104 protein-coding genes (2 of these 104 running past the window's edge) are annotated in these 112,358 nt (G+C 67.8%); 55 read left to right on the top strand and 49 right to left on the bottom strand.

Features of this window, described 5'->3' with window-relative positions; translation table 11 throughout:
• The 5 genes in view from RD110_RS17035 to RD110_RS17015 are tightly spaced (at most 23 nt apart) and all read left to right on the top strand, a layout consistent with a single transcriptional unit that may run on beyond the window.
• Positions 1-508: the 3' portion of a branched-chain amino acid ABC transporter permease gene (locus tag RD110_RS17035; protein WP_076200576.1), read on the top strand. Its footprint begins 368 nt before the window's first position; 508 of the gene's 876 nt are visible here — the last part of the coding sequence; its start codon lies beyond the left edge, outside the window; the stop codon is at positions 506-508.
• Positions 505-1,485 (top strand): branched-chain amino acid ABC transporter permease, encoded by a 981-nt coding sequence (locus tag RD110_RS17030; RefSeq protein ID WP_076200575.1) that lies wholly within the window; start codon positions 505-507, stop codon positions 1,483-1,485. Before RD110_RS17035 ends, RD110_RS17030 begins: the two co-directional genes overlap by 4 nt.
• Positions 1,482-2,273, top strand: coding sequence for an ABC transporter ATP-binding protein (locus tag RD110_RS17025; protein WP_076200574.1), 792 nt, complete (start codon positions 1,482-1,484; stop codon positions 2,271-2,273). The genes RD110_RS17030 and RD110_RS17025 overlap by 4 nt, the downstream gene beginning before the upstream one ends.
• Positions 2,266-2,994 carry an ABC transporter ATP-binding protein gene (locus RD110_RS17020; protein WP_076200573.1) on the top strand — a complete coding sequence of 243 codons (729 nt, stop codon included), beginning with the start codon at positions 2,266-2,268 and terminating at the stop codon, positions 2,992-2,994. Before RD110_RS17025 ends, RD110_RS17020 begins: the two co-directional genes overlap by 8 nt.
• A gap of 23 nt (positions 2,995-3,017) precedes the next feature.
• A complete protein-coding gene (locus RD110_RS17015; RefSeq protein ID WP_076200572.1) occupies positions 3,018-4,013 on the top strand; it encodes a tripartite tricarboxylate transporter substrate binding protein in 996 nt (331 codons plus the stop codon).
• A gap of 21 nt (positions 4,014-4,034) precedes the next feature.
• Here the strand turns inward: RD110_RS17015 and RD110_RS17010 are convergent, their stop codons facing one another.
• Positions 4,035-5,006 (bottom strand): LysR substrate-binding domain-containing protein, encoded by a 972-nt coding sequence (locus RD110_RS17010; RefSeq protein ID WP_076200571.1) that lies wholly within the window; start codon positions 5,004-5,006, stop codon positions 4,035-4,037.
• Between the two features lie 126 nt (positions 5,007-5,132).
• On the opposite strand from RD110_RS17010, the gene RD110_RS17005 reads away from it, so the two are divergent.
• The 8 genes from RD110_RS17005 (at position 5,133) to RD110_RS16970 (ending at position 12,715) form a co-directional block, all read left to right on the top strand.
• On the top strand, positions 5,133-6,542 hold the full coding sequence (locus RD110_RS17005) for an MFS transporter (protein WP_076200570.1): 1,410 nt from the start codon (positions 5,133-5,135) through the stop codon (positions 6,540-6,542).
• Positions 6,543-6,594: 52 nt separating this feature from the next.
• A complete protein-coding gene (locus tag RD110_RS17000; RefSeq protein ID WP_076200569.1) occupies positions 6,595-7,623 on the top strand; it encodes an amidohydrolase family protein in 1,029 nt (342 codons plus the stop codon).
• Between the two features lie 36 nt (positions 7,624-7,659).
• Positions 7,660-8,343, top strand: coding sequence for a 4-carboxy-4-hydroxy-2-oxoadipate aldolase/oxaloacetate decarboxylase (ligK, locus tag RD110_RS16995; RefSeq protein ID WP_076200568.1), 684 nt, complete (start codon positions 7,660-7,662; stop codon positions 8,341-8,343).
• A gap of 20 nt (positions 8,344-8,363) precedes the next feature.
• Positions 8,364-9,287, top strand: a complete 924-nt coding sequence (locus RD110_RS16990) for an amidohydrolase family protein (RefSeq protein WP_076200567.1) — start codon at positions 8,364-8,366, stop codon at positions 9,285-9,287.
• A 2-nt stretch (positions 9,288-9,289) separates the two neighbouring features.
• Positions 9,290-9,790, top strand: a complete 501-nt coding sequence (ligA, locus tag RD110_RS16985) for a protocatechuate 4,5-dioxygenase subunit alpha (protein WP_076200566.1) — start codon at positions 9,290-9,292, stop codon at positions 9,788-9,790.
• Positions 9,791-9,822: 32 nt separating this feature from the next.
• Complete coding sequence (locus RD110_RS16980; protein WP_076200565.1) at positions 9,823-10,677, top strand: class III extradiol dioxygenase subunit beta; 855 nt, start codon at positions 9,823-9,825, stop codon at positions 10,675-10,677.
• Positions 10,678-11,628, top strand: a complete 951-nt coding sequence (locus RD110_RS16975) for a Gfo/Idh/MocA family oxidoreductase (protein WP_076200564.1) — start codon at positions 10,678-10,680, stop codon at positions 11,626-11,628.
• Between the two features lie 85 nt (positions 11,629-11,713).
• Complete coding sequence (locus RD110_RS16970) at positions 11,714-12,715, top strand: aldo/keto reductase (RefSeq protein ID WP_076200563.1); 1,002 nt, start codon at positions 11,714-11,716, stop codon at positions 12,713-12,715.
• 29 nt (positions 12,716-12,744) lie between these two features.
• On the opposite strand, the gene RD110_RS16965 is transcribed toward RD110_RS16970, so the two are convergent.
• Both RD110_RS16965 and RD110_RS16960 read right to left on the bottom strand, forming a co-directional pair.
• Positions 12,745-13,728, bottom strand: a complete 984-nt coding sequence (locus tag RD110_RS16965) for a Bug family tripartite tricarboxylate transporter substrate binding protein (RefSeq protein ID WP_076200562.1) — start codon at positions 13,726-13,728, stop codon at positions 12,745-12,747.
• 28 nt (positions 13,729-13,756) lie between these two features.
• On the bottom strand, positions 13,757-14,425 hold the full coding sequence (locus RD110_RS16960; RefSeq protein ID WP_076200561.1) for an RraA family protein: 669 nt from the start codon (positions 14,423-14,425) through the stop codon (positions 13,757-13,759).
• Positions 14,426-14,562: 137 nt separating this feature from the next.
• On the opposite strand from RD110_RS16960, the gene RD110_RS16955 reads away from it, so the two are divergent.
• The 3 genes from RD110_RS16955 to RD110_RS16945 all read left to right on the top strand — a co-directional run bounded on the left by RD110_RS16955 (position 14,563) and on the right by RD110_RS16945 (position 17,432).
• Positions 14,563-15,471, top strand: coding sequence for a LysR family transcriptional regulator (locus RD110_RS16955; protein ID WP_076200560.1), 909 nt, complete (start codon positions 14,563-14,565; stop codon positions 15,469-15,471).
• Between the two features lie 147 nt (positions 15,472-15,618).
• Positions 15,619-16,767 carry a 3'-5' exonuclease gene (locus RD110_RS16950; RefSeq protein WP_239467055.1) on the top strand — a complete coding sequence of 383 codons (1,149 nt, stop codon included), beginning with the start codon at positions 15,619-15,621 and terminating at the stop codon, positions 16,765-16,767.
• A gap of 11 nt (positions 16,768-16,778) precedes the next feature.
• On the top strand, positions 16,779-17,432 hold the full coding sequence (locus tag RD110_RS16945; protein ID WP_076200559.1) for a nucleoside/nucleotide kinase family protein: 654 nt from the start codon (positions 16,779-16,781) through the stop codon (positions 17,430-17,432).
• 1 nt (position 17,433) lies between these two features.
• On the opposite strand, the gene RD110_RS16940 is transcribed toward RD110_RS16945, so the two are convergent.
• Positions 17,434-18,708, bottom strand: a complete 1,275-nt coding sequence (locus RD110_RS16940; protein WP_076200558.1) for an MFS transporter — start codon at positions 18,706-18,708, stop codon at positions 17,434-17,436.
• A 119-nt stretch (positions 18,709-18,827) separates the two neighbouring features.
• Between RD110_RS16940 and RD110_RS16935 the strand changes: the two genes are divergently transcribed.
• On the top strand, positions 18,828-19,565 hold the full coding sequence (locus tag RD110_RS16935) for an ArsR/SmtB family transcription factor (RefSeq protein ID WP_076200557.1): 738 nt from the start codon (positions 18,828-18,830) through the stop codon (positions 19,563-19,565).
• Positions 19,566-19,619: 54 nt separating this feature from the next.
• On the opposite strand, the gene rpoD is transcribed toward RD110_RS16935, so the two are convergent.
• The 3 genes from rpoD to RD110_RS16920 form a co-directional block, all read right to left on the bottom strand.
• A complete protein-coding gene (gene rpoD / locus RD110_RS16930) occupies positions 19,620-21,971 on the bottom strand; it encodes an RNA polymerase sigma factor RpoD (protein ID WP_083686318.1) in 2,352 nt (783 codons plus the stop codon).
• Positions 21,972-22,263: 292 nt separating this feature from the next.
• A complete protein-coding gene (gene dnaG / locus RD110_RS16925; RefSeq protein ID WP_076200555.1) occupies positions 22,264-24,180 on the bottom strand; it encodes a DNA primase in 1,917 nt (638 codons plus the stop codon).
• A 68-nt stretch (positions 24,181-24,248) separates the two neighbouring features.
• On the bottom strand, positions 24,249-24,632 hold the full coding sequence (locus RD110_RS16920; protein WP_157900228.1) for a hypothetical protein: 384 nt from the start codon (positions 24,630-24,632) through the stop codon (positions 24,249-24,251).
• 396 nt (positions 24,633-25,028) lie between these two features.
• On the opposite strand from RD110_RS16920, the gene RD110_RS16915 reads away from it, so the two are divergent.
• From RD110_RS16915 to RD110_RS16900, 4 genes are all read left to right on the top strand, one after another.
• A complete protein-coding gene (locus RD110_RS16915) occupies positions 25,029-25,814 on the top strand; it encodes an alpha/beta fold hydrolase (protein ID WP_076200553.1) in 786 nt (261 codons plus the stop codon).
• Positions 25,815-25,947: 133 nt separating this feature from the next.
• Positions 25,948-28,161, top strand: a complete 2,214-nt coding sequence (locus tag RD110_RS16910; RefSeq protein WP_076200552.1) for a 3-hydroxybutyrate oligomer hydrolase family protein — start codon at positions 25,948-25,950, stop codon at positions 28,159-28,161.
• 140 nt (positions 28,162-28,301) lie between these two features.
• Entirely contained in the window at positions 28,302-32,087 is a 3,786-nt protein-coding gene (gene putA / locus RD110_RS16905; RefSeq protein WP_157900227.1) for a trifunctional transcriptional regulator/proline dehydrogenase/L-glutamate gamma-semialdehyde dehydrogenase, read from the top strand.
• A 79-nt stretch (positions 32,088-32,166) separates the two neighbouring features.
• Positions 32,167-33,519: a sensor domain-containing protein gene (locus RD110_RS16900; protein ID WP_076200551.1), complete on the top strand. Its 1,353-nt coding sequence runs from the start codon at positions 32,167-32,169 to the stop codon at positions 33,517-33,519.
• Between the two features lie 31 nt (positions 33,520-33,550).
• Here the strand turns inward: RD110_RS16900 and RD110_RS16895 are convergent, their stop codons facing one another.
• From RD110_RS16895 to RD110_RS16880, 4 genes are all read right to left on the bottom strand, one after another.
• Positions 33,551-34,096, bottom strand: coding sequence for a hypothetical protein (locus RD110_RS16895; protein WP_157900226.1), 546 nt, complete (start codon positions 34,094-34,096; stop codon positions 33,551-33,553).
• On the bottom strand, positions 34,096-34,785 hold the full coding sequence (locus RD110_RS16890) for a C39 family peptidase (RefSeq protein WP_076200549.1): 690 nt from the start codon (positions 34,783-34,785) through the stop codon (positions 34,096-34,098). The genes RD110_RS16895 and RD110_RS16890 overlap by 1 nt, the downstream gene beginning before the upstream one ends.
• A 10-nt stretch (positions 34,786-34,795) precedes the next feature.
• On the bottom strand, positions 34,796-35,179 hold the full coding sequence (locus tag RD110_RS16885) for a hypothetical protein (protein WP_157900225.1): 384 nt from the start codon (positions 35,177-35,179) through the stop codon (positions 34,796-34,798).
• 183 nt (positions 35,180-35,362) lie between these two features.
• Positions 35,363-36,652, bottom strand: coding sequence for a hypothetical protein (locus tag RD110_RS16880; RefSeq protein ID WP_076200547.1), 1,290 nt, complete (start codon positions 36,650-36,652; stop codon positions 35,363-35,365).
• Positions 36,653-37,275: 623 nt separating this feature from the next.
• Between RD110_RS16880 and RD110_RS16875 the strand changes: the two genes are divergently transcribed.
• On the top strand, positions 37,276-38,562 hold the full coding sequence (locus RD110_RS16875; RefSeq protein WP_239467054.1) for an acetate kinase: 1,287 nt from the start codon (positions 37,276-37,278) through the stop codon (positions 38,560-38,562).
• 7 nt (positions 38,563-38,569) lie between these two features.
• Entirely contained in the window at positions 38,570-39,928 is a 1,359-nt protein-coding gene (locus tag RD110_RS16870; RefSeq protein ID WP_076200545.1) for a sigma-54 dependent transcriptional regulator, read from the top strand.
• A gap of 4 nt (positions 39,929-39,932) precedes the next feature.
• Here the strand turns inward: RD110_RS16870 and RD110_RS16865 are convergent, their stop codons facing one another.
• On the bottom strand, positions 39,933-41,165 hold the full coding sequence (locus RD110_RS16865) for an MFS transporter (protein WP_076205157.1): 1,233 nt from the start codon (positions 41,163-41,165) through the stop codon (positions 39,933-39,935).
• 82 nt (positions 41,166-41,247) lie between these two features.
• Between RD110_RS16865 and RD110_RS16860 the strand changes: the two genes are divergently transcribed.
• Positions 41,248-41,859, top strand: coding sequence for a TetR/AcrR family transcriptional regulator (locus tag RD110_RS16860; RefSeq protein WP_076200544.1), 612 nt, complete (start codon positions 41,248-41,250; stop codon positions 41,857-41,859).
• Here RD110_RS16860 and RD110_RS16855 read toward each other — a convergent pair.
• Positions 41,856-42,152: a hypothetical protein gene (locus tag RD110_RS16855; protein WP_076200543.1), complete on the bottom strand. Its 297-nt coding sequence runs from the start codon at positions 42,150-42,152 to the stop codon at positions 41,856-41,858. The genes RD110_RS16860 and RD110_RS16855 overlap by 4 nt on opposite strands.
• Before the next feature lie 173 nt (positions 42,153-42,325).
• Between RD110_RS16855 and RD110_RS16850 the strand changes: the two genes are divergently transcribed.
• Entirely contained in the window at positions 42,326-42,514 is a 189-nt protein-coding gene (locus RD110_RS16850) for a hypothetical protein (RefSeq protein WP_076200542.1), read from the top strand.
• Positions 42,515-42,518: 4 nt separating this feature from the next.
• Here RD110_RS16850 and RD110_RS16845 read toward each other — a convergent pair whose 3' ends face one another.
• Positions 42,519-42,944, bottom strand: coding sequence for a DUF3597 domain-containing protein (locus RD110_RS16845; RefSeq protein ID WP_076200541.1), 426 nt, complete (start codon positions 42,942-42,944; stop codon positions 42,519-42,521).
• A gap of 128 nt (positions 42,945-43,072) precedes the next feature.
• Positions 43,073-43,975 (bottom strand): LysR family transcriptional regulator, encoded by a 903-nt coding sequence (locus RD110_RS16840; RefSeq protein WP_076200540.1) that lies wholly within the window; start codon positions 43,973-43,975, stop codon positions 43,073-43,075.
• A 142-nt stretch (positions 43,976-44,117) separates the two neighbouring features.
• Between RD110_RS16840 and RD110_RS16835 the strand changes: the two genes are divergently transcribed.
• A complete protein-coding gene (locus RD110_RS16835; protein WP_076200539.1) occupies positions 44,118-44,867 on the top strand; it encodes a sulfite exporter TauE/SafE family protein in 750 nt (249 codons plus the stop codon).
• 11 nt (positions 44,868-44,878) lie between these two features.
• Here RD110_RS16835 and RD110_RS16830 read toward each other — a convergent pair whose 3' ends face one another.
• Positions 44,879-46,291: an 8-oxoguanine deaminase gene (locus RD110_RS16830; RefSeq protein WP_076200538.1), complete on the bottom strand. Its 1,413-nt coding sequence runs from the start codon at positions 46,289-46,291 to the stop codon at positions 44,879-44,881.
• Positions 46,292-46,536: 245 nt separating this feature from the next.
• Between RD110_RS16830 and RD110_RS16825 the strand changes: the two genes are divergently transcribed.
• Both RD110_RS16825 and RD110_RS16820 read left to right on the top strand, forming a co-directional pair.
• Entirely contained in the window at positions 46,537-46,860 is a 324-nt protein-coding gene (locus RD110_RS16825; protein WP_076200537.1) for a hypothetical protein, read from the top strand.
• Positions 46,861-47,022: 162 nt separating this feature from the next.
• Positions 47,023-48,369 carry a glycerate kinase type-2 family protein gene (locus RD110_RS16820; protein WP_076200536.1) on the top strand — a complete coding sequence of 449 codons (1,347 nt, stop codon included), beginning with the start codon at positions 47,023-47,025 and terminating at the stop codon, positions 48,367-48,369.
• Here the strand turns inward: RD110_RS16820 and RD110_RS16815 are convergent.
• Together RD110_RS16815 and RD110_RS16810 are read right to left on the bottom strand one after the other, a co-directional pair.
• Entirely contained in the window at positions 48,355-49,266 is a 912-nt protein-coding gene (locus tag RD110_RS16815; RefSeq protein WP_076200535.1) for a DMT family transporter, read from the bottom strand. The genes RD110_RS16820 and RD110_RS16815 overlap by 15 nt on opposite strands.
• A 64-nt stretch (positions 49,267-49,330) precedes the next feature.
• Positions 49,331-50,458: a lipocalin-like domain-containing protein gene (locus tag RD110_RS16810; RefSeq protein ID WP_076200534.1), complete on the bottom strand. Its 1,128-nt coding sequence runs from the start codon at positions 50,456-50,458 to the stop codon at positions 49,331-49,333.
• 216 nt (positions 50,459-50,674) lie between these two features.
• On the opposite strand from RD110_RS16810, the gene RD110_RS16805 reads away from it, so the two are divergent.
• Positions 50,675-51,949 (top strand): GGDEF domain-containing protein, encoded by a 1,275-nt coding sequence (locus RD110_RS16805; RefSeq protein ID WP_076200533.1) that lies wholly within the window; start codon positions 50,675-50,677, stop codon positions 51,947-51,949.
• A 24-nt stretch (positions 51,950-51,973) separates the two neighbouring features.
• Here the strand turns inward: RD110_RS16805 and RD110_RS16800 are convergent, their stop codons facing one another.
• From RD110_RS16800 to RD110_RS16790, 3 genes are all read right to left on the bottom strand, one after another.
• A complete protein-coding gene (locus RD110_RS16800) occupies positions 51,974-53,569 on the bottom strand; it encodes an OpgD/OpgG family glucan biosynthesis protein (protein ID WP_076200532.1) in 1,596 nt (531 codons plus the stop codon).
• A gap of 71 nt (positions 53,570-53,640) precedes the next feature.
• A complete protein-coding gene (locus tag RD110_RS16795) occupies positions 53,641-56,223 on the bottom strand; it encodes an ABC transporter permease (RefSeq protein WP_076200531.1) in 2,583 nt (860 codons plus the stop codon).
• 31 nt (positions 56,224-56,254) lie between these two features.
• Positions 56,255-57,271: a 1-aminocyclopropane-1-carboxylate deaminase gene (locus tag RD110_RS16790; protein WP_076200530.1), complete on the bottom strand. Its 1,017-nt coding sequence runs from the start codon at positions 57,269-57,271 to the stop codon at positions 56,255-56,257.
• Between the two features lie 133 nt (positions 57,272-57,404).
• Here RD110_RS16790 and RD110_RS16785 point away from each other — a divergent pair, with 133 nt between their 5' ends.
• On the top strand, positions 57,405-57,953 hold the full coding sequence (locus RD110_RS16785; RefSeq protein ID WP_076200529.1) for an Lrp/AsnC family transcriptional regulator: 549 nt from the start codon (positions 57,405-57,407) through the stop codon (positions 57,951-57,953).
• A gap of 139 nt (positions 57,954-58,092) precedes the next feature.
• Here the strand turns inward: RD110_RS16785 and RD110_RS16780 are convergent, their stop codons facing one another.
• From RD110_RS16780 to RD110_RS16730, 11 genes are all read right to left on the bottom strand, one after another.
• Positions 58,093-59,097 (bottom strand): lysylphosphatidylglycerol synthase domain-containing protein, encoded by a 1,005-nt coding sequence (locus RD110_RS16780; RefSeq protein ID WP_083686316.1) that lies wholly within the window; start codon positions 59,095-59,097, stop codon positions 58,093-58,095.
• The gene (gene clsB, locus RD110_RS16775; RefSeq protein ID WP_076200528.1) at positions 59,094-60,359 is read right to left on the bottom strand and encodes a cardiolipin synthase ClsB; all 1,266 of its coding nucleotides are present in this window, start codon (positions 60,357-60,359) and stop codon (positions 59,094-59,096) included. Before clsB ends, RD110_RS16780 begins: the two co-directional genes overlap by 4 nt.
• A gap of 186 nt (positions 60,360-60,545) precedes the next feature.
• A complete protein-coding gene (locus tag RD110_RS16770) occupies positions 60,546-62,099 on the bottom strand; it encodes a cryptochrome/photolyase family protein (protein ID WP_076200527.1) in 1,554 nt (517 codons plus the stop codon).
• Positions 62,092-62,259, bottom strand: a complete 168-nt coding sequence (locus tag RD110_RS16765) for a DUF2256 domain-containing protein (RefSeq protein WP_076200526.1) — start codon at positions 62,257-62,259, stop codon at positions 62,092-62,094. The genes RD110_RS16770 and RD110_RS16765 overlap by 8 nt, the downstream gene beginning before the upstream one ends.
• Positions 62,260-62,283: 24 nt before the next feature.
• Positions 62,284-62,766, bottom strand: coding sequence for a nucleoside deaminase (locus RD110_RS16760; protein WP_076200525.1), 483 nt, complete (start codon positions 62,764-62,766; stop codon positions 62,284-62,286).
• Between the two features lie 4 nt (positions 62,767-62,770).
• Positions 62,771-63,538, bottom strand: coding sequence for an ABC transporter permease (locus RD110_RS16755; protein WP_076200524.1), 768 nt, complete (start codon positions 63,536-63,538; stop codon positions 62,771-62,773).
• On the bottom strand, positions 63,538-64,359 hold the full coding sequence (locus RD110_RS16750) for an ABC transporter ATP-binding protein (RefSeq protein ID WP_076200523.1): 822 nt from the start codon (positions 64,357-64,359) through the stop codon (positions 63,538-63,540). Before RD110_RS16750 ends, RD110_RS16755 begins: the two co-directional genes overlap by 1 nt.
• A gap of 67 nt (positions 64,360-64,426) precedes the next feature.
• Positions 64,427-65,458, bottom strand: a complete 1,032-nt coding sequence (locus RD110_RS16745) for an ABC transporter substrate-binding protein (protein ID WP_076200522.1) — start codon at positions 65,456-65,458, stop codon at positions 64,427-64,429.
• Positions 65,459-65,702: 244 nt separating this feature from the next.
• A complete protein-coding gene (locus RD110_RS16740; RefSeq protein WP_076200521.1) occupies positions 65,703-68,006 on the bottom strand; it encodes an NADP-dependent malic enzyme in 2,304 nt (767 codons plus the stop codon).
• A gap of 149 nt (positions 68,007-68,155) precedes the next feature.
• Entirely contained in the window at positions 68,156-69,187 is a 1,032-nt protein-coding gene (locus RD110_RS16735) for a BMP family protein (protein ID WP_076200520.1), read from the bottom strand.
• A 22-nt stretch (positions 69,188-69,209) separates the two neighbouring features.
• Complete coding sequence (locus RD110_RS16730; protein ID WP_076200519.1) at positions 69,210-70,688, bottom strand: nucleobase:cation symporter-2 family protein; 1,479 nt, start codon at positions 70,686-70,688, stop codon at positions 69,210-69,212.
• Positions 70,689-70,960: 272 nt separating this feature from the next.
• Between RD110_RS16730 and RD110_RS16725 the strand changes: the two genes are divergently transcribed.
• The 3 genes from RD110_RS16725 to RD110_RS16715 all read left to right on the top strand — a co-directional run bounded on the left by RD110_RS16725 (position 70,961) and on the right by RD110_RS16715 (position 73,469).
• The gene (locus RD110_RS16725; RefSeq protein WP_076200518.1) at positions 70,961-71,257 is read left to right on the top strand and encodes a hypothetical protein; all 297 of its coding nucleotides are present in this window, start codon (positions 70,961-70,963) and stop codon (positions 71,255-71,257) included.
• Positions 71,258-71,380: 123 nt separating this feature from the next.
• Complete coding sequence (locus RD110_RS16720; protein WP_076200517.1) at positions 71,381-72,691, top strand: MFS transporter; 1,311 nt, start codon at positions 71,381-71,383, stop codon at positions 72,689-72,691.
• Positions 72,669-73,469: a Crp/Fnr family transcriptional regulator gene (locus RD110_RS16715; protein WP_083686315.1), complete on the top strand. Its 801-nt coding sequence runs from the start codon at positions 72,669-72,671 to the stop codon at positions 73,467-73,469. The genes RD110_RS16720 and RD110_RS16715 overlap by 23 nt, the downstream gene beginning before the upstream one ends.
• On the opposite strand, the gene RD110_RS16710 is transcribed toward RD110_RS16715, so the two are convergent.
• The 4 genes from RD110_RS16710 to RD110_RS16695 all read right to left on the bottom strand — a co-directional run bounded on the left by RD110_RS16710 (position 73,466) and on the right by RD110_RS16695 (position 78,330).
• Positions 73,466-74,692: a M20 family metallopeptidase gene (locus RD110_RS16710; RefSeq protein ID WP_076200516.1), complete on the bottom strand. Its 1,227-nt coding sequence runs from the start codon at positions 74,690-74,692 to the stop codon at positions 73,466-73,468. The genes RD110_RS16715 and RD110_RS16710 overlap by 4 nt on opposite strands.
• A 34-nt stretch (positions 74,693-74,726) precedes the next feature.
• Positions 74,727-76,502 (bottom strand): 2-oxo-4-hydroxy-4-carboxy-5-ureidoimidazoline decarboxylase, encoded by a 1,776-nt coding sequence (gene uraD, locus RD110_RS16705; protein ID WP_076200515.1) that lies wholly within the window; start codon positions 76,500-76,502, stop codon positions 74,727-74,729.
• Positions 76,503-76,505: 3 nt separating this feature from the next.
• Complete coding sequence (gene puuE / locus RD110_RS16700) at positions 76,506-77,480, bottom strand: allantoinase PuuE (protein ID WP_076200514.1); 975 nt, start codon at positions 77,478-77,480, stop codon at positions 76,506-76,508.
• Between the two features lie 178 nt (positions 77,481-77,658).
• Positions 77,659-78,330: a GntR family transcriptional regulator gene (locus RD110_RS16695; RefSeq protein WP_076200513.1), complete on the bottom strand. Its 672-nt coding sequence runs from the start codon at positions 78,328-78,330 to the stop codon at positions 77,659-77,661.
• Positions 78,331-78,408: 78 nt separating this feature from the next.
• Here RD110_RS16695 and uraH point away from each other — a divergent pair, with 78 nt between their 5' ends.
• The gene (uraH, locus tag RD110_RS16690; protein ID WP_076200512.1) at positions 78,409-78,759 is read left to right on the top strand and encodes a hydroxyisourate hydrolase; all 351 of its coding nucleotides are present in this window, start codon (positions 78,409-78,411) and stop codon (positions 78,757-78,759) included.
• Between the two features lie 69 nt (positions 78,760-78,828).
• Positions 78,829-79,818 carry a tripartite tricarboxylate transporter substrate binding protein gene (locus tag RD110_RS16685; RefSeq protein ID WP_076200511.1) on the top strand — a complete coding sequence of 330 codons (990 nt, stop codon included), beginning with the start codon at positions 78,829-78,831 and terminating at the stop codon, positions 79,816-79,818.
• On the opposite strand, the gene RD110_RS16680 is transcribed toward RD110_RS16685, so the two are convergent.
• Both RD110_RS16680 and RD110_RS16675 read right to left on the bottom strand, forming a co-directional pair.
• Positions 79,810-81,078, bottom strand: coding sequence for a DEAD/DEAH box helicase (locus tag RD110_RS16680; protein WP_076200510.1), 1,269 nt, complete (start codon positions 81,076-81,078; stop codon positions 79,810-79,812). The two genes, RD110_RS16685 and RD110_RS16680, sit on opposite strands and share 9 nt — an antisense overlap.
• Positions 81,079-81,107: 29 nt before the next feature.
• Complete coding sequence (locus RD110_RS16675) at positions 81,108-81,335, bottom strand: hypothetical protein (protein ID WP_076200509.1); 228 nt, start codon at positions 81,333-81,335, stop codon at positions 81,108-81,110.
• Between the two features lie 140 nt (positions 81,336-81,475).
• Here RD110_RS16675 and RD110_RS16670 point away from each other — a divergent pair, with 140 nt between their 5' ends.
• The 4 genes from RD110_RS16670 to RD110_RS16655 all read left to right on the top strand — a co-directional run bounded on the left by RD110_RS16670 (position 81,476) and on the right by RD110_RS16655 (position 83,454).
• Complete coding sequence (locus RD110_RS16670) at positions 81,476-81,673, top strand: type II toxin-antitoxin system VapB family antitoxin (RefSeq protein ID WP_076200508.1); 198 nt, start codon at positions 81,476-81,478, stop codon at positions 81,671-81,673.
• A complete protein-coding gene (locus tag RD110_RS16665) occupies positions 81,670-82,041 on the top strand; it encodes a type II toxin-antitoxin system VapC family toxin (RefSeq protein WP_076200507.1) in 372 nt (123 codons plus the stop codon). The genes RD110_RS16670 and RD110_RS16665 overlap by 4 nt, the downstream gene beginning before the upstream one ends.
• Before the next feature lie 26 nt (positions 82,042-82,067).
• Positions 82,068-83,072 carry an aldo/keto reductase gene (locus RD110_RS16660; RefSeq protein WP_076200506.1) on the top strand — a complete coding sequence of 335 codons (1,005 nt, stop codon included), beginning with the start codon at positions 82,068-82,070 and terminating at the stop codon, positions 83,070-83,072.
• A 70-nt stretch (positions 83,073-83,142) separates the two neighbouring features.
• Entirely contained in the window at positions 83,143-83,454 is a 312-nt protein-coding gene (locus tag RD110_RS16655) for a translation initiation factor Sui1 (RefSeq protein WP_239467295.1), read from the top strand.
• A gap of 63 nt (positions 83,455-83,517) precedes the next feature.
• Here RD110_RS16655 and RD110_RS16650 read toward each other — a convergent pair whose 3' ends face one another.
• Positions 83,518-85,470 carry a helix-turn-helix domain-containing protein gene (locus RD110_RS16650; protein WP_076200505.1) on the bottom strand — a complete coding sequence of 651 codons (1,953 nt, stop codon included), beginning with the start codon at positions 85,468-85,470 and terminating at the stop codon, positions 83,518-83,520.
• A 330-nt stretch (positions 85,471-85,800) separates the two neighbouring features.
• On the opposite strand from RD110_RS16650, the gene RD110_RS16645 reads away from it, so the two are divergent.
• The 8 genes from RD110_RS16645 to RD110_RS16610 all read left to right on the top strand — a co-directional run bounded on the left by RD110_RS16645 (position 85,801) and on the right by RD110_RS16610 (position 93,629).
• On the top strand, positions 85,801-86,589 hold the full coding sequence (locus RD110_RS16645; protein ID WP_076200504.1) for an SDR family oxidoreductase: 789 nt from the start codon (positions 85,801-85,803) through the stop codon (positions 86,587-86,589).
• A gap of 85 nt (positions 86,590-86,674) precedes the next feature.
• Positions 86,675-87,919, top strand: a complete 1,245-nt coding sequence (locus RD110_RS16640) for a branched-chain amino acid ABC transporter substrate-binding protein (protein WP_076200503.1) — start codon at positions 86,675-86,677, stop codon at positions 87,917-87,919.
• A 42-nt stretch (positions 87,920-87,961) separates the two neighbouring features.
• Positions 87,962-88,903, top strand: coding sequence for a branched-chain amino acid ABC transporter permease (locus RD110_RS16635; RefSeq protein WP_076200502.1), 942 nt, complete (start codon positions 87,962-87,964; stop codon positions 88,901-88,903).
• Between the two features lie 4 nt (positions 88,904-88,907).
• Positions 88,908-90,197 carry a branched-chain amino acid ABC transporter permease gene (locus RD110_RS16630; protein WP_076200501.1) on the top strand — a complete coding sequence of 430 codons (1,290 nt, stop codon included), beginning with the start codon at positions 88,908-88,910 and terminating at the stop codon, positions 90,195-90,197.
• Entirely contained in the window at positions 90,194-90,949 is a 756-nt protein-coding gene (locus RD110_RS16625) for an ABC transporter ATP-binding protein (RefSeq protein ID WP_076200500.1), read from the top strand. Before RD110_RS16630 ends, RD110_RS16625 begins: the two co-directional genes overlap by 4 nt.
• Positions 90,946-91,668, top strand: a complete 723-nt coding sequence (locus RD110_RS16620) for an ABC transporter ATP-binding protein (RefSeq protein ID WP_076200499.1) — start codon at positions 90,946-90,948, stop codon at positions 91,666-91,668. The genes RD110_RS16625 and RD110_RS16620 overlap by 4 nt, the downstream gene beginning before the upstream one ends.
• Before the next feature lie 44 nt (positions 91,669-91,712).
• A complete protein-coding gene (gene kce / locus RD110_RS16615; RefSeq protein ID WP_076200498.1) occupies positions 91,713-92,654 on the top strand; it encodes a 3,5-dioxohexanoate:acetyl-CoA acetone transferase in 942 nt (313 codons plus the stop codon).
• 69 nt (positions 92,655-92,723) lie between these two features.
• Positions 92,724-93,629, top strand: coding sequence for an SDR family NAD(P)-dependent oxidoreductase (locus tag RD110_RS16610; RefSeq protein WP_076200497.1), 906 nt, complete (start codon positions 92,724-92,726; stop codon positions 93,627-93,629).
• A 22-nt stretch (positions 93,630-93,651) separates the two neighbouring features.
• Here the strand turns inward: RD110_RS16610 and RD110_RS16605 are convergent, their stop codons facing one another.
• Entirely contained in the window at positions 93,652-94,329 is a 678-nt protein-coding gene (locus tag RD110_RS16605; RefSeq protein ID WP_239467053.1) for a hypothetical protein, read from the bottom strand.
• Positions 94,330-94,525: 196 nt separating this feature from the next.
• On the opposite strand from RD110_RS16605, the gene trxC reads away from it, so the two are divergent.
• Complete coding sequence (gene trxC / locus RD110_RS16600; protein WP_076200496.1) at positions 94,526-94,975, top strand: thioredoxin TrxC; 450 nt, start codon at positions 94,526-94,528, stop codon at positions 94,973-94,975.
• Positions 94,976-95,138: 163 nt separating this feature from the next.
• Positions 95,139-97,316: a CHASE2 domain-containing protein gene (locus RD110_RS16595; RefSeq protein ID WP_239467052.1), complete on the top strand. Its 2,178-nt coding sequence runs from the start codon at positions 95,139-95,141 to the stop codon at positions 97,314-97,316.
• A gap of 35 nt (positions 97,317-97,351) precedes the next feature.
• Here RD110_RS16595 and RD110_RS16590 read toward each other — a convergent pair whose 3' ends face one another.
• Positions 97,352-97,993 carry an OmpA family protein gene (locus RD110_RS16590; protein WP_076200495.1) on the bottom strand — a complete coding sequence of 214 codons (642 nt, stop codon included), beginning with the start codon at positions 97,991-97,993 and terminating at the stop codon, positions 97,352-97,354.
• Entirely contained in the window at positions 97,990-98,394 is a 405-nt protein-coding gene (locus tag RD110_RS16585; protein ID WP_239467051.1) for a FecR family protein, read from the bottom strand. The genes RD110_RS16590 and RD110_RS16585 overlap by 4 nt, the downstream gene beginning before the upstream one ends.
• A gap of 177 nt (positions 98,395-98,571) precedes the next feature.
• On the opposite strand from RD110_RS16585, the gene RD110_RS16580 reads away from it, so the two are divergent.
• Positions 98,572-100,701 carry an HD domain-containing phosphohydrolase gene (locus RD110_RS16580; RefSeq protein WP_204249980.1) on the top strand — a complete coding sequence of 710 codons (2,130 nt, stop codon included), beginning with the start codon at positions 98,572-98,574 and terminating at the stop codon, positions 100,699-100,701.
• Between the two features lie 4 nt (positions 100,702-100,705).
• On the opposite strand, the gene RD110_RS16575 is transcribed toward RD110_RS16580, so the two are convergent.
• From RD110_RS16575 to RD110_RS28065, 3 genes are all read right to left on the bottom strand, one after another.
• On the bottom strand, positions 100,706-100,909 hold the full coding sequence (locus RD110_RS16575; RefSeq protein WP_076200493.1) for a putative motility protein: 204 nt from the start codon (positions 100,907-100,909) through the stop codon (positions 100,706-100,708).
• Between the two features lie 38 nt (positions 100,910-100,947).
• The gene (locus tag RD110_RS16570) at positions 100,948-101,949 is read right to left on the bottom strand and encodes an LLM class flavin-dependent oxidoreductase (protein WP_076200492.1); all 1,002 of its coding nucleotides are present in this window, start codon (positions 101,947-101,949) and stop codon (positions 100,948-100,950) included.
• A 128-nt stretch (positions 101,950-102,077) separates the two neighbouring features.
• Positions 102,078-102,431 (bottom strand): hypothetical protein, encoded by a 354-nt coding sequence (locus RD110_RS28065; protein ID WP_157900223.1) that lies wholly within the window; start codon positions 102,429-102,431, stop codon positions 102,078-102,080.
• A gap of 448 nt (positions 102,432-102,879) precedes the next feature.
• On the opposite strand from RD110_RS28065, the gene RD110_RS16560 reads away from it, so the two are divergent.
• The 5 genes from RD110_RS16560 to RD110_RS16540 all read left to right on the top strand — a co-directional run bounded on the left by RD110_RS16560 (position 102,880) and on the right by RD110_RS16540 (position 107,371).
• Positions 102,880-103,443 carry a hypothetical protein gene (locus tag RD110_RS16560; RefSeq protein WP_157900222.1) on the top strand — a complete coding sequence of 188 codons (564 nt, stop codon included), beginning with the start codon at positions 102,880-102,882 and terminating at the stop codon, positions 103,441-103,443.
• Positions 103,443-104,081: a cell division protein FtsI gene (locus RD110_RS16555; protein ID WP_157900221.1), complete on the top strand. Its 639-nt coding sequence runs from the start codon at positions 103,443-103,445 to the stop codon at positions 104,079-104,081. Before RD110_RS16560 ends, RD110_RS16555 begins: the two co-directional genes overlap by 1 nt.
• A gap of 50 nt (positions 104,082-104,131) precedes the next feature.
• Entirely contained in the window at positions 104,132-104,845 is a 714-nt protein-coding gene (locus RD110_RS16550; RefSeq protein ID WP_076200488.1) for a flagellar basal body L-ring protein FlgH, read from the top strand.
• A 35-nt stretch (positions 104,846-104,880) separates the two neighbouring features.
• On the top strand, positions 104,881-105,534 hold the full coding sequence (locus tag RD110_RS16545; protein WP_076200487.1) for a chalcone isomerase family protein: 654 nt from the start codon (positions 104,881-104,883) through the stop codon (positions 105,532-105,534).
• 130 nt (positions 105,535-105,664) lie between these two features.
• Positions 105,665-107,371 (top strand): sensor domain-containing diguanylate cyclase, encoded by a 1,707-nt coding sequence (locus RD110_RS16540; protein ID WP_076200486.1) that lies wholly within the window; start codon positions 105,665-105,667, stop codon positions 107,369-107,371.
• Here RD110_RS16540 and mltB read toward each other — a convergent pair whose 3' ends face one another.
• The 4 genes from mltB to RD110_RS16520 form a co-directional block, all read right to left on the bottom strand.
• Entirely contained in the window at positions 107,372-108,448 is a 1,077-nt protein-coding gene (gene mltB / locus RD110_RS16535; protein WP_076200485.1) for a lytic murein transglycosylase B, read from the bottom strand.
• Entirely contained in the window at positions 108,445-110,505 is a 2,061-nt protein-coding gene (locus RD110_RS16530) for a transglutaminase TgpA family protein (protein WP_076200484.1), read from the bottom strand. Before RD110_RS16530 ends, mltB begins: the two co-directional genes overlap by 4 nt.
• On the bottom strand, positions 110,499-111,479 hold the full coding sequence (locus RD110_RS16525) for a DUF58 domain-containing protein (protein WP_076200483.1): 981 nt from the start codon (positions 111,477-111,479) through the stop codon (positions 110,499-110,501). The genes RD110_RS16530 and RD110_RS16525 overlap by 7 nt, the downstream gene beginning before the upstream one ends.
• A gap of 292 nt (positions 111,480-111,771) precedes the next feature.
• On the bottom strand, positions 111,772-112,358 hold the 3' portion of the coding sequence (locus RD110_RS16520) for an AAA family ATPase (protein ID WP_076200482.1). The gene runs 337 nt beyond the window's last position; the window shows 587 of its 924 coding nt (coding positions 338-924); the start codon falls outside the window, past its right edge — the gene reads right to left on this strand; the stop codon is at positions 111,772-111,774.

Genomic DNA, 112,358 nt, shown 5'->3' with positions numbered 1-112,358 from the left:
CCTCAAGGGTCGCTCCGAATTCGACACCCCGCTGGGCCTGCTGGGGATGGGGCATTACCGCCTGTTCATCATCGCCGTCTGCGCGGCGTTGACGGTGGCGCTGCAGTTCATCCTCGCGCGCACCCGCTTCGGCAGCCGGCTGCGCGCCGCGGTGGACGACCAGCGCGTGGCCGCCGGCCTGGGCATCAACGTCAACATCGTGTTCCTCTCCACCTTCGCAGTGGGCTCCGGCCTGGCCGGCCTGGGCGGCGCGCTCGGCACCGAGGTGCTGGGGCTGGACCCGACCTTTCCCCTGAAGTTCATGATCTACTTTCTGATCGTCGTCGCCGTGGGCGGCACCTCCAGCATCACCGGGCCGCTGCTGGCGGCACTGCTGCTGGGCATTGCCGACGTGGCCGGCAAGTATTACGTGCCCAAGCTCGGCGGCTTCATCGTGTACAGCCTGATGATCGCCATCCTGATCTGGCGTCCACATGGCCTGTTCTCGCGGCTGGGAGGCAAATCATGAAGACCGCCACCCAGGCTTCGGCCGTGCTGGCCGGCGCCCGCTGGCGCGTCTGGGAGCCCTTGCTGTGGCTCGCTGCGCTGGCTGCGCCCCTGCTGTTCCCGAGCCATGCGCTGATTGTCAACGAGGTCGCCATCGTGGCGCTGTTCGCCGTCTCGCTGGACCTGGTGCTGGGCTACACCGGCATCGTGTCGCTGGGCCATGCGGCGTTCTTCGGCATGGGCGCCTATGCGGCCGGGCTGTTCGCCAAGCTGGTCATGCCCGATCCCGTGGTCGGCCTGCTGGTGGCCGTGGCGCTGTCCACCGCGCTGGGTGCCTTGTGCAGCCTGACCATCATGCGCGGCACCGACCTGACGCGGCTGATGGTCACGCTCGGCGTGGCGCTGATCCTCGGCGAGATCGCCAACAAGTACTCCGACTTCACCGGTGGCGCCGACGGGCTGCAGGGCGTGGTGATGGGGCCGGTGCTGGGCCTGTTCGAATTCGACCTGTATGGCCGCGTGGCGGCCTGGTATTCGATCGTGGTGCTGATGGTCTTCTTCGTGCTGTCGCGGCGGCTGGTGCATTCGCCCTTCGGCGCCACGCTCAAGGCCATCCGCGACAACCGGCTGCGCGCCATGGCGATCGGCGTCCCCGTGCTGTCGCGCCTGGCGGTGATCTACACCATCGCCGCCGGGGTGGCCGGCGCGGCGGGCGCGCTGCTGGCGCAGACCTCGGGCTTTGTGTCGCTCGACGTGTTTGCCTTCGACCGCTCGGCCGACGTGATGCTGATCCTGGTGGTCGGCGGCGTCGGCTGGCTGTATGGCGGCGTGGCTGGCGCCATCGTCTTCAAGCTGATGCAGGACTGGTTGTCGTCGATCACGCCGCAGTACTGGACTTTCTGGCTCGGCCTGTTCCTGGTGGTGCTGGTGCTCGTGGGGCGCGAGCGGCTGCTGCGCCCCTGGACCTGGTTCGGTGCATCGAAGGGTGGCAAGGCATGAACACCGCCGCGACAACATCGACCAGCCAGCCCGTGGTGCTGAGCGCTCAGGGCCTGATCAAGCAGTTCGGCGGCATCACCGCCACCAACAACGTCACGCTGCATCTGCGCCAGGGCGCGCGGCATGCGCTGATCGGCCCGAACGGTGCGGGCAAGACCACGCTGATCAACCTGCTGACCGGCGTGCTGGAGCCCACCGAGGGCCGCATCACGCTCGACGGGCTGGACATCACCAGGCTCGCGCCGCACCAGCGGGTGCGCCGCGGCATGGTCCGCACCTTTCAGATCAACCAGCTGTTCGACAGCTTCACGCCGCTGGAGACGCTGGCGACCGTGGTGTCGCAACAAGGCGGCCTCGGCGGCAAATGGTGGCAGGCGCTGGGCGCCAACCGTGCCGTAATGGAACGCTGCGAACAGTTGCTCGAACAGTTCCGTCTCACCGGCGTGATGCACCAGAAGACGAGTGTCCTGGCCTACGGCAAGCGGCGGCTGCTGGAGATCGCCATCGCGCTGGCCTGCGAGCCGCGCGTGCTGCTGCTCGACGAACCCGTGGCCGGCGTGCCTGCCGGTGAACGCGAGGAACTCTTGCAAACGGTGGCCGCGCTGCCGGCCGATGTGTCGGTGCTGCTGATCGAACACGACATGGACCTCGTGTTCAGTTTCGCCACGCGCATGACGGTGCTGGTCAACGGCACGGTGCTGACGGAGGGCGACCCGGACGAGATCGCCAACGATCCGAGGGTGAAGGCCGTGTACCTCGGCCACGGAGAGGAGGCGAGCCATGTCTGACGTCCTGCTGCAAGTGGAGAAGCTCAGTGCCGGGTATGGCGAAGCCGTCGTGCTGCACGACGTCTCCTTGTCCCTGCGTGAAGGCCAGACGCTGGCCCTGCTGGGCCGCAACGGCACCGGCAAGACCACCCTGATGAACACGCTGGCTGGCGCCACGCGCCAGCATGGCGGCAGCATCCGGCTCGCGGGCATCGCGCTGCACAAGCTGGCTTCGCACGAACGCGCCGCGGCCGGCATCGGCTGGGTGCCGCAGGAGCGCAACATCTTCAAGTCATTGACGGTGGACGAAAACCTGACGGCCGTGGCTCGACCCGGCCGTGGCGGCAGCAAACACCCGGCCTGGACCCCTGAACGCGTCTACCAGATGTTCCCGCGACTGGCCGAGCGCAAGAACAACCTCGGCACCCAGCTCTCGGGCGGCGAGCAGCAGATGCTGGCCGTGGGCCGCGCGCTGGTGCTCAACCCGCGCCTGCTGTTGCTCGACGAGCCGCTCGAAGGCCTGGCGCCGATCATCGTGGAGGAACTGCTGCGCGCCATCGCGCGCATCACGCGCGAGGAGGGCCTCTCGGCCATCATCGTGGAGCAGCATCCGCAGGCGATCCTCGCCATCTCGCACAGCGCGGTGGTGCTGGACCGCGGCACCGTGGTGCACAGCGGCACCGCGCAGGATCTGCGCGCACAGCCCGAATTGCTCGACAAGTTGCTGGGCGTGGCCCGCTGAACCATCGGAAAGGAGGACAAGGCATGCAGCCCAACGGACGAAGAAGAACATTCATCGGCGGCGCGGTGGCGCTGGGGCTGGCGGCGGCAACGGGTTCGCGCATGGCGCATGCCCAGGCCTTCCCCAGCAAGTTGATCAAGATCGTGGTGCCCAACGCGGCCGGCGGCGCGGCCGACCTGACCGCGCGCACGGTCGGCCAGAAAATGGCCGACGCCATGGGCCAGGCCGTGGTGATCGACAACCGGCCGAGCGCGGGTGGCGTGGTGGCCGGGGAAGTGGTGGCGCGCGCACCGGCCGATGGCTACACGCTGCTGCTGGTCTCCAGCGGCACGGCCGTGAGCCAGGCGCTGTTCAAGTCTTTGCCGTTCGACACCCTGAAGGATTTCGCGCCGGTCTCGATGCTGGCCACCTTCGACCTGGCCATCGTGGTCAATGAGACCGGGCGCTTCAAGACCCTGGCCGAACTGCTGGCCTTCGCGCGCGCCAACCCGGGCAAGCTCAACATCGGCACGCCCAACATCGGCACCACGCAGAATCTCGCGGCCGAGCTGTTCAAGATCACCGCCGGCGTCGAGGCCCAGGTCGTGCCTTTCAACGGCACGCCACCGGTGATCACCGCGCTGCGCGGCGGCCAGATCGACGCGGCCATCGACATCCTCGGCCCGCTGATGCCGCAGATCACCGCCAGGGCGCTGCGCCCGCTGGCAGTGCTCGGCGACAAGCGCGCGGCCCAACTGCCCGATGTGCCCGCGGCCCGCGAGACGGGCGGCAACCTGGCCAACTTCAACGTCGCCTCCTGGAACGGCCTGGCCGCGCCCGCCGGCACGCCGAAGGACGTGGTGGCGCGACTCGCCAAGGAAGTCAACGCCGCCGTGGCGCAGGCCGACGTGAAGAAGAAGCTGCTCGACCTGAACCTCGTGGCCCAGGGCAGCACGCCCGAGCAACTGCACGCGCAACTCGACGGCGAGATCAAGCGCTGGAGCGATGTGATCGCGCGCGCGAAGATCGCCAAGCAATAGCCTTTCGGCCCTTTTCGGGTTTCAGCGGGTGATCGGCTTGGGCGCGTCGGCGGGCTCGTGCGCCATGGGCAGCCCCGCCGGGTTCAGCAGCGTCTGCACCGTCTGCCGGATCAGTTCCAGCATGGCCTTCTGCGTGAGCGTGGTGGGCCGCTGGGCGCTCACGGCCACGGACAGCTTGCTTTGCAGCGCGGGGGAATGGATGGGACGGGTGATGAAGGCCGTGGGCCGGCCGGAGGTGACGACGGCGTTCATCGACAACACGGCGCTGCCGGCGCCGTCGGCGACCAAGTCCAGGATCGCGGCCACGCCGTCGATTTCGAGCGCGATCACCGGCTGGCAGCCGATGGCGGCGAGTTCGGACTCGACCATCATGCGGATGGCGTTGGGCCGCGTCGGGATCACCAGCGGCAGGGTGGCGAGTTCGCGCAGGCTGATGCCGCCGGCGATGTCACCGGGCGCCTCGGCTGGCGCATCCAGACGGCGGCGCTGCACCAGGTACAGCGGCTCCTCGAGCAGGGGGCTGAGTTCGACGCCGGGCGTGGGCACGGCGTTGTAAAGCAGCGCGATGTCGAGCCGGCCGGTGACCAGCGAATCCTGCATCGCCACCGACAGGCTTTCGCTGATCGACAGCGCCGCCAGCGGCAGCCGCACGCGGAATTCACGCGTCAGCGGCACGGTGAGGATTTTGGCGATGCTCGGCGGCAGGCCAATCGCCACGCGGCCTTCCAGCGCGCCGCGAACGCGGCCGAGTTCCTCGCGCGCGCGCTGGACCTGGTGCAGGATGCCCCGGCCATGCTCCAGCAAGACGCGGCCGGCTTCGGTCGGCGTGGCGCCGCGGCCATTGCGCAAGAGCAGGTTCTGCCGCAGTTCGACCTCGAGCAGGCGCACGTGCCGGCTCAGCAGCGGCTGGGGGATCCCGAGTGCTGTGGCCGCCCGCGTGAAGCTGCCAAGTTCGGCCACGCGCACGAAGGATTCGATCTGTTTCAGGTCCATGGATTGGCTCGATGGCGTTTGGACTCAACTTTTTACATATCGAATTATCGGTTATCTAAAAACGGCATAGTAGCTAGTGGCTTCGTCCTACCGCACGCCAGCCTTGGCTGCCTAGAATTTCAGTCTATGCAAACAGCTTCTCCTATCGTGGCCGCGCGCGGTGGCCAGCCGGCCAGCGGTGCGCTCGACGTGCAGGTGTTTCTCAACACGCACCGTTTTTCCGGCTACCAGTGGTTGATCTTTTTACTGTGTTTCCTGGTGGTGTTGCTCGACGGCTTCGACACCGCGGCCATCGGATACATCGCGCCATCGTTGATTGGTGAGTGGGGCGTGGCCAAGCCGGCGCTGGCTCCGGTGCTCAGCGCGGCGTTGTTCGGTCTGGCCGCTGGCGCGCTCAGTGCCGGCCCGCTGGCCGACAAGTTCGGCCGCAAGCTGGTGCTGACGGTCTCGGTGCTGGTCTTCGGCATCGCCTGTGCGATCTCGGGTTACGCGACCAGCCTGACCGAACTCACCGTGCTGCGTTTCGTCACCGGCCTGGGCCTGGGCGCGGCCATGCCGAACGCCGTGACCCTGACCAGCGAATACTGCCCCGACCGCCAGCGCGCCATGCTGACCAACGCCATGTTCTGCGGCTTTCCGCTGGGAGCGGCCTTCGGGGGGTTCCTGGCCTCGTGGATGATCCCGCACTGGGGTTGGCGCAGCGTGCTGCACCTGGGGGGCGCCGCGCCGCTGGTGCTGGCCGCCTTGATGCTGTGGCTGCTGCCCGAGTCGGTGCGTTACCTCGTGGCGCGCGGTCGGCCAGTGGAGAAGGTGCGGCGCGTGCTGGTGCGCATCTCCCCCCAAGCCGCCGAGGCCAAATCCTTCGTGCTCTCCGAGGCCAAGCCCGTGAGCGGCGGCCAGACCGGTCTGGCCGTCGTGCTGAGCAAGCGTTACCTGCTCGGCTCGGTGATGTTGTGGCTGGCCTACTTCATGGGCCTGGTGATCTTCTACGCACTCATCAACTGGATGCCCATTCTGCTCAAGGACGCGGGCATGGCGCCACAGAAGGCGACGCTGGTCTCTGCGCTGTTTCCGCTGGGCGGCGTCGGTGCGGTGCTGTTCGGCTGGTTGATGGACCGCTTCAACGCCAACCGCATCATCGCCGCGGGTTATGCCCTCACCGCGGCGTCGATCTACCTCGTCGGCCAGGTGGTCGGGCAGGACTGGCTGCTGGTGAGCATGGTTTTCGTCGCGGGTGCGATCATGAATACGGCGCAGTCTTCGATGCCGGCGCTCGCGGCGGCCTTTTATCCGACACAAGGCCGTGCAACCGGTGTCGCCTGGATGCTGGGCATCGGCCGTTTCGGCGGCATCGCGGGATCCTTCCTCGTGGCCGAATTGGCCTTGCGCCAACTCGGCTTCGGTCAGATATTCACGGTCGTGGCCGTGCCGGGCCTGATCGCCACCGTAGCGTTGCTGATCAAGCAGTGGGCGCATCCGGAAAGCGCCTCGGCCGCTTCCGCCGCAGAAGCGCGAGGAAGCGTGCCGGCGCATTGACTCGCGCTTCACCGATCCTCATTTTCATTTTTTCAGACCAGGAGACACAGACATGATCATCGACTGCCACGGCCACTACACCACCGCGCCCAAGGCGCTGGAGAATTGGCGCAACCAGCAAATCGCCGGCATCAAGGACCCGTCCGTCATGCCAAAGGTGGCCGACCTGAAGATCAGCGACGACGAGCTGCGCGAATCCATCGAGACCAACCAGCTGCGCCTGATGAGGGAGCGCGGCAGCGACCTCACGCTGTTCTCGCCGCGTGCCAGCTTCATGGCGCACCACATCGGCGACTTCAACGTGTCGAGCACCTGGGCGGCGATCTGCAACGAACTCTGCTACCGCGTCTCGCAACTCTTTCCGGACAACTTCGTGCCCGTGGCCATGCTGCCGCAGTCACCCGGTGTCGATCCGGCCACCTGCATTCCCGAGCTGGACAAGTGCATCAAGCAATACGGCAACGTCGGCATCAACCTGAATCCGGATCCGAGCGGCGGCCACTGGCAGTCGCCCCCGCTGTCGGACAAGGCCTGGTTCCCGATCTACGAGAAGATGGTCGAGTACGACATCCCGGCCATGATCCACGTCAGCACCAGCTGCAATCCGGCCTTCCACACCACCGGCGCGCATTACCTCAATGCCGACACGACGGCCTTCATGCAGTGCCTGACCAGCGACCTGTTCAAGGAATTCCCCACGCTGCGCTTTTTGATTCCGCACGGCGGCGGCGCGGTGCCCTACCACTGGGGTCGTTTCCGCGGCCTGGCGCAGGAACTGAAGAAGCCGCTGCTGTCCGAGCATCTGCTGAACAACATCTACTTCGACACCTGCGTCTACCACCAGCCCGGCATCGACCTGCTGAACACGGTCATCCCGGTGAAGAACGTTCTGTTCGCCTCCGAGATGATCGGCGCCGTGCGCGGCATCGATCCCGAAACCGGCAACTACTACGACGACACCAAGCGCTACATCGAGGCCAGCAAGATCCTGAGCGCCGAAGACAAGCACCAGATCTACGAAGGCAACACGCGCCGCGTGTTCCCGCGGCTCGACAAGCTGCTCAAGGCCAAGGGCCAGTAAATCCCCGCGCCAGTCAATCAAATTCAGGAGATCACCATGACCACACTCGGCATCGTCAAACGCAACATCACCCGCGCCGACCGCGGGGCCACGGAACGCCTGGCCGCCCTCGGCTCGGCCACCGTGCATGAAGCCATGGGCCGCGTCGGCCTGCTCAAGCCCTACATGCGGCCCATCTTTGCCGGCGCGCAGGTGTCCGGCACCGCCGTCACCGTGCTGCTGCACCCGGGCGACAACTGGATGATGCACGTCGTCGCCGAGCAGATCCAGCCCGGCGACATCGTCGTGGCCGCCATCACCGCCGAATGCACCGACGGCTACTTCGGCGACCTGCTGGCCACCAGCTTCCAGGCGCGTGGCGCCAAGGCACTGATCATCGACGCCGGCGTGCGCGACGTGAAGACGCTGAAGGAGATGAATTTCCCTGTTTGGAGCAAGTGCATCAGCAGCAAGGGCACGATCAAGGCGACGATCGGCTCGGTGAACATCCCTGTGGTCTGCGCCGGCGCGCTGGTCAATCCTGGCGACGCCATCGTGGCCGACGACGACGGCGTGGTGGTGGTGCCAGCCGAATGGGTGAGCAAGGTGGCCGATGATGCCGCCGCGCGCGAAGCCAACGAAGGCGAGAAGCGCAACAAGCTGGCCTCGGGCGTCCTGGGGCTGGACATGTACAACATGCGCGGCCCGCTCGAAAAGGCCGGCCTGAAGTACATCGACTGAACCGAACCAAGGAATCCATCATGTCCAAACCCACCGCTGGTGACTTCACCAAGACCGCAGGCTGGCTCGACTGGTTCGATGGCCCGAGCAAGCCGCGCTTCAAGCTGCCTGCCGGCGCCGTCGATGCGCATTGCCACGTGTTCGGCCCCGGCGACAAGTTCCCCTATGCGCCCGAACGCAAGTACACGCCCTGCGACGCCTCCAAGGAACAACTCTTTGCGCTGCGTGACCACCTCGGCTTCGACAAGAACGTGATCGTGCAGGCGACCTGCCACGGCAGCGACAACCGCGCGCTGGTCGACGCGCTCAAGGCCGCCAACGGCAAGGCCCGCGGCGTGGCCACGGTGAATGCACTGGTGACCGACGCCGAGCTGCAGGAAATGCACGCCGCCGGCGTGCGCGGCACGCGCTTCAACTTCGTCAAGCGCCTGGCCGACTCCACGCCGCGTGAGGTGTTGCGCGAAATCGCCCACCGCATTGCGCCGCTGGGCTGGCATGTGGTGATCTACTTCGAAGCCGCCGACCTGCCCGAGCACTACGATTTCTTCACCAGCCTGCCGACCACGGTGGTGGTGGACCACATGGGCCGGCCCGATGTCACCAAGCCGGTGGACGGCCCCGAGTTCGCACTGTTCGTGAAGATGATGCGCGAGCACGAAAACATCTGGAGCAAGGTGAGCTGCCCCGAGCGCCTGAGCGTGGCCGGCCCCAAGGCGTTGAACGGCGAACAACACGCCTACACCGACGTGGTGCCGTTCGCCAAGCACCTGGTGGAAACCTTCCCCGACCGCGTGCTGTGGGGTACCGACTGGCCGCACCCCAACCTCAAAGACCACATGCCCGACGACGGCCTGCTGGTGGACTACATTCCGCAGATCGCGACCACGGCCGAACTGCAGAAGAAGCTGTTGGTCGATAACCCCAATCGCCTCTACTGGAGCTGAAGATGTCCCTGGAAAAGCCTTATCTGGACGTGCCAGGCACGACGATCTTCGACGCCGAGCAATCGCGTCTCGGCTACCACCTGAACCAGTTCTGCATGTCGCTGATGAAGGCTGAAAACCGCAGCCGCTTCAAGGCCGATGAACGCGCCTATCTCGACGAGTGGCCGATGAGCGAAGACCAGAAGCAGGCCGTGCTCGCGCGCGACCTGAACCGCTGCATCTCGCTCGGCGGCAACATCTACTTCCTGGCCAAGATCGGTGCCACCGACGGCCGCAGCTTCCAGCAGATGGCCGGCAGCATGACGGGCATGACGGAAGAGGAATACCGCAACATGATGATCGGTGGCGGCCGCTCCGCCGACGGCAACCGCATCGTCGGTGAACACGGCGACGCGCAGGCCGAGAACCAGCCGCAGGGCGAAGCCGGGCGTCTGTTGAAGAAGAGCCCATTGCCCGCCAGCGGCACCGCGCCGCATCCCAAAACGCCGGGCTCGGAACAATGACCGCCCCGCAAACCCACAAGGATTGACACGACATGGCCAAGATCACCGCCAGCGTCTACACCTCGCACGTGCCCGCCATCGGCGCCGCACTCGACCTGGGCAAGACGCAGGAACCCTACTGGCAGCCCGTGTTCCAGGGCTACGACTTCGGCAAGCAATGGCTGAAGGACAACAAGCCGGACGTCATCTTCCTGGTCTTCAACGACCATGCCACGGCTTTCAGCCTGGAGATGATTCCGACGTTCGCCATCGGCACCGCGGCCGAATACACGCCGGCCGACGAAGGCTGGGGCCCACGCCCCGTGCCCAAGGTCATCGGCCATCCCGAACTGGCCGCGCACATCGCGCAGTCCGTCATCCAGCAGGATTTCGACCTCACCATCGTCAACAAGATGGACGTGGACCATGGGCTCACCGTACCGCTGTCGCTAATGTGCGGCCAGCCTGAGGCCTGGCCCTGCCCGGTGATTCCGTTCGCCGTGAACGTGGTGCAGTACCCCGTGCCTTCTGGCCGGCGCTGCTTCGAGCTCGGCAAGGCGATTCGCAAGGCCGTCGAATCCTTCGACAAGCCCCTGAACGTGCAGATCTGGGGCACCGGCGGCATGAGCCACCAGCTGCAGGGCCCGCGCGCCGGGCTGATCAACAAGGAGTTCGACAACATGTTCCTGGACCGCCTCATCAGCGATCCGGAAGGCCTGGCCAGCGTGCCGCACATCGACTACGTGCGCGAAGCCGGCTCCGAAGGCATCGAACTCGTGATGTGGCTGATCGCGCGCGGCGCCATGAGCGACGTGGCCGGTGGCCCCGCGCCCACCGTGAAGAACCGCTTCTACCACGTGCCCGCGTCCAACACGGCCGTTGGCCATCTCATCCTGGAGAACAACTAAATGACCATCAAAGTAGCACTCGCCGGTGCCGGCGCTTTCGGCATCAAACACCTGGACGGCATCAAGAACATCGACGGCGTCGAAGTCGTCTCGCTGATCAGCCGCGACCTGGAAAAGACCAAGGAAGTCGCCGACAAGTACGGCATCCAACACGTCACGACCAAGCTCGAAGACAGCCTCGCGCTCAAGGAAGTCGATGCCGTGATCCTGTGCACGCCGACGCAGATGCACGCCGAGCAGAGCATCGCCTGCCTGAAGGCCGGCAAACATGTGCAGGTCGAGATTCCCCTGGCCGACAGCCTCAAGGGCGCCGAGGAAGTGGCCGCGCTGCAGAAGCAGACCGGCCTGGTGGCGATGTGCGGCCACACGCGCCGCTTCAACCCCAGCCACCAGTACGTGCACAACAAGATCAAGGCGGGCGAGTTCAACATCCAGCAGATGGATGTGCAGACCTATTTCTTCCGCCGCACCAACATGAACGCGCTGGGCCAGGCGCGCAGCTGGACCGACCACCTGCTGTGGCACCACGCGGCCCACACGGTCGACCTGTTCGCCTACCAGGCTGGCAGCCCCATCGTGAAGGCCAACGCCGTGCAAGGCCCGATCCACCCGACGCTGGGCATCGCCATGGACATGTCGATCCAGCTGCAGGCCGCCAACGGCGCGATCTGCACGTTGTCCCTGTCGTTCAACAACGACGGCCCGCTCGGCACCTTCTTCCGCTACATCGGCGACACCGCGACCTACATCGCGCGCTACGACGACCTGTTCACCGGCAAGGACGAAAAGATCGACGTGTCCAAGGTGGATGTGTCGATGAACGGCATCGAACTGCAGGACCGCGAATTCTTCGCCGCCATCAAGGATGGCCGCGAGCCGAATTCGAGCGTGGCCAGCGTGTTGCCGTGCTACAAGGTGCTGCACCAACTCGAGCAGCAACTCAACGGCTGAGCTTCGCGCCAAGCCACCGGGGGCCACGTCCAGTCGCGATGATTGGGCCGGCCCCTTTTTCCATTTTTCGACGAGGAGTTCCGCCATGCCAACCCGCCAAATCGGCCCCTTCACCGTCTCCGCCATCGGCCTCGGCTGCATGAACCTGAGCCATGCCTACGGCGTGCCGCCGTCGCCGGAAGAGGGCGAGCGCATCCTGCTGGCCGCCCTCGACGCGGGCGTGACGCTGTTCGACACCGCCGCGCTCTACGGCTTCGGCGCCAATGAAAAGCTCGTGGGCCGCGTGATGAAGCCGCACCGCAGCCGGTTCACGCTCGCCAGCAAGGGCGGCATGGCCGGCGTGCAATTCGACGACGGCGTGAAACGCGTGATCGACGGCAGCCCGGCCGCCATCCGCCGCGATTGCGAGAACAGCCTGCGCCATCTGCAGACCGACGTGATCGATCTCTATTACCTGCACCGCTGGGACAAGCGGGTGCCGATCGAGGACAGCGTGGGCGCGATGAGCGACCTGGTGCGCGCGGGCAAGGTGCAGACCATCGGCTTGAGCGAAGTGTCCGCCGCCACCATCCGCAAGGCGCACGCCGTGCATCCGATCACCGCGGTGCAGACCGAATATTCGCTGTGGACGCGCAACCCCGAGATCGCGGTGCTCGATGCCTGCCGCGACATCGGCGCGGCCTTCGTCGCGTTCAGCCCGCTGGCGCGCGCTTACCTCACCGGCAGGCTCACCGACGTCAGCACGCTGGACGCGAAGGACATCCGCCGGCCCATGCCGCGGTTCTCACCCGAGAACTACGCCGCCAACCTGAAGCTGCTGGCCCCCTATGCTGCGCTGGCCGACGAACTCGGCTGCACACCCGCGCAGCTGGCGCTGGCCTGGTTGTTGCACAAGGCGCCGCACATCGTGCCCATCCCGGGCACGACGCGGTTGGATCACCTGCACGAAGACCTCGGCGCGGCCGAGGTGCAACTGTCGGCCGACGCGATGGCGCGTGTCGAAGCGCTGATCAACCAACACAACGTGGTCGGCCCGCGTTACGCGCCGCAGGGGACGGGCGAAGTCGATACCGAGAACTTCGCCTGAACCGGTGGATCGCGCCCCTTCGGGCGTTTTCACTCCTGCGGCGCCCCCGAGGTCCGCACGATGCCCTCATACCGCTTGATCTCCGCCAGTGAGAACTTGCTGAAAGTCTCGGCGCTGCCGCCTGCCACCTCCGCTCCCATGTCCTGGAGCTTGGTGCGGATTTCCGGCTTGAGCAGCAGGGTGTTGATCTCCTTGTTGAGGCGTGCCACGACCTCTGCGGGTGCGCCGGCCGGCAGCATCACCCCGTACCAGGCCGAGGCCAGCATCGGCGTGCCGGCTTCGGCGAAGGTGGGCACATCCGGCAGCACCGGCAGGCGCTTGTCTGCCGCCACGGCCAGCGGGCGCAGCACGCCACCGCGGATGCTGCCCAGCGAGCCGGTGTCGAGCATCATGTCGATGTGGCCGGCCATGAGGTCCTGCGCCGCAGGACCGCTGCCCTTGTAGGGCACGTGGCGGATATCGATGGCCGCCGATGTCTTGAACTGCGCCCCGGCCAGATGCTGCGAGCCGCCGATGCCGGCCGAGCCATAGGTGAATTTGCCGGGCTCCTTCTTCGCCGCATCGACCACATCCTTCAGGCTGCGCCAGGGTGATTTGGCGGGAACGACCATGATGTTCGGGATCGAGCACAACTGCACCACGGCGGTGAAATCCTTGGCGGGGTCGAAGCCTTGCCGGGCGTAGAGGTAGGGGCCCGCCGCATTGGTGGAACTCGTGGCCAGCAGAATGGTGTAGCCATCGGGCCTCTCACGTGCCACGGCCAGCGTACCGATGTTGCCGCCCGCACCCGCCTTGTTGTCGACGATGACGGGCACACCGAGTGCCTGCGACAGCGGCACCGACAGGATGCGCGCCACCTGGTCGGTGGCGCCGCCGGCAGGCCAGGGCACGACGAAGCGTATCGGTTTGTCGGGATACGTCTGGGCCTGTGCCTGCGCGAGGCCGGCCGCGAGCAGTGCGGCGGCAATGGCCGTGCCGCCGGCCAGGCGGCGCGTGAAATTTTTTCGGTGCATGTTTTGTCTCCAGATGGTTTGAAATGATTCAGGCCAGCCCGTGCGGGGCGAGGACTTTGTCGAGCCAGGCCTGCGCGACGCGCCCGGTTGCGATTTCTTCGGCGATGGCGCGCTCGCGCATGAGCCCCTGGTGAGCCGCCTCTACGAGACTGTGTGCTTCCGACGGGGAAAAACTCACCACGCCGTCTTCGTCGGCGACGACGTAGTCGCCCGGCATGACGGTCTGGCCGCCGATCGTGACCGGCACGTTCACGTGGCCCGGGCCGTTTTTGTACGGGCCGCGGTGGCTCACGGCGCGTGCGTGGCAGGGGAAGCCGGCCTCGGTGAAGGCCGAGCGGTCGCGGATCGCGCCGTCGATCACGAAGCCGGTGCAGCCGCGCTGGCGTGCGTAGCGCAGGATCAGGTCACCGACCAGGGCGTTGGTCGAGTCCGCGGCGCCATCGACCACCAGCACGTGGCCGGGCTGCAGCAGCATGATGGCTTTGTAGATCAGCAGGTTGTCGCCGGGCCGGGTCTTCACCGTCATGGCCGTGCCTACGAGCTTGACCGGCGCGCCCAGGGGCTGCAGCCCGACGCAGCCCCGCAAGCGCAGAAGGCTGTCGCTCAGGATGGCCACCGGCAGCCGGTGCAGGCTCTCGAAGAGCTGTGCCGGATCGACGGGCGCAGCTGGATGGACGATGTTGGTGTCGGCGTGCATGGCAATCGTTCGGTCGTTGGTGTCCCAGCGGATTCTGGCCGGGCATCGACAGAATAAAAAGCGATATTTAATGATGATTTAACATCACCAAAAGCGATGAAAAAACGGCGGCGTGCCGCAAACCTGGAGACTCGGACATGGTGACCTTCAAGCAGATCGAGGCCTTTCACTGGATACACCGGCTCGGCGGCTTCCAGCGCGCGGCCGAGCGCCTGCACACCAGCCAGGCGGCGATCTCCAAACGCGTTCAGGAACTCGAACTGGCATTCGGCACCGAGCTGTTCGATCGCAGTGGCCGGCTGGCCCGGCTCACGCCCAAGGGGGTGGAACTGCTGCCGATGGTGGAGTCGCTGATGCGCCAGCGGGAGCAGTTCGAAGAAACCATCGGCCGGCCCGAGGTGCTGGTGCGCCAGCTGCGACTAGGGGTGACCGAGCTCACCGCGCTGACCTGGCTGCCGGCGCTGGTGGGCCGGCTGCGCGAGCGCTACCCCAAGGTGGCCATCGAGCCCGATGTGGACTTGAGCACGGGCTTGCGTGCCAAGCTGGCGGCCGGCAAGGTGGACGTGATCGTGGTGCCCGACGCCTTCGAACATCCGGACTGCGTCACAACGCCGCTGGCCGAGGTGGACAACGCCTGGTTCTGCCGCCCCGGCCTGCTGCCGGGCCGGCGCGTGCTGCCGTTGGCGGACCTCGCGCGCTTTCCGCTGCTCACGCAGGGCCATCTTTCGGGCTCCGGCATCATCCTGGACCGTTGGCTCGGCGACAACGGTCTGCGCATGACGCAAAGCGTCACCAGCAACAGCCTGTTGGCGCTGGCCGGCCTGGCCATTTCCGGCCTGGGCGTGGCCACCATGCCGTTGCATTGTGTGCGCGGCCTGTTCGGCAGCCGGCTGCTGACGGTGGTGCGTACCGACCCGCCCGTGCCGGCCGTACCGTACGTGGCCGTGCGCCGCGCCGGCGACGCCAGCCGGCTCCTGCAGGACGTGGTGGCGCTGGCGCAGGCGTGCTGCGATTTCCGCAAGGTCATCAAGGCACCCGCGCGGTGAATGCGCTCACCGGCTGTTGCACTTTCTTCGCAGGAGACAGCCGGTTTCGACGCGGTGGCGCGTGCATTCTGCGCGGACAATCGGAGCCTCAATGAAAGTAGCCATGGACGACATGAACAACGATCCCACGCCCAGGGCGGTGCCCGCATGATGCAGCAACTTGGATTCGGCTTCGAAGATGGCGTGCCGGTCGTCATCCACGTCCCGGCGGCCCCGCGCAAGCCCGTGCGCAAGAACACGGCTAAGCCGGCCGTGGCGGCCCGTGTCGCGCCGCCGTCGGTTGGACTCGACCTGAGCGGGGCATCGCCGGCGGTGCCGGTCGCAGCGCCGGCCATCGTGCCGGTCGGCCTCACCGCCGCCGAGCCCGCCGCCGTGGCCGCTGCGACGTCCGAGCATTTCGAAACACTCGCACAACGGGTCGATGCGCATCCGGACTACCGCGTATTGCGCCGCCTCGTGCCGCGCCTGGATTTCGGGACGCCGGCGCCTGCGGCCGACGTCGCGCGGCTCTTGATCCTCGACACCGAGACCACCGGCCTGAACCATGCCCGCGACAAGATCATGGAACTGGCCCTGCTGCGTGTCGATGTCGACCGTGCCACCGGCCAGCCTGTGGGCCCGGTGCAGGTCTATGACGGCCTCGAGGACCCCGGCCAGCCGATCCCTGCGGAGGTGCAGGCCATCACCGGCATCGACGATGCCATGGTGCAGGGCCAGCGGCTGGACGAGGCGCGCATCGCTGAACTGCTGGCCGGCGTCGATCTGATCGTGGCCCACAACGCGGGCTTCGACCGGCCCTTCGTCGAGGCCCGGTTGCCTGACTTCGCGGCCAAGGCCTGGGCCTGTTCCTTCGCCGACATCGACTGGAAGGCCGAAGGCCGGGGTTCTTCCAAGCTCGAGTCGTTGGCGTTCGGCCTGGGCCTGTTCTACGACGCCCACCGCGCCGAGATGGACTGCCACGCGCTGCTGGCGGTGCTGCAGGCCGACCTGCCGGCCAGCAGGCACACGGGCCTGGCCAGGCTGCTGGCCAGCGCACCCACGCTGCGCTACCGGCTGCAGGCGACCGGTGCGCCGTTCGAGGCGAAGGACTTGCTGAAGGATCGCGGCTACCGCTGGGACGCGGCGCAGAAGGTCTGGCACACCCGGCTCGACGACGCAGCACTGCTCGAAGCCGAGGCGGCCTGGCTCAAGGAACAGGTCTACGGCCAGCGCGCCGCGCGGGTGCAGGTCGAGACGCTGGACGCCTTGGTGCGCTACTCCGGCCGCCCAGGCCTGGTCGACCAGCGGATGCTGTAGGCGCCTAAACCATGGACATCCCTAGCGGGGCGCCTTCGGCCGCGGTCCAACGCCTGCTGGCGCTGCTGGCGAGCGGCCGTCCACGCATCCTTGTGGGCCTGGTGGGCCAGCCCGGCGCGGGCAAGAGCACGGTGGCCGCGCGCTGGGCCGATGCGGTCAACCGGCAGGCGGGTGCCGGCCGCATGCAGGTGCTGGGCATGGACGGGTTCCATCTGCCGCGCGCCGCGCTGGCGAGGATGCCCGACCCGGCATTGGCGCTGGCCCGCCGCGGCGCACCCTGGACCTTCGATCCGGCCGGGCTGCGCCAGCACCTGCAGGCCTTGCGCGAGGGCCGCGCCGTCACCTGGCCCGACTTCCAGCACGACATCGGCGATCCCGTGGCCGATGCGTTCACCGTCACGCCCGACACCCGGCTGGTGCTGGTCGAAGGCCTGTACCTGCTGCACCAGGGCGACGGCTGGGACTTGCAGGGCCTGTTCGACGAGGTGTGGTTCCTCGACGTGCCGCCCGCGCAGGCCCGGCGCCAGCTCGCCGAGCGCCACCAGCGCGCCTGGGGCTTCACCCCCGAGCAGGCCGAGGCGCGCATCGATGCCAGCGACGGATTGAACGCCGAACTGGTCTGGGCCGGGCGCGAACGTGCGGACTGGCTGGCGCCACCGGTATAGGTCATTGCTTTTGAGTGGCTCGGCCGGCCCACATGCAGGCGATGGCCAGGAACTGGATCAGCAGGACCGTGCCGAAGAAGGCCTGCGTGCCAGCGCCGAGGGTCAATGCCACATGGCCTTCATGCGTCAGCAGCAGGGCCAGGGCGGCCGGGGCGAAGGCGTACAGTGCCTGCGCTATTGCGACGCAGCGCGCCACCACGCGCGGCACGTCGGCTGGCGCAAACTCCGCTTGCGCGATCAAGGGCGGCAGCGAAGTGGCGTTGCCGATGCCGAGCCCGAACAGCGCCACGCCCAGGACGACCAGCGGCAACTGCTGCGGCGCGGCCAGGAGCAGCGCGGTGCCGCAGGCCTGGATCGCGTAGCTGGCGCAGGCGGCACGGCGGCGGTCTGCTCCCGCGCCCAGCAGGCGGGCGACGGCCAGCCGGCCGCCCATGCCACAGCCCGTCGCCATGGCCATCACCCAACCCGCCGCCGTGGTGCCGATGGCCGGCGCCAGCAGAGAAAACAGCTGGGCGATCATTCCGATCTGGGCAAACAGGCCCAGCGCCATGGCTGCGGCCAGCGTCGGGAAGGCGCGGTCGCGCCAGCGTGCGGCTCTGTGTCGGGCGGGTGACACCGGGGCCGCCGCCTGGGTGGAATCACGGCCGGGCTGAGCCTTGTTCGTGTTTTGCGGCTCTGCTTCTGGCGTCCTGACCAACACGCCGCCGGCCAGCGGCAGCACCACGGCGACCATGACCAGTCCGACCACCAAGGCCGCGGCCGGAAAACCATACTGGCCGATCAAGGCCACCCACATCGGCGAGAACAGCATGCCGCCGAGACTGGCACCGTTGTAGGCCTTGGCCAGCGCCATCGGACGCGTGCGCACGAACCAGGGGGAGACGATGGCATTGATGCCGGCCGCCCCCAGGGGTACCCAGCCGGCGCCCGTGAAAAGTGCTGCGAGGCCCAGTTGCCAGGGTTGGATGGCACATGCCCAGCCGATGCAGCCGAGGGCCAGCAGGATTGCACCGCCAGCCGTCGTCGCCGCCAGTCCGAAACGCCGATGGATGCGCGGCAGGCAGGCCACCACGCAGGCGCCGAACAAAAAGTGCAGCGTCACGGCTGCCGACACAAGAGGCAGGGACCAGCCCGTGCGGGACACCACGGCATAGAGAAAGATGGGCGGCCCGTAGAAGCCGACGCCCCAGCCGAACAGCGCCAGCACGAAGGCTGCGCGCACAACGGTGTCGCCATCAAAAACGGGGGGCGGCGTGCGAGAGGAGATGTGGGTCATGAGAAGCTTTCAGGCAAGACGGCCAACGCCGCAAAACCATGGATGCTGATGGCATCCGGGTCCTGAATGCTTCGGTGCGGGACGAAGCGTCACTTCTGGCCATGCCGTAAGCTGGGGCCATGAACATCAATCAGATTGCACGCATCGCCTCGCTGGTCGGCGAGCCGGCCCGCGCGGCCATGCTGCTCGAGTTGATGGACGGACGTTCGCTCACGGCCAATGAACTGGCGAAGGCCGGTCGCGTGTCGCCGCAAACAGCCAGCAAGCATCTGGCGCAGATGGTCGAAGCCGGGCTGATGGCCGTGGCGCAACGCGGACGGCATCGCTACCATCGACTGTCGTCCGGCGACGTGGCCAAGATGCTGGAGGGCATCATGCAGATCGCCGGCGACAAACCGCCGCGGCGCAGCGTCGTGCCGGGCCCGCGCGACGAGTCCATGCGCATGGCCCGCATGTGTTACGACCACATCGCCGGCCGCCTCGGCCTGGCCATTGCCGAACGCCTTCAGGCCGATGGCGCCATCACCTTCGATGGCGAGGCCGGCCTGGTCACGGACCGGGCTGAAGCGTTGCTGCGGCCCTGGGGTATCACTCTTGCGTCCGCAGCGCCGGGCGGTGGCCGCGGCCGTCCGTATTGCCGGCCCTGCCTGGATTGGAGTGAACGCAGGTCGCATGTCGCAGGCCGACTCGGCGCAATGATCTGCGCGCATTGCCTCGACCAGGGCTGGCTGTCGCGCAAGGCCGGCGCCCGTTCACTGGCGATCACCGCGGTCGGCGTCGCCACGCTGCGTGATCTGCTGGGTCTGGCGTTATGGGAATGGGTGACCAGCGAGGGCCAGGCACCGCGGACCGCATGAAAAAAGCCCCGCCGCCATCTCTGGCAACGGGGCTTTCGAGCGAGACGCAGCCGTTTACAGCGTGTCGATGAAGCTGCGCAGCTTGTCGCTGCGGCTCGGGTGCTTGAGCTTGCGCAGCGCCTTGGCTTCGATCTGGCGGATGCGTTCGCGCGTCACGTCGAACTGCTTGCCGACTTCTTCCAGCGTGTGGTCGGTGCTCATCTCGATGCCGAAGCGCATGCGCAGCACCTTGGCTTCGCGTGGCGTGAGCGAGTCGAGGATGTCCTTGACCACGTCGCGCAGGCCGGCCTGCATGGCGGCTTCGATCGGCGCGGTGTTGGCGCCGTCTTCGATGAAGTCGCCGAGGTGGCTGTCGTCGTCGTCGCCGATCGGTGTTTCCATCGAGATCGGTTCCTTGGCGATCTTCATGATCTTGCGGATCTTGTCTTCCGGGATCTCCATCTTCTCGGCCAGGATCGAGGCATCGGGTTCGAAGCCGAACTCCTGCAGATGCTGCCGGCTGATGCGGTTCATCTTGTTGATGGTCTCGATCATGTGCACCGGGATGCGGATGGTGCGCGCCTGGTCGGCGATGGACCGCGTGATGGCCTGGCGGATCCACCACGTGGCATAGGTCGAGAACTTGTAGCCGCGGCGGTATTCGAACTTGTCCACGGCCTTCATCAGGCCGATGTTGCCTTCCTGGATCAGGTCGAGGAACTGCAGGCCGCGGTTGGTGTACTTCTTGGCGATGGAGATCACCAGGCGCAGGTTGGCCTCGATCATTTCCTTCTTGGCATCGCGCGACGAGGCCTCGCCTTCGTTCATGCGCTTGTTGATGCCCTTGAGTTCGTCCAGCGGCACCACCACGCGCGCCTGCAGGTCCGTCAGTTTCTGCTGCAGGTCCTGGACCGGCGGAATGTTGCGCGCCATGATCGCGGCCCAGGGCTTGCCGGACGCGGCCTGTTTCTCGATCCACTTGAGGTCGAGCAGGTGCGACGGCACCTTGTTGCCCATCTTGTCGCGGCCGCTGAAGTCAGCGATGAACTGTTCCTGCGGATAGCCGCACTTGTCGACGATGATGCGGCGCAGTTCGCGTTCTTTCTTGCGCACGTCGTCCACCTGGGTGCGCAGCAGGTCGCACAGCTTCTCGATGGTCTTGGCGGTGAAGCGGATGGTCATCAGCTCTTCGCTCAGGGCGGCCTGGGCCTTGGCATAGTGCGGCGTGCCGTAGCCTTCCTTGTCGTAGATCTTGTGGACCTTCTCGAACAGGCCGCGCAGCCGGTCGAAGCGCGTGAGCGCCTCCACCTTCAGTTCCTCGAGCTTCTTGGTCAGCGCCTTGGAGCCGCCCTTGCCGTCGTCGTCGTCGGCCGCGTCGAATTCGTCGAAGTCTTCTTCGGCCACGTAATCGTCGGCTTCGTTCGGGTTGGAGAAGCCATCCACCACGGTCGAGATGACGATCTTGCCTTCGCGGATTTCCTCGCCCAGGCGGAACACCTCGGCCAGCGTGGCGGGGCTGGCGCTGATGGCTTCCATCATGCGCATCAGGCCGCCTTCGATGCGCTTGGCGATTTCGATTTCGCCTTCACGCGTCAACAGCTCGACCGTGCCCATCTCGCGCATGTACATGCGCACCGGGTCGGTGGTGCGGCCGAACTCGCTGTCCACGGTGGACAGCGCGGCCTCGGCGGCTTCCTCGGCTTCTTCTTCGGTGCTGCCGGCCGGCGCGTTGTTGGTCAGAATCAGCGATTCGGCGTCGGGCGTCTGCTCGTACACCGCCACGCCCAGGTCGTTCAGCGTGTTGATGACGGCCTCGAGCGTTTCCGCGTCGATCAGCTTGTCGGGCAAGTGGTCGGAGATTTCGCCGTGCGTGAGGTAGCCGCGCGTCTTGCCGAGCTTGATCAGCGCCTTCAGCCGCAGGCGGCGCTTGGCCATGTCTTCCTCGGAAAGCACGGTCTCGTCGAGGCCGAACTCCTTCATCAAGGCCCGTTCCTTGGCCTTGCTGATCTTCATGCGCAGCGGCTTGACCTTTTCGCCGTTGGCCGTGAGCACCGGCGCCGGTTCCTCGACCGGGTCTTCCTCGATCTCGATCAGGTCATCTTCGTTGATCTCGGTCGAGATCGAGCCCTTGGGCTTGGGCCCGCGCTTGGCGCCGGCCGGCTTGGGCTTGGCTTCGGTCGCGACCACCACCGTCTTGGGCGGACGGCCCGGCTTCTTCTTCGCAGGCGTGTCGTCGGCGGACACGGGAGCGGCTTTTTCCTTGACGGCGGCAGGGGACTTCGATGCTGGCACTGTTTTGACTTTCGAGGCGGGCGTGGCGGACTCCTTGGCGGCGGGCTTGGCCGTGGCCTTGGAGGCTGTTTTGGCGGGGTTCACGACAGCAGGGGCTGCGGGCTTGACGGACTTCTCGGACTTTTGAGCAGGCATGGGACAACCTTGGAACTTCAAAGCAGACGAAAAAACGACCAAGCGCCGCAAGAATCCCGACGCGGGTGCATGACCGAGGAAAAATTCGAAGACTTCTTCGAAACTTCCCTCATAGGCAAGATGTGTGGGCGATCATTTGGCATGCAACCCTTGCGGCGGAGTGGCCATGTGCGCGGTGGCATCGATGGGGCCGGGGCCGGAGGTATTGCTGTCGCTCTTGCCGAGCAGTAAGCCTTAGATTATAGCCTGTAACCTGAAATTCAAGGCCAAAACGTGATAGGCGGGCCTCGATTCAGGCTGCCGCCTTGGCCGTGCGGGCCAGTTCGCTGAGCCTTTGCGACAGTTCCTGGTAGCGCTTGAGGGCTTCGGCGTCACCCTTGCTCACAGCGTCCACGAGCTGGCTCATCTGGCTCTTGATCCGGTCCACCAGCATCAGGTCGAGCAGGTTGCGCAATTCCTGCGCCAGTTCCTCGCCCGGGTGGGTGCTGGTCTCCGGCGCGGCCGCGGCAGGGCCGGCATCCGGGCGGGCCATGACCTTGGTGGCCAGCGGCTCGAAGGGCTGCCCGCGCAGGCTTTCGCTGAGCATGCCCCAGGGTTGCGGGCCGTGTTCGTGGAGCTGGCTTTCCAGCCAGACGAAAAGCCCGCCGTGCGCGCCAGGCAGTTCGCACAACATCGCGTGGTCTTCGTTGCCCAGTTTGTCCCAGGCCGCGGCATGGCTCAGCAACAGCCGCACGGCATGGTCGGCGCGGCTGGCGGGCAACAGCCGGCCGGTCGGGCGCGGGGCTTCGTTGCGTTGTGGAAACTTGCTGCGCCAGGGCTGGCCGTTGCGGTCCAAGCGTGGCTGGCCGTCGTTCTTCTTGCCGAAGTCGCCGTATTCGCCGCGCCGCTGGCTGCTGGCGGGTTTGCCGAGCCAGACCTCGGTGAGTTCGCGGGTGTTGAGCTGCACCAGGTCGGCGATGTCGCCCAGCAACTGGCGCTTGAGCGCGCCTTCCGGCAGCAGATTCCACAGCGGCTTGGCGTTGCTCGCGAAATGCGCGCGGCCTTCGGCGGCATTCAGGTCGCAGCCTTCGCGCGCTGCCTCCACGAGGAAGACGCTCAACGGCGTGGCTTCGGCCACGTAGCGCGCGAAAGCATCGCGTCCGAATGCACGGATGTAGCTGTCCGGATCGTGCTCCGGCGGCAGGAACAGGAACTTCACGCTGCGCACGTCGCTGGCGAAGGGCAGGGCGCCGTCCAGCGCCTTGCGCGCCGCGCGCCGGCCGGCCGCATCGCCGTCGAAGCTGAAGACCACGGCATCGGTGAAACGGAACAGCTTCTGCACATGCTCCGGCGTGCAGGCCGTGCCGAGCGTGGCCACGGTATTCGGAAAGCCGAGCTGGGCCAGCGCCACCACGTCCATGTAGCCTTCGGTCACGAGTACGTAACCCGCGTCGCGCAAGGCATTGCGGGCCTCGAACAGGCCGTAAAGCTCTCGGCCCTTGCTGAACACCGGCGTTTCCGGCGAATTCAGGTATTTGGGTTTTTCGTCGCCGAGCACGCGGCCGCCGAAACCGATGCATTCGCCCTTCACGTTGCGGATCGGGAACATGATGCGGTCGCGGAAACGGTCGTAGCGCTTTTCCTCGCCGGTGTGCTCGTCGGGATTGGTGATCACCAGGCCGCTCTCGGCCAGCAGCGGGTCGTCGTAGTTCGGAAACACGCTGGCCAGGTTGCGCCAGCCCTGCGGCGCATAACCCAGGCCGAACTGCTTGGCGACCTCGCCCGACAGGCCGCGGCCCTTGAGGTAGTCCACCGCACGCACGGAGTTCTTGAGCTGCTTGCGGAAGGCGTCGCCGGCCTGTTCCAGCACGCCGGTGAGCGTGCTTTGCTTCTGGCGCTGTTCCGCCGCGCGCGCCTTGTCCTGCGGCGAGGCGTCGTCCTCGGGCACCTGCATGCCGTATTGCTGGGCCAGGTCCTCCACGGCCTCGTGGAAGGTGGCGCCGGTGTGCTCCATCAGGAAGGCGATGGCATCGCCGCTCTTGCCGCAGCCGAAGCAATGGAAGAACTGCTTGCTCGGGCTGACCGAGAAAGAAGGCGACTTCTCGCTGTGGAACGGGCACAGGCCCATGAAGTTGGCGCCGCCCTTCTTGAGCTGCACATAGCGGCCGATGATTTCGACCACGTCGGCGCGGGCGATCAATTCATGGATGAAAGTCTGGGGGATGCTCACCGCGCTATTGTCCACGCAGCTGCGTGGCGACGGTGCCGGGCCTTGCCGGCCTCACCGGCCGGACTGGCTCAGGAGCGGGCGCCGGGCTGCGGACCGCGCGAAGGCAGGCGCACCACGTTTTCACCGGACAGGGCGGTCGGCGCTTCGACGCGGCGGCGCAGCAGGCCGGCGAACATGAAGCTGATCTCGGTCATTTTCTGGCGCGCGACCACGTCGCCGCGCACGCTGCCGATGGCTTCGGCCAATGCGAAGCGCAGCGCCCACAGCGTCTCGGCATCCTCGGCCTGTACGATCTGGCGGGCGAGCGCATCCTCGTGCAATGGCAGGCTCGCCACCTGGCCCAGTTCCACCAGCATGCTCTTCTGGATGCTGGCGATGCGGCCGCGCACCGAACCGAAGCCAGGCAGCAGCGCCTGCAGCCAGCTGCGACCGGCGGCTCTGGCTTTGGGCATTACGGTGATGGGCGTGTCGTATGGACGATCCAAGGGGGTGGCTTTGAACATCGAGGAGGGTCTTGCCGGGTCCTGTGCCAGCGGCTTGCGTTGCGTCACGGGCAGGAGATGGGGCAGGAAATTGGGCACGAGACTCTCCTGAAATTTGGTGGCTGCACAACGGAGCACACTATGCGGTGCCACTGTTTCCGGCACATTTCAGCGCAGATGGTTTTGTTTCAATTGTTGCGCCGCGCGATCTTATCTCAGATTGCTGCGCCGCAACAAGTTCCGATTTTGTCGGCTATAAACGGTGAACGAAATTCGACTTTTGAACAGCAGGGATCTGCACGGAGTGCTATCAATAGAGTCAATTTTCAAGTAACGCTTTTCTTGTTCTTATTCACCATTTGTCGCATGAGCCAAACCGATCCATTCCAGCCCGCGGGCCAGCCCGCGCCATCGACCGCACCGTTGCCAGCGCTATTGCTGCTGCCGGGCCTGTTGTGCGACCAGGCCGTGTGGGCCGCGCAGTCGGTGGCCCTGGCGTCCCTGGCGCGCTGTGTCGTGCCCGACTACGGCATGAGCGATTCCATCGAGGCCATGGCACGCCTGGCGCTGCAGGCTGCACCCGCGCCGCGGTTCGCGCTGGCCGGTCACAGCATGGGCGGGCGGGTGGCGCTGGAGATCATGCGGCTCGCACCCGAGCGGGTGGAGCGGCTGGCCTTGCTCGACACCGGCTACCAGCCCTTGCCCGATGGCAGTGCCGCCGAGCACGAGCGCGCGCAGCGCTACGCGTTGCTGGCGACGGCGCGCGGGCACGGCATGCGGGCCATGGGGGAGGCCTGGGCCCTGGGCATGGTGCACCCGACGCGGCTTGCCGACCGCTTGCCCGGGGACGTGTTCGAAGAGATCCTGGCCATGATCGAGCGCAAGTCGCCCGACATCTTCGCCGCGCAGATCCAGGCGCTGCTCGCCCGCCCCGATGCCACGCCGGTGCTGGGTGGCATCGCCTGCCCGACGCTCGTGGCCTGCGGCCGGCAGGACACCTGGAGCCCGCTGGCGCGCCACGTGCAGATGGCCGATCGCATTCCCGGCGCGCGGCTGGCGGTGGTCGAGGAGTCCGGCCACATGGCGACCATGGAGCGGCCGGTGGCAGTGTCCGGCCTGTTGGCGGACTGGCTGGCGGCACCGGGCGCCTGATCTGCTCGGCCAACCGGGCACAGGAAAACCCTGAGCCGAAACTGGCCCCGCTCGGTGCCGTTCCCCACTAGAGTGGCGGCGGTCCATCCAGGCTTTCAAAACAAAACGAGGAGACGACATGCAAAGAAGATCCATGGGTCGCGGCATCGCATCGGGCACGATCTCGGCGGGGGGCGCCGCAGCACTGGCCCTCTTGGCAACGGCGGGACTCACCGGCTGCGGCGGCGGCTCCGACGGGCCGGGCGTGAACACGCTGCCCGGCAACGTCAGCCAGCTCAGCCGCGTCGCTTACCGGGCCACGGCCACCGGCAGCGGCAGCACCGCGGCCACGCAGGACCTGCTGACCGCCGGTCTCGGCAAGTCCGGCCTGGCCTCGACGGCCGCGGTGCCGGCCTATGCCGATCCGCTCAACCCGACGGCCGAGGAACTGCGGCGCAATGCGATCCAGTCCAACTACCGGGGCCTGGTCGACGCCACGGCGGGTGGCGGCTACGGCGTGCTGTTCGGGCCGAACATCGACCTGAGTGGTGCCAACACGCGGGGCGAGGGCCTGGTGCCCGGCCTCGAGTACCTCGGGGTGCTGGACGACAGCGCCGGCCGCAAACGCGTGGCCATGGTGGTGCAGATCCCCGACAGCTTCGACGTCAACGCGCCCTGCGTGGTCGTGGGCCCGTCCTCGGGTTCGCGCGGCGTCTACGGTGCCATCTCGTCGGCCGGCGAATGGGGGCTCAAGCGCGGTTGCGCCGTGGCACTCACCGATGCCGGCAAGGGCATGGGCCTGTACGACCCCGGCGACGACACCGTGCACCGCATCGACGGCACGCGGGCCACGCGCGCCGCGGCCGGCAGCCTGGCGCACTTCGCGGCCAACCTCACCGACACCGTGCGCAGCGCGTTCAACGCGGCCTTTCCGAACCGGCTGGCGCTCAAACACGCGCACTCTCAGCTCAATCCCGAGAAGGACTGGGGCAACGACACGCTGGCCGCCGCGCGCTACGCGCTGTATGCGCTGAACCAGGAATACGGTGACGTGGACGGCAACAACCGCCGCGTGAAGTTCAATGCCGGCAACACCACCATCATCGCCGCCTCGGTGTCCAACGGCGGCGCAGCGGTGTTGCGTGCCGCCGAGCAGGACAGCGACGGCCTGATCGACGGCGTGGTGGCCTTCGAGCCGAGTGCCCAGCCGTCCACCACGGCCGGCTACGGCGTGCAGTTCGGCGGCACGGCGGTGCCGGGCTACGGCAAGCCGCTGATCGACTACTTCACCGTGGCCAACCTGTACCAGCCCTGCGCGGCGCTGGCCAGTGCGGCGCTGATGACAGAGACCTCGACCTTCAACTACATCCCGCTGGTGGCGATGACGGCACGCGCCACCAACCGCTGTGCCGCCCTGGCGGCCAGGGGGCTGGTTGCCGGCGCCACCACAGCCGACCAGGCGAACGACGCCTTGGCCCGGCTGCGCGCCTACGGCTGGAGCACGGCGAACGACCAGATGCACAACGCGCACTACGGGCTGGGCAACGCGGTGATCATCTCCACCATGTACGTCAACGCCTACGGCCGCTTCTCGGTGGCCGACAACGTCTGCGGCATGAGCCTGGCCGCCGTCAACGCGTCCGGTGCCCCGGTGGCCGTGGCCGCCGCCACCAGGGCGCAGAGTTATGCATTGGGCAACGGCACGGCCAACGGTTCGCCGGCCACGCCGGTGCTCAACACCGCGGTCGGCGGCGCCACGGGCTGGACGCTGGCGGTATCGCCCGGCAGCGGCACGGCCGATTTCGCACTCGACGGCGCCTTGTGCCAGCGCGCGCTGGTCACCGGCGTGGACACCGTCAGCGGTGCGGCGCTCACCGCCACCAGCGTGCCCACCAAGGCCCAGAGCGACGCGGTGCGCGCCGGCATGGCCGAGGTGCTGTTGAACGGCAATCTGCGCGGCAAGCCGGTGCTGATGGTCGGCGGGCGCAGCGATGCGCTGATCCCGGTCAACAACTCCGAGCGCGCCTATGCGGCCTACAACCGGGTCGTCGAAGGTGGCACCAGCCAGCTGCGCTACATCGAGGTGACGAATGCGCAGCACTTCGACGCGTTCAACCCGTTCAGCGGCTTCGACAGCCGTTTCGTGCCGCTGCACGCCTACTTCACGCAGGCCATGAACGCCATGTACGCGCGGCTCAAGAGTGGCACGGCGCTGCCGCCGAGCCAGGTGGTGCGCACCACGCCGCGCGGCGGCACGCCCGGTGCGGCGCCGGCGATCACGGCGGCCAACGTGCCGGCGATCAGCGGCACGCCGGCGACGGCGGATCAGATCGGCTTCGCGGGGACGTCCATCAACGTGCCGCAGTAGTCGGTATGCCCCCAACCCTCCTCCAGCAGGGAGGAGGGCAAAACCGTGGCGGGGCCTTGAATGGAATTTAATTCGGCGAAGTATGGTAATTTGAGAGAGTTATTCGCGTAACTCTTCGGCATCATCGATCTATTCACCATATGGATCCTGCCATGCCACAGTCCTTCGCTGCCCCGTTCGCCGATGCCCTTGCCGCCCACGACGAGGTGCCGCCGCTGCGCGCCCCTATCACCGCGGCCTACCGCCGCCCGGAGCCCGAAGCACTGCCGCCGCTGCTGGCGGCCGCGCGCCTGCCGACCGCCATGGCCGCGCAGGCCCAGGCGCTCGCGCAACGCATCGCCCTGCAACTGCGTCAACGCAAGAACGCCACCGGCCGCGCCGGCCTGGTGCAGGGTCTGCTGCAGGAATACGCCTTGTCGTCGCAGGAAGGCGTGGCGCTGATGTGCCTGGCCGAGGCGCTGCTGCGCATTCCTGACGCGGCCACGCGCAACGCGCTGATCCGCGACAAGATCGCCAACGGCCAGTGGCAGTCGCATGCGGGCCGCAGCCCGTCGGTGTTCGTCAACGCCGCCACCTGGGGCCTGCTGCTCACCGGCAAGCTGGTGGCCACGCACAGCGAGTCAGGCCTGTCGACCACGCTCACCCGCCTCATTGGCAAGGGCGGCGAGCCGCTGATCCGCAAGGGCGTGGACATGGCCATGCGCATGATGGGCGAGCAGTTCGTCACCGGCGAGACCATTGCCCAGGCGCTGGACCACGCGAAAAAGCTCGAGGCCGAAGGTTTCCGCTATTCGTACGACATGCTCGGCGAGGCCGCGCTCACCGCGCATGACGCCGAGCGCTACCGCCAGTCCTATGAACAGGCGATCCATGCCATCGGCAAGGCGTCGGCCGGCCGCGGTGTCTACGAGGGGCCAGGCATCTCGATCAAGCTCTCGGCCCTGCACCCGCGCTACAGCCGCGCGCAACATGCCCGCGTGATGGCCGAGCTGTACCCAACGTTGCGCGACCTCACGCTGCTGGCCCACCGGTACGACATCGGCCTCAACATCGATGCCGAAGAAGCCGACCGGCTGGAGCTGTCCCTCGACCTGTTGGAAAAGCTGTGTTTCGAGCCGGGCCTGGCCGGCTGGAACGGCATCGGCTTCGTGATCCAGGGCTACCAGAAGCGCTGTCCCTTCGTGATCGACTTCGTGGTCGACCTGGCGCGGCGCAGCGGCCACCGGCTGATGGTGCGGCTGGTGAAGGGCGCCTACTGGGACAGCGAGATCAAGCGCGCGCAGATCGACGGCCTGGCCGGCTATCCGGTCTACACGCGCAAGGCCTATACCGACGTGTCCTACCTGGCCTGCGCGAAGAAGCTGCTGGCCGCGCCGGATGCGGTCTATCCGCAATTCGCCACGCACAACGCCCACACGCTGTCGGCCATCTACCACATGGCCGACCCGGCCAGCTACCAGCCCGGCCAGTACGAATTCCAGTGCCTGCACGGCATGGGCGAGCCGCTGTACGAGCAGGTCGTCGGCCCGGTCGCGGCCGGCAAGTTGAACCGGCCCTGCCGCATCTACGCCCCCGTGGGCACGCATGAAACCCTGCTGGCCTACCTGGTGCGCCGGCTGCTGGAAAACGGCGCCAACACCTCGTTCGTGAACCGCATCGCGGACCCGACCATCGCCATCGAATTGCTGGTGGAAGACCCGGTCGCCACCGTCGAACACATGGCGGCGAGGGAGGGGGCGGTCGGCCTGCCGCATGCCGCGATCCCGCTGCCGCCGGCGCTGTACGGCCGGGCGCGCGCCAATTCCACCGGCCTCGACCTGGCCAACGACGACCAGTTGCGCCAGCTCGGCGACGCGCTGCAGAAGTCGGCGCAGGAGGCCTGGGTGGCCGGGCCGCTGATGGCCTCGGCGGCCAGCGCGGGCCAGGCGCCCGCACCGGTGCTCAATCCTGCCGATTTGCGCGACGTGGTCGGCCAGGTGACCGACGCGACGCTCGCCGATGTGAGCCAGGCCGTCGCCGATGCCGCGGCTTTCGCCCCCGAGTGGGCCGCCACGGCGCCAGCGGACCGCGCGAACCAGCTCGAAGCCGCGGCCGACCTGCTGCAGGCCAACCTGCCGCGCCTGCTCGGCCTGCTGTCGCGCGAGGCCGGCAAGACCTTTGCGAACGGCATTGCCGAGGTGCGCGAGGCCGTGGACTTCCTGCGTTTCTACGCGGCGCAGGCGCGCAGCGATTTCGCGGCCGACACCCACAAGCCGCTGGGGCCGATGGTCTGCATCAGCCCGTGGAATTTTCCGTTGGCGATCTTTGTTGGCCAGGTGGCCGCGGCCCTGGCCGCCGGCAATCCGGTGCTGGCCAAGCCGGCCGAACAGACGCCGCTGGTCGCGGCCGAGGCCGTGCGCCTGCTGTGGCGGGCCGGCGTGCCGCGCGCGGCGCTGCAGTTGGTGCCTGGTCGGGGCGAGAGCGTGGGTGCCGCGCTGGTGGGTGATGCGCGGGTGCAGGGGGTGATGTTCACCGGCTCCACCGAGGTTGCGCGCATCCTGCAGAAGACGCTGGCCGCGCGGCTCGGCGCCGATGGCCGGCCCGTGCCGCTGATCGCCGAGACCGGCGGGCAGAACGCGATGATCGTCGACTCCTCGGCCCTGGTGGAGCAGGTGGTGACCGATGTGTTGTCCTCCGCCTTCGACAGCGCCGGCCAGCGTTGTTCGGCGCTGCGCGTGCTGTGCGTGCAGGAGGAGGTGGCCGACCGGCTGATCGACATGCTCAAGGGCGCGATGGCCGAGAACCGCATCGGCAACCCGGCGCTGCTGGCGGTGGACGTCGGCCCGGTGATCGACGCCGAAGCCCGTGACGGCGTCGAGCGCCATGTGGCGGCGATGCAGGGCCGTGGCCGCAAGGTGTTCCGCCAGGCGCGCAATGACGGCAATAGCGATGCGACGGCGCACGGTACCTTCGTCGTGCCGACGCTGATCGAGCTGGACAATCTGGCCGAGCTGCAGCGCGAGGTCTTCGGCCCGGTGCTGCACGTCGTGCGGTACCGCAGGCGCGACCTGGGCGCGCTCATCGGCCAGATCAACGATACCGGCTACGGCCTCACGCTTGGCGTGCACACGCGCATCGACGAGACCATCGCCCAGGTGGTGCAGAACGCCAAGGCCGGCAACGTCTACGTGAACCGCAACATCGTCGGCGCCGTGGTCGGCGTGCAGCCGTTCGGTGGCGAGGGCCTGTCGGGCACCGGCCCCAAGGCCGGTGGCCCCCTGTACATGCTGCGCATGCTGGCCACGCGACCGGACGACGTGATGGCGCGGGCGCTGGCGGCGTCCGATCCGGGCAACCCGCCATCGGCGTCGGATGGCGGCGCCGTCGCCGCTCCACCGACCGCGCTGGCCGCGTTGCAGGCCTGGGCCCACGGCGGTGGGCGCACCGTGCTGGCGGCCGCCTGCGAACGCTTCGGCCGCCTGTCGCGCAGCGGCCATTCGCGCACGCTCGTCGGCCCGACCGGCGAGCGCAACGTCTACACCCTGCTGCCGCGCGAGGCCGTGCTGTGCCTGGCCGCCGACGATGCCGACCGCCTGGTGCAACTGGCCGCCGTGCTGGCGGTGGGCAGCACCGCGGTGTGGCCGGCCGGTGCCGACACCGGCCGCCTGCTGGCCTCGCTGCCGCTGGAAGTGCAGCAGGCCGTCGCCACCGCGCAGGATTGGACCGCCCCCACCGTGCATTTCGATGCCGTGCTGCAACATGGCGAGGCGGCCGCGCTGCGCGCCACGCTCCAGGCGCTGGCCGCGCGCCGTGGCGCCATCGTCGGCATGCGGGCCCTGGTGCCCGGCGACACGGCGGTGCCATTGGAGAGCCTGGTGGTGGAACGCGCGCTGAGCGTCAACACGGCGGCTGCGGGCGGCAATGCGAGTCTGATGACCATCGGTTGACACGGTGCATGGCCCCGTCGGGACGGGGCGTTCGCGCGGGCTGGTAGGCTACGGCTTTCTTGATGATTCCGAGTCCCGCATGAATTCGACCCCTCCCGAGACTTCGGTCAATGTGCTGGACCTGTTGGTGGATGCCGTGTGCATGGTCGACGCCGAAGGGCGTTACGTGTTTGTCAGTGCGGCGTTCGAGCGCATCTTCGGCTACACGCCGCAGGAGGTGATCGGCCGGCGCATGATCGAACTGGTCCACCCCGACGACCGCGCACGCACCCTGGCCGTGGTGGCGGAGATCATGGCTGGCAACTACCAGCTGCACTTCGAGAACCGCTATGTGCGCAAGGACGGGCGCACCGCGCACATCGTCTGGTCGGCGCGTTGGTCGAAGGACGACAAGGTGCGCGTGGCCGTGGCGCGCGACGTCACGGAGCGCAAGCGCACCGAGTCGCTCCAGGCGGCCGTCTATGCGATCTCCGAGGCCGCCTACACCACCCATGCCGGCCCGCTGGACGGGCATGACGACCCGGTGGCCCTGTTCGCGCGCGTGCACCAGATCGTCGGCGACTTGTTGCCCGCGGCCAATTTCTGCGTGACCCTGTTCGACGCGGTGCGCGGCCAGCTGCGTTACCCCTACCATGTGGACGAGCGCCAACCCGCGCCGTCGCCGCGCGCCTTCGCCGATGACGCGCTGTGCGCGGAAGTCATCCGCAGCGGACAGACCCTGCTCGTGACGCCGGCCACGCGGGCCAGCCTTCCGGCGCCGCTTGCCGACGCACTGTGTGGCGGCGCGTCGTATTGGCTCGGCGTGCCGCTGCATGCGCCCGAGGGCCCGCTCGGCGCGCTGGTGCTGCAGGGTTATTCGGACCATGGCGGCTACACCGAGAAGGACAAGGAACTGCTGCAGTTCGTCTCGACTCAGGTCGCGGCTGCCGTCGAGCGCAACCGCATGCATGCGCGGCTGCGGCACATGGCGCAGTACGACCAGCTCACGCAATTGCCCAACCGCGCGTTGTTCCATGACCGCTTCAGCACGGCGCTGGCCCGCGCCAAGCGTGAACAAGGCCAGTTGGTCCTGCTGTTCCTCGATCTGGACGGCTTCAAGCAGGTCAACGATTCGCTGGGCCATGCCATCGGCGATCTGTTGCTGCAGGCCGTGGCCACGCGGCTGCGCCAGTGCGTGCGTGCCGCCGACACGGTGGCCCGGCTCGGCGGCGACGAGTTCGTGCTGCTGCTCGAAAGCCCGCGGGGCGAGCTCTGCGCGGACAAGGTGACCGGCAAGATCCGCGCCGCCTTCCAGCTGCCCTTCGATCTGGCCGGCCGCAGCGTGGAGATGCGTGCCAGCATCGGCGCGGCGCTGTATCCCGTCCATGGCGCCGAGGAACAGGCACTGTTGAACCACGCCGACCAGGCGATGTATTTGCAGAAGCGGCGGTGAGCCGCGGGCCGGGCCGGGGCCCTTGAGCCGTTCAACGCGATGCGTCGAGAAGGGTGCGGCTGCTGTTGATGCCGCGCAGCAGGCCCAGGCCGTTCGATGTCGCGTTGATCATGGTCTGCACGGCCAGGTTCTGGTTGTTCAAGGTGTTCTGCACGATCACGCCCGGCAAGGCGCCCGCCACGCCCGTGCCCTGCAGCGTTGCGGTATTGCCGGGCCCGATCTTCACGATGTCGAGGCCGGCGATCTGGCTGCCGAGCTGGCTGGCCTGGGCCGGGCTCAGTTGAGCCAGCTGGCCGAGGTTGAGCGTGGTCTCGGTCAGCAGTGCGCCGTTCAGGTACACGGCGCGCGTGATGCCGAAGCTGACCATCAAGCCGCCGGCATCGAAGCCGCCGCGCATGCGGTCGAGGGTGCGCTCGCTCACGGTCTGCCACACGGCGTGGTCGGCCGGTGCGTCGAACTGTGAGTCGGATTGTGGCTGGGCCGCATCGGCGTTGTTGTCGCCGAAGGCCAGCAGCGCGAGGATGATGCAGACCATCCGTCCTCGGCGCGTGGTGATCAAGGGTGCGAGGGAGCGCATCAGAAGTCTCCCGGGCCCAGCGCAGGCAGGTTGACGCCGATACCGCTCTCGCGGCTCAGGCCATGCACCAGCGGCGCGCGCTGTGCCACCTGCCAGTCGCCGGGAAGATTGAACCGCGCGATATCCATGCGGTTGTGCACCACGAACAGCAGGCGGCTCGGCCAGGCGGCCTCGAAGGTCTGGCGAGACATCGCGCGCGTGCCCTGGGCCGGGTCGCCGATCAGCACGCGATCGGACTGCACGCCCTTGACCACGACGAAATGATGGTAGCCGTTCTCCACCATCAGGACGATGGCCGGCACGCGCGCCTCGTTGAGCTTTTCCAGCGGCTGCTCGAAACCGTCGGCCTCGAATCCATACAGGGCCAGGGCGCGCTTCATGTCGAGCAACGAAAAGCCTTCGCGCCGGATCTTCTGCTGGTCGCCGTGCGCGAACATGTCCTCGAACACGCGCTGCTCGGTGATGGGATAACGGAAGTGGTAGGTGAGCAGCGTCGCCACGGCGGCCGATCCGCAGCTGAAGTCGTATTGCTGCAGCAGCGTGCTGGCCTGACGTGCCTGCTTGATGCTGGTCACGGGCACGCGCACATCGCCGCCCGGCCCGATCATGTTCGCAGCCTGCGCATGCGCGGCGCCACCGAGGCACAGCGCGAGCCAGGGAAAGGCGAGGAGATGGCGCAGGCGCGGCATGACGCTTTCCTCAGTTCATCTGCAGGTTGAGGATCACCGCGTTCTGGATCAGCACGTTGGCGCCGGTGTTCTGGATCACCACCGGGATGCCGCTCATGTTGGCGAAGGAGCCGGTGCTGATGGCATTGCTGCCGGTGGTCACTTGGTAGGCGCTGTTGTCGGCGGTGGTGCCGGACAGTGTCATGTCGTTGTGGGTGTTCTGCGTGCCGCCGCGCAGGTCGGCGAGTTGGCTGTTGGCGACCGGCCGGGCGAAGGTAGGTGAGGGGACCGGGGCCGTGGCCGTGGCCGCCCAGCGAACCTCGTCGGCCCGTGTCGCACCGGGTGCCGTCAGGGCGACGGCGATCGCGCACGCCAGTCCGATGGAAGCGGGCCAGCGCATTGTTCCGTGCTGCATGAGATGTCTCCCCTGGTCGCGTACGACCATGCCTTGGATCGTCCATCGATCGGTTGTCTTCGAGCAGGCGATCGTTCCGACCGGTCTTCGATCGCCTGCGGCCTGAACGGCCAGCCCCCGACGCTCATCCGCACACCACCGCGGCATGCGGACGAGGAGGAGACCGGCCTCCGCCAGCGGACCTCAGCGGCCCACGGACAGGTTGGCCTGCACGTTCACGCTTTGCTGGATCAGCGACGAGAAGCCGCTGTTCTGCGCGGCGACCATGATGCCGGCGGCCGACTGTCCGACGCTGCTCATCGCGCTGTAGGCGTTGTAGGTGCCGGCGTTCACGCTGTTCGTGCCACCCGCACCGCCCGTGCCGCTGGCGCCCGCGCCACCCGTGCCGCCCGAGGCCGTGTTGGTGCCGCCGTTGCCGGCGCCGCCTGCGGCGCCTGCGCCACCGGTGCCCGCGCCACCGCTTCCAGCGGTGGCCGTGCCGCTGGTCGCAGCACCGCCGGTCGAACTGCCGTTGGTCGCCGCGCCGCCTGCCCCGCCCGTGCCCGAGCCGGCCGTGCGCGTACCGCCTGCGCTCGACGTGGCCGAGCCGCCGGCGCCGCCTGCGCCACCGGCACCCGTGCCACCGCCGGCGCCTGCGACACCGCCCGCACCGGCCGCGCCTCCGGCCCCGCCGGCGCCGCTGCTGGCCGTACCCGGATTGCCGGTGCCGTTCGCCGTGCCGCCATTGCCGTCACCGTTGGTACCGGTGCCGGTACCGGTCGTGCCCGCCAATCCGCCGGAGCCGCCGTAGCCGCCTTTGCCGCCGGAGCCGCCGTCACCGCCGGCACCGGCGTCGCCACTGCTGCCGCCTCTGGCACCGTCGGCGCTGACGAGGCCGCTGTAGGTGCTGCCATTGGCGCCGCCACCCGAACCCTTGCCGCCGTCGCCGGATGAGGCAAAGCCGTTGATGGTGTTGGAGCTGGCCCTGCCGGAGCGGGCGTCCGCGCCGTCGCCGCCGATGCCCGTCGCACCCCGCCCGCCCGTGCCGCCGACACCGACGCCGACCGCCAACGAACCGCGGCCCGTGCCGCCGGCGCCGCCATAGCCCTTGCCACCGTTGGCATTGCCTTCGTTATAGGCCTGGTTGCCGATGTAGGAGATCGAATTGCCCGAGACCGAGCCGCTGAGCTTGCTGACTGCGGAGGCGGTGGAGACGTTGAACGCGTTGGTGAAGCTGCCCGTCGATCCGTTGTTCATCGAAGCCGAACGCGCGGCGCTGGCCATGGCATTGCCGGAGCTGCCGTAGTCCGTGCTGTTGTCGTTGTAGGCGTCGGTGGCGGTTGGCGTGGTGGTGGTCGTGCTGTTGCTCGTGGTGCTCGTGTTGTTGCCGTTGGTCGTGCCTTGCGATGGGTTCTGGGTGTCCCCCGCCGCCATGGCCGAGCCGCCGTAGGCAAACGCTGCAAGCAGCGCGGAAGCCAGGATCGTTTTCTTCATAAGTCCTCCAGTGATGAGAAATGAAATGAACCACGTTACGAGGCCGTAACGGCGTCCATTCAGCAACTTGCATGCCGCTCCAAGTGAGTGTTTTCCCTGTGCTTTTTCCGACGGAAGACCGCTGTTTCCACCGAACTCATCCCCCTGTTGATGGATGGACATGGACCCCGGCACAAGCTGTCCAGGGGGGTCTGTGTCACAACCAGTAGACAGCGGAGAAGCGATGAAGAAAAGCGGCAGTGCATTGGGTGTCATGGACTTTTTGCCGCTGCATCGTTCGGTGAAGGCAGAACGGAACGTCTCAGGAATGTGACTCTTCCATAAGCGATCCTTGACTCTCTGTACAGCGACGAGGGTGCGTTGGAGAACCGGGCTTGACCTAACCCCTTCTTGCGAAAAGGGCGACGTTTCCGCGGCCTGTCGGATGTCGCGCCTGCCTCAATTTCGTGACATGGTGCATCTCGACTGTCATTACGGATGGTTTCAACTTGAACATTGCAATGACCCTGGTTTTTTGTTTCCATGGGGTCAGAAAGGTAATCAATAAATACAAAAAGTTGAGGACTAAGAATATGAAGAATTGGCGTCTGGGGCCGCCCTCTGTTCTTGGGGTTTGCTCCTCCATGATTTTTTCCTTCGTGCATGCGCAGACGCCGCCCGTCGCGCAAGAGTCGCCATCGGCTTCTGCGCTTTCGACCGATGAGCGGATCGAAGCCTTGCAACGCCAGGTGAGCGAGCAGGGCCGGCAACTCGAGCTGCTGCGCCGGCAGATGGCCGAGCAGGCCGATCAGGCGGCGCGCCTCAATGCGGCCCGCGAACGCGCTGCACGCCAGGCGATCCGCGACGGGTCCGTACAGGGGCAGAGCGCAGCGGTCGAACCCGCGCAGGCCCAGCCGCCGTCGGATGCGACTCAGTCCGTACGCGTGGGCGTGGCACCGGCCGCCCCAGAGGTGCCGGCCGCGAACGTGGCCCAGCTCTTCGACCAGCCCGGCGTCCTCACACCGCGTGGCAAGTTCGTCTTCGAGCCGTCGTTCCAGTATGGCTACTCGTCGAGCAATCGCGTGGCGCTGGTGGGCTATACGGTGATCCCTGCGCTGCTGATCGGCCTGATCGACGTGCGCGAGGTCAAGCGGACCGTGTTCACCGGCGCGGTGACCGGCCGATGGGGCGTGTCCAACCGGCTCGAGGCCGAGATCAAGGTGCCTTACGTCTATCGCTCGGACGACACCGTGAGCCGCGAGATCTTCACCGGCTCGGCCTTCGACAATGTCTTCAACACCAAGGGACAGGCCATCGGCGACATCGAGTTCGCCGCCCGCTACCAACTCAACCAGCCACAGCCCGACAACCCCTACTACATCGGCTCGCTACGCTACAAGACACGCACCGGCAAGAGCCCTTTCGATGTAGTGACCGACTGCCAGACGCGATGCGTGGGCAACACCACCGGCACCGGGCTGCCGCTCGATCTGCCCACCGGCTCCGGCTTCAACTCGCTGCAGGCGGGGCTCACCTGGCTGTTCCCATCAGACCCCGCGGTGTTCTTCGGCGGCGTCAGCTACACGCGCAACTTCCAGCGCAGCAACGTGAGCCGCCTCGTGCTCAATGGCGAGCGTGAGTCGCTCGGGTCGGTCAAGCCCGGCGACGCGCTCGGCCTGAACTTCGGCATGGGCCTGGCATTGAACGACAAGTCGACCTTCAGCGTCGGCCTGGACCTCAACTCCGTGGGAAAGACCAGACTCAACGGTGCGCCCCTGGCCGGTTCGGTTCGCACGCAACTGGCGTCGCTGCTGCTGGGCTATTCGTACCGCATCAGTCCGACGAAAACACTGAACGTTTCGGCTGCCGCAGGCCTGACACCGGACACGCCGAATTTCACGCTGACGGTCAGGTTGCCGATCACGTTCTGAACCCGCCATGTCATCGCGAAGCCTGTTGTGCGTCAATCTCGGCAGCGCCACGTCTTCCCTGATCGGGGCGTTGTCGCGTGCCGGCTGGGAGGTGGTGGAGGCCGGTGACCTGGCCGAGGCCGCTCGGCTGCAGGCCCACCTGAGCTTCACGGTGAGCCTGTTGCTCATCGATGCGGGCCGACCCGCATTGGATGCGGAGCTCGACGCCTGCGTCCGTGCGTCCCGGGGCACCGAGTGGGTGGCCGTGTGCGACGGTCGGCTGCTCGACTCCCCGGTGTTCCGGGACCTGTTGCTGAGTTTCTTCTTCTGCTATCTGCCTGCGCCCGCCGATCCGCAGGCCCTGGACCTGCTGCTGCGCCATGCCTACCAGTTGGCGTTGCTGCGGCGCCAGCATGGCCGCAAGGAGTTGCTCGGCGAGTCGGAGGGCATGGTCGGCCAGGGTCCGGCGATGCAACGGCTGCGCGAGCAGATCCGCAAGGTGGCCAGCAACGGCGCGCCGGTGCTGATCGGCGGCGAAAGCGGCAGCGGCAAGGAACTGGCGGCGCAGGGCATCCACCGCCGGTCGCGTCGCGCCGCCGGGCCCTTCATCGCAGTGAACTGCGGCGCGATCTCCCCGCTGCTGATCCATTCGGAACTGTTCGGTCACGAGCGCGGGGCGTTCACCGGCGCATCCTCGCAGCACAGCGGGCTCATCGAGGCTGCGCACGGGGGCACCATCTTCCTCGACGAGATCGGCGACCTGCCGCTCGAATTGCAGACCAGCCTGCTGCGTTTCCTGCAGGAGAAGACGATCACCCGTGTGGGCGCGGTGCGCAGCATCGCGGTCGATGCGCGCGTGGTGGCCGCGTCGCATGTGGACCTCGCCGAGGCGGTGGCCAAAGGGCGCTTCCGCGAGGATCTGTATTACCGGCTCAACGTGTTGCCGATCGAGGTGCCGCCCTTGCGCGACCGCATGGAAGACGTGCCGATGCTGGCCGAGTACTTCCTGCGCGGCTGCGCCCATGAGGCCGGCACGCGCGTCGATGGTTTCCGCCGGCAGGCGATGGCGGCGCTGTTGGCGCACGACTGGCCGGGCAACGTGCGCGAACTGCACAACCGCGTGCGCCGGGCGGTGGTGATGGCCGATCAGCGGCTCATCGGTGCGGCCGATCTGGGACTGGCGCCACCGGAGCGCGCCTGGGGCGGGCTGGACGCTGCCCGCACCGCCGCCGAACGCGACGCCATCAGCGTGACGCTGAGCCGCGTGGGCCGCAACATCACCATTGCCGCGCGCGAGCTTGGGGTGTCGCGCATGACGCTGTACCGCCTGATGGACAAGCACCACATCGTCGAAAGCCGCGATGCGCGCGAGTCACTGTCGCCCTGATGTATCACTTCGCCCGCCGCACCAGCGTGCCCAGCAGCGCCGCTGCCGCCAGTGCCAGCACCGCCGCACCGAACTCGAAAGCCGTGTTCAGCAGGCCATTGCCGTGGGCGATGAAGTAGCCGGCGACCACCACCGGCGCGCCCATCGACAGGTAGGACACGACGAAGGCCACCGACAGCACGCCTGCGCGTTCGTGCGGCGCGGCGAAGGGCACGACGGTGCGGATCGCCCCCTGGAAGCCGGCGCCGAAACCCATGCCGGTGATGGCGGTGGCCACGAAGAAGACCGCGGCCGAATGGCGGCCCAGCGCGAGCAGCACACCCGCCACGCCCACGAGCAGGCCGCAGGCGCCGATCAGCATCATGCGTCGAGCCTCCGCGCGCTGCAGCAGCAGGACCGCGGCGCCGCCGCTGGCGGCCAGCAACCCGAGCGCGAACCCGCCGAACAGGGAAGCGTCGAAGCCGAACACACCGTGCACCAGGGCAGGTGCGAGCGAACCATAGAAACCCGCCACCGCCCAGACCGCCACCAGCATCGGTACGGCCAGCAGCAGCGGCGTGCGCACCGCGGGTGGCACGGTGAATTGCGGCTTCAGCGACGCCAGCGCGCCCGCCTGCGGCGTGATGGTCTCGGGCATGCGCGCCACGGCCAGGCTCTGCAGCACGAAGACCAGGCCGAACACGGCATACACCAGATGCGTCGGCGCGGGCAGGTAATGCACCATCAGTCCGCCCGCGAGCGCGCCCAGCGCCGTGCCCATCACCGGCGCGATGGCGTTGGCGATGGTGCCGCGGGCGCGGTCCAGGTCGAGCAGGCCGGCCCCCACGGCCGCCACGGCCGCGCCGGTGGACAGGCCCTGGATCACCCGGCCCAGCAGCAGGCCAGCCAAGCCGTCGGCGGTGCCGAGCACCAGCATCGCTATGGCCTGCGCGACCGCCGCCGCCAGCAGCACCGGCCGGCGGCCGACGTGGTCGGACAGCCGCCCGGCCACCAGCAGTGCCGCCAGCACGGCCAGCGCGTAGATGCCGAACACCAGCGTCACCGCGATCGGCGAAAAGCCCCAGGCGGACGCGTACAGCGGGTAAAGGGGCGTCGGGGCGGACGACCCGGCGAGGAAGGTCAGCGTGATGGACGCTTGCAGGAAAAACGCGGCGCGCACGGACAGGGGTCGGCGCCATGCCCACGGTCTGGCCTGGACTTGCGGCAGGGCCGCCACGGTGGAGGGGATCGAGGACATGCTGGCCTTTCGCATCGAAAAAAGTACCAGACAGATCTGTCTGGTGCTTGAACTATACAGACCTGTCTGGTATTGTCAACCCATGCCTTCCAGAACTTCTCTCAAGACCACCGCTTCCCGCGGCGCGGCGCCGAACGAACGGGTTTCGGCGCGCGACAAATTGCTCGCGTCGGCCACCGCACTGTTCTACGAAGAAGGCTTCAACGCCGTCGGCATCGACCGCGTCATCGCCCATGCGGGTGTGGCCAAGGCTTCGCTGTACGACTGCTTCGGCAGCAAGGAAGAATTGGTGCGCAGCTACCTCGACCAGCGCCATGCGGCGCGGCAGGCGCGCATCTCCGAAGGCCTGGCGCAATTCAAGACGCCGCGTGAGCGCCTGCTTGGCGTGTTTGACCTGCTGGAGAAGCTGGTGGTCGAGACCGGGTTTCGCGGCTGCGCCTTTGTGAAGGCCGACGCCCAGGCCAAGGCCGACAGCAGCGTGCGCGCCGTGCTCGACGAGGCGCGCGCCTGGATGCGCGAACTGTTCACTGGCCTGGCGCGCGACGCGGGGGTGGCGGATGCTGAAGGTCTGGCGCGGCAACTCGTGATCCTGTACGACGGCGCCACGGTGGCGGCGCAGATGGACCACGACCCCGGCGCCGTGGCGGCGGCACGCGGCGTGGCCGCGGCCTTGCTCGAAGCGGCCCTCGCCTAGGGTTGAACCTTGTCGGTCGGCGGCGGCACGATGGTCGCGCGGCCGTCCGGCGTGGTGAACAGGCCCTCCGCAGGCGGACCGCCGCGAGCCCGGTCTGCCGCCGTGCCGGCGTCGCGCACGCAGGCTTCGCGCGCCGGTGCGGGCAAGCCGGCACTGTTGCAGGCGGCCACGGCGCTTTCGTAGCGTTGCTGGATCAGGTTTGCCGCTTCGGGCGTGTTCTGCGCCAGCGCGCCGGTCGCGGCCATCAGCAGGGTGCTGCAGGTGGCTTGGAGTCGATGGGCCAACTTGGACATGGGGAACCCTCTGGCCGTTGATGCGATGGCGCCATGCTACGCGGTGGCGGACCTCGGTCGGGTCGGCGGCCGCTGGATCGGACGTCGGCCAAGACTGACACGGCTTGGCGCGTCCGTCCGAAGCGCGCCGGGCTGCAGCCGGCGCAAGCTGGTGTCTTCAACCAGGAGTCCCCATGAACATGAACCCAGCGGCGCGCGAACGCCATGAAGAGCCCGAAATCACGCAGGAGGAAAGCGTGCCGTTGGATGGCCGCGACCACGACGGCGAAGAGATGATGAAGCAGGTGCGCAATCCGAAACTCGAACAACCCGCACCGGACACGTCACAGGCCGGCAAGACGCCTGCGGGACGGTCGATCTGAACCGTCACTTCAGTTCGTCAGGCATCTTGCCGCCATTGGCGGCCACCTTGGTCATCACCTGACGATGCAGCCAGGTGTTCATCGCGGCCGAATCGTTGGTGTCACCGCCGTAGTGCAGTTCCTGGGCCAGTTGCTTGCGCGCGTCGAGCGAACTGTCCAGGCCGAGCAGCTTCATCAGATCGACGATCGAGGTTTTCCAGTTGAGCTTCTGGCCCGACTTGGCGTTCAGGCCGTCGAGCAATGCGGTCACGTCCACTTCGGCCATCGGTGCCTGCTGCGCCGCGGCGGCAACGGGTGGCGAAGCCGGGGCGGTGGCCACCGCAGGGGTGGAAGTGGGTGCGGGGATCGGTGTCGGCGCCGCGGTGGGCGAGGGCGTGCCGGCGTGTGAAGAGGGGAAGATCTTGCTGAAGATGCTGGAGAGGATGCTCATGGCGGCTCCGTTGTGGTGAGGGCGCCAGCATCCATGGCCTGGGACTTGGCCCGCGTAGGACGCGAAGCCGTCCTGTCTGTCTTCGAATTCCTGTGTTCTGATCTTGGCGCCGATCGGAGGATTCCGATTCAGCCCGGCCCCTCGGGTTTCGTCGGCACCAGATGGTCGAGCAGGCGCTGCGCATACATCGGCAGCCTGCCCTCGTCGCGCACGCACAGCAGTAACTGACGCTCGGCCCAGGGCTCGGCCAGGCCGATGCCCACGATGGACAGGCTTGCGGCCAGCCGCTGCGCGGCGGCCTGCGGCACGATGCCGATCCCGATGCCTTGGCCCACCATGCTGCACACGGCTTCGAAGTGGCGCACACGCACGCGGTACACGAGCCGTTGGCCGAGCCGGCGCGCCTGTTGCGTCACCAACGCCTGCAGCGGGCTGTCCGCCGCCAGGCCGACGAAGGACTGGCCCGCGAGTTCGTCGAACGCCACGCGGCGGCGGCGCGCGAACGCATGGCCACGCGGCACCACCAGCACCAGGTCGTCTCGGCGGAACACGAAGCTGCGCAGTCCGGCGGCGTCGACCGCGTCGGAGACGATGCCGATGTCGCACAGCCCGTCGCGCACGGCCTCGACGATTTGGGCGCTCGGCTGCTCGTCGAGGTCGATCGAGAGTTGCGGATGCTGTCGCAGGAACGCCGCCAGCGGCGCGGGCAGGTGTTCGGCCATGGCCGAGGTGTTGCACAGCAGGCGGATATGGCCGTGCAGGCCGGCGCCGTAGTCGCCGAGTTCGCCGCGCAGCCGCTCCATCTGCTGCAGCACGAGCCGCGCATGGTGCAGCAGGGTGCGCCCGGCCTCGGTGACCTGCACGCCCTGGCGGCCGCGCAGCAGCAGGGGCGCGCCGAGCCGTTCCTCCATGCCCCGCACGCGCTGGCTGGCCGAGGCCAGCGTCATGTGGCTGCGCGCGGCGCCGGCCGTGATGCTGCCCGTCTCGGCGATGTGCGCGAAGAGTTGCAGGTCGGTCAGGTCGAATCGCATGGCCGCAAGTTAGCACAGCAGCCTCAGGCTCGGGCTGAGGCTGGCTGTGCCACTTCCGCATTGCGCGCGGTGTGGCGGCCCGCGACACTGGCCGCATGCAAAACCACTTCCCGAAGGCGCACCGCGCTGATGGCACACGCCGATGATGGCGCAGGGCGTCGCGGTCTTCGCGCTCACGGCCGCCGTGTTCATGCTCGCCGGCCTGGTCAAGGGTGTGGTTGGCCTGGGCCTGCCGACGGTGGCCATGGCACTGCTGGCATTGTGGATGGCGCCGGCCGAGGCCGCGGCGCTGTTGGTCGTGCCTTCGCTTGCGACCAATCTCTGGCAACTCCGGCCCCTGGCCGGACTGGCCGCGCTGGCGCGGCGCCTGGGTGGCATGCAGGTGGGCATCGTGCTGGGCACGCTCGCTGGCCTGCGATGCTTCGGCATGGGCGGCGCGGGCGCCAGCCTGTGGCTCGGCCTGGCCCTGATGGCGTATGCGGCCTGGGGTTTGCTGGGCCGGCCGTTGCACCTGTCGGCGCGCTGCGAGCCCTGGCTCGGCCCGCTGGCCGGTGCCGCGACCGGGCTGGTCACCGCGCTGACCGGGGTGTTCGTGCTGCCGGCCGTGGTGTATCTGCAGGCGCTGAGCCTGTCGCGCGAGCAACTGATCCAGGCCCTGGGCCTGTCGTTCACCACCTCGACCTTGGCCTTGGCGCTGGGCCTGTACGCACCGCAGGCGCATGCGGCGCCGCTGCTCGGCGCATCGGCACTGCTGTTGCTGCCCGCATGCGCCGGCATGGGCGTCGGGCAGCGGTTGCGCCAGCGGCTGCCGGTGCCGGCCTTCCGGCGCTGGTTCTTCGGTGCGCTGGCGCTGCTGGGCGGCTACATCGCGGTGCGCGCCCTGGCCGCCTGAGCCGCCGCGCCCTATGCCGCGGATGCGGCGAGTTGCATGGCCAGCCGGTTGTGCCGTTCGACGAGAGGTTCCAGCTCGAGCGTGGCAAGCCGGCCTTCGCGCACCACCACGCGCCCGTTGACCACGGTGTAGGCGGCGCTCGCGCTGGCGCACAGCAGCAGTGCGCCCACCGGGTCGTGTACGGCACCGCCGGCGAAGGACAGGGTGCGCAGGTCGAACAGCGCCAGGTCGGCGCACATGCCGGGCGCGAGATGGCCGATGTCGCTGCGGCCCAGCACCCGTGCGCCGCCGCGCGTGGCCAGGGCGAGCGCGTCGCGGGCCGTCATCTCGGCCGGGCCGTGGTCGCAGCCGTAGGGCTCGAGCGATCGGCCCACACGGGCCAGCAGCAGCGCCTGGCGAGCCTCGCCCAGCATCTGGGCACCGTCGTTGCTGGCGCTGCCGTCCACACCCAGGCCCACCGGCACGCCGGCGTCGAGCATGCGGCGGACCGGTGCGATGCCGCTGGCCAGCCGCATGTTGCTGCACGGGCAGTGGGCCACGCCGGTGTGGGTGGCGGCGAACAGGCCGATGCCGGCCGCATCGAGCTTCACGCAGTGCGCATGCCACACGTCGTCGCCGAGCCAGCCCAGGTCTTGCGCGTATTGCGCGGGGCTGCAGTTGAACTTGGCCAGGCTGTAGGCGATGTCGTGGTCGTTCTCCGCCAGGTGGGTGTGCAGCCGCACGCCGTAGGCCCGGGCCAGCGCGGCCGATTCGCGCATCAGGTCGCGGCTCACGCTGAAGGGGGAGCAGGGGGCCACCGCCACGTTGACCATGGCGCCGTGGCGTGTGTCGTGCCAGGTCTCGATGAGCCGGCGCGTGTCGTGCAGGATCGCGTCCTCGCTCTCGACCACGCGGTCCGGCGGCAGGCCGCCCTGCGACTGGCCCACGCTCATGCTGCCGCGGCTGGCGACGAAGCGCATGCCGATCGCGTGTGCGGCCTCGATGCTGTCGTCCAGGCGCACGCCGTTGGGATAGATGTAGAGGTGGTCGCTGCTGGTGGTGCAGCCGCTCATCAGCAGCTCGGCCATCGCCACCTGGGTCGATACCCGCACCATCTCGGGCGTGAGCCCGGCCCAGACCGGGTACAGGCCGCGCAACCAGGAGAACAGCTCGGCGTCCTGCACGCCGGGGATGGCCCGCGTGAGGCTCTGGTACATGTGGTGGTGGGTGTTGACCAGCCCCGGTGTCACCAGGTGGCCGCGCGCGTCGATGACTTCGTCCGCGCCGGTGAGCATGTCGGGCGTCACGTCGGCTGCGGGGCCGATCGATTCGATGCGGTGGTCGCGGATGAAGACCGAGGCATCGAAGAGTTCGCGGCCTTGCGCCGGATCGGGATGGTCCAGCGTGGCGACGCAGCGGGCGTTGTGGATCAGCAGGGTGGGCATGATGGCGCCGAGGTTAGCTGAAAAAGCCCGCACCCCATGCGGCCTTCATCGAAGGCGGGCCTTCGGCGCAGGCCGGTTGAACCACAGGCCGGAGGGTTGGCCTCCTACACGGTGCGGTGCGCTTGGCCGATAAGTCGGCGTTCGGCGACTTCGTACATTGGGTACAGCTTCAGCCAATCATCCATCCAACTGGCGAGCGAGCAAGCGACCAATTCCGGTCACCAACGGTTCAACAGGAGATTTCCATGATCAAGCAAACCACACTCAAGTCCCTCTCGATGGCCACCGCCATCGCCGCCGCGCTGGCCTTCGGCACGGCAGCCCATGCACAGACCGCACCGACGCCCGTCACCAACGACAGCAAGCAGCCACAGCCGGCAACGGGTGGTTCGGCCAAGACGGCCGAAGAGCGCACCGATGCGAAGATGAACAAGAAGTCCACCAAGGCCGGCAAGATGGCGGCCAAGAAGTCGGATGCCTCGTCGCCACAAGGCACCAATTCCGGCGCCAGCAAGATCGGCGACACCTCGGTGCCGAAGGAAAAGGGTGACGGCGGCGGCAAGTCCTAAGCACGTCACCGACTGAACCTCGTCTCCCGCCGGGTTTCGGCGGCGGGACGGGATGGGGAGCCGGGTTGCCGCCATGGGGCGCGACCCGGCTTTTTTGCGTCTTCGAGGGGACGGGGATGGCGCGGCTGCGCATCCCCTGCACAATGGCGGCAGGAGACCCCAATGACTTCCATCGCTTCGTCCTCGCAGCCCGCCGGATGCCCCGTGCCCGCCGACCATCCGCGCGCATTCCTCGAATACCTGTTCCAGGCCGCGGTGACACGCGCTCTGCCGCTGGCGAACATGGCGGCCTTCCTGCCACCGCCGCCCAAGGGCCGCACCGTTGTCCTCGGCGCGGGCAAGGCCGGCGGCTCGATGGCGCAGGCGCTGGAGGCCCTTTGGCCCGCCGATGCGCCGCTGGAAGGCCTGGTGGTCACGCGGTACCACCACATTCCGCCGCGGCCCGAGGGCCTGGCCTCGCGCATCGAGATCGTCGAGGCGGCGCATCCGGTGCCGGACGCGGCCGGCCTGGCCGCCGCCCGGCGCATGCTGGCGATGGCGCAGGGGCTGACCGCCGACGACCTAGTGCTGTGCCTGATCTCTGGCGGCGGCTCGGCCCTGCTCACGCTGCCGGCCGAGGGACTGACCCTTGAGGACAAGCAGCGCATCAACAAGGCGCTGCTGCACAGCGGTGCCGGCATCGGCGAGATGAACTGCGTGCGCAAACACCTCTCGCGCATCAAGGGCGGCCGGCTGGCCGCGGCCTGCGCGCCTGCGCGAGTGGTGACGCTGACCATCAGCGACGTGCCGGGGGACGATCCGTCCATCATCGCCAGCGGCCCCACCGTGCCCGACGCCAGCACCTGTGCCGATGCGTTGGCCATTCTGCAGCGCTACGCCATCGACATTCCCGCGCCGGTGCTGGCGCAGTTGCAGGACGGCTCGCTCGAGACGCCGAAGCCCGGCGACCCGGCTTTCGAAGGCCACGCGGTGCACCTGATCGCCACGCCGCAGCAGTCGCTCGAAGCGGCGGCGGCGGCGGCCCGCGCGGCCGGCATCGCGGCCTACATCCTCAGCGACGAGATGGAAGGCGAGTCGCGCGAGGTCGGCAAGGTGCATGCGGCGCTGGCGCGCGCGGTGGCGCAGCGCGGCCAGCCGTTCGCGCGGCCGTGCGTGATCCTGAGCGGCGGCGAGACGACGGTGACGGTGCGGCCGCAGGCGCCCGGCACGCCGCGTGGCCGTGGCGGGCGCGCCGGAGAGTTCTGTCTCGGCCTGGCGCAGGCGCTGCAGGGCCAGGCCGACGTCCATGCGCTGGCGGCCGACACCGACGGCATCGACGGCGTGGAAGACAACGCCGGTGCCTGCGTGTCGCCCGACACGCTGGCGCGCGCGCAGGCGCTGGGCCTGAAGGTCGCCGACCACCTCGACCGCAACGACGCCTACGCTTATTTCGAGGCGCTCGGCGACTTGGTGGTGAGCGGACCGACGCACACCAACGTGAACGATTTCAGGGCCTTATTGGTGCTGTAGCCGGGCGGTGCCGCGCACCTCGGCCCAGATCACCACGGCCAGGCCGGCCAGCACCAGGGCCAGGCCGGCGAAGGCGCCCAGGGCCGGTTGCTCGTGCACGACCAGCACCGCCAGCACGAAGGCGGTGAGCGGTTCGGCCAGTGCCAGCGTCACGCCGGTGGCGGCGCTGATGTGGCGCAGCGCGCTGCTGAACAGCAGATAGGCCAGTCCCGTGGCCACCACGCCGAGGTAGCCGACCACCAGCCAGCCACCGGCCGACATCGCCGCCGGTGCGCCGACCCACCACACAGCCGCCGGCACCGCGATCAACGCCGCCGTGCCGAACACCAGCAGGGTCACGGTGGAAGGTGCTGCCTGTCGCACCAGCCGCTGATTCACCAGCGCATAGACCGCATAGGACAGGCCCGCGACGAGGCACAAGCCGATACCCACCGGGCTGAGTGGCGCGCCACCGCTGCCCGACAGCACCATCGCCGCACCGCCGGCGACGGCCAGCAGCGTGCCGATCCACCAGGCCGGACGCGGCGCCTGACCGGCCAGCAGCCACTGCAGCAGCCCGGCCCACAGCGGTCCGCTGCCGATGGCGATGGCGGTGCCGATGGCCACGCCGCTGGCTTTCACGCCGGCGAAGAAGCTCAGGTTGTAGGCGGCCACGCAGGTGCCGGCGAACAGCACCCGGCCCCAGGGCATGGCGCGCAGGTCGGCCAGCAGCCGCGCGCGTGGCTGGGTCAACCCCACATAGGCGAGGAAGAAAAGCGCCGACATCGCCAGCCGCAGCGCGCCGACCCACTGCGCGGGCAGTTGCGCGGGGGCGAAACTCTGGGCCGTGCCCGTCGTGCCCCAGAACATGGCGGCGAGCAGCACCATCAGGCTGCCGGTGAGGGATGGGTTCTTCATGGGCCCATCATCCATCGGCCGCGCGCGCCAAATGTCGCCAGACTCTCGTGGTGGTGATCGGACGCTACAGCTTCAACCGCGTGGCGTAACCGGTCATCTCCAGATAGCCGCGCCCGACGACCGCGCCGGTGGCGTCGCGCAGCTCGCTCAGGCCCTCCCAGTAGATCGCACCGGTCGAGGCTCGGCTGTCGAGCTCCTGGTCGTCCACGAGGGCGCGCACGCCGAACCTGCCCGCGGGTGTGCGCACGCGCCATTCGACGGGGTAACGGGCCTGGCTCGCGGCGCTGGTCCACTGCCGCACTGGCTCGAACACCACTTCGTTTTCATGGAAGCTGCGCAGCGTCCCATCGGCACCGCGGAACGAGCCGCCGGCCCACAGCGCCGAGCCGTCGGCCCGGCGCAGGTGGAACGCCGTGAGCGCGCCGCCGTCGGCAAGGTTCATGCCGATCCAGTCCCAGCCCACGGCGTCCGGATGCATCAGGGCCCGGCTCCATTCGTGGTCCAGCCAGGCGCGGCCTTCCGCGATGTCGAACCGTTCGCCGCGCAACCGCAGCCGGCCACGCACCGCGAGCTGCGGCTGGCTCACGTAATAGCTGGCCTGCGCGGCGTCCGGTCCCTTGCGCGACAGGCCTTTCCGGCCTTGCAGCAGCAGGGGCTGCGTGGCGACGAGCTGCAGGTCCAGGCCGAAATCCTGGGCCGGCAGCGCGGCGGCGTAGGTCGAGACGGTCGCGCCGGCGGTCGTGCCGGGCGCATCCTGCCGCACCAGCGACCAGTCGCGCAGGCGCAGCGCCGTGTCCATCTCGCCGGCCTCGGCCACGCCGAAGCCCGCGCGCGCGATGCGCTGGTCGTGCCAGAGCTTGCGACCGGCCACGTCGGTGAGCGCGGCGTGGGCGAAGATCAGTTGCCGTGCCGCGAACTGCGAGGCCATGGCTTGCGTGGCGTCCACCCGGCTGCGGAAAAAAGTGAGCTGGAAGCCGAATTCGCGGGCCGCGGCGGTGCGCGCCCAGCCGGTGATGTACCACCACTCGGTGTCGAAGTCGGGATGGCTGCCGAGGTCGCGCGGAAAGCGCAGTTCGGCCGGCGGCAGGGCGGCCGCACCCAGCGGCACCACGCCTGCCAACATGCCGGCGAGCCAGCGGCGGCGCGTGAGGGCCGGGGCGGCGACCGCGATGGAGGAGGGCGCGTCGTGCATCGGCGGATTGTGTCAGACGGCGGCGCGTCGCCTGGTTCTGGGCCGTTCGGCGTATGGTCGTTCGGGCCGTGCGCGCTATCATCGACGGCTGCCTGCGGCGCGCGTTTGCCGGCCGGTGGTTTCCACACGACGAGGTCCGAATTTGCTGATTCTCTGGTGCAGCCGTAGGGGAAATGACGGGTCTGGCGGCAGCCGCCCGGTGGGTGACCGCGCCCCATGAGGTTCCGCCGCCATTGGGTCGTCGGCCTGGGCCTGGCCCTGGTGCTGGTGTTCGCCTGCATTTCCTGGCTGCAGGTGCGCCAGTTCCTGCATTTCAGCGCCAGCGTCTCCGGTAGCCGCATCCAGGAACTGCGCCGCGCCGCCACCCTGGCCAACGAGTTCGAACGCTTCGAACGTGCGCTCGAACGCAGCGTCTACCTGCCCAACGCCGCCAGCCGCGAAGCCTTGCAGCTGCGCTACGACATCTTCGTCAACCAGTTCATGGTGTTCGCCAACGGGCGCAACCAGCCCGAGGCGACGGACCATCCCCTGTACCGCCGCACGCTGGAGACGGTGAACGCCTTCATCGCTTCCTTCGATCACTACCTGGGCGCGAACCCTGACCGCGAGGTGACCCCGGGCGCGCTGCAGGAAATGCTGACGCTGAGCGAAACCACGATGCGCGAGCCGATCCACGACTACATGCTGTACGCGAACCAGCGCACGACCCTGTTGATCGACGAGCAACGCAACGAGGTGTCCGACCACCTCATCTTCACCCTGGGCCTGACCATCTTCCAGAGCCTGCTGACGGTGGCCTTCGCGATGGGCGTGGTGCAGCTCATGCGCCAGCGCGAGCAATCGCGCCATGCGCTGGTGCGCGCCGAGGCCCGGCTCGTCGAGCACCTGCGCAACCAGGAGCGCCGCCTGGAGCAGTCGGTGGCCGAACGCACGGCCGAGCTCGAGGCCGCCAACCGCAGCCTCGAATTGCTCAGCGCCACCGACGGCCTCACCGGCATCGCCAATCGCCGCCATTTCGACAAGCTGCTGCTGCAGGAGTGGAACCGCCAGGCCCGCCTGCGCCAGCCGCTGGCGCTGGCCATGCTGGACGTGGACTGGTTCAAGCAATACAACGACCGCTATGGCCACCAGGCCGGGGACGACTGCCTGCGCCTGGTGGCCGGCATCGTCGGCGGCTACGTGCGCCGCGCCGGCGACGTGGCCGCGCGCTACGGCGGGGAGGAGTTCGCCTTCATCGCGCCAGGCCTGGACGCGGCCGAGATGCTGCACCTCGCGGAAACCATCCGCGCCGTGGTCGAGCACCGCGGCATACCGCACAGCCTGTCACCGGTCGGCCATGTGACGCTCAGCATCGGCGTGGCGGTGCTGGTGCCCGATGCCCGGACCAGCCCGGAACTGCTGCTGCGCCAGGCCGACGAGGCGCTGTACCGGGCCAAGTCGCAGGGCCGCAACCAGGTGGTCACGGCGGCGGCTGCCGAATACCTCGTCTGAGCCGCTGCGGCGCCGGCCGTTGCCTCAGAACGGATGGTATTGGTACGACCAGGTCTCGCTGAGCGTCTGGTCGCCGTTCTTCAGGTACAGCCGCATGTCCACCGGCTCCATGCCCTCCGCCGTGAAGTCGAACTGCGCGCGCCAGTGCCCGGCGACGCCGTCCGGCACGGCTTCGGTGAACACGTAGGAAAAGCTGCCGCGCGCGGCCCAGAGCACGGCCTCGGGTTTCACGCCGAAGGGCAGGCTGGCCAGCGGACCGCCCAGGAACTCGACCATGAATTTGCGCACGCCGGCCGGCCGCGGCTGGCCCGGCTGCCCGCCGCGGCCGATGCGGGTGGCCACGCACAGCGCCATGGGCGACGGATAGGGCTCGTCGGCCACCCAGTGCAACTTGTAGCGAAAGCTGTAGCTCGACCCCGCCGTCGCCGGCGCCTTGGGCACCCAGAAGGCGCCGATGTTGTCGTGGATCTCGTCGTCGGTCGGAATCTCGACCAGTTGCACCGCGCCGTCGCCCCAGTCGCCGACGGGCTCCACCCACAGGCTGGGCCGCTTGTCGTAGTTGACGCCATCGAGGTAATGATCGAACACGCGGTCGCGCTGCAGCAGGCCGAAGCCGCGTGGATGCGCGTCGGCAAACGACGAGACGACGGTGCGGGCCGGGTTGTTGAGCGGGCGCCAGAGGCGTTCGCCGGCGCCGTTCCAGATCGCCAGGCCGTCGGAATCGTGCACCTCGGGACGCCAGTCGATGGCGGTCGGCTTCTGCGTATCGGAATACCAGTACATCGAGGTCAGGGGCGCGATGCCCAGCCGCCCGACGTCACGGCGCAGGAAGAGCCGGCACTCGATGTCCATCAGCACCGCCTTGTCGCGCTGCATCACGAAGCGGTAGGCGCCGGTGATGCTCGGGCCTTCGAGCAGCGCGTACACCGTCACCGCGGTGCTGCCGGCCGCCGGCGGCTCGAAGTAGAAGTGGGTGAACGACGGAAACTCCTCGGGCCGATCGGGCATGGCCACGTCCAGCGCGATGCCCCGGGCCGACAGGCCGTACTGGTAGAGCTCGCCGATGGCGCGGAAGTACGAGGCGCCGAGAAACGCCACCCAGTCGTTGGTCTGCCAGGGCAGCTGCTGCTGGTCGCCGGTGCGGCTCTCCTGGAACCGGAAGCCGGCGAAGCCCGCGCCCTCGGGCAAGGCCTTGGCCGGGCTGTCGGCCGGCATGTCGAAGTAGCTCGGGTCGTACAGCAGTTCGCGGGCGGTGCGCTGGCCGTCGGCGCCGTCCAGCAGGTGCATGTGCACCGGCGTCTGGAAGTAGCGGCCCAGGTGGAAGAAGGTCAGCGCAAACGGACCCGGCCCGTCCTTGAAAGGCGCGCGGTCGGTGTTGAATTTGATCTTGCCATGGGCGTCGTAGTCGATGCGCTCCAGCACTTCGCGCGGCAGCGGCGTGCCGGCGTCGTAGGGCTTTGCGGCCAGCGTTTTCGCGGTGTCGACCAGGCCATCGAAGCTGAAAGGCGCGGCCGGACCGAAGCGGAGCTCAGCCTGCGCGAGTGCGGGGAGCGGCAAGCCGAGGCTGGCCAGGGTGGCCGAGCCGATGCCGGCGGTGAGAATTTTTCTGCGTTGCAACATAACCCGAATTTAATGGATAGCCGGGCTTTCCCCGATCCGCCGGGACTTTAGGGCGTGGCCGGGATGGCGGGCTACCAATCCTCCTTCACCGCCAGCACCGCGTCCCGCCCGGCCGCGGCGCGCCCGGCCAGCCAGGCCGTCACCGTGCCGGCCGCGACGACCGCTAGGCACAGCGCCACCAGGCGGGGCCAGGGCAGCATCAAGTCCATCGTCCAGTGGAAACTCTGCGGATTGACCACGTAGACCAGCACCACGGCCACGGCCAGGCCGAGCGCCAGGCCGGCAAGCGAGCCGATCAGCGTCCAGGCCGCGCCCTCGGAGGCCACCACGGCCAGGATCTGGCGCCGCGTGAGGCCCAGGTGCGCCAGCAGGCCGAATTCCTTGCGCCGCGCGAGCACCTGGGCGCTGAAGCTGGCCGCCACGCCGAACAGGCCGATGCCGATGGCCACGGCCTGCAGCCAGTAGGTCACGGCGAAGCTGCGGTCGAAGATGCGAAGCGAGGTGGCGCGGATCTGGCCCACGGCGGTGAATTCGATGTCGCCGTTGGCGTGCTGCTTCGCCAGTTCACGCACGGCCTGCTGCAGTGGTCCGGTGTCCGCGCCGGGCCGCAGCTTCAGCGCGATGTCGCTCACGCTGCGGTCGCCGGTGAGCCGTTCGAAATCACCGCGGTCCATGGCGATGGCGCCGAACTGGCGCGCATAGTCGCGCCACACGCCTGCTATGAAAAATGAAGCGGCTTGCGCAGGACTGTCCTGCGTGAGCGTGCCAAAAGATGCTGAAAGTGGCGCGAACGCGGTGCCTGGTCGTGCGCCATAAAGGTCGACCATCGGCTCGCTCACATAGATGCCGATCTGCCCCGCCGGCACGGGCAGCGGGGCACCCACCAGCGGCAGGCTGACCGCGGGATCGGCGCCGATCGGCCGCGACAGCAGCGCCACGGCCGGCTGCCCCGGGTCGAGCTGCAGGCTGCGCACGCGCAGCGTCGTCGCCTGCTCGACGCCGTCCAGCCGGGCCACCGCCTGCACGAAGCCGGCATCGAACAGGCTGGCCTCGCTGGGGCCGCCGGCACCGGCGCCGCGCAGGTAGAGGTCGGCCGGCAGCACCACGTCGAGCCACTGCGTCACCGAGTCGCGAAAACTGGCCACCATCACCGTCAGCGCCACCGCCAGGCTCAGCGAGGCGACCACACCGCTCACGGCCACGGCCGCGCTCTCGCGCACGCGGCGTGCGCGCTCCACGGCCAGCATCGGCAGCAGCCGGTGGGCCAGCAGCGGCGCGAGCCGGTCGTAGAGCAGGGCGATCAGCCACGGCAATACGCTGATGCCGCCCACCAGCAGCAGCGCCACCGCGAAGTAGGCGGCCAGCGGCAGGCCGAACAGCGGCGGCATGAGGGCCAGCAGCACACCGCCGAGCAGCAGCACCGCGCCGAGCCAGCGCGCACGACGCCCGGCCTGCAGTGTGCCCAGGCCCTTGAGCGTCTGCGCCGGCGGCAGCCGCTGCGCCTGGCGCGCCGGCCACCAGCCGCCGACCAGCGCCGCGGCGATGCCCAGGCCGCCATAGACCAGGGCCGCCGGTCCGTCCCATTGCAGGTTCGGCGCCACGCCGGCGAAGTAGCCGCCACCGAGGTCACCGCCCAGCAGCCGCAAGGCCGCTGCGGCCAGGCCCGTGCCCAAGGCAATGCCGGCCAGGCTGCCGATGCTGCCGAGCACCAGCGATTCCCACAACACCAGTTGCAGCCGTTCCCGGCCGGTGAGGCCGAGCACGCCGAGCAGGGCGAACTGCTGCGCGCGCTTGGCCACGCTCAGCGACAGCACCGAGAACACCAGGAAGGCCCCGGTGAACAGCGCCACCAGCGCCAGCACGGTCAGGTTCACGCGGTAGGCGCGCGAGAGGTTGTCGATGCGCAGCGCGGCGTCGACGGGTTCACCGGCCTGGATGTCCGGCGGCAGCTGCAGCGCGGCGAGCAGGGCCGCGTGATCGGTGCCGGGCGCTAGGCGCAGGTCGATGCGCGACAGCCGCCCTTGCAGGCCGAAGAAGTCCTGCGCCGCGCCGATGTCCATCACCGCCAGCGGCGCACCGGCGGCGTTCACATGGCCCGCGATGCGCACGCTGCGCAGAGCCTGGCCGCTCTGGAGTTGGACGCAGTCGCCCGGCCCGTCGGCGCAACGCTGCACGGCCGCTTGCTGGCGCGCGGCGGCATTGAGGAACACTGTGCCGGGCGCGAACAGCGCCATGCGGCCGGCGTCCTCGGCCGGCACCGGCATCAGGCCCGGCGCCACTGCCGCCACCACCAGCGCGTCGATCCCGACCACGCGCAGCGGCCGCCGCTGGCCATCGCCCGCCACGGTGAAGCCCGGCACCTCCAGCACCGGGCTGGCCACCGCCACCTCTGGATGCGTGGCCACCCGGCGAAACAGCGCCTCGTCGAACTGGCTCTGCATGCCGCGCAGGGAAAGGTCGGGTTGGCCACCGACCGAACGCACCGCGCTGGCGAACTCGCTGAGTGCGGAGGCGTTGATCAGGTGCACCGAAAAGGCCAGCGCCACGCCCAGCATCACGGCGAGCACGGCGGCGGCATTGCGCCACGGATGCTGGCGCAGTTCCTGCCAGGAGAAGGTGGCGAGGAGGGAGCGAAGGGCGGAAGCGGCGGGCATGCCGCCGATTGTGCGGCCAGCCGCCGTGGCTTCAGCCGTTACGGAACAGGAAGCTGTAGGCGTTGAGCGCGGGCACGCCGCCCAGGTGGGCGTACAGCACTTTCGAGCCTTCGGGGAAGAAGCCTTCGCGCACCAGCTCGATCATGCCGTGCATCGACTTGCCTTCGTAGACCGGGTCGGTGAGCATGCCTTCCATGCGCGCGCACAGGCGGATGGCTTCCATCGTGCCTTCGTTGGGCAGGCCGTATTCAGGGCCGCCGAAGCGGGTGTCCAGCACCACGTCGGCCTCGGTGATCGGGCGGCCGAGTTCGACCAGGTTGGCGGTGTTCTTCGCGATGCGCAGGATCTGGTCGCGGGTCTTCTCCGGCTTGGCCGAGGCGTCGATGCCGATGACCTTGTCGGCCCGGCCGTCGGCGGCGAAGCCCACCACCATGCCGGCCTGGGTGCTGCCCGTCACCGAACACACCACCACGTAGTCGAACTTGAAGCCGAGTTCGGCTTCCTGCGCGCGCACTTCCTCGGCGAAGCCGACGAAGCCCAGGCCGCCGTAGGGGTGCTCGGAGCAGCCCGCGGGAATCGGGAACGGCTTGCCACCGGCGGCGCGCACGTCTTCCATGGCCTGTTCCCAGCTCGGGCGGATGCCGATGTCGAAGCCGGCCGCGTCCAGGCGCACGTCCGCGCCCATGATGCGGCTCATCTCGATGTTGCCGACGCGGTCGTACACGGCGTCGGAATAGTTGACCCAGTTCTCCTGCACCAGCACGCACTTCATGCCCAGGTGCGCGGCCACGGCGGCGACTTGGCGCGTCTGGTTGGACTGGATGCCGCCGATCGACACCAGCGTGTCGTAGCCGCCGGCGATGGCTTCGGGGATCAGGTATTCGAGCTTGCGCGTCTTGTTGCCGCCGAAGGCCAGGCCGCTGTTGCAGTCCTCGCGCTTGGCGAACAGGTCGACCTTGCCGCCGAGGTGGGCGCTCAGGCGTTTGAGCGGGGTGATCGGCGAGGGGCCGAAGGTCAGCGGGTAACGCGGGAAGTTGGCGAGCTGCATGGGGAAACTCCTGTGTGGTTGAGACGGATGGCATGGATGGCCACAACAGGATCGATGTTAGGAAATATCGGTTTTAATGTGCTTGCGAAAATTCAATGAATTCATCAACAAAAACCGACTTGAATCAAATTCAATGGCTACTAATTCCAAAAAATCAGCTTCAGGCGCAACGAAAGTTCGTACCAAGAGTGTGCCCGCGCCAGCCCCTGCCGACACGCCCGCCGAGGGCCTGGACCGCACCGATCGCGCCATCCTGCGCGCCCTGCAGCGCGACGCCTCGGTGTCGAATGTTGCGCTCGCGGCCAAGGTCAACCTGAGCCCGCCGGCCTGCCTGCGGCGGGTGGAGCGGCTCAAGGAAAGCGGTTTGATCCAGGGCATCGTGGCGCTGCTGAATCCGCGTGCGCTCGACGCCGGCATGCTGGTGGTGATCGGTGTGGTGCTCGACCGTTCCACCCCGGAGTCCTTCGCCGACTTCGAACGTGCCGCGCAGAAGGTCTCGGGCTGCATGGAATGCCACGTGGTGACCGGCGAATTCGACTACTTCATGCTGCTTCGCACCAAGGACAGCGAGAGTTTCAACCGGCTGCATGCGGAGCAGTTGCTCTACTTGCCGGCCGTGCGGCAGATCCGCTCGTTCATGGTGCTGAAGCAGGTGCTGTCGACGACCCAGTTCCCGATCTAGGTTGCTGCATCATGCGAGACGGGCGAAATCTACGTTCGGGCTGAGCCTGTGGAGGCCCTTGGCGACGGCAGCAGGCACTTCGACAAGCTCAGTGCGAACGGGCAGGGGGGCCGCGAAATACGAAAATGTTACGAAAATATCAATGACTCGAATGCGTGCGGGCCGGCAGCCGTTTGGCGCGCGCCTCGAGCAGCACGTACACGCCGACCGCAATGATCAGCGGCAGCAGGTAGTACAGCGCGCGGTAGGCCAGCACGGCGGCCACCAGGGTCGGCGCGGGTGCGTAGTCCGACAGCAGGGCGACGAACACCGCCTCCAGCACCCCCAGTCCTGCGGGCACGTGGGCCAGAACACCGGCCACCGCGCCGGCCAGCAGCGTGCCCAGCACCAGCGGGAATTCGATGCGCTGCTGCAGCAACACATACACCACGGCAGCCATGATCAGCCAGTTCGCGCACGACATGACCATCTGCAACAGGGCCAGGCGCAACGTCGGCAGGTCGATATGGTGGCCGCGCAGGGTCCAGCTCCGGCGCTTCGACACGGCGCACCACAGCAGATAGGCCACCGGCAGCGCCAGCATCACCGCGCCGGCGATCGGCAGCGTGGCCGCATCGACCTCCCAGTGCTCGGGCAGCGCGGGCGGGAACAGCATGAACATCAACCCCGCCAGCAGCAGGTAGCCGATCCAGTTGGTCAGCATGCTCATCGTCACGATGCGCGTGGTGCGTGCCGTGCCCAGGCCGAACTGCGCGTACAGCCGGTAACGGAAGCCGACGCCGCCCACCAGCGAGCCCATGCTCAGGTTGAAGGCGTAGCTGACGAAGGTGATGGCCATCACCGTGGGCGTGGCGAGGTTGTGGCGCGCATAGTGGCGGCCCAGCAGGTCGAAACAGGCATAGAGCAGATGGCTCGCGAGGGCCAGCCCGCCGGCCGCGCACAGCACGGGCAGCGGCAGCGCGCGCAGGCCCTGCCAGACCTCGGCCCATGCGATGCCGCGGGCCTGCCGCACCAGCAGCACCAGCACCAGCGCGAGAAAGACCAGCGCGAGGCCGCGCTTGAACCAGGGCCACCAGCGCCGGCCCGGGTCGGCGGCCGCTGGCACCGGCGCGGGGCCGACAGCCGCCACCGGCCGCGTGCTCATCCGCGGCCCTCGGTCACACCTTGCACGCAGGCGCCCTGCATGGCGCCCTCGACCTGGGCCGGCACGAGCCGCGGCGCATGCGCCGGCAGCCAGCCGGCCCAGGACGGGTAGTGCCGCAGCAGATGGAACACGATGAAACTGCGCGCGATGCGCCAGCCGCTGGCCGGGGCCAGGGTGTCGGCGGCGACCTCGCGGCACTTGTTGAGCACGAGATCCTCGAGGCGTTCGGCGAGCAGGTGGTTGAAGGCCCGGTCGCGGATGATCAGGTTCGCCTCCAGGTTCAGCGACAGGCTCAGCGGATCGAGGTTGCTCGAGCCCACGGTGGCCCAGTCGTCGTCGACCAGCGCCACCTTGCCGTGCAGCGGGCGTTCGCAGTATTCGAAGATCTGCACGCCCGCGTTGATCAGGTGGTGGTAGAGCAGCTCGGCGGCCGTCTTCACGATCGGCATGTCCGGCTGGCCCTGCAGGATCAGGCGCACCTGCACGCCGCGTTTCGCCGCGCGCCGCATCTCGCGGATGAGCCGGTAGCCGGGGAAGAAATAGGCATTGGCGATGGTCACGCGATGCCGCGCCGAGCGAATGGCCGCGCGGTAGTGGCGTTCGATGTCGTTCGTGTGCTGGCCGTTGTCGCGGGTGACGAAAAGCGCCTGGGCTTCACCCACCGCTTCGGCCGCGCCGCTTTCGCTGCGCAGCCTGGCCCGGTGGCTGAACCAGCGCCTGCCCTTGCCGCGGCGTTGTCCCTGGGCCAGCATGGCGTGCACGAAGCGGTGGATCACGGCCACGATCGGGCCGCGGGCCTGCACCGAGTAGTCCTGCTTGGCCTCGGGCCCGAAGTCCGCCAGGTGGTCGGCCGAATAGTTGATGCCGCCGACGAAGGCGACTTCGCCGTCCACCACCACGATCTTGCGGTGCATGCGGCGCAGCATGTTGGTCCGCCAGCGGCCGATGCGCAGGCCGGGGTCGAACACATGGATGCGCACGCCCGCATCGCACAGGGCCCCGATGAAGGCGGGCGACAGGTCGGGCGAGCCGAAACCGTCGATGGTCATGTCCACCTGCACGCCGCGCTTCGCAGCACCGAGCAGCGCCTCGTGCAGTTCGAGCCCGACCTTGTCCTCGAACAGAATGAAGGTTTCCAGCACCACCTCGCGCTGCGCATTGCGGATGGCCTCGAACACGCGCGGGAAGAAGGCTTCGCCGTTCTCCAGCAGTTCGAATTCGTTGCCCGCGGTCCAGCGGCCGCCCGGGGCGCGCGCGCTCACGGCTGCTCCTTGGACGCAGCGGCTCACGGCTGCTCCTTGGACGCAGCGGTCATGGCGACGGGGGGCATGTGTGGAAGCGGCATGATGATGGACGGTGGCGTAAAAATCAGCCTTGGTTGTACGCCGTTCGGCGTCTGGCGGCTGTAGGACGGTGCCGAGCGCGGCTGTGCGCTGTTCAAGGCAGTTTCAGGCGCTGCCGACCGCACCGCTGCGGATGGCCGCGGCACGTTCGGCGATGCCCAGGCGCTGGTCCGGCGTGAGGCGTTCGAGGTTCTGCACCTGCGGGCGCATGCGTGGGTTTTGCGACAGCAACACCGCATGGCGGCCCAGGAAATCCCAATACAGCGTGGTGAACGGGCAGGCGCTGTCGCCTTCGCGCAGTGCAGGGTCGTAGCGACAGCCGGCGCAGTGCTGGCCGCTGCTCATGCGTTCGATGTATTTTCCGCTGGCGATGTAGGGCTTGCTGCCCATCAGCCCGCCATCCGCATACTGCGACATGCCGAGCGTGTTCGGCAGTTCCACCCATTCCACAGCGTCCACATAGACCGACAGGTACCAGGCATGCACCTGCTTCGGCTGCACGCCGAGCAGCAATGCGAACAGGCCCGTCACCATGAGCCGCTGGATGTGGTGCGCGTAGCCGTGTTCCAGCGTCTGCACCATGGCGTCGCGCAGGCAGGCCATGTCGGTATCGCCGCTCCAGTACCAGGCAGGCAGGTCCTCCTGCGCGTCGAGCTGGTTGCGTTCGATGTAGTCCGGCATGCGGGTCCAGTAGATGCCGCGCACGTATTCGCGCCAGCCCAGGATCTGGCGGATGAAGCCCTCCACGCTGGCCAGGGGCGCGGCGCCGCTGCGGTACGCCGCCTCGGCGGCGGCCACGACCTCGCGCGGGTCGAGCAGCTTGAGGTTCAGCGCCGCCGCGAGGTGCGCGTGGTAGAGCCAGGGTTCGCCCGGCCACATGGCATCCTGGTAGCGGCCGAACAGCGGCAGGCGTTCGCGGATGAAACCCCGCAGTGCCTCCAGCGCCTGGGGGCGTGTCACCGGCCAGGCGAAGCTGTCGAGCCGGCCAGGGTGGTCGTGGAAACGGGTGTTGACCAGGGCGATCACTTCTTGGGTGATGGCATCGGGAGCGAACCGACTGGGCGCCGGCACAAAGCCCGGGCCATCGCGTCCGAAGGCTTCGCGGTTTTCCGCGTCGAGATTCCAGGTGCCGCCGACAGGCTGGTCGCCGTCCATCAGCACGCCATGGCGCACGCGCATCTCGCGGTAGAAATATTCCATGCGCAGCGCGTTTCGGCTTTTGGCATGGGCGCGGAACTCGCGCACGGTGGCGTAGAAGTGCCGGTCATCGCGCACCTCCAGCAAGGTGCCACAGGCGGCGGCCACGGCCTTGAGCGCGGTCCAGACCCGGAAGTCGCCGGGTGCGCACAGCACCAGGCGGCCGGGCGCCAGCGCCTCGATGGACTGCCGCAATTTCGCGGCCAGACTGCCGGGATGGTCGGCGTCGTCGAGCCGCGCATAGTGCAGACGCCAGTGGCGTGCCTGCACCGCCTGGGCGAAGTGGCGCATTGCGGCCAGGAACAGCGCGATGCGCGGCTTGCTCGACCACACATGGGTGGACTCTTCGGCCACCTCGGCCATCCACACGGCGTCCTGCGCGGGGTCGAAGCCATCGAACGCCGACGAGGCCAGGTCGAGCTGGTCGCCCAGCACGATCACCAGCGCGCGCAGTTCAGCCACCGGAACCCCGCGCGGCCTTGCGGCAGGCGTCGGAACAATATTTGACTTCTTCCCAGTTCCGCGCCCAGCGCTTGCGCCAGGTCATCGGCCTGCCGCAGGCCGCGCAGGGCTTGCTGGGCAGGGACTGCTTGTTGCCTTTGAAGCCGGAATCGGATCGCATCGCCGCATCATGGCAGCGAAAGCCTCAGGCCGTCGGCCGGCGCCAGAAATCCTGGTGCAGCGCTGCGATGTCCGCCTCGACCTCGGCCACCGGGCCGATCACTTCCACGGCCTTCTGCCCGCTGGCGAAGACCGTGCGGCAGGCCAGGTCCATGGTCGGATTCTCGTGGTGGTTGCCGGTGAGCTCCAACAGGCGCTTCTCCGTCATGCCGAACACGAGCCGGCCGATATGAGCCCAGTATTGCGTGCCGGCACACATGGCGCAGGGTTCCACCGTGGTCACCAGGGTGCAGCCCCACAGGAATTCGGGCGAAAAGTTGAGGGCCACAGTGCGGGCCAACACGGCCTCGGCGTGGTTGACCTGGTCGACGTTGCCCTGTTCGGCGAGCACGGTTTCGAAGTCGGGTGCCACGAGGATGGCGCCGAAGGGATGGCGGCCGAGCGACATGGCCCGTTGCGCGACCGCGTTGGCGCGGCGCAGGTGGCGGGCGGCTTGTTCGGGCGTCATGGCTTCAGGTATTTTGCGAGCCGCGGTGCGCCCAGCCTGTCGTGTGCTTCTCGATGAAGCTGAACAGTTCGTACATCACCATGGCCATGGCGCCGACGACCACCAGCCCGGCAAACGCCAGGCCCATCTGCATGGCCGAGCCGGCCGAGATCAGCAGGTAGCCGATGCCTTCGTTGGCCGCCGTCATTTCCGACACCGTGGTGCCGACGAAGGCCAGCGTGATGGCCACCTTCAGCGAGCCGAAGAAGTAGGGCATGGAGCGCGGCAGGCCGACCTTCATGAGCACATCCCAGCGCTTGGCACCGAGCACGCGCAACACATCTTCGAGCTCGGGCTCGAGCGTCGCCAGGCCGGTCGCGATGTTGACCATGATCGGGAAGAACGAGATCAGAAACGCCGTGAGGATGGCCGGCCCCGCACCGATGCCGAACCAGACCACCAGGATCGGGACGAAGGCGGCCTTGGGCAAGGCGTTGAAGGCCGTCATCAACGGATACACCGCGGCATAGGCCAGGCGCGAGCTGCCGATGACGAAGCCCAGCAGCACGCCGACCACGATCGCCAGGCCGAAGCCGACCATCGTCACCCAGAAGGTGCGCCAGGCATGGCCGGCGATGATCAACTTGAACTCGAGGAACTGCGTCCAGATGCGCCAAGGGCTGGGGAAAATGAATTCCGAGACGTCGAAGGCCGAGCAGATGAGCTGCCACAACACCAGCACGGCCACCAGCAGGATCCACGGCGACCAGGTTTCTACGGTTTTCTTGTGCATCAGGTCTTCTCTGCCGCCACGGTGGTTTGACGGATGCTTCCGATGCGGCCGCGCAATTCCAAAACGATATCGGTGAACTCTTTCGTGTAGGTGACTTCCAGCTCGCGCGGCCGTGGCAGGTCGACCTCGCGCCTGACCACGAAGCGGCCCGGGCTCTTGCTCATCACATACACCGTATCCGCCAGGAACACGCTTTCGCGCAGGTCATGCGTGACCAGGATCACGTTGAACCGCTGCTCGGTCCACAGGTCGCGCAGGATGCACCACAGCTCCTCGCGCGTGAAGGCGTCGAGCGCGCCGAACGGCTCGTCCAGCAGCAGCATCTTCGGCTCGTGAATCAAGGCGCGGCAGATGCTCGCGCGCTGCTGCATGCCGCCGGAGAGCTGCCACGGGAACTTGTCCTCATAGCCGCCGAGGCCGACCTTCTGCAACAGCCGGCGTGCGCGTTCTTCGTATTCCTTGCGTTTGGCTTTGAAGTTGGAGCGGTAGGGCTCGACGATCTCCAGCGGCAGCAGCACGTTGTCCACCGTCGTGCGCCATGGCAGCAGCGAAGGCGCCTGGAAGGCCATGCCCGAGATCTTCAGCGGCCCGGTGACGGGTTGGCCGTCGATCAGGATCTTGCCCATCGACGGCATCTTCAGGCCGGTGGTGAGCTTCATGAAGGTCGACTTGCCGCAGCCCGAAGGCCCGACGATGGCGATGAATTCGCCCTGGCGCACCTGCAGGTCGATGGCCTCGACGGCGAAGTGGTTCTGCGCGAGCAGCTCGTCGTTGTAGGCGAGCCAGACGTCGCGGAAATCAACAAACGCGGTAGTATTCACAAATCAATGCAGAAATAGGCCGCTGGCGCAGGTAATGCCTGCGTGCGCTGCTATAAAAAGAATAGTTTTACTTCTTGGCGGGCAGCACGTTCAACTCGGCGGCGCTGGGCAGAAAGCTGCCATTCCACACCGCATCGGCATTCACGCGGGTCTTGGTGCCGAACGCGTCCGACACCTGCGAAGCCATCAACGTCATGCGCGGGCGGTTGACCTGGCCGAAGCCCTCGGTGCGGGCGTTCGGGCTGTTGATCACGGTGTCGATGGCCATGGTCAGGCGGCGAGTTTCGAGCGCCACGTTGATGATGCCGTCGCGTGCCTTCACGTCTTCGATGGCCGCGGCCGGCTTGGCGATGACTTCCTTCGCACCCTTGGCGAAGGCCTGCAGGAAGGCTTTCACCGCGGTCGGATTTTCCTTCAGGATCTTCGGCGAGGCGATGATGGCATTGCCGTACAGCTTCACGCCGAAGTCGGGGTACGGCAGCACCACCACGTCCTCGGCCTTGGTGCCGCGCGCTTCCAGGTTCAGCAGCGAGGTGAAGGTGAAGCCGGTGATGGCATCCACGTCGCCGCGGATCAGCATGGTCTCGCGCAGCGGTGGGTCCATCGCCGTCCACTGCACGCCGCCGATCTTGTTGGCCTTGGCGAAGATGGGGAACGCGCGGCGGCCGGCGTCGAACACCGGTGCGCCGAGCTTCTTGTTGTTCAAGTCGGCCGGGGTCTTGATGCCGGATTTCTTCAGCGCCATCACCGAGGCCGGCGTGTCGTTGTAGACCATCATGATCGCCACCGGCTTGTTCGGTGCGTCGGGGTTGTTGGCGTGGAACTCCATCAGCGCGGCCATGTCGGCGAAGCCGAGGTCGTAGGCGCCCGAGGCCACCCGCGTCACCGTGCCGCCCGAGCCGTTGCCGGCATCGATGGTCACGTCGAGCTTGGCATCCTTGAAATAACCCTTGGCCGCGGGCGTGAGGAACAGAGCCGACGGGCCTTCGAAACGCCAGTCAAGCTGGAACTTGATGGGGGTCGTCTGTGCGAATGCGGGCAGCACGGCCGCGGCGGCCAAAAGGGCGGCCGAGGACTTGAGGAACAGGCGTTTGGTCATGGGTTTCCCAGCGGAACAAGGTGTGGAGGCTACAAGCAAAAACGGTGCCGTGCCGGTGCCCAGCAGATGCACCCTCACCCCCCATCCCTCTTCAGCGGGCGGGAAAGGGCGAAAATCAAAAACGCGAACGCGCAACTGCCTTGGCCCAGGGACACCGCGGAACGGGCTTTGCCCGGCCGCTGGTGTCGCCCCCTGCAAGGGGGGAGGAGCTACACGCAGTGAGCGACTTGGGGGTGAGCCTGTTTCAACGGAAGGTCGATGCGTTGGCCACCGCCAGCGCCGTCATGTTGACCACGCGCCGCACCGTCGCCGAAGGCGTGAGGATGTGGGCCGAGGCGGCCGCGCCGAGCAGGATCGGGCCGACCGTCACGCCCTTGCCGCCGGTGACCTTGAGCATGTTGAACAGGATGTTCGCCGCGTCCAGGTTGGGGCAGATCAGCACGTTAGCCGAGCCGTGCAGCGTGGTGTCCATGAGTGCGTTCTGGCGCACGTCTTCGGACAGGGCGGCGTCTCCCTGCAGTTCGCCGTCGGATTCGATGTCGGGCGCCATGCGGGCGAACAGCTCGCGCGCCAGGCGCATCTTGCGCGCCGAGGGGCGGTCGGAAGAGCCGTAGTTGGAGTGCGACAGGAAAGCCACCTTGGGCGGCAGTCCGAAACGCGCCACCTCTTCAGCGGCCATCACCGCGATGCTGGCGAGCTGCTCGGCCGTGGGGTCTTCGTTCACGTAGGTGTCGGCGATGAACAGCGTGTGCTTCTCCAGCATGAGCGCGTTCAGCGCGGCGAAGCCGGAGGCGCCTTTCTTCACGCCGATGATGTCGCGCACGTGCTGCAGGTGGCCGTCGTACCGCCCGACCAGGCCGGACAACATGGCGTCGGCATCGCCGAGCTTGACCATCAGCGCGGCGATGGTGGTGTTGGAGCGGCGCACCGCGGCCTTGGCGGCCTCCTGGTTCACGCCGCGGCGGCCCATGAGCTTGTGGTAGGTCTCCCAATACTGGCGGAAGCGCGAGTCGTCCTCGGGGTTGACCACATCCACGTCGCGGCCGATCTGGATGCGCAGGCCGGCCTTGGCGATGCGCGCGGCGATGACCTCGGGCCGGCCGATCAGCACCGGTCGGGCCAGCTTCTCGTCGACCGCCACCTGCGCGGCACGCAGTGCACGTTCGTCCTCGCCTTCGGCATAAGCCACGCGCTTGGCCTCGGGGGCCACGGCCTTGGCGGCGCTGAACACCGGGCTCATGAACATGCCGGTCTGGTAGACGAAGCGCGACAGGGTCTGGCGGTAGGCCTCGTAGTCCTGGATCGGCCGGGTGGCCACGCCTGACTCTTCCGCCGCCTTGGCCACCGCCGGGGCGATGCGCAGGATCAGGCGCGAGTCGAAGGGCGTGGGGATCAGGTAGTCGCTGCCGAAGACCAGCTCCTTGCCGGCATAGGCGGCGGCGACTTCCTCGCTGATGTCGGCCTTGGCCAGGTCGGCGATCTGGCGCACGCAGGCCAGCTTCATGGCTTCGGTGATCTTGGTGGCGCCGCAGTCGAGCGCGCCGCGGAAGATGTACGGGAAGCACAGCACGTTGTTGACCTGGTTCGGATAGTCCGAACGGCCCGTGGCGATGATGCAGTCGGGCCGCACTTCCTTGGCCAGTTCGGGGCGGATTTCCGGCTCGGGGTTGGCCAGCGCCAGGATGATGGGCTTGTCGGCCATGGTCTTGACCATGGCCTGCGTGAGCACGCCGGCCGCCGAGCAGCCGAGGAACACGTCGGCGCCGTCGACCACGTCGGCCAGCGTGCGGGCCGAGGTGTCCTGCGCGTAGCGTTCCTTGGAAGCATCGAAGCCGCCGGGGCGGCCGTGGTAGATCACACCCTTGGAGTCGACCGCGTACACGTTCTTGCGCTGCACGCCCAGGCCGACCATCACGTCCAGGCAGGCGATGGCGGCGGCGCCCGCACCGGAGACGGCGATCTTCACGTCTTCGATCTTCTTGCCGACGAGTTCCAGGCCGTTGAGCAGCGCGGCCGAGGAGATGATGGCCGTGCCGTGCTGGTCGTCATGGAACACCGGGATGTTCATGCGTTCGCGCAGCTTCTGCTCGATGTAGAAGCACTCGGGCGCCTTGATGTCTTCCAGGTTCACCCCGCCGAGCGTGGGCTCCATGGCGGCGATGATCTCGACCAGCTTGTCGGGGTCGTTCTCGGCGAGCTCGATGTCGAACACGTCGACACCGGCGAATTTCTTGAACAGGCAACCCTTGCCCTCCATCACCGGCTTGGAGGCCAGCGGGCCGATGTTGCCCAGGCCGAGCACGGCGGTACCGTTGGTGATCACGCCGACGAGGTTGCCGCGCGAGGTGTATTCGGCGGCCAGCGCCGGGTCGCGTTCGATGTCCAGGCAGGGATAGGCCACGCCCGGCGAGTAGGCCAACGACAGGTCGCGCTGGTTCGACAGCGGCTTGGTCGGCGTGACGGAGATCTTGCCCCGGGTCGGGGTGCTGTGGTATTCGCGGGCTGCGTCGCGCAGGGCCAACTCGGCCGGCGAAAGGTTCGTGCTCATTCTTGTCTCCTCGGAACGTGATGCAGGAAGCCGCTAGCCTACTCCAAAGCGCGGGGGGGCAGGCAGCGGGGGGACTACGTACAAACGCGCAATGACGGGTCGTTGCGGGTTATCGCGCGCCAAGGCGGGTGGTCCGGTGCGCAGGTCGCTCAGGCGGGGGTGGCGAATTCGGCGCCTTCGTAGGTCTCGGGCACGCCGGTGCGGCGCTGGACGATGTCGTCGGCCACCTGCGCCACGCGGGCGCGCACCGATGCCGGCACGTCGGGCGCCATCGCCAGGCGCACGGCCTGCGCGTTGGCCAGGCCGACCTTGCGCACCTTGCCGGCGGGGAACTTGTCGTCGCGCAGGTCGTGCACGGCCTCGAAGACGCCGATGCCCACGTCGGCAATGGCCGAGCCCACGAACACCTTGGCGTCCACGGCGGTCCAGTCGACCACATTGCCGATCTGGCGTGTGCCTTTTTCGCGGCAGGCCTGGGTGACGCCGTCGCGCCCGGCGTTGAGCATGGTGAAGATCACGTCGGCACCCGCGGCCATCTGGGCCAGGGCGACGCGCCGGGACAACGCGTTGTCGTCCTGGTTGCCCGAGAAGTTGGTCAGCAGGCGCACCTGCGGATCGGTGGCCCGCACACCGGCGGCAAAGGCCGCACGGCCCTTGAGTCCGGGCCGCACACGGATGCCGGACATGTGGCCGACCACGCCGGTTCGGGTCGTCAGTGCGGCCAGCACGCCGGCCAGGTAGGCCGATTCTTCCTGCAGCACCTCGTAGCTTGCCAGGTTGACGCCGGTGACCGCGCCCTGCGTGACCGCGAACTTCACGCGCGGAAACTGCGCCGCCACCTCCGCGCAGGCCTCGTTGTTCTGCCCGCCGTGCGCGATCACCAGGTCCACGCCGGATGACACGAGCTCGGCCAGGGCCTTCTCCAGCAGGTCTTTCCTCGGGGCGATGCCGTCGATGTAGCGTGTCTGCGCGCCCAGTTCGGTGCGTGCGCGCTCCAGGCCGCGCCACCCGCTTTCCATGAAGCCACGGTCGTCCATCCTGCCGGCGAACAGGGCACCGACCGACAGGGTGCGGGCTTCGATGCGCGGCTCGCGTTGCGAGGCGCAGCCGGGAAGGAAAGGGGCGGCGAGCAGGGCGGAAGCCCCCAGGGCGAGCTGGCGGCGGGTGGGATCGAAATTCATGGTCGGTGCAAGGTCAAAAGGTTCAGTGTCCACCATCGGACAACGATGCCCGAAGCGAATCCTCGAAGTTGTATCGGGCACCGTTGAAGAACAGGTTCAGCAGCACGGCGGCCATGGACGACAGCAGGATGCCCGACTCGATCAGCGGATGCAGGCCGTGCGGCAGCCATTGCTTGAAGTTGGGCGCGATCAGCGGAACCATGCCGATGCCGATGGACACGGCGACGATGAACATGTTGAAGCGATTGTGCTTGAAGTCCACTGCGGCCAGGATGCGGATGCCGGTGGCCGCCACCATGCCGAACATCACCAGGCCGGCGCCGCCGAGCACCACGGTGGGCAGCGATTCGACCAGCGCGGCCATCTTCGGCAACAGGCCGAGCACGATCATGATGATGCCGCCGGCCACGCAGACGAAGCGGCTGCGCACGCCGGTCACGCCGACCAGGCCCACGTTCTGCGAGAAGCTGGTGTAGGGGAAGGTGTTGAACAGGCCGCCGAGCACCGTGCCCAGGCCGTCGGTGCGCAGGCCGCGCGCGAGGTCGGGTTGTTCGATCTTGCGCCCGGTCATCTCGCCGAGCGCGAGGAACATGCCGGTCGATTCGATCATCACCACGATCATCACCAGGCTCATGGTCAGGATCAGCACCGGATCGAAGATCGGCATGCCGAACTGCAGCGGCATCACGATGTCGAACCAGTGCGCCTGCGCCACCTTCTCGAAAGTCATCATGCCCATGGCCGTGGCTGCGATGCCGCCGATGACGATGCCCAGCAGCACCGAGATGTTGCTGATGAAGCCGGTGGCGTATTTGGCGATCAGCAGGATCGAGGCCAGCACCAGGGCCGACACCAGGATGCCGTCCACCGGCGCGTATTTCGGGTTCGGCACGGTGCCGACGATGGCGAGGCCCTTGGGCATCGGCGCGTTCGGCATGGCCGCCGCCGCATCGGCCAGCCATTTGGCGCTCTCCGGGCTGACGATGTTCGGCGCCGTGGGGCCGAAGGGGTTGCCGAAGATCCAGTTGATGCCGATGCGCATGAGGCTGATCCCGATCACCGCGATGATGGTGCCGGTGACCACCGGCGGAAAGAAGCGCAGCATGCGGCTGACCAGCGGCGCGATGAGGATCGACACCACGCCCGCACCGATCACCGAGCCGAAGATCATCTGCGCGCCCGCGATACCCGGGTTGCCGTTCGCGATCGCCAGCATCGGCGCCACCGAGGCGAAGGTCACGCCCATCATCACCGGCAGCTTGATGCCGAACCACTGCGTCGCGCCCAGCGACTGGACCAGCGTGACCAGGCCGCAGCAGAAAAGATCGGCCGAGATCAGCATCGAGACCTGCTCGGGACTGAGCTTGAGTGCGCGGCCGACGATGAGCGGCACGGCGACCGCACCGGCGTACATCACGAGCACATGTTGCAGGCCCAGCGCGGCGAGTTTGCCGCTGGGCAGGCGCTCGTCCACGGGATGGACCTCGGGAGAAGAAGGCATGGCGGATTCCTTGGTGCGAAGAGGAGGGTGGGCGGCGGGGACGGTACCGGCGGGTTCAAGCATATTCCGTGCTATGCGCAAACCGCCTCATCAAGGTGCATGGACTACGGAATATATGTATGCAATTATGTTTATTCTGTGATTGATAATCCTTGATTGCAATCAATGATTCGAGTGCATGCAAAACATATTCTGGCTGGGCTGATCGCATTCCCGCGGCAGCATCCAGCCGGGCCCGGGCCCGGTTTTCACACAACTCAAGGAGACTTTTCATGACCGTCGTCTACACCCGCACCGGCACCCCCATGGGTGGCAAGCAGTCCGAAGCCCTGGCCTATTTCAGGGCCCGTGCCGCGGCCATCAAGAAGAACTATGGCGTCGAGCCCGAGGTCAAGGTCCGCGCCGGTGGTCCGGTCGGCCAGGTGATCATGATCTCGCGCATGAAGGATCTGGCCGAGTTCGAAGCCACCAAGCGCCGCGTGATCGCCGACACCGCCGAAGGCAAGATCCCGACGGCACCGGACGGCGTCTTTGCCTCCGGCGAAGACGCGCTGTGGCTGGAACTCTGATCCTGACCTGAAACCCGGCGATACACGCGGGCGATGACCCGCGGACGCCGGTCGTCGGGGCGCATCGCGGCCAGGCCGCGCGCCCCGGCGTTTTAACCACCCGTTGGGTAGGAGACAAAAAACATGCAATCCACCGACGTCTGCAAGCTCGCGGACAACGCCAGTTTCAACCGTTTCCATGGCCTCGTGCTGTTCTGGTGCGCGCTGGTCATCGTCTTCGATGGCTACGATCTGGCGGTGGCCGGCATCGCGCTGCCGTCCATCATGAAGGCGTACAGCGTCGACGCCACCCGGGCCGGCTTCATGGTCAGTTCCGCCTTGTTCGGCATGATGTTCGGCAACGTCGTGCTCGGCTCGCTGGCCGACCGGGTCGGCCGCAAGCTGGTCATCGTCGTCTGCATCGCGATCTTCAGCCTGTTCACGGCCGCGGCCGGCTTTGCGCAAGGGCCCATCAGCTTCAGCGTGTTCCGCTTCCTGGCCGGCGTGGGCATCGGCGGCGTGATGCCCAACGTGATCGCGCAGATGACCGAATACGCGCCCAAGCGCATGCGCAGCATGCTGATCACCCTGATGTTCAGCGGCTATTCGGTCGGCGGTGTGCTGGCGGCGCTGCTGGGCAAGAGCCTGATCGAGAGTTACGGCTGGCAGTCGGTCTTCATTGCGGCGGGCCTGCCGGTGCTGTTGGTTCCCCTCGTGTGGAAGCAGATGCCGGAATCCATGGCATTCCTGATCCGGCAAGGGCGCCTGGACGAACTGCGCGACATCCTCGCCAGGCTTTCCCCCGGGTACCGGCCGCAGCGGGACGAACAGTTCATCCTCGCCGGCAAGGCCCGGGCCGGTGGTGCCTCCTTCGGCGCCCTGTTCGCCCAGGGGCGCGGCCTCAGCACCGTCATGTTCTGGCTGACCTGCTTCCTGTGCCTCTTCATGGTGTACGCGCTCAGTTCCTGGCTCACCAAGCTCATGGCGAGCGCGGGCTACAGCCTCGGCTCGGCGCTGACCTTCGTGCTGGTGCTCAACCTCGGCGCCATGGCCGGCGCGGTCGGCGGCGGCTGGCTCGCGGACCGGTTCCACATCAAGTACGTGCTGGCCATCATGTACGCACTGGCCGCCGTGTCGATCACGCTGCTCGGCACACCGTTACCGCTGGGCATGATGTTCCTGATGGTGGCGCTGGCCGGCGCCTCGACCATCGGAACGCAGATCCTCACCACGGCGTACGCCAGCCAGTTCTATCCGGTGGAGATTCGCACGACGGGCCTGGGTGTGATGCTGGGCGTCGGCCGGGCGGGCGCCATCGCCGCTCCCATCCTTATCGGCGTGCTGGTCGGCATGGCCCTGCCGCTGGGCCACAACTTCCTGGCGATCGGCATCCCCGGCGCCATCGCCGCGCTGTCGATCATGCTGGTGAACCATGCCCGCTCGGCCACGGCCTGAGGCCGGCCCTGCGGCCGGCGGCACCATGGGCGCCGACGGGCCTCCGGCGGTGTTCGGTGGCAACATCACGCCGATCCCCACCCAGGCCACGCTGCTGCAGCTGCTGCGCAACGTGCCCCTGTTCCGCCATGCAGGCGACGAAGACCTGGCCTTGCTGGCCGCCAAGGCCCGGCGGGTGCGTGCCAGGCGCAAGGAGGTCCTGTACCGCCAGGGCGATCCTTGCGATGGTTTCCACGTCGTCGTCTACGGGCAGATCAAGATGTCGCTGCTGTCGTGGCAGGGCGCGGACAAGCCGATCCAGCTGATCGGGCAGGGAGGCTGTTTCGGCGACATCACCATGCTCAACGGCGAGGGCTATTTCCTGAATGTTCAGGCGCTGGAGGATTCGCTGTTCCTCTACCTGCCGCGAGACGCCATCGTGCAACTGATCGAGCGCAACAGCGCCTTCGCGATGGCGATGCTGCGCAGCCTGTCTTCGCGGGTGAAGGGCATCGTCGACGACATCGAGGCGTATTCGCTGCAGCCGCCCACCTTGCGGCTGGTGCGTTACCTGCTGCGGCTGGTGCCGGGCGATGGCGCGAAGACGGCGCAGATCCGGCTGTCGATCCGCAAGAACGTGGTGGCCGGCCACCTGAGCCTGACACCGGAGACCCTGTCGCGCTGTTTCAAGGAACTGATCGCCGCACGGTTGGTCGCGGTGGAAGGCAGCAGCGTGCTGGTCCACGATGTCGCGCAACTCACGGCCTTCCTGTCCGCCGCCCGCAGCGGCAAGTTCTAGCCGAGCAGGTCGCGCAGCGTGCGAGCGATCACCTTGGTGGCGCGGCGCAAGTCCTCCAGATCGAGGCGTTCGTCGGCGCGCTTGGCGTGGGACTCGAGCACGGTGCGCGGGCCGGCGCCGTAAATCACGCCGGGAATGCCGGCTTCGGCGTAAAGACGCACGTCGGTGTAGAGCGGCGTGCCCATCGCCGGAATCGGTTCGCCGAACAAGGCTTCGCCATGCTTCTGGATCGCCTGCACCAGGGGCTTGTTGCCCGCCAGCGGCTTCATCGAATTCGCCAGCAGCATGCGCCGGATGTCGACCGTGACGCCCGCGCACTGCGCCGCGGCTTCGGCGATCACCGCGCGGATGCGGGCTTCGACCTCGGCCGGGTTTTCCTCGGGGATCATGCGCCGGTCGAGCTTGAACACCACCTTGCCCGGCACGACGTTGGTGTTGGTGCCGCCTTCGATGGTGCCGACGTTCAGGTAGGGATGGTTGATGCCCTCGACCTGGGAGCTGACCTGCTTGTACAGCGTGTTCTGCGCGTACAGCGCGTTCAGGATGTGCACCGCCGCCTGCATCGCGTCGATGCCGCTCTCGGGAATGGCCGCGTGCGCCATCTTGCCGTGCACCGTGACTTCCATTTGCAGGCAGCCGTTGTGCGCGGTGACCACCTGGTAGGAGAAACCGGCGGCGATCAGCAGGTCGGGCTTGGTGTGGCCGTGCCTGAGCAGCCAGCCCGGGCCGAGTTCGCCGCCGAATTCCTCGTCGTAGGTGAAGTGCAGTTCCACGCCGCCCTTGAGCGGTGCACCCAGCGATTCGAGCGCGCGCACCGCGTAGGTGAAGGTGGAGAAGTCGCCCTTGCTGACCGCGGTGGCGCGGCCGTAGATCTTGCCGTCTTCGATCTCGCCGGCGTAAGGCTGCTTGGTCCAGCCCTCGCCGGGCGGCACCACGTCGCCGTGGGCGTTGAGTGCCACCACCGGGCCGCCTTCGGCATAGCGGCGGCGCACGATCAGGTTGGTGATGCTCTGCATGCCGGCCGCAGCCACCTCTTCGGCGGGCACGGCGTGCTTCTCCACGGCAAAGCCGTAGTCGGTCAGCAGTTCGGCCGTGCGTTCGGCATGCGGCGCGTTGTTGCCAGGCGGCGTGTCGGTGGGCACCTGTACCAGGCGCTGCAGGAAGCCGACCTGTTCGTCGAAATGGGCGTCGATCCAGGCGTCGAGTTGGTCGTAGTCGGTCATGTGGTTGCGGCCGCAGTGGCGGCTTCGTAGGGCTTCAGCGAGCTTCGGTCGCCAAATCGTTCAGAAGGTGGAGAAAGGCATCGACGGCGAGCTGCATGTCGTCGTTGGTCGTGCTTTCCAGGGGGTTGTGGCTGATGCCCGAATTCAGCCCGCGCACGAACAGCATGGCCTGTGGCATGACCTCGTGCAGCTTCATCGCATCGTGGCCGGCGCCGCTGGGCATGCGGTACAGGGGCACGCCGAGGGCGGACACGGCACGCTCCCAGCGCTGCTGCCAGGCCGGGGCGCTGGGTGCCGCAGCGGCGCGCATGGTTTCCTCGAGCGTGCAGCGCAGGCCGCGGCGTTCGCAGATCGCCCTGAGTTCGCCGAGCACGTCGTCGGCCAGGGCGTCGCGCTGGTTATTCACCGGCGCACGCAGATCCAGGCTGAAGCGGCAGGCGCCGGGCACGACGTTGATCGAGCCGTTGGGCACCTGCAGCATCCCCATGGTGCCGACCGAGTCGCCGTCCTGCGCGGCGCGGCGTTCGACGTACAACGCGAGTTCGGCCACGGCGGTGGCGGCGTCGCGCCGGCGGTCCATTGGCGTGGTGCCGGCGTGGCTGGCCATGCCGAAGACTTCGCCCACATAACGCACGCTGCCGTTGATCGAGGTGACGATGCCCAGCGGCAAGTCGAGTTCGTTGAGCACCGGGCCTTGCTCGATGTGCACCTCGACAAAGCCGAGGTAGGCCGCGGGGTCGCGCCGGATGGCGGGAATGTCTTCGGGCTTCAGGCCGGCATGGGCCATCGCCGCGCGCATGGTGATGCCGTCGGCATCCTGCTGCTCCAGCCACGCGGGATCGAAATGGCCGATGAGGGCGCCCGAACCGAGGAAGGTCGCCTTGTAGCGCTGGCCTTCCTCTTCGGCGAAGCCCACGACCTCGAAGCCGAACGGCAGCCGGCGCCCCTGGCGGGAGAGTTCGCGCACGCAGGCCATGGGCACGAAGATGCCGAGCCGTCCATCGTACTTGCCGCCGTTGCGCACCGTGTCGTAATGGCTGCCGGTCATGAGGTATTTCGCATCCGGCGTGGTGCCGAAATAGCGGCCGACCACGTTGCCCACGGCGTCGATGGCCACTTCGTCGAAGCCGCAGCCACGCATGTCGGCGGCGATCCGCGCGGCGCAGGCGCGGTGGGCATCGGTGAGGTAGGTGACGGTGAGCTGGCCGAGTTCGGCATAGCCCGGATCGGTGTGCACGCTCAAGGCTTCCTGCCAGTCCCAGACCAGGTTGCCGAGTTCGGGCTGGTAGCCGAACAGGTCGTTCAGGCGGATCTCGGCGATGCGGTGGATGTTGCGCAGCGCTTCGGCGAGTTCGAAATCGGGGTGGTTCAGCAGCCGGCGTTCGTAGGTGGCCAGGATCACCTGTTTGGCCAGGCCCGTGCCGCGCGGGCCGCGCACGGCCAGCACGAAGGGAAAGCCGAACTTGGCGAGGTAGGCCGCGTTCAGTTCGCGGATGCGCTGCAGCTCGGCAGGCAGGCATTGCGTGAGGCCGGCGGCCTTCTGCTCGGTGGTCGACTCGGCCGTCAGGCGGCCTGCCTCCATGGCCTTTCCCGCCAGCTCGGGATGGGCGCACACCAGCGCCACCTGGGCCGCGCGGTCGGCCGCGGCCAGCACTTGCACCATCGCGTGTTTGAGTTGGGCCAGTGACGCAAACGGCCGGGCTGCGAGCGCCTTTTCGGCGATCCACGGAGAATGTTCGTACAGGCCGTCGAGCAGGTGCAGCGCCTCGGCTTCGGGCGCGGCATTGAGTTGGGCGAGCGTCAGGGCCATGGCTTATTCGGCGGCCGAAGTTGCGGCCTGGTAGGGGTGCACGTCCTTCCAGTGCCGCGCCAGATCGATGCGGCGGCAGATCCACACCTTCTCATGGCTTTGCACGTGGTCGAGGAATTTCTGCAGCGCGCCGAAGCGGCCCGGCTTGCCGAGCACGCGGCAATGCATGCCGATGCTCATCATCTTCGGCCGGTCCAGCCCGGTGGGGTCGCCCTCGGCGTACAACACGTCGAAGGTGTCCTTCAGGTACTGCAGGAAGTGTTCGCCGGTGTTGAAGCCCTGGGTCTGCACGAAGCGCATGTCGTTGGTGTCGAGCGAGTAGGGCACGACCAGGTGCGGCGTCTTGCTGCCGTCGGACTTGGTGACTTCACTCCAGAACGGCAGGTCGTCGCCGTAGTAGTCGCTGTCGTACTCGTAGCCGCCCATGTCGGCCAGCAGGCGGCGCGTGTTCGGGCTGTCGCGGCCGGTGTACCAGCCCACCGGCCATTGGCCGCCGGTCATGTCGCGAATGATGTGGCTGCCGATCTCCATGTGGCGGCGCTCGGTCTTCTCGGGCAGGTTCTGGTAATGGATCCAGCGCCAGCCGTGGCAGGCGATCTCGTGGCCCAGGTCGACGAAGGCCTGGGTCAGCTCGGGATAACGCTCGAGCGCCATCGACACGCCGAAGATCGTCAACGGCAGGCCACGCTTCTCAAATTCGCGCAGGATGCGCCACACACCGGCGCGCGAACCGTATTCGTACATTGACTCCATGGTCATGTGGCGGTTCTCGAAGGCCTGCGCGGTGATCAGCTCGGAGAGAAAAGTCTCCGACGCCGGGTCGCCATGCAGGACATTGTTCTCGCCGCCTTCCTCGTAGTTGAGCACGAACTGCACGGCGATCCGGGCCTGGTTCGGCCACTGCGCATGCGGCACGTCACGGCCATAACCCTTGAGGTCGCGGTCGTAGGGAACGGTGGTGTTTTCGGCTGAGGTCATGGTTCGGTCTTCAAAATGCAAGCAACATTAGCGCCAATCCGCGTTCAATGCACACATCGCACGCGGCAGACAAGCCTGCCTTATTCCAGGACACCGCGGAACCGGCTTTGCCGGGCCGCCAGTGTCGCCCCCTGTAGGGGGTGGGCGGCGACACGAAGTGCGCCAACCTGGGGGGGTGCTAAGCCAGCGCCATGGCGATGTCGTTGCTCGGAATCTTCCGGTCGAAAGTCAGGCTGGCCTCGATGGCGCGCAGGTGCTCCTCCATCAGGCGCACGGCCAGGGCCTCGTCCTTGGCGGCAATAGCCTTGATGAGTTCGTCATGGTCGCCGTTGTGTTCGACCGAGTTTTCGGTCTGGTACATCAGGGTGATCAGCGAGCAACGCGACAGCAGCTCGACCATCATCTGCACGAGCACTTCGTTTTCGAGCAACTGCGCCATGCGCACATGGAAGTCACCCAGCACCTCGGTGCGGTTGACCAGGTCCTTGTCCTTGAGCACCACCTTTTCCTGCGCCAGGTGGTCCTTCAGCGCCTTGATCTTGGCCGGCGTGGCCTCGCGCACGAAGGCGCGCGTCATCTCGGCCTCGAGCATGCGCCGCACCGCGAACACCTGGCGCGCCTCGGACACCGAGGGCGCGGCCACGAAGGCGCCGCGCGCGGGCTCGAGCCGGATCAGCCGGTTCTGCGACAGCTGGAACAGCGCCTGGCGCACCAGCGTCCTCGACACGCCGAAGTGATCGGCCAGTTTCTGTTCGGCCAACTTGGTGCCCGGATGCAGGCGATGCTCCACAATCGCCTTGGTCAGGGCATCAACGATGGTGTTGGTATTGGTGTTGAGTGAAGATTCCATGCCGCTATCATACGTCAAATCCTGTCACTGTATACACGCTTGTTTCGTAAATCCGCACCATTTTGTTGAAGGGCTTCCATGGGATTAAGCACACACGTTTTGGATACCATGCATGGCACCCCGGCCGCGGGCATGGCCGTCGCGCTCTACACAACGGACGGCGAACAGGCGACGCTGGTGAAGCGTTTCGTGCTGAACGCAGATGGACGCAGCGACGGCCCGCTGTACGACAACCACACGCTCAAGGCCGGCACCTACCGGCTGGTGTTCGACGTGGCCGGCTACTTCAAGTCGCGCGGCGTGGTGTTGCCCGAGCCCAATTTCCTGAACAAGGTGAGCCTCGATTTCGGCGTGGCGCACACCGACCAGCACTACCACGTGCCGCTGTTGGTGAGTCCCTGGGCCTATTCGACGTACCGCGGGAGCTGAGCCACCGTTGTCATCGATCTGCCACGTGATTGCCACAAAATCCGGCCATCACGTCAGGTTTATTGCTTCATGAATTACAAATCAAATCGGCGCCAAGCGCTTTCCACGCTTGCGCTGGCTGCTCTTCCTTTTGTAGCGAACAAGGCGTCAGCCCAGAATTTCCCCGAGCGGCCGATCAAGATCATCGTGCCCTTCGCGCCGGGGGCCGGCACCGACGCCGTGGCGCGGCTCATGGCGCAGAAGATGGGCGAGGTGATGGGGGCGAGCTTCGTGGTGGAAAACCGCGCCGGCGCGTCCGGTGCGATCGGCGCGCAGGCCGTGGCCCAGGCCGCGCCGGACGGTTACACCCTGCTGCTGGTGGCGTCGCCGTTCACCACCGTCGCCGCCTCGCTGCCGAATGCCAACTACGATCCGCTGCACCAGTTCGCCCCGGTGGGCATGATCGCCAGCGGCCCGTTGGTCTGGGCGACGAACGCCGCCAGCCCGGCGCACAACATGAAGGAAATGGTCGCGCTGGCGCGGCAGAAACCGGGCGACCTGAACTACGGCTCGGCCGGCGCGGGTGGCGTGAACCACCTGGTGCTCGAACTGCTGAAGTCGCGCACCGGTACCTACATCACCCACATTCCCTACCGCGGGGTGGCGCCGGCCACGATGGACATGATCGCCGGCCATATCCAGCTGGTGACGGGCACCATCCCCGCGCTGCTGCCGTTCATCAAGGATGGCCGGGTGCGCGCATTGGCCGTGACCAGCGCGAAACGTTCGGCGGCCCTGCCCGATGTGCCGAGCATGGCCGAAGCCGGCCTGGGCGGCATCGACGTGGTCAACTTCTTCGCGTTGATGGCGCCGGTCGGCACGCCGCCGGCCGTCATCCAGCTGCTCAATACCGCGATCAACAAGGCCGTGGCGCTGCCCGAGGTGACGGCGCGCTTCAAGCTCGACGCGATCGAGGCCGCGCCCGGCTCCCCGGCGCTGCTGGGCGCCTTCATCGAGGCCGACTACCGCGCCTGGCGCAATGTGGTGCGCGCGCAGAAGCTGACCATCGATTCACTCTGATTCGGGTGGAACGGGGCCGGCCGCGGCCGCCGCACGCAGCTTGTCCTTCTTGCTCGGGCGCTTGCCCTTGATGCCGCCGGTGCCGGGCACGGCGGCCATGTCTTTCACCGGCGTGGCCACGTCCACCGGCTCGAAACCCGCGATCCGCTCGCGCGGCAGGCTCAGGTTTTGGCGTTTTTCGATGAGCGCGAAATGGGCCTCGGTGTCGGCCGTGACGAAGCTCACCGCCAGACCGCTTTCGCCTGCCCGGCCGGTGCGGCCGATGCGGTGCACGTAGTCCACGGCCGAACGCGGCAGGTCGTAGTTCACCACGACCGGCAGCTGCGCGATGTCGATGCCGCGCGAGGCCAGGTCGGTGGTCACCACCACGTCCCAGCGTTCGTCCTTGAATTCCTGCAGCACGGTGTTGCGCGCGCCCTGGCTCAGGCCGCCGTGGAAGGGCGTGGCGAAGATGCCGTTCTTGTGCAGCTTCCAGGCCACGTGTTCGGTGGCGTATTGCGTGGCGACGAAGACCAGCACACGTTCCCAGCCCTGTTCGGTGATCAGGTGGCGCAGCAGCTCGGTGCGGCGCTTCTCGTCGACCTGGATCACGCGCTGAAGGATGGCCGGTTCATTCGTCTGCGTAGCCTCGATTTCCACACGCACCGGGTCGCGCAAAAGGCCTTCGGCCAGCGCCTGCACGTCGGCCGGGAATGTCGCCGAGAAGAACAGGTTCTGCCGCGCAGGCGGCAGCAAGGCCAGTACACGTTTGAGCTCCTCGGCAAAGCCCAGGTCGAGCAGCCGGTCGGCTTCGTCGAGCACCAGCATTTCCACGGCCGACAGCTTGAGCGCGTTGTGTTCCACCAGATCGAGCAGCCGGCCGGGCGTGGCCACGACCACGTCGGCGCCGCCGCGCAGGCCCATCATCTGCGGATTGATCGACACGCCACCGAACACCACGGCCACCTTGGGCGGCTGCGGCAGGTGTTGCGCCAGGCTGCGCAGCACTTCGCCGACCTGCGCCGCGAGTTCGCGCGTGGGCACGAGCACCAGGGCCCGCACGCGCCGGGGCGTGTGGCGCGCACCTTCCTGCAGTCTGTGCAGCAGGGGCAGGGCGAAGGCGGCGGTCTTGCCCGAGCCGGTCTGCGCCGAGCCGAGCAGGTCGGCGCCGCGCAGCACGGCGGGGATGGCCTCTGCCTGCACCGGCGTGGGCGCGGCATAGCCGAGTTCGCCGACGGCGTGAACCAGGGCAGGGGAGAGACCAAGGGAGGAAAAAGGCATGGATGGATTCGGTAGGGCGTTCAGAAGGCTCAGGGCGAGCGGTGCAGCCGCGGCGCGGCCAGCAGGGCGAGGTTTTCATTCACGGCGGCATCCAGGTCGCGCCATTTACCGGAGAGCTTGCCGACGACCAGGGCCGTCTGGAACGCCCGCAGGTCCTTCACGCTCGGCGCGACCTTGATCTGGGCAATGGCCGCGGCCGTGTTGCCGCTCTTGACCAGCGCCATCACCTTGCCCGCCCATTCGTTGGTTCGTGCCATCGGGGTACCTGTTTGTATTGGAGAGGCAGACTGTACCAAGGCGATGAATGCCACGGCTTATTCCTGACCACTGGCACATATAGATCATCGATTGATGTCATAATTCGTGCCTGTCTCGCCACTATCCGGGAGTTATCAACATGCGAACCACCCTTGCTCTCGATGACGATCTGCTGGCCACCGCCGAACGTTTCACCGGCCTGAAAGAAAAATCGGCGCTGGTGCGCGAAGCGCTGAAAGCCTTGATCGAGCGCGAAAGTGCTCGCCGCCTGGCGCTGCTCGGCGGCTCCGAACCCAGCCTCGAGCCTGTTGCTCGGCGTCCATCACCCACAACATGATCCTGGTCGATACCTCGGTGTGGGTCGACCATTTGCAAAGAGGCAATAAAACCTTGACCCATTGTCTGAACGGCGGCCAGGTGTTGACCCATCCGTTCGTCATAGGCGAACTTGCCTTGGGCAGCTTGCAGCAGCGAGCACAGGTTCTGGAAGCGTTGCAGAATCTGTCACAAGCGGCCACGGCGACCGATAAAGAGGTGCTGGGATTCATCTCCACGCATGCGCTGCACGGCATCGGCATCGGGTACGTGGACGCACATTTGCTCGCATCCACGCGGCTGACGCCAGGCGCGACGCTGTGGACCCTCGACAAACGATTGCAGGCCGCGGCGCTCAAGCTCGGCCTGGCCACCAACCTGCTGCATTGATCAACACGATATCCAAGGAGACCCCCATGCACTACCGCCAACTCGGCAAAAGCAACCTGCAAGTCTCGGCCCTGTGCCTGGGCACGATGATGTTCGGCGACCAGACCGGCCATGCGGAGGCGGCCTCCATCGTGGCCGATGCGCATGCGCAGGGCGTCAATTACATCGATACCGCCGACGTCTACACCAAGGGCGCGTCGGAAGAGATGGTCGGCGCGATCCTCAAGGGCCAGCGCGACGACTGGGTGCTGGCCACCAAGCTCGGCAACAAGATGGGCGATCGGCCGAACCAGGCGCACTATTCGCGCAGCTGGATGCTGAACGAGGTCGATGCCAGCCTGCGCCGCCTGCAGACCGACCATGTGGACATCCTCTACATGCACCGCGACTACAACGGCATGGACCTGGAAGAACCGCTGCGTGCGCTCGACGCGATGCTGCGCGCGGGCAAGATCCGCTACTGGGGCGTGTCGAACTTCCGCGGCTGGCGCATTGCCGAGATGGTGCGCATCGCGGCCGCGCTCGGCATGCCCGGCCCGGTGGTCTGCCAGCCCTACTACAACCTGCTCAACCGCATGCCCGAGGTCGAGATCCTGCCGGCCTGCCAGCACTACGGCATCGGCGTTACCTCGTACAGCCCGATCGCACGCGGCGTGTTGACCGGCAAATACGCGCCCGGCCAGGCACCGGCCGAGGACACGCGCGCCGGGCGCGGCGACAAGCGCATCGCCGAGACCGAGTTCCGCGAGGAGTCGCTGGTCATCGCGCAGAAACTCAAGGCCCATGCCGAAGCCCGTGGCATCACGCTGGCGCAATTCGCCACCGCCTGGGTGCTGGCGCACCAGGCCGTGAGTGCGGTGATCGCCGGCCCGCGCACCTTGAAGCAGTGGCAGGACTACGCGCCCGCGCTGGCCTACCAGCTCACCGCCGAAGACGAGGCCCTGGTCGATTCCTTCGTGCCGGCCGGCCATCCCTCCACGCCGGGCTTCACCGATCCGCAATATCCCCTGAACCCACGCATGAAGGCTTGATGGCACCGTGAAGAACAAGTTGTCCCTCGGCGACCTCGGCGGCCTGGTGTATTCCACCGAGGCCGGCCGCATGTGCCCCGATTGCCGCCATCCGGTGGCGCAATGCGTCTGCAAGGCGCTGGCCAAGGCCGTGCCCGCGGGTGACGGCGTCGTGCGCGTCTCGCGTGAGACCAAGGGCCGCGGCGGCAAGGCCGTGACCGTGGTGAAAGGGGTACCGGTCGACGCCGATGCGCTCGTGGCCCTGGGCAAGCAGCTCAAGGCCGCCTGCGGCAGCGGCGGCACGGTGAAGGACGGCGTGATCGAGGTGCAGGGCGATCACTGCACGGCGGTGATCGCATTGCTGCAGAAGCAGGGCCATACCGTCAAGCGCGCCGGCGGCTGACGCCGGATTCGCCCACCGGTCGTTCGCACATCGCACCGGGCGCGGACCGGCGCGGCCTCGCCATCACACGGTGGGCCGGCTCAGGTGCCACAAACGCAGCGCGACGTGGACCTCCAGTGCACGCGTGGCATGGCCCCAGTGGCCCACAAGGTCTTCGATGGTCGACAGCCGTTGCCGCACGGTGTTGACGTGCAGGCCCAGATGCTGTGCGGTCTCCTTGGCATTCTGGTTGTGGTCGAAGTAGCACAGCAGGGTCGCCAGCATCTCCGCGCTTCGTTTTTCCTCCTGGGCCAGCACGGCGCCGAGCGTGGCCCGCAGGTAGGCGTCCAGGCTGGCGCGGTCATGCGTTTCGAACAGGACCGAATACAGCGCCATCTCGTTCTGCCCGAGGATGTGCCCTTTCACGCCAAGCCTTCCGAGGATGGCCAGCGCGCGCCGCAAGGCCGCATACAGGGCTGGCAATTCCTCCACGGCCCTGACCGGCTTGGACAGCACGCCCCGGTAACCGAGGCCGAACTCGCGGCCGGCCAGCGCGGTGAAGGACTGGACCACGTCACCGGCCCGCGTCGTGTTGCACAACACCGCGATGGCGCCGTCGACCTCGTCGGACAGCGTGCCCGGCAAAGGCGAGCCCGTGCGAAGGCGCCGAATCACATAGCCGGCTTCGAGGCCGTCGATTTCAACCAGCAGCAGCGACAGCGGTTGGCCCAGGTTGACGCCGAACCGTTCGGCGCGGTCGCGCATCAGCGCGGGTTCGTCCTGCCTGAACGAGACCATGTTGCGCAGCAGCGCGGAGGCGTCGCGGGTTTTCGCGGCTTCCATCCGTTCCTGCGACAGCAGCACGATGCCGACGACACTCGCCGTGCGTTCGAAGGTGCGCACCGACAGCGCGTCGAGCGCATCGCGGCGGAACAGCAGGATCGCGCCCAGCACGTCCCTGCCGCCGATGACCGACATGACACGGCAGATGTCATGCTCGGTCTGGTAGGCGACCACGGAGCGGCCTTCGCGCCGGCTCGTGTTCAGCGCCTGCCGGATGGCGTCGCTGCGCGGCCCGTGCGGATCGTAGGCGGCCGCGGCATCGCTCGCGTGGCCCGGGGCGATGCCTTCGCTGATCACATGGGACGCCTCGTCCACGATGAGGACGCTGCCCCCCAGCAACTGTGCCACCGATCCGCACAGTTCCGACAGCGATGCACCCTTGGCCAGCAGCGAGGTCAGCTGTTCGTGGGCATCCGCGGCGGCCTGGATATTGCGCGTGTGGCGTTCCAGTTCGGCCCTTGCCGCCTCGGCGTTGCGCAAGGCCGAGGCGGCCTGCTCGAAGGCCATCGCGTTCCTGATCGCCACCGCGCCGTGGGTGGCCAGCGTGCTCAGGATCGAAACGCTCAGGGCGTCGTGCGTGCGGTGGTACCGGTCGGCGACGAACAGCAGCCCGATGACCTCCTGGTCCCAGATCAGGGGCAGGCCGACCAGGGCCGCGATGCCTTCGGCGCGGAAGGTATCGTCGAGCGCGGGGTCGTGCCTGAAGCGCGTGTCGTGCAGGTAGTCGGGCGTGGTGAAGGGCAGGCGCGTCGACATCACCAGACCGGCGACACCGAGGTCCCGGCCGGCGGTCATCCGCGACACGCCCTGCGACAGCGCGCCGTCGGCCGCCAGCGCCTGGAATTCGCCGACGACCGGGTCGTAGACCGACAGCCACGCCAGGTGCGATCCCAGGAGCTTGCGCGCCCTGACCACAATCGCATGCAGCACGTCGTTCAGCTCCAGGCGGCTGGACAGATCCTGCGCCGATTCGCTGACGGCCAGCATGCCCCGTTCGCGTTGCTGCTGGAATTCGAGGCGATTGCGCACCGCCATCGCCATGCGTACGACCTCGACGAGATCGGCCCGCCGGGCGGCGTCGGGCAGGGCCTCGGCGAGCGCCAGCCGCCGGGAGAACTCGTCCGCGGATGCGCCGTGGTTCAGCAACCGGACCAGGTCGGCAAGCAGGTGTTCAACGTTGGCGTCGAGGGGCATTCGGGGGTTCGCTTCCTTGGATCTGTTGGCGGTCCCAGGGGCCTGCCGCGTCAGGCCTGCAGCAGGCGGCGTCGCCGCCGTCCCCCTGGGAAGTGCGTGCAATGTAATCCAGCCGCATCGCCTTCGACGGCCTGGGTCGGCCGGGAAACCTAGGGTTTACACGGCGTCTGCCGCTGACACAGGAAGCCCGGGGTTTGTGTGGGCGAGTCACATTGGATTGCCATCGCCTGGCGACCACACTTCACGCCATTGCCGATCCGATCCAGAGCCACGAACGCCGGCTACCTGGAAACGGTCATTGGCCGAACCAGCGACCAGGAACCTGCACCGATGCCCATTCTCGACGCCCTCCGCCCCGTTACCGGTCTCCGGGTGCTCGTGACCGCCGGCGCCAGCGGCATCGGTGCCGCCGTGGCCCGCGCCTTCCACGAGACCGGCGCGCGCGTGCATGTCTGCGACATCGACCGTGCCGCGCTCGACCGCTTCAACGCGGCATCGCCCGGCATCACCGCCAGTGTGGCGGATGCCGCCGTGTCCGACGACGTCGAGCGGGTGTTCCATGACGTGCAAGGCGCGCTGGGCGGGCTCGACGTGCTGGTCAACAACGCCGGCATCGCGGGGCCGACCGGCCCGATCGAGACCATCGACGCCGCGGCCTGGGAGCGCACGATCGCAGTGAATCTCAACAGCCAGTACTACTTCGCGCGGCGGGCCATCGGGCTGCTGGGCGCGTCCAGCCATGCCAGCCTGATTGCGATGAGTTCCGTCGCGGGACGCCTGGGCTATGGCTTTCGCACGCCCTATGCGTCCAGCAAATGGGCGATCGTGGGGCTGATGAAGTCGCTGGCCATCGAACTCGGCCCCCGCGGCATCCGCGTGAACGCGATCCTGCCCGGCACGGTGGAAGGCGACCGCATGAGCGGTGTCATCGCGGCGCGGGCCCAGGTGGCCGGGGTCGGCGTCGACGCGATGCGCGACGAATATCTGCGCAAGATTTCGCTGCGCCGCATGGTCAGCGCCGAGGACGTGGCGGCGATGGCGCTGTTCCTTTGTTCACCCGCAGCGCGCAGCGTCACCGGCCAGGCGATCAGCGTGGACGGCAACGTCGAATACCTCTGACGCCGGATTTCCGGCCCACGCATGGCCACCACGTTGCGCCACGTTCGCCTTTCGTCGTTCGTACTTTCACAACCAGGAGACACCCATGAAAAAAACCGCCACTTTTGGCTCCGCGCTCGTCGCCTCGCTCGGCCTGGCCTGCTCGGCCGCCATGGCCGCGCCGATCAAGATCGCCGTGATCGAATCGCTGTCGGGCCCCCAGGCGGCGACCGGGCTCATCTACCGCAACGCGGTGCGTTACGGGGTCGAGAAAATCAACGCCGCAGGTGGCTGGAACGGTGAGCCCCTGCAGCTGGTGGAGTACGACAACCAGGGCGGGCCGACTGGCGCTGCGGACAAGCTCAAGGCCGCGATCGCCGACGGCGTGCAGATGGTGGTACAGGGCGCGTCGTCGGCCATCGCGGGGCAGATCACCGACGACATCCGCAAATACAACATGCGCAACCCCGGCAAGGAGGTCGTCTTCTTCAACATGGGGGCGGAGGCGCTGGAACTCACCGGCGACAAATGCCAGTTCTACCACTTCCGGTTCGCCGCAAATTCCCAGATGCGCACCAAGACCCTGGTGATGGCCATGAAGCAATCGAACGTGCTCGGCACGCGGGTGTATGCGATCAACCAGAACTATTCATGGGGCCAGGATATGGAGAAGGCCATCGTCGAGTACGCCCCGCTCGGCGGCTACCAGGTGGTGGAGAAGACGCTGCACGACGTCAACAAGATCCAGGACTTCGCACCCTACGTGGCCAAGATCAACGCGGCCAAGGCGGATTCGGTGCTAACCGGGAACTGGTCCAACGACCTGCTGCTCTTGATGAAGGCCAGCAAGGCCGCGGGCCTCAAGACCCGTTTCGGCACGGTCTACCTGGACCAGCCGGGCAACCTGGCCAACGCGGGGGATCTGGCCGTGGGCCATTACGTGGCGCAGACCTTCAATCCCGAGGTCGGCGGCCAGGCGGCCGAGGCGTTCGTCGCCGACTACAAGGCCAAGACCGGGCACGTGCCGGTGTTCGTGGAGGCGCACACGGCCTTCGGCATGGCCATGGTCGGCGACGCGCTCAAGCGGGTCAAGCCCGAGGGGGGCGCGCTGAGTGTGAAGGCGTTTGCCAACGCGCTGGAGACGACAAAGATCAAGACGCCGATGGGCGAACTCGGCATGCGTGCCGCGGACCACCAGGCGATGCTGCCGATCGTCGTCTCGGCGGTTGCGAAGGATGCGAAGTTCAAGGTCGACGAGACCGACATGGGCTTCAAGCCGGTCAAGCTGTTCACCGCCGAAGAGGCCGCCACGCCCGCGCAGGCTTCCTGCCGGATGCAGCGCCCGGGCTGATCGCCACCCAAGGCTCAAGGCTTGGCCACATCGAGGAATGTCATGGACCAGTTGCTTGTCTCTCTGCTCAACGGTGCCATCTACGGCTTGCTGCTGTTCATGGTTTCGGCCGGGCTCACCCTCATCTTCGGGATGATGGGCGTGCTCAATTTCGCCCACGCCTCGTTCTACATGCTCGGCGCTTATTTCGCCTACACGCTGCAGTCGCTGGTGGGCTTCTGGCTGGCCGTGCTGATCGCGCCGCTGCTGGTGGGACTGATCGGCGTCGTCGTCGAGCGGTATTTCCTGCGGCGCGTGCACCACCATGGCCACGCGCATGAACTGCTGTTGACCTTCGGCCTGTCCTTCATCATCGCGGAACTGGTCAAGCTCTTCTACGGCAACTTCCCGGTCAACTACCGCATTCCGAAGTCGCTCGATTTCCCGGCCTTCAGCCTCGGCGGCGCGGACTACCCGGCGTACCGCATCCTCATGGGGGCCATCGCCATTGCGATGTTCGTCCTGATCTACCTGATGCTGACGCGCACCCGGGTCGGCATCATCGTGCGCTCGGCCATCTACCGCCCGCGCATGGTCGAGGCGCTCGGCCACAACGTGCCGATGGTGTTCATGGGCGTCTTCGGCGTGGGTGCCGCCCTGGCGGGGCTGGCCGGTGCGGTGGCGGGGGCCTTCTACACGACCAACCCGAACATGGCGCTGGAGCTCGGCGTGATGGTGTTCGTGGTGGTGGTGGTCGGTGGCCTGGGCTCGCTCGGCGGCGCGATGCTGGCGTCGCTGCTCATCGGGGTGATCACCTCGCTGGCGGTCGGCATCGACGCCAGCCTGGCCGATCTGCTGGCGCCGATCGGCGCCCGCCAATGGGCGCAGGACGTCGGCGGCCTGCTGACGCTGAAAGTGTCAAGCCTGTCCGCGACCATTCCCTTCGCTCTCATGCTGCTGATCCTGCTGGTGCGCCCCAACGGACTGCTCGGCGAAAAGGCCTGATGCCATGAAGCCCCATCTTCTGCTGCTGGCCGTCGGCATCGCCCTGCTCGTCGCGCTGCCTTTCCTGCTGTCGCAAGGTCTCGTCAACGCCGCCATCCAGATGCTGATCGCGGCCCTGTTCGGCTGTGCCTACAACCTGCTCTGCGGGCAGGGCGGCATGTTGTCGTTCGGCCATGCTGCGTACTTCGGTGTCGGCGCGTTCGCCACCGTGCATGCCATGAATGCGCTCGGCGGCGCCGGCCTGCTGCCGACCCCGCTGATGCCGATTGCCGGCGCGGCGGGCGGTCTGTGCTTCGGCGCCATGGCCGGCTATTTCGCCACCAAGCGCTCCGGCACCTATTTCGCGATGATCACGCTGGCGATCGCGGAACTGGTCCATTCGCTCGCACCCCACCTCAAGAACCTGTTCGGCGGCGAGGCCGGGGTCTCGTCGACCCGCATGCCGGCCTGGGGCCTGTCCTTCGGCTCCACCAACGAGGTCTACTACCTGACACTGGCATGGGTGCTGGTGTCACTGGCCCTGCTGTTTCTCTTCACCCGCACGCCGCTGGGCCGGCTGACGCTCGGGCTGCGCGAGAACGGCCATCGCCTGCGTTTCCTGGGCTACGACACGCACCGCTTGAGCGTGATCGTGTTCGCGATCTCGGCGATGTTCTCCGGCGTGGCCGGCGGGCTGCAGGTCATGAACAATGAAGCTGCCAACTATGCCGTCTTCGATCCGGGCCTGTCGGCCGCGGTGGTGCTCAACACCTACATTGGTGGCGTGCAGGCGTTCCTCGGTCCGGCGCTCGGTGCGGCGCTGATGACCTTCTTCGGTTACGCCGTCTCCGACCTGACGCAATCCTGGTTGCTTTACCAGGGCAGCCTGTTCGTCCTGGTGATGATGTTCATGCCCACCGGCCTGGCCGGGCTGCTCGGTGCGGTCGGCCAGCTGCACCGCAGGTTCGGCCTGGCGGCCCTGCTGCCGCTGTTGCTCCTGTCGCTTGGCGCGGCCCTGTTGCTGAGCGCCGGCGGCGCATTCGCGATCGAGATGCTGCAGCGGGTGTTCTCGCAGGACTACCGGGCGATGGCCGCCACCAACCCGGCGATGCCCTGGCCGCCGATCCCGTTGTTCGGCCGGGCCTGGTCGCCCGTGGCGGCAGCGACATGGCTGTTGCCGATGGCGCTGCTGGCCGGTGGCGGCTGGCTGGGCCGGCTGGCGAAGAGGCGGATGGGCGCGCTCGAAAGCCGCGCGGATGCAGCTCCGCAGCCTGCCTTGGGCACGATGGACAACCGACAACGGAGGCCTGCATGAGCGACGCCATTCTCAGCCTGCGCGGTCTTCGCAAATCGTTCGGCCCGACCGAGATCATCCGCGGCGTGGACCTGGACATCCTCCACGGCGAACGCCATGCGGTGATCGGCCCCAACGGCGCGGGCAAGTCGACCCTGTTCCACCTGATCTCGGGCCAGCTCAAGCCGAGCGCGGGCCGCATCACCTTCGACGGACAACCGATCGCGGGCCGGTCGCCCCAGGCCATCAACCACCTCGGACTGGCCCGATCGTTCCAGATCACCAACATCTTCCCGAAGTTGACGGTCCACGAGAATCTTCGTCTGGCCGTGATGCGCCCCCGCGGACTGCAGTACACGTTCTGGAGGTTCATCGACCGCGATGCCGAGACGCGGCGCCAGACCGAGCGGCTGCTCGAACTCGTGCGGCTGCAGCGGCGCGCATCGACCCTCGCCGGCGAGATGTCGTATTCCGAGCAACGCTCCCTCGAGATCGCCATGACCCTGGCCTGCGACCCGAAGCTGATCCTGCTCGACGAGCCCATGGCGGGCATGAACAACGAAGAGACCGCGTACACCGCCGGGCTGATCCGTGAGGTGACGAAGGGGCGGGCGCTGCTGATCGTCGAGCACGACATGGAAGTCGTGTTCTCGCTGAGCGACCGCGTGACCGTGCTGGTGTACGGGCAGCCCATCGCCACGGGATCGCCCGACGAGATCCGCAACAACGCGGCCGTCAAGGAAGCCTACCTTGGCGAAGAGGTGGCTGCATGACCGCCGCCGCCCATCCACTGCTGTCCGTCACGGACTTGCACGCGCACTACGGCAAGAGCCACATCCTGCATGGCGTGAGCTTCGATGTCGGCGCCGGGGAGGTCATCAGCCTGCTCGGGCGTAACGGCTCCGGCCGCTCGACGACGATGAAGGCGATCATGGGCCTGGTGCCGCCGACGTCGGGCCAGGTGGCACTGCAGGGGCGGCAACTCGCGGGCGCCAGGCCCTACAGCATCTGCCGCGCCGGCGTCGCCTACGTGCCGGAGGAACGCGAGGTGTTCGCCAACCTCACCGTGGACGAGAACCTGCGCATGGGCGAGCAACCGGCACCGCCCGGCGCGATGCACTGGACCATCGCGCACATGTTCGACTACTTCCCGCGCCTGAAGGAACGCCGCAACACCCTGGCGGGCAGTCTTTCCGGCGGCGAGCAGCAGATGCTGACCATGTGCCGCTCGCTGCTCGGCAATCCGCTGGTGATGCTGATCGATGAGCCCACGGAGGGCCTGGCGCCGAAGATCGTCGCCCAGGTCGGCGAGTGCATCCAGGACATGCACGCGAAGGGCGTCTCGGTGGTGCTGGTCGAGCAGAAGCTGGCGATCGCGTTGAAAGTGTCCACCCGTGTCTGCGTGATGGGCCACGGCCACATCGTCTTCGAAGGCACGCCGGGCCAGTTGCTCGCCGATGCGCAGCTGCTGACCGACTGGCTGGCCGTGTGACGGCCGGGCTGCCCATCATCACCCCACACCACCGAGAGAACCCCATGGCGAAGCAGCAAGACAAAGTGATCATTTCATGTGCAGTGACCGGATCGGTGCACACCCCCAGCATGTCGCCTTACCTGCCGTGCACGCCCGACCAGATCGCCGAACAGGCGATCGAGGCGGCGCAGGCCGGCGCGGCCATCCTTCACCTGCATGCGCGCAACCCCGCCGACGGCAGTCCGTCGTTCGAACCGGCGGTGTTCGACCAGTTCGTTCCGCGCATCCGGGCGGCGACCGACGCGGTGATCAACATCACCACTGGCGGCAGCACGCGCATGACGCTCGACCAACGCCTGGCCTATCCGCTGCAGCTCAAGCCGGAGATGTGTTCGCTGAACATGGGCTCGATGAACTTCTCGATCCACACCGCCGCGCGCAAGATCAAGGCATGGCAGCACCCCTGGGAGCAGCCCTATGTCGAAGGCATGGAAGACCTGATCTTTCGCAACACCTTCAAGGACATCAAGCACATCCTGCAGACCCTGGGCGACGGCTGCGGCACGCGTTTCGAGTTCGAGTGCTACGACGTGGGGCACCTCTACACCCTGGCGCATTTCGTCGACGAGGGCCTGGTCCAGGGCCCGCTGTTCATCCAGTCGATTTACGGCATCCTGGGCGGGATGGGCCCCGATCCGGAAAACCTGGTGACCATGCGGACGACAGCCGATCGGCTTTTCGGCCGCGACGGCTACCGCTTCTCGGTGCTCGGCGCGGGGCGGCACCAGATGCCGCTGCTGACCATGGCCGCGGTGATGGGGGGCAACGTGCGCGTGGGGCTCGAAGACAGCCTGTACCTTGGCCGGGGCGAGCTGGCCCGGTCGTGCGCGGACCAGGTGCGCAAGATCCGTCGTATCCTGACGGAGCTCTCGCTGGAGATCGCGACGCCGGCCGAAGCGCGCGACATGCTGGGTCTGAAGGGGCGTGACGCGGTCGCCGTTTGATGGCGAGGGCAGGGCGCGGAGCGGCACGGGGCCGCTTCGGCGAATTCCATGAATGAGGAACTGACTGCAATGAATCGATTACTCGAAGGCCGCGTGGCCATCGTGACGGGGGCCGGTGGTGGACTGGGGCGCGCCCATGCGATGGCCCTGGCCCGGCATGGCGCGCGCGTGGTGGTGAACGACCTGGGTGGCGAACGCGAGGGCTCGAACGCCGAGGCCGTGGCGGAGGAAATACGGCGCCAGGGTGGCGACGCCATCGCCCGAGGCGGCAGCGTGACGGATGAGGCACAAGTGCAGGCCATGGTCCAGGCGACGATCGCCGAATGGGGGCGGGTGGACATCCTCGTCAACAACGCAGGCATCCTGCGCGACAGGAGCTTCGCGAAGATGTCGCTCGACGACTTTCGGCTGGTGATGGACGTGCACCTCATGGGCGCGGTCAACTGCACCAAGGCCGTGTGGGATGCGATGCGCGCGCAGAACTACGGGCGCATCGTCTTCACGACTTCGTCGTCCGGGCTGTACGGCAACTTCGGCCAGGCCAACTACGGCGCGGCCAAGATGGCGTTGGTCGGCCTCATGCAGACCCTGGCCCTGGAGGGTGCGAAGCACAATGTGCGCGTCAACTGCCTGGCGCCGACCGCCGCCACCGCGATGACGCAGGGCATCCTGTCGCCCGACGCCCTGCGCAGCCTACAGCCGGAAAAGGTCAGCCCCGGCCTGGTGGCCCTGGTGAGCGAAGACGCGCCTACGCGCATGATCCTGCTGGCCGGCGCGGACAGCTTCGAATGCGCGCACGTGACGATGACGCGCGGCGTGCACCTGGGAGGCAGCGGTGACGTCGCACCGCTGGTCCTGGAAAAGCTGGACGAGATCCGGGACCGGACCGGCGAGGTCGTGCCGCAGACCGGTTTCGAGCAATACCAGCTCGAGCTGGCCAAGGCCGGGCTGGCCACGGAACTGCCGGCCGGCTAAGCCTGCGCGCGAACGCCAGCGCTCAATACGGCAGCACGAAACCGTTGCGACCGGCGTTCACCCGCACGGCGGTCGGCTTGCCGTCGATGGCCTGTGCGCTCAGCGACACACTCGCGCCCGGCACCAGCAGGCTGCGGTCGCCGGGCTTGAAGGTCACGACCGGTGCGTCGGGCGGGACCACGATGGTCTTCTGCCCGTCCTTGTACTTGAGCTGCAGCGTACGGCCCTTGGGGGCGGCGGCCACGTCGGCCACGGTGGCGTTGGTCATGGTGCTTTCGGGCTGCAGGTCGAACGGATGGAAGCCTTCACCCACGCCGCGCGCGCTCTCGGGGAACACGGTGACCGCGATGGCGCGCTGGCTGCCGTCGGGTTGAGGCATGGCGGCGGTGCCGATGTAGCTGCCGGGCTGGATGTCGGCCAGGGCGATCGGATACACCTCGTTGACGACCATCCGGTCGCTGATCACCAGTGGAATCACTTCGCCGCTGCGCTCCTTGACCGTGAGCATGTTCGGCGTCACGCTCTGCACGGTGCCGCGCAGGCGCACCGTGGGCGGGGCGGCGCTCTGGGCCGTGGTCTGGGGCGGCGGCGCCGTCTGGGCGCCGGACAGGCCGGCCGCGAGGCAAAGGGCCAGTGTCGTTGCGACCTGACGGCATGTTCCGAGAAGCGGTGGGACGAGCGGCGGGGATTGTGAAGGCATGCAAGCTCCGGGTGGTTGGCGTTGTGGATCGTTGTGAACCGTCGAAGGACGTCATCGGTGCGCCGATGATGGCATGGGTTGGTGCGCCGCGCGGGCCAGGGGTTCCCTTGATCTCGCCGCGGGACGCGGACGGCTTGCTTTTGGCGACCCCGTCCCCAACTGAACCCGTCCGAAGCCGAACAACAGGAGCGCTCCCATGACCGAAACATCCAGCATGGTCCACGTCGTCTGCCCGCACTGCCAGACCACCAACCGCGTGGCCCGGGGGCAGCTCGGGAGTGCGCCCGACTGCGGCAAATGCAAACAGCCCCTGTTCACCGGCCATTCGGTGGCGCTTGGCGACGAAACCGGTTTCGACCGCCACATCGGCCGCAACCAGATTCCGGTGCTCGTCGACTTCTGGGCCCCATGGTGTGGCCCGTGCCGCACCATGGCCCCGGCTTTCGAGCAGGCCGCGGCCCAGCTCGAGCCGCAGGTCCGGCTGGCCAAGGTCGACACAGAAGCCGTCCAGAGCCTGGCGGCGCGGTTCAACATCCGCAGCATCCCGACGCTGGCGCTGTTCGTCGGCGGGCGGGAAGTCGCGCGGCAGGCGGGTGCCATGGGCGCGGCCGACATCGCGCGCTGGACCAGGCAGCATCTCGGCTGAACAAAGGCGTGTGCGTCGGATGCACAATGCGGCGCTGTCCTGCATGGCCGGCGTGCGATGCAGGATAGAGTCGGAACCATCACCAGCCAGGCCGCCGCATGACCCAGCCCCTATGTTCCCGCGCCACTTTCCTTCCGGCTGAAGCCATGCCGGGCCGGTTGCCGTGACGTCGACGGCCGGCATGGGATGGCGCGGCGGTCGCAGCGGGCTGGCCCTCCTCGGGCTGCTGGTCTGGCTTGGGCTGAGCGTGGCGTTGCTGATTGCCGATCCGAGGCCGCTGCAGGCCTTGCGTCTGGCGGTGTTCGACCAGTACCAGCGCTGGCATCCGCGGGTTTACCAGGACACGGCGGTGCGGGTCATCGACCTCGACGAGGAGAGCCTCGCCCGCTTCGGCCAATGGCCTTGGCCCCGCACGCGGCTGGCCGAGCTCGTGCACCGGTTCGAAGCCGCCCAGGCCGCGGCCATCGGCTTCGACGTGGTGTTCGCCGAGCCCGATCGCACCTCGCCGCGGGCCATGGCCAGCCTGTGGCAACTGCCCTCGGTCGGTCGCGCTTTGCTGGCCGGCCTGCCCGACCATGACGCCGCCTTCGCCGACGCGCTGCGCGGCAGCCATGCGGTGCTTGGGCTTTCGATGCGCACCGAACGGCCATCCGCCGAGGCGGTAGGCAGTCAAACCCTGCCGCAGTCCGCGCGCTTCGTCGAGATGGGCCCCGCCGCCACCGCCGCCGTGCCCGAGTTCGCCGGCATCCTGCCCGCGCTGCCGGCGCTGGCCGGGGCGGCGGCCGGCAACGGCGCGCTGGTGTTCCTGCCCGACCCGGACGGCGTGGTGCGCCGCGTGCCGCTGGTGCTGCGCGCGGGTGGGCAGCTCGTCCCCACGCTGGCCGCGGAGATGCTGCGCGTCGGCCAGGGCCAGACCAACTACCTGTTGCGCGGTGTGGATTCGGCCGGCGGCGGGCTGGCGGAAGTCCGCATCGGGCAGATGACCCTGCCGACCACGCCGCGCGGCGAGCTCTGGGTGCACTACACAGGCGCGGCACCCTTGCGCACCATTCCCGCCTGGCAGGTGCTGGAAGGCCGGTTGCCGGCCGAGGCACTGCGGGGCCGTTTGCTGCTGGTCGGCAGTTCCGCGCAAGGGCTGCTCGACTTGCGCTTCAGCCCGCTGGGCACGGTCGTCCCGGGGGTCGAGGTGCATGCCCAGGTGCTGGAGCAGGCGCTCACGGATGCGTTCCTGTACCGGCCGGGGTGGGCCCATGCGATCGAAATCCTGGCGGTGGCCGTCGGCGGCTTGCTGGTCGGCGGCCTGGCGTTGACCACCGGGCCCGCCGTTTCGGTGGCGGCCACGGCTTTGCTGATCGCCGCAATGGGCTGGGGCGGGTGGACCGCGTTCGTCGATCATCGGCTGCTGCTCGACCCGCTGACGCCAGCGCTGGGTGTGTTCCTGGCCTTCCTGCTGCCGAGCCTGCTGCGCCACCATGCGAGCGAGCAGCGCAGGCGCTGGGTGTCGCAGGCGTTTTCGCGCTATGTCTCGCCGAACCGGGTGGCGCACATCGTCGAACACCCGGAGGAACTCCAGCTCGGCGGCGATCGGCGGGAATGCAGCTTCATCTTCACCGACCTGGCCGGATTCACCGCACTGATGGAGAAGATCGACCCTGGTCAGGCGGTGGGCCTGCTCAATGCCTATCTCGACGGCATGATCGCCATCGCCTTCCGGCACCAGGGCACGCTGGACCGCATCGTCGGCGATGCCGTGGCCATCATGTTCTCCGCGCCCGTGGCGCAGGCCGACCACCGGCAGCGTGCCTTCGATTGCGCGCTGGCCATGCAGCGTTTCGCCACCGACTTTGCCCGGCGCCAGCATGCGGCCGGCCTGGCCTTCGGCCGCACCCGCATCGGTGTGCACAGCGGAGAAGTCATCGTCGGCAACTTTGGCGGCAGCACCATGTTCGACTACCGTGCCTTGGGCGACGCCGTGAACACCGCGGCGCGGCTGGAAAGCGTGAACAAGCACCTGGGCACCTGGACCTGCCTGTCGGAGGCGACGCTGGCTGGTTGTGCCGGTGCGGCGGTGCGCCCTGTCGGCCGGCTGGTGCTCAAGGGCAAGACGGAGCCGCTGTCGGTGTACCAGCCGCTGAACGACGGGCTGGACGGCGCGTCCGATCCCGAACGCCTGCGGGCCTACGAGGCGGCCTATGCGTTGATGGCGGCATCATCCCCCGAGGCGCTGCCGGCCTTCGAGGCCTTGGCCGCCGACGATGCCGCCGATCCCCTGGTGCAACTGCACCTGGGCCGGCTGCGCGGCGGTGTGCTCGGCGATCTGCTGGTCATGGAGGACAAATGATGCAAAGCCAACGCCACCGCGCCGATGGCGTAGCGTCAACGCACCGTGACTTCGACGCGGCGGTTGCGCGGCTCGGGGGTGTTGTCGGGCGTGGGCACGAGCGGGTTGCGCTCGCCATGCGAGGTCACGTCGACGTTGACGGCCTCGGCCGTGGCCGCCTTCAGCAACTGGCTTACTTGTTCGGCGCGGCGCAACGAGAGAACTTCGTTGGATGCGGCGCTGCCCACGGTGTCGGTGTGGCCGATCACCGAGATGTCGGGTGCGGGCCGGCTGCGCACCTCGGCCTGGATCTGGGCCAGCAGCGCGGCCGAGGCCTTGTTGATGCGCGTATCGCCGATGTCGTAGTACAGCTGGAAGGACTTCGGCGGCCTGGGCTGCGCGCGAACGGCTGCATCGGTATCGCGGCTCAACTGCTGGGCGTCGATGGTGTAGCGCTGTGCGGAATCCTTCAATGCGACGGCGTGGTGCGATTGGTTCAACTCGACCGCCCCGGCAGCACCGGTGTAGATCACCTTGCCTGTCGTGCCATCGTCGTTCTCCAGCAGCACCAGGTAGGAACGCGGCGGAGCGGGCGGTGCCTTCACCTCCGGCGTGGCGCAGGCGGTGGCCAGCAGGGCGGTGATCAACGTGGCCGCGAGCGCGTGCCGGCTGGAAGGACAGAGCGGACGCAGGCTCATTCGACCACCACCACGAAACGCGTGCCGCGCACGCCGATGATCCCGCTGGGTGTCTTGAACTCCACCGCTTCGGGTTTCAGATGAGCAATCGCGCCCGACACATAGTGCATGCTGCCGCTGGCGATTCGGCCGCCCAGCTTCAGGTCGCCCTTGGCCGGCGCGAACAGGTAGGCGTCGAGCGTGAATTCGGTGGACGGGCCGAAGGACATCAGCGTGTTGTCCTTCAATGTCACGCCGAGGCTGCTGGCCGCGGCCGTGCGGATCACGTCCCCGACCGCCAGCGGCGTGCCGACGCGCGCGGGTGCGGTCTTGCCGCCCGATTGCACGCTGGCCTCGCCGGTCAAGGTCTTCACATAACCCACAGGTTGGGCGAAACATGCCGCGGCGCTGGCGAGCAGCATGGCGCAGCCTAGATTCCGGATTGCATCGATGTTCATAGGATTGGCGAAGAAAACCATGGATTTGCTGAGGTCGGCCGACCATAACCCCGGCGGCGCGTCAACCCGGTCGATTGACGGGTACGCAACGTCCGCGCTCCGGGTTTGTGGGCAGTTTTTCACGTCGGAGCGGATTTCGTGATGACGGCCGCACGCGACGGCTGGAGCATCCGCGCCGCACTGACCGGCGCCGTGCTGGCGGCACTGCTGCTGGCGGGCGCCGCAGTGGTGGCGATGGCGTTTGGCGGGTTGGGCGCCAGCGACCTGCGTCTCTGGATGGGGGCTTTCGTGTTGACCTTCCTGTTGCTGGCCGCCGCGCTGGCCTGGTTCGGCGCGCGCCGCTTCGCGGGTCGGCTGGCCGCGCTGGCGGCGGACGCCCGGCGCATCCACCGCATGGACCTGGCACCCACGCCGCGCGTGCGCTCGCGGCTGCGCGAGGTCGACGAGCTCGGCGCGGCCCTGTCGGTGATGAAGGCCTCGGTGCGCGGCAGCACCCAGGCCTTGCAAACCTCCCAGCAAAAGCTCGAAGACCTGATCACCGCAGGGCTCAACATGTCCCGCGAACGCGACATGATGGGCCTGCTCGAGCAGATGATCTGGGGTGCGCGCCAGCTCACGCAATGCGACGCGGTCACGCTGTACATCGTCACCGAGCAGCGCACCCTGCGTTTCGCGCTGCGCACGCGCGACGACCAGTTGCCGGTCGCCGAGATTCCGCTGCACGACCCGGACGGCCGCGAGAACACGCAGTTCGTCTCGGCCTTCGTGGCGCTGCGCAACCAGGCCGTGGTCATCGACGATGTCTATCGAGAAGACCGCTTCGACCTGAGCGGCACGCGCGGCTTCGACGCCACCTCGGGTTACCGCACGGTGTCGATGCTGGCGCTGCCGCTGGCGCCGCGCGAAGGCGAGGTGATCGGCGTGCTGCAGCTCATGAACGCGCTCGATCCGGCGACGGGGGAAGTCGTGCCCTTCGATGCCGAATCGGTCCGGCTGGCTTCGGCCCTGGCCGCGCAGGCCGCGGTGTCGCTCGACAACCACCAGCTCGTGCAGGCGCAGCAGGACGTGATGGACTCGATGGTGCGGCTCATCGCCGGGGCGATCGACGCCAAGAGTCCCTACACGGGCGGGCACTGCGAGCGTGTGCCCGCGCTGGCCATCATGCTGGCCGAGGAGGCCACCGCCGCCAAGGAAGGCCCGCTGGCCTCGTTCGGCTTCCACACGCCCGAAGAATGGCGCGAGTTCCAGGTCGGCGCCTGGCTGCACGACTGCGGCAAGATGACCACGCCCGAATACGTGGTCGACAAGGCCACCAAGCTGGAGACGATCTACGACCGCATCCACGAGATCCGCACGCGCTTCGAGGTGCTGTGGCGCGATGCCGAGATCGATGCACTGCAGGCGCGCCTCGCGGGCGAGGACGAAGCATCGGCCATGCGCCGCCGCAACACGCGCCAGGCCCGGCTGCAGGAGGATTTCGCCTTCCTGGCCGAATGCAACCTCGGTGCGGAATACATGGCGCAGGACCGCGTCGCGCGGCTGCGGCAGATCGCGGAGCAGACCTGGTGGCGCCACTTCGACGACCGGCTCGGCATCTCGCACGGCGCCCAGGCGCGGCTGCACGCGATTCCCGGCCAGGCGCTTCCCGTGCGCGAGAAACTGCTCGACGACAAGCCGGAACACATCGTCGAACGCCCGCCTTCGGCCGCGATGGACCCGCGCTTCGGATTCAAGCTCGACGTGCCCGAGCACCTCTACAACCATGGCGAGCTGTACAACCTGTCGGTGAGCCGCGGCACGCTCACGCCCGAGGAACGCTACAAGATCAACGAACACATCATGCAGACCATCGCCATGCTGGACGCGATGCCGTTCCCCAAGAACCTGCGCCGGGTGCCGGAATACGCCGGCACGCACCACGAGACGCTGACCGGCAAGGGTTATCCGCGGCGGCTCGACGCCTCGCAGCTGTCGGTGCCGGCGCGCATCATGGCCGTGGCCGACATCTTCGAGGCGCTCACCGCGGCCGACCGGCCGTACAAGAAATCGAAGACGCTGTCCGAGGCGATTGCCATCCTCTACGGTTTCAAGCAGCGCCGTCACATCGATGGCGACGTGTTCGACCTGTTCCTGACTTCGGGCGTGTACCGGCGTTATGCCGAGCGCTTCCTGGCGCCGGAACTCATCGACGAGGTGGACATCGCGGGCTATCTCGGCCCGACGAACTGGACCACGCGGCGCCAGCCCGACCCGCGCGAGGGGGAGGCCTGATCCCTCAGGCGAAGGTGTTGAGCTGCGTGCCGAGGCTACCCTCGGTGGCCAGCGGCGGCGGCTCGGGCAGGGCCTGGATCAGCGCCGCGGCCATCGCAGCCTGCGTGTTCAGCGCCTTTTTCAGCACCATGATGTTGAGCGTGTCCGAAGCCGGCGCGGAAGCCGCTGCGGTCGCGCCCTGGACGGCGGGGGTGTTGGCGATGTTCATGGCGCTTTATCGGCCGGCGCGGCGGATTCTTGAGTCGCTCAGGCCGCCACGGCCACGTCGCTGCGGACTTCGGCGGCGATCTCGTACGAGTGCACCCGCGCCGCGTGGTCGTAGATCTGCGAGGTGATCATCAACTCGTCGGCACCGGTGCGTTCGATGAAGGCCTGCAACTGGCGGCGCACCGTGTCGGGTGCGCCGATGGCGGAACACGACAGCGTCTGGTCGAGCATGCCGCGTTCGGCCGGGCCGAGCTGTTCCAGATAGCCCGGGCGGGGCGGCTGCAGCATCGAGGCGCGGCCACTGCGCAGGTTCACGAAAGCCTGCTGCATCGAGGTGGCGAGCAGCCGGGCCTCCTCGTCGGTGTCGGCCGCGAACACGTTGAAGCCGAGCATCACATACGGGCGGCCGAGTTGCTTCGACGGCTTGAAGCGCGCGCGGTAGATCTCGATGGCCTGCAGCATCGCCGCCGGCGCGAAATGCGAGGCGAAGGCGAACGGCAGGCCGAGCTCGGCGGCGAGCTGGGCGCCGTACAGGCTCGAACCCAGGATCCAGAACGGCACCGAAAGGCCGGCCGCCGGCACGGCGCGCAGCGTCTGGCCGGGTTGCACGGGCTCGAAATAGGCCATGAGTTCGACCACATCGTTCGGAAACTGCTGCGCGTCCGAGGCGAGATCGCGGCGCAGGGCGCGCGCCGTGGCCTGGTCGGAGCCGGGCGCGCGGCCCAGGCCGAGGTCGATCCGATCGGGGAACAACGCGGCCAGCGTGCCGAACTGTTCGGCGATCACCATCGGCGAGTGGTTGGGCAGCATGATGCCGCCGGCACCGACGCGGATCGACTTCGTGCCGGCCGCCACATGGCCGATGACCACGGCCGTCGCCGCGCTGGCGATGCCCGGCATGCCGTGGTGCTCGGCGAGCCAGTAGCGGCGGTAGCCCCAGGACTCGGCATGCTGGGCCAGGTCGAGCGTGTTGCGAAACGATTGGGCGGCGGTGCTGCCTTCCACGATGGGGGCGAGGTCGAGGACGGAAAACGGGATCATAGGGGGCGCTTCGGTTGGGGCTCGGCGGAAGGACCGAAACCAGGAGGGCCCATGCTAAGCCGATGCCGCTTCGGGCGTACCGTGGCCCGCCCATGGCCCTGCCGGCATCCCTAGCAATATGGGCGATCTCAAACGAAGACGTCGATCGCGTGTTTCACCGCCGCGGCGACGACGGTCGCATACCCGAGCACGTCGCCCGCCGTGTCGACGGCGGCCGACACCGTGTCTTCCACGCCCTGCACCACGCCCACCACGGCATCGCCGGCCGCCTGCACCACACCACCGACGGCTGCACCCACCACCTGGCTGCCGACGTCGTGCAAGCCGGCGACTCGGCCCACGTTGCCGGCGCTGAGGGCGTACAGCGTCTTGGCCGCGTCCGCCGCCTTGGACGCCACGGCCGCCACCGTGGCCTTCGCGGGCGTTTCGGCCGAGGCCGCGCGTGCGGTATTCAGTGATGAAAGGGGTGGGATGCGGCTCAAGCGGATTCCTTTGGCTGAATGAAACGGCGGATACGGTCAATACATCGTTAAAGAATGCGGTATTCACAATGTATCGGCATTGTCGGGATTTATTGAAGAAATATTGGAGGCATTTACTTTGAGTCCGATTTATTTCATTGGTGGTACGAAATGCACACGAATGAGGAACTGCGGATACGAGGTGTCCATCTTGGTACGAGCGGAATTCGGCGATCCCAGGGGGGCGCCGGCGATGCGCGGGCTTGTTGTACGGTCATCGATACTTTGTTTTGGATATGTACCGCAAATTGAATAGTCCATGGTTTTCTTATCGTGTTTGTATATTTTGCATAAATGAAATATGTCGGTATTCGAATTGACGGGTTTTAATGGGATTTATCTGGTGATGAATATGAGAGGCTGAAAACTAATATCGACTCGTCTTTCAACCGAATCCAAGGAGATCAGCATGGGAAGCGTCAATTCAATATCCTCGCTCGGCGGCTATATGCCCTCGGTGGCCGGGCCGAAGGTGGCGCCGGGCGCCTACGAGGCCAATGCCGCCCAGTACGGAGCGACCACGGCCACGGTGATGGGCGCGGCCAGCGCGATCGGCGATGCGGTGGGCACGGCCTACACGTTCAGCGCGGAGAGCCTTGAAAAGCTCGGCCAGGCCGCCAAAGGCGGGGTCAACGCGGTCACCGACGCGGTGGGCGATGCGATCAACGGTACCGAAACGGCCATCGGCGACGCCGTTCACGACGTGCAGCAGGGCATCGCCGAATTCGGCGACGGCGTCTCGAACCTGGTGCACGAAGGTGTGGATGCCTTGCGAAGCGCTGGCAACGCCATCGCCAGCACGGTCGAAAGCGCGGCGACCAGCGTGGAGGATTCCGTTGCCTCGGCAGCCGGTTCCGTCGGCGATGCCGTGGCTTCTGTGGCCGACGGCATCGGCAGCGCCGCCAGCAGCGCCGCCGCCTACCTGACCATGGGTGTGGCGGCCGGCAAGCAGATGCTCAGCGAGGTGGCGTGATGCGGCCCGTCCATTCACTGGGAGGCCATGGCGCGGCGGCGGCGCCCCAGCAAAGGGACCGGCGCGACCGGCGGCACCGGCCGTATGGCGTCTCGGGCGCGGGCCTGCTTCTCGCGCTCGCGCTGGCGGTCATGATGGTGCTGTCGCTGTCGGGCTGCTCCATCATTTCGCCGGCACCGCTCTGGGAAGCGGCCAAGGGCGCCGCCACGGTGGCCACCGGTTCGCTCTCGATCGCGACGCCCGACGCCAGCAATACGGTCTACCACCTGCATCCCACGTTCAAGGAAGTCTGCATCGAATACAACCCGCAGGCGGAGGTGCCCGACATGGTGCCCGTCTTGCAACGTGCGCTGCGCGACCATGGCGTCGAAAGCCGCGTGTACGACCGTTTTGCCGTACCGCCGGATTGCGACGTCTGGCTGCGCTACGTGGCCGAGGTGGAGTGGGCCGTTCCCGTTTTCGAAGATCAATACAAGCTGAACGTGAGCGCCGTCTCGTTGAAGCTGCAGCGGGCCGGCGGCGTGGTGCTGTCCAGCAGCGACTACCGCAACAACAACTTCATGGGCCGCGGCAAGTGGGCTTCCACGAGCGACAAGCTGAAGCCGGTCGTCAGTGCACTCCTCACCGGTTTCCAGTGAGCCTGCCTGCGACACAAGTCCCAGCCATTCCAGCCATCCAAGGGTGTTCCATGAAACCTCATCTTCCTTCCTCCAACCGGGCGGCAGGCCTCGGCGCGGCCCTGGTGCTCGCCGGGCTGGTCTCCGGCTGCGGCACCGTGTCGGACTCGATCGTCTCGCCGCCAACATTGGCGCCGCCCACCGCGCGGCCGATCAACATCGAGCGGTTGAACAACGGCGCGATCTTCCAGGTCGGCATGCAGTCCTCGCCGTTCTCCGTAAGGCGCAAGCCGCGCAACATCGGCGACACGCTCAAGGTCGACATTTCCGAAAGCCTGTCCGCGAGCAACAAGGTCACCACCGACACCAGCCGCGAGAACGCCGTCGCCACCAAGGGGCCGGGCACCTCCAGCACCAGCGGCGGCCTGATCAACAAGATCCTCAACCTGAACGACTCCGCCTCGGGCAGCGATTCGTTCAAGGGCTCGGGCAGCACCGAGAACACCAGCAGCTTCACCGGCATGCTGGCGGCATCGGTCATCAACGTGCTGAGCAACGGTAACCTGGTGATCGCCGGCGAACGCAGCGTGGCGCTCAATGGCGGCGTGAGCACGCTGCGTTTCTCGGGCATCGTCGACCCGAAGGACCTGTCCGAGAGCAACCTCGTGGCCTCGTCCGACGTGGTCAACGCCAAGCTCGAGGTGCTGGGCCGTGGCGACGTGTCCGAGGCCGGCCGACGCAGCTGGCTGCAGCGCATCCTGACCAACAGCCTGTCGATCTGGTAGCCGCCACCCGGTCCCCCAACCTCAAGGAGCATCCGATGAAATTCAATTTCAGGACCATGCCTTCCCTGGTCGCCGCGAGCTCGGTGCTCGCCGCCGCTTCGTGCGTGGTCGCGTGCAGTCCGGCCCTGGCCGCCATCGACGTGGGTGGCGTGGAGTTCGACGACGCGGCGCATGTCGCCGGCAGGAGTCTCAAGCTCAATGGCGGCGGCATCAGCATGCGGCTGATCTTCAAGGTCTATGCCATGGGCCTGTACCTGCTGGACCGCCGCCGCACGGCCGAGGACGTGCTGGCCAGCGAAGGCCCGCGCCGGCTGATGATCGCCATGCTGCGCGACGTGAGCGGCCAAGAATTCGACGAAGCGGTGATGCGCAGCATGGCCGACAAGGACGACAAGTCCGATCCGGACCGGGACAGCCAGGCGCGTATCGCGGGCCAGATGGCGCAGCTGGTCAGGGCCATCACCAGCCAGCCCGGCGGCCTGCGCAAGGGCGACCTGCTGACGCTGGACTGGGTGCCGGGCACGGGCACCGTGGTCGAGCTCAACAGGAAGCCGCTGACCGAGCCGCTGCGCGACATCGCCTTCTACAACGCGCTGCTCGGCATCTGGCTCGGCGACAAGCCGGTCGATCCCCTGTTGAAGACGCGGCTGCTGGGCCGCTCGACGGAAATGCGCGCCGCCGCCAACTGAGGGCCTGGGGAGGGCGCAAGCTTCCGATGATGCCAATGGCCGCGCGGGCACTGTGGCTTTTGACTGTAGAGTGCGGGGATTCTGGTCAACTGGAATGCGGCATTCCATTCCCCACCCTACAGCCCGCGCGATGAAGCTCAAGCCTTTTTCCCACTGGAGCCTGCGGCTGCAGATGGCGCTGGTGTTCAGCGCGCTGGCGGTCGCCGCGACGGCGGCCCTGTCCTATGTGTGGATCAGCATGCTGACGCCGCGCATCGAGCAGGCCGCGGCCGATGGGCTGCAAGCCGTGGCCCACAATGCCGCGCGCACGCTGAGCGAAGGGCTGTTCGAACGGAGCCGAGAAATGGAGTTGCTGGCCAATGCCGAGCCGATGTGGGTCAACGGCCTGGAGGACGACGGCGTGCGCCAGATCCTGGCGCTGAGCCAGTCGGCCACGCCGAGCAGCCGGTGGATCGGCGTGGCCGACCTGCGCGGCGTCGTGCGCTCGGCCACCGGGAATCTGCTGGTGGGCCAGAGCGTGAAGGAACGGCCCTGGTACGCCAAGGGCTTGAAAGGCGTGTATGTGGGCGACGTGCATGCCGCCAAGCTGCTGGCCGCGCTGCTGCCGCCGGCGCAGGACGGGGCCCCCGAGCGCTTCGTCGATTTTGCCGCGCCGATCAAGGTGGACGGCGTGGTGGTCGGCGTGCTCGCCGCGCATGGCACCTGGGACTGGACGCGCCGCGTCATCGAGTCGCTGATGCCGCCCAGGGCCCGCGAACTCGGGCTGTCGGTGTTCATCTTCGACCGCGCGGGCAACGTGATCTATGCGCCCGACGGCCAGACCGATCGATTTGCCGCCGAAGGCCAGAAGCTGCCGGTGCTCGACCCAGCCCGCGCCATCAGCGTCGGTAACGGCATCCACGTGGCCGTGGTGCCGTGGAAGGATGGACAGGACTATCTGACCTCGGTGGTTCGCCTGCCGGCGCGCACCCCCGCCAGCGACCTCGGCTGGCACGTGGTGGCGAGCATGCCGGTGTCGGTGGCCTTCATCGACGAACGGGCGGCCACGCAGCGCGCCATCTGGGTCGGCCTCGCCGTGGCGGTGCTGGCCACCGGCCTGGCGTGGCTGGCGGCCGCGCGCCTGAGCGCGCACCTGTCGGCCATCACCGCCGCGGCCGGCGAGGTGCGGGCGGGCCGGCCTGGCGCGCAGATTCCGTTGTTGCACAGCAGTGCCGATGTACACCAGCTTTCCACCGCGCTGCACGGCATGACCGAGCGGCTGATGCATGTGCAGGAGGAGACCGAGCAGAGGGTGCGCGACCGCACGCGCGAACTCGAGAAGGCTACGCAGGAGCTGGCCAACCAGGCCCGGACCGATCCGATGACCGGCCTGCTGAACCGCAGGGGCTTCGAGCCGCCGTGGCAGCATGGCCTGGCACTGGCGCGGCGCAGCGGCCGGCCGCTTTCGGTGGTGATGGTGGACATCGACCACTTCAAGCGTGTGAACGACACCTTCGGCCACGAGACCGGCGACGTGGTGATCAAACACCTGGCGCAGTTGATGACCAGCCGGCTGCGGGGCACGGACTGGGTGGCGCGGCTCGGCGGCGAGGAGTTCGTGGCGATGCTGCCCGACACCGACGTCGACCAGGCCGAACGCATCGCGCGGGAACTGGTGCAGGCCATGGCCGCGCAGGAGCTCCCCGCGGTCGGCCGCGTCACCATCAGCGCCGGCGTGGCCGGCCTGGCGCCCGACGTGGACGATGGGGCGATGCTGTTGCGCCGGGCCGATGCCGCGCTCTACCAGGCCAAGCATGGTGGGCGCAACCAAGCCTGCGCGTGGAGCGCCGGCGCCTGATCACTTGCGGATGACAGCCGCCACGGCCTCGCCGAGTTCGATCACCGCCATCGCGTAATAACTCGACCAGTTGTAGCGCGTGACGACGTAGAAGTTTTCCGTGCCGGCCACGTAGCTCGGCGGCTCCGCGCCGTTCTGCAATTCCACCAGTGCGAGCTGGCCCTTGTGCTGCAGCGCATCGCCTTCCAGGATCGCACCCTTGGCGGTGAAGCTGGCCACGCTGAAGCTGGGCAGGATGTCCGGTGCGAGCAGGGCCTCCATGTCCACCGCGGTGGCATCGAAACGCACCGGGTAGTGGGTGGGCATGCCCGGCTGCCAGTTGAACGACTTGAAGTAGTTGGCCACCGAGCCGATCACGTCCGCCGGGCTGTCGAAGAGGTCGACACGGCCGTCGCCGTCGAAGTCCACCGCGTACTTGACCCAGCTCGTGGGCATGTACTGCGGCATGCCCATGGCGCCGGCGTAGCTGCCGCGCAGCGCGAACGGGTCGATGCCGGTGCGGTTGGCGTGGCTCAGGAACTGCTCGAGTTCGCCCTTGAAGTAGGCGCTGCGTTCCCGGGCGCGCGGATGGCTGGCGGGGAAGTCGTAGGCCAGCGTGGCCAGCGCGTCCATCACCTTGAAGCTGCCGACCTGCTGGCCGTAGATGGTCTCCACGCCGATGATGCCGACGATGATCTCGGCCGGCACGCCGTATTCCTTCTCCGCGCGTTCGAGCGCGGCGCGGTTCTGTTCCCAGAAGCGCACGCCGGCCGCGATGCGGATCGGCTCGACGAAACGGCTGCGGTAGACCCGCCAGTTCTTCGGTGTGCCGCTGGGCGCCGGCGTCATCAGCCGCGCCACGCTCGGCAGGAAATGCGCCTGGCCGATGGCCTGGCGCACCCATTCGCGGTCCAGGTCGCGCCGGCTGGCGATGTCGTCGGCATCGGCCATGGCGTCCGCCCGGGTGGCGTAGAGCGGGCCGGCGGCTGCGACCGCTGTCGCAGGCTTCTTTCGTTTAGAGGGTTTTTCGGCGCCAGCGCACAGTGGGAGCGCGCAGGCTGCTATCAGTGCGATAGCAAACGGAATTTTTTTGATCATGAACCTGGCCAGGCCAATTGTTGGAAGACACGCCGGAGTCTAGCCAGCCCGGCACGGCGCTCTGGCGATGCGGCCGGGGCGTAGCGCTGGGCTTCGAGCTGCAGCAGCCAGTCGCGCACGGCGGCCGTGCGGTCGTCGGCTTCGGCATCGAAGTGCCGCGCCAGCAAAGCGGCCATCTGCCGGGGCGGCGTGGCAGCGGGCACCTCCACGCCGGCCTGGCGCAGGCGGGCCTGGGCCTGGGCCAGCAGGCGCAGCCAGGGGTCGTGCTGGCGCCGCTCCCACAGCATCCAGCCGACACCGGCCGCGCCCAACAGCGCCAGCAGCACGCCGATGGCGCGGACCAGATCCTCCCAGCCGGCCACGTCCAGGCCCAGCCGCTTGAGCAGGTCGAGCTGGCGGGTCTGCGTATAGTTCAGCACCCACTGGTTCCAGCGGTTGTTCAGGGCCTCCCAGGCCGCGCGCAGGTTGGCCGCCAGCGTGGGGTTCACCGTGCCGATGGCGGTGGCGAAGACGCCGGCCGGCGCCTGCAGCCGGGCCAGCGAACCGATGCGGCCCGGCGAGACCGCGCCCGTCGGGTCCACGCGCACCCAGCCGCGGCCGGCCTGCCAGACTTCGGCCCAGGCGTGGGCGTCGCTCTGGCGCACGGTCCAGAAGCCGTCCACGCTGTTGATGTCGCCGCCCTGGTAGCCGGTGACGATGCGCGCCGGGATGTCGAGCGCGCGCATCAGCACCACGAAGGCCGAAGCGATGTGTTCGCAGAAGCCGGCCTTGTTGTCGAACCAGAACACGTCGGCCGTGTCCCGGCCGTAGACACCGGGCTCGAGTGTGTAGCTGTAGCCGCCGGTGCGCAGCTTCTCGAGCGCGGCGGCCACGAAGGCCGCGGCATCGGCATTGGCATACCGCGGGTCGCGCCGCAGGTCGGCCGCGAGCTGCAGCGTGCGCGGGTTGAAGCCGGCGGGCAGGTCGACATAGGCCTGCAGGCGCAGGGATTGGCGCTCGGGGCCGTGGCGGAAGTCGGGATAACTCTCGGCGCGGTAGCGCGTGAGGTCGGTCAGCGGGCGGCTGGCCATCCACTGCAGGTCGGGCGTCATGAACACGCGGCCAGTCTGCTGCGCCGGCAGTTGGGGCGGGCTCGGGGCGGCGTCGAGCAGCAGCAGCCAGGGCCGGTTGTTGGGCTCGAGCGTGACCTCGTAACGCACGGGTGGACCGCTGACTTGCAGGTTGGCCTCGCGCGGATTCTCGAAGCCGAAGCCGGCGTACTGTGCGCGCCACTCGCGGCCGTCGAACTGCGACAGCACCGGCCCGCGGAAATACAGCGTGTCCTGCGGAGGTGGCGCGCCCTCGAAGCGCACCCGCAGCGCGATGCTGTCGTCCAGTGCCAGGCTGGCCATGGTGCCGACCTGCATCGTGCCCGACAGGCCGCTGCGCCCCGTCATGCCGTCGCTCGGAATGCCCCACAGCGGCGCCATGCGCGGGAACAGCATGAACAGCACGAGCATGACCGGTGCGCCGAGCAGGGCCATCCAGCCGGCGGTGCGTGCGGCTTCGGCCAGCGGCGGCTTGCCGACGGGCATGTGCGCGTTGACCAGCGCGGTCAGCAGGCCGAGCAGGGCGACCAGCATGGCGGCTGCCGTGAGCAGCGACTGCGAGAAGAAGAAGTTCGTGAGCATCGTGAAGAAGCCCAGGAAGAAGATGACGAAGGCATCGCGCCGCGCGCGCAGCTCGAGCGTCTTCAGCGCCAGCAGCACCACGATCAGCGTCACGCCCGCGTCGCGGCCGAGCAGGGTGCGGTGCGTGGCCCAGGTGGCGGCCAGCGTCACGGCCAGCAGGCCGGCCATCCACCAGCGCGAGGGCAGGGGGCCGGAGGTCCAGGCCAGCCAGCCGCGCGCGAGCAGCAGGCCCGCGGCGAACAGGCTGCACCACAGCGGCAGGTTGCCGATCTGCGGCAGCAGCACCCAGGCGACTACGAGCAGCAGGAACAGCGTGTCGCGGCCCTCGCGCGGCAGTGTCGAGAGGCGGGCCGAGCTGGAGAGGCCGGATCTCGGGGCTTTCAGCACAGGGCGAGCGCCTCCAGGCAACGCCGCTGGTGCGCCGCGCCGCCACCGGGTGCAATCTCGGCGCCGGGCAGGCGCAGCCCGAAATCGAGCCCGAGCTGGTCGGCCTGCAGCACCCAGGCGCACAGCCGCGACAGGCGCTGCTCCACGCTGGCGCTGCCTGCCTGCGCGAAATCGAGCCACAACACATGCTGCTGCGTCTGCGGGCTGTCGCGGCTCACCAGTTCACCGGCCTTGGCGAACTTCTTCCAGACCACTAGCTTGAGCGGATCGCCGCGCCGGTAGCCGCGCACGCCATCGAATTCGCCGCTGCTCTGCGCATGGCCCGTACCCGCGCCGCCGGATTTCGGCTCGCCGGGCGGCAACGGTGGCGGATGCGCCTCGGGCTTGGGGTAGACCATGACCTGCGCGGCAGGCCGCCAGTAGCACCAGACGCGGAAGGTGCCCAGCGGGAACCGGGTTTCGGCCGTGATCGCCGGCACGCGATGCAGGCCGCGCGTGGCGGGCGCGAAGGCCACGTGCACGGTGGCGCTGCCGAGGGCGGGCACGTCGGTCCAGGTCCAGTGGTCGGTGCCGAGCAGCGCCAGGCCGATGCCGCGCCGGGGTGTGCGGCGCTCGCTGCTGAGTTGCACGGTGAGCACGGTGCTGGTGCCGGCGAACTGCGCGTCCGGCGCGACGAGCTTGAGATCGATGCCGCGCAGCGTGGCATGCGCCACATGCATGCCGACCGCCGCGCAGCCCGCGAGCAGGAAGGTCAACAGGTAGCCGAGGTTGAGCTGGTAATTGATGCTGGCCACCAGCAGCACGAGCAAGGTCGCGGCCAGCATCCAGCCCGGGGCGGTGGGCAGGATGTACACGTTGCGCTGGGTGAGGCGCAGCGTATCGGCCAGCGGCAGCCGGCTTTGCCACCAGCGCTGGAAGCGTGCACGCGCCGGGGCGAGGGGGTTGAGGCGCTGGAGGGTGGTGGCAAAGGCCATGGCGCTAGGCACCGTCTGCGCGAAGTTGGCCGAAGCCGTGGGGTGGGAAACAGCGCTTCGACAGCCTCAGGGCGAACGGGGAGGGCAGATGCCAACCGCCGTTCCACACGTCCAGTGCGAGCGCGGCGGGATTTTGATCCCCCGTTCGTGCTGAGCTTGTCGAAGCATCTGTGTCAAGCCCTTCGACCAGCTCAGGGCGAACGGGGAAGTGATTCCGTTCGTGCTGAGCCTGTCGAAGCACCCCTGCCAAGCCCTTCGACAAGCGCAGTGCGGACGGTCGGCGTGGCGTCATCTACGACAAAGGCACGGCGTCGATCATCGCGCGCACCTGTTCCACCGCGCCTCGGCCCGCATCGCCGACCGGGATCAGCCGGTGCGCCGCCGTCTGCGGCAGGATGGCCTGCACGTCGTCGGGGGCCACGTAGTCGCGTCCGCTCAGCAGCGCCTGGGCCTTGGCCGCGCGCACCACGGCGATGCCGGCGCGCGGGGAGAGGCCCTGCAGGAACCAGCGGCCGGAACGCGTGGCGGCGACGAGGTCCTGCACGTAGTCGAGCAGGGGTTCGGACACATGCACTTCCAGCACCTGGCGCTGCAATTGCTGGAGCTCGTGCGGCGTGAGCAGGCTCTCCAGCGTGTTGGCGCGTTCGCGCGGGTCCTGGCCGCCGAGCAGCACCCGTTCGGCTGCGCGGTCCGGGTAGCCGAGCGAGATGCGCATCAGGAAACGGTCGAGCTGGGATTCGGGCAGCGCGAAGGTGCCGAGCTGGTCCATCGGGTTCTGCGTGGCGATCACGAAGAACGGTGACGGCAGGGGGCGCGTCGCGCCTTCCACCGTGACCTGCTTTTCCTCCATGGCCTCGAGCAGCGCGCTCTGGGTCTTGG

The organism is Rhodoferax koreense (assembly GCF_001955695.1).
Classification (GTDB): Bacteria; Pseudomonadota; Gammaproteobacteria; order Burkholderiales; family Burkholderiaceae_C; genus Rhodoferax_B; species Rhodoferax_B koreensis.
This window is presented reverse-complemented; position numbering and strand designations above follow the sequence as displayed.

Coding starts and splice junctions, on each gene's coding strand:
- RD110_RS16730 (WP_076200519.1), bottom strand. CDS start 70,688: ATGCCTTCTTCTCCCGAGGTCCATCCCGTGGACGAGCGCCTGCCCAGC.
- RD110_RS17015 (WP_076200572.1), top strand. CDS start 3,018: ATGCAGCCCAACGGACGAAGAAGAACATTCATCGGCGGCGCGGTGGCG.
- RD110_RS16585 (WP_239467051.1), bottom strand. CDS start 98,394: ATGCTGCTCGCCAGCGCCGCGGCATGTTTCGCCCAACCTGTGGGTTAT.
- RD110_RS16590 (WP_076200495.1), bottom strand. CDS start 97,993: ATGAGCCTGCGTCCGCTCTGTCCTTCCAGCCGGCACGCGCTCGCGGCC.
- RD110_RS16540 (WP_076200486.1), top strand. CDS start 105,665: ATGAAGCTCAAGCCTTTTTCCCACTGGAGCCTGCGGCTGCAGATGGCG.
- RD110_RS16625 (WP_076200500.1), top strand. CDS start 90,194: ATGAGCGACGCCATTCTCAGCCTGCGCGGTCTTCGCAAATCGTTCGGC.
- RD110_RS17010 (WP_076200571.1), bottom strand. CDS start 5,006: ATGGACCTGAAACAGATCGAATCCTTCGTGCGCGTGGCCGAACTTGGC.
- RD110_RS16870 (WP_076200545.1), top strand. CDS start 38,570: ATGTCATCGCGAAGCCTGTTGTGCGTCAATCTCGGCAGCGCCACGTCT.
- RD110_RS16665 (WP_076200507.1), top strand. CDS start 81,670: ATGATCCTGGTCGATACCTCGGTGTGGGTCGACCATTTGCAAAGAGGC.
- RD110_RS16975 (WP_076200564.1), top strand. CDS start 10,678: ATGACCATCAAAGTAGCACTCGCCGGTGCCGGCGCTTTCGGCATCAAA.
- RD110_RS16760 (WP_076200525.1), bottom strand. CDS start 62,766: ATGACGCCCGAACAAGCCGCCCGCCACCTGCGCCGCGCCAACGCGGTC.
- RD110_RS16845 (WP_076200541.1), bottom strand. CDS start 42,944: ATGAGCATCCTCTCCAGCATCTTCAGCAAGATCTTCCCCTCTTCACAC.
- RD110_RS16755 (WP_076200524.1), bottom strand. CDS start 63,538: ATGCACAAGAAAACCGTAGAAACCTGGTCGCCGTGGATCCTGCTGGTG.
- RD110_RS16745 (WP_076200522.1), bottom strand. CDS start 65,458: ATGACCAAACGCCTGTTCCTCAAGTCCTCGGCCGCCCTTTTGGCCGCC.
- RD110_RS16860 (WP_076200544.1), top strand. CDS start 41,248: ATGCCTTCCAGAACTTCTCTCAAGACCACCGCTTCCCGCGGCGCGGCG.
- RD110_RS16900 (WP_076200551.1), top strand. CDS start 32,167: ATGAATTCGACCCCTCCCGAGACTTCGGTCAATGTGCTGGACCTGTTG.
- RD110_RS16545 (WP_076200487.1), top strand. CDS start 104,881: ATGAAATTCAATTTCAGGACCATGCCTTCCCTGGTCGCCGCGAGCTCG.
- RD110_RS16695 (WP_076200513.1), bottom strand. CDS start 78,330: ATGGAATCTTCACTCAACACCAATACCAACACCATCGTTGATGCCCTG.
- RD110_RS16570 (WP_076200492.1), bottom strand. CDS start 101,949: ATGATCCCGTTTTCCGTCCTCGACCTCGCCCCCATCGTGGAAGGCAGC.
- ligA (WP_076200566.1), top strand. CDS start 9,290: ATGTCCCTGGAAAAGCCTTATCTGGACGTGCCAGGCACGACGATCTTC.
- RD110_RS16815 (WP_076200535.1), bottom strand. CDS start 49,266: ATGAAGAACCCATCCCTCACCGGCAGCCTGATGGTGCTGCTCGCCGCC.
- trxC (WP_076200496.1), top strand. CDS start 94,526: ATGACCGAAACATCCAGCATGGTCCACGTCGTCTGCCCGCACTGCCAG.
- RD110_RS17025 (WP_076200574.1), top strand. CDS start 1,482: ATGAACACCGCCGCGACAACATCGACCAGCCAGCCCGTGGTGCTGAGC.
- RD110_RS16645 (WP_076200504.1), top strand. CDS start 85,801: ATGCCCATTCTCGACGCCCTCCGCCCCGTTACCGGTCTCCGGGTGCTC.
- RD110_RS16895 (WP_157900226.1), bottom strand. CDS start 34,096: ATGCGCTCCCTCGCACCCTTGATCACCACGCGCCGAGGACGGATGGTC.
- RD110_RS16525 (WP_076200483.1), bottom strand. CDS start 111,479: ATGGCCTTTGCCACCACCCTCCAGCGCCTCAACCCCCTCGCCCCGGCG.
- RD110_RS16875 (WP_239467054.1), top strand. CDS start 37,276: ATGATTTTTTCCTTCGTGCATGCGCAGACGCCGCCCGTCGCGCAAGAG.
- RD110_RS16610 (WP_076200497.1), top strand. CDS start 92,724: ATGAATCGATTACTCGAAGGCCGCGTGGCCATCGTGACGGGGGCCGGT.
- RD110_RS16865 (WP_076205157.1), bottom strand. CDS start 41,165: ATGTCCTCGATCCCCTCCACCGTGGCGGCCCTGCCGCAAGTCCAGGCC.
- RD110_RS16640 (WP_076200503.1), top strand. CDS start 86,675: ATGAAAAAAACCGCCACTTTTGGCTCCGCGCTCGTCGCCTCGCTCGGC.
- RD110_RS16785 (WP_076200529.1), top strand. CDS start 57,405: ATGGCTACTAATTCCAAAAAATCAGCTTCAGGCGCAACGAAAGTTCGT.
- RD110_RS16970 (WP_076200563.1), top strand. CDS start 11,714: ATGCCAACCCGCCAAATCGGCCCCTTCACCGTCTCCGCCATCGGCCTC.
- RD110_RS16940 (WP_076200558.1), bottom strand. CDS start 18,708: ATGACCCACATCTCCTCTCGCACGCCGCCCCCCGTTTTTGATGGCGAC.
- putA (WP_157900227.1), top strand. CDS start 28,302: ATGGATCCTGCCATGCCACAGTCCTTCGCTGCCCCGTTCGCCGATGCC.
- RD110_RS16790 (WP_076200530.1), bottom strand. CDS start 57,271: ATGCAGCTCGCCAACTTCCCGCGTTACCCGCTGACCTTCGGCCCCTCG.
- RD110_RS16670 (WP_076200508.1), top strand. CDS start 81,476: ATGCGAACCACCCTTGCTCTCGATGACGATCTGCTGGCCACCGCCGAA.
- kce (WP_076200498.1), top strand. CDS start 91,713: ATGGCGAAGCAGCAAGACAAAGTGATCATTTCATGTGCAGTGACCGGA.
- RD110_RS16835 (WP_076200539.1), top strand. CDS start 44,118: ATGATGGCGCAGGGCGTCGCGGTCTTCGCGCTCACGGCCGCCGTGTTC.
- RD110_RS16675 (WP_076200509.1), bottom strand. CDS start 81,335: ATGGCACGAACCAACGAATGGGCGGGCAAGGTGATGGCGCTGGTCAAG.
- RD110_RS16635 (WP_076200502.1), top strand. CDS start 87,962: ATGGACCAGTTGCTTGTCTCTCTGCTCAACGGTGCCATCTACGGCTTG.
- RD110_RS16920 (WP_157900228.1), bottom strand. CDS start 24,632: ATGCCCAAAGCCAGAGCCGCCGGTCGCAGCTGGCTGCAGGCGCTGCTG.
- RD110_RS16650 (WP_076200505.1), bottom strand. CDS start 85,470: ATGCCCCTCGACGCCAACGTTGAACACCTGCTTGCCGACCTGGTCCGG.
- RD110_RS16820 (WP_076200536.1), top strand. CDS start 47,023: ATGACTTCCATCGCTTCGTCCTCGCAGCCCGCCGGATGCCCCGTGCCC.
- RD110_RS16680 (WP_076200510.1), bottom strand. CDS start 81,078: ATGCCTTTTTCCTCCCTTGGTCTCTCCCCTGCCCTGGTTCACGCCGTC.
- RD110_RS17030 (WP_076200575.1), top strand. CDS start 505: ATGAAGACCGCCACCCAGGCTTCGGCCGTGCTGGCCGGCGCCCGCTGG.
- RD110_RS16990 (WP_076200567.1), top strand. CDS start 8,364: ATGTCCAAACCCACCGCTGGTGACTTCACCAAGACCGCAGGCTGGCTC.
- RD110_RS16685 (WP_076200511.1), top strand. CDS start 78,829: ATGAATTACAAATCAAATCGGCGCCAAGCGCTTTCCACGCTTGCGCTG.
- RD110_RS16810 (WP_076200534.1), bottom strand. CDS start 50,458: ATGCACGACGCGCCCTCCTCCATCGCGGTCGCCGCCCCGGCCCTCACG.
- rpoD (WP_083686318.1), bottom strand. CDS start 21,971: ATGCCTGCTCAAAAGTCCGAGAAGTCCGTCAAGCCCGCAGCCCCTGCT.
- RD110_RS16805 (WP_076200533.1), top strand. CDS start 50,675: ATGAGGTTCCGCCGCCATTGGGTCGTCGGCCTGGGCCTGGCCCTGGTG.
- RD110_RS16620 (WP_076200499.1), top strand. CDS start 90,946: ATGACCGCCGCCGCCCATCCACTGCTGTCCGTCACGGACTTGCACGCG.
- puuE (WP_076200514.1), bottom strand. CDS start 77,480: ATGACCTCAGCCGAAAACACCACCGTTCCCTACGACCGCGACCTCAAG.
- RD110_RS16915 (WP_076200553.1), top strand. CDS start 25,029: ATGAGCCAAACCGATCCATTCCAGCCCGCGGGCCAGCCCGCGCCATCG.
- RD110_RS16880 (WP_076200547.1), bottom strand. CDS start 36,652: ATGAAGAAAACGATCCTGGCTTCCGCGCTGCTTGCAGCGTTTGCCTAC.
- RD110_RS16890 (WP_076200549.1), bottom strand. CDS start 34,785: ATGCCGCGCCTGCGCCATCTCCTCGCCTTTCCCTGGCTCGCGCTGTGC.
- RD110_RS16825 (WP_076200537.1), top strand. CDS start 46,537: ATGATCAAGCAAACCACACTCAAGTCCCTCTCGATGGCCACCGCCATC.
- RD110_RS16735 (WP_076200520.1), bottom strand. CDS start 69,187: ATGAATTTCGATCCCACCCGCCGCCAGCTCGCCCTGGGGGCTTCCGCC.
- RD110_RS16850 (WP_076200542.1), top strand. CDS start 42,326: ATGAACATGAACCCAGCGGCGCGCGAACGCCATGAAGAGCCCGAAATC.
- RD110_RS16555 (WP_157900221.1), top strand. CDS start 103,443: ATGCGGCCCGTCCATTCACTGGGAGGCCATGGCGCGGCGGCGGCGCCC.
- RD110_RS16980 (WP_076200565.1), top strand. CDS start 9,823: ATGGCCAAGATCACCGCCAGCGTCTACACCTCGCACGTGCCCGCCATC.
- RD110_RS16765 (WP_076200526.1), bottom strand. CDS start 62,259: ATGCGATCCGATTCCGGCTTCAAAGGCAACAAGCAGTCCCTGCCCAGC.
- RD110_RS16935 (WP_076200557.1), top strand. CDS start 18,828: ATGAACATCAATCAGATTGCACGCATCGCCTCGCTGGTCGGCGAGCCG.
- uraH (WP_076200512.1), top strand. CDS start 78,409: ATGGGATTAAGCACACACGTTTTGGATACCATGCATGGCACCCCGGCC.
- RD110_RS16580 (WP_204249980.1), top strand. CDS start 98,572: ATGACGGCCGCACGCGACGGCTGGAGCATCCGCGCCGCACTGACCGGC.
- RD110_RS16955 (WP_076200560.1), top strand. CDS start 14,563: ATGGTGACCTTCAAGCAGATCGAGGCCTTTCACTGGATACACCGGCTC.
- RD110_RS16795 (WP_076200531.1), bottom strand. CDS start 56,223: ATGCCCGCCGCTTCCGCCCTTCGCTCCCTCCTCGCCACCTTCTCCTGG.
- RD110_RS16800 (WP_076200532.1), bottom strand. CDS start 53,569: ATGTTGCAACGCAGAAAAATTCTCACCGCCGGCATCGGCTCGGCCACC.
- ligK (WP_076200568.1), top strand. CDS start 7,660: ATGACCACACTCGGCATCGTCAAACGCAACATCACCCGCGCCGACCGC.
- RD110_RS16960 (WP_076200561.1), bottom strand. CDS start 14,425: ATGCACGCCGACACCAACATCGTCCATCCAGCTGCGCCCGTCGATCCG.
- RD110_RS16715 (WP_083686315.1), top strand. CDS start 72,669: ATGCCCGCTCGGCCACGGCCTGAGGCCGGCCCTGCGGCCGGCGGCACC.
- RD110_RS16910 (WP_076200552.1), top strand. CDS start 25,948: ATGGGTCGCGGCATCGCATCGGGCACGATCTCGGCGGGGGGCGCCGCA.
- RD110_RS16725 (WP_076200518.1), top strand. CDS start 70,961: ATGACCGTCGTCTACACCCGCACCGGCACCCCCATGGGTGGCAAGCAG.
- mltB (WP_076200485.1), bottom strand. CDS start 108,448: ATGATCAAAAAAATTCCGTTTGCTATCGCACTGATAGCAGCCTGCGCG.
- RD110_RS16945 (WP_076200559.1), top strand. CDS start 16,779: ATGGACATCCCTAGCGGGGCGCCTTCGGCCGCGGTCCAACGCCTGCTG.
- RD110_RS16575 (WP_076200493.1), bottom strand. CDS start 100,909: ATGAACATCGCCAACACCCCCGCCGTCCAGGGCGCGACCGCAGCGGCT.
- RD110_RS16855 (WP_076200543.1), bottom strand. CDS start 42,152: ATGTCCAAGTTGGCCCATCGACTCCAAGCCACCTGCAGCACCCTGCTG.
- RD110_RS16710 (WP_076200516.1), bottom strand. CDS start 74,692: ATGACCGACTACGACCAACTCGACGCCTGGATCGACGCCCATTTCGAC.
- RD110_RS16840 (WP_076200540.1), bottom strand. CDS start 43,975: ATGCGATTCGACCTGACCGACCTGCAACTCTTCGCGCACATCGCCGAG.
- RD110_RS16550 (WP_076200488.1), top strand. CDS start 104,132: ATGAAACCTCATCTTCCTTCCTCCAACCGGGCGGCAGGCCTCGGCGCG.
- RD110_RS16965 (WP_076200562.1), bottom strand. CDS start 13,728: ATGCACCGAAAAAATTTCACGCGCCGCCTGGCCGGCGGCACGGCCATT.
- RD110_RS16605 (WP_239467053.1), bottom strand. CDS start 94,329: ATGCCTTCACAATCCCCGCCGCTCGTCCCACCGCTTCTCGGAACATGC.
- RD110_RS16830 (WP_076200538.1), bottom strand. CDS start 46,291: ATGCCCACCCTGCTGATCCACAACGCCCGCTGCGTCGCCACGCTGGAC.
- RD110_RS16950 (WP_239467055.1), top strand. CDS start 15,619: ATGATGCAGCAACTTGGATTCGGCTTCGAAGATGGCGTGCCGGTCGTC.
- RD110_RS17020 (WP_076200573.1), top strand. CDS start 2,266: ATGTCTGACGTCCTGCTGCAAGTGGAGAAGCTCAGTGCCGGGTATGGC.
- uraD (WP_076200515.1), bottom strand. CDS start 76,502: ATGGCCCTGACGCTCGCCCAACTCAATGCCGCGCCCGAAGCCGAGGCG.
- RD110_RS16885 (WP_157900225.1), bottom strand. CDS start 35,179: ATGCAGCACGGAACAATGCGCTGGCCCGCTTCCATCGGACTGGCGTGC.
- RD110_RS16630 (WP_076200501.1), top strand. CDS start 88,908: ATGAAGCCCCATCTTCTGCTGCTGGCCGTCGGCATCGCCCTGCTCGTC.
- RD110_RS17005 (WP_076200570.1), top strand. CDS start 5,133: ATGCAAACAGCTTCTCCTATCGTGGCCGCGCGCGGTGGCCAGCCGGCC.
- RD110_RS16655 (WP_239467295.1), top strand. CDS start 83,143: ATGTGCCCCGATTGCCGCCATCCGGTGGCGCAATGCGTCTGCAAGGCG.
- RD110_RS16740 (WP_076200521.1), bottom strand. CDS start 68,006: ATGAGCACGAACCTTTCGCCGGCCGAGTTGGCCCTGCGCGACGCAGCC.
- RD110_RS16720 (WP_076200517.1), top strand. CDS start 71,381: ATGCAATCCACCGACGTCTGCAAGCTCGCGGACAACGCCAGTTTCAAC.
- RD110_RS16660 (WP_076200506.1), top strand. CDS start 82,068: ATGCACTACCGCCAACTCGGCAAAAGCAACCTGCAAGTCTCGGCCCTG.
- RD110_RS17000 (WP_076200569.1), top strand. CDS start 6,595: ATGATCATCGACTGCCACGGCCACTACACCACCGCGCCCAAGGCGCTG.
- RD110_RS16780 (WP_083686316.1), bottom strand. CDS start 59,097: ATGAGCACGCGGCCGGTGGCGGCTGTCGGCCCCGCGCCGGTGCCAGCG.
- RD110_RS16560 (WP_157900222.1), top strand. CDS start 102,880: ATGGGAAGCGTCAATTCAATATCCTCGCTCGGCGGCTATATGCCCTCG.